108 protein-coding genes and 5 pseudogenes (2 of these 113 only partly in view) are annotated in these 112823 nt (G+C 61.8%); 74 read left to right on the forward strand and 39 right to left on the reverse strand.

The window, feature by feature from the left end:
• A protein-coding gene (locus AB4Y32_RS21055; RefSeq protein ID WP_368723197.1) for an ABC transporter ATP-binding protein crosses the window boundary here: on the forward strand, positions 1-142 show its end. It extends 569 nt beyond the left edge of the window; the window shows 142 of its 711 coding nt (coding positions 570-711); its start codon lies off the left edge, out of view; its stop codon occupies positions 140-142.
• 80 nt (positions 143-222) lie between these two features.
• Here AB4Y32_RS21055 and AB4Y32_RS21060 read toward each other — a convergent pair whose 3' ends face one another.
• The 3 genes from AB4Y32_RS21060 to AB4Y32_RS21070 are packed head-to-tail and all read right to left on the reverse strand — an operon-like array spanning position 223 to position 2692.
• Positions 223-1002: a MipA/OmpV family protein gene (locus tag AB4Y32_RS21060; RefSeq protein ID WP_368723198.1), complete on the reverse strand. Its 780-nt coding sequence runs from the start codon at positions 1000-1002 to the stop codon at positions 223-225.
• Between the two features lie 8 nt (positions 1003-1010).
• Positions 1011-1892, reverse strand: coding sequence for an alpha/beta hydrolase (locus AB4Y32_RS21065; RefSeq protein ID WP_368723199.1), 882 nt, complete (start codon positions 1890-1892; stop codon positions 1011-1013).
• A gap of 2 nt (positions 1893-1894) precedes the next feature.
• A complete protein-coding gene (locus AB4Y32_RS21070; protein ID WP_368723308.1) occupies positions 1895-2692 on the reverse strand; it encodes a DUF4118 domain-containing protein in 798 nt (265 codons plus the stop codon).
• Between the two features lie 305 nt (positions 2693-2997).
• Between AB4Y32_RS21070 and AB4Y32_RS21075 the strand changes: the two genes are divergently transcribed.
• Both AB4Y32_RS21075 and AB4Y32_RS21080 read left to right on the forward strand, forming a co-directional pair.
• Positions 2998-3243: a hypothetical protein gene (locus tag AB4Y32_RS21075; RefSeq protein WP_368723200.1), complete on the forward strand. Its 246-nt coding sequence runs from the start codon at positions 2998-3000 to the stop codon at positions 3241-3243.
• Between the two features lie 306 nt (positions 3244-3549).
• Positions 3550-3858, forward strand: a pseudogene (locus AB4Y32_RS21080) (hypothetical protein); the annotation flags it as partial.
• A gap of 191 nt (positions 3859-4049) precedes the next feature.
• Here AB4Y32_RS21080 and AB4Y32_RS21085 read toward each other — a convergent pair.
• Complete coding sequence (locus AB4Y32_RS21085; protein WP_368723201.1) at positions 4050-4955, reverse strand: MBL fold metallo-hydrolase; 906 nt, start codon at positions 4953-4955, stop codon at positions 4050-4052.
• Between the two features lie 440 nt (positions 4956-5395).
• On the opposite strand from AB4Y32_RS21085, the pseudogene AB4Y32_RS21090 reads away from it, so the two are divergent.
• The 4 genes and pseudogenes from AB4Y32_RS21090 (at position 5396) to AB4Y32_RS21105 (ending at position 7779) form a co-directional block, all read left to right on the forward strand.
• Positions 5396-5703 (forward strand): annotated as a pseudogene (locus AB4Y32_RS21090) (DUF4148 domain-containing protein).
• A 110-nt stretch (positions 5704-5813) separates the two neighbouring features.
• A pseudogene (locus tag AB4Y32_RS21095) lies at positions 5814-6754 on the forward strand (lactonase family protein).
• A gap of 453 nt (positions 6755-7207) precedes the next feature.
• Entirely contained in the window at positions 7208-7483 is a 276-nt protein-coding gene (locus tag AB4Y32_RS21100) for a YlcI/YnfO family protein (protein ID WP_368723202.1), read from the forward strand.
• Positions 7480-7779, forward strand: coding sequence for a type II toxin-antitoxin system RelE/ParE family toxin (locus AB4Y32_RS21105; protein WP_368723203.1), 300 nt, complete (start codon positions 7480-7482; stop codon positions 7777-7779). Before AB4Y32_RS21100 ends, AB4Y32_RS21105 begins: the two co-directional genes overlap by 4 nt.
• 26 nt (positions 7780-7805) lie before the next feature.
• On the opposite strand, the gene AB4Y32_RS21110 is transcribed toward AB4Y32_RS21105, so the two are convergent.
• Entirely contained in the window at positions 7806-8393 is a 588-nt protein-coding gene (locus AB4Y32_RS21110; protein WP_368723204.1) for a DUF7713 domain-containing protein, read from the reverse strand.
• Between the two features lie 210 nt (positions 8394-8603).
• Here AB4Y32_RS21110 and AB4Y32_RS21115 point away from each other — a divergent pair, with 210 nt between their 5' ends.
• The gene (locus tag AB4Y32_RS21115; protein ID WP_368723205.1) at positions 8604-8969 is read left to right on the forward strand and encodes a DUF3564 family protein; all 366 of its coding nucleotides are present in this window, start codon (positions 8604-8606) and stop codon (positions 8967-8969) included.
• Between the two features lie 87 nt (positions 8970-9056).
• On the opposite strand, the gene AB4Y32_RS21120 is transcribed toward AB4Y32_RS21115, so the two are convergent.
• Positions 9057-9419 carry a hypothetical protein gene (locus AB4Y32_RS21120; protein ID WP_368723206.1) on the reverse strand — a complete coding sequence of 121 codons (363 nt, stop codon included), beginning with the start codon at positions 9417-9419 and terminating at the stop codon, positions 9057-9059.
• 81 nt (positions 9420-9500) lie between these two features.
• Positions 9501-9824 (reverse strand): hypothetical protein, encoded by a 324-nt coding sequence (locus AB4Y32_RS21125; RefSeq protein WP_368723207.1) that lies wholly within the window; start codon positions 9822-9824, stop codon positions 9501-9503.
• Between the two features lie 311 nt (positions 9825-10135).
• Between AB4Y32_RS21125 and AB4Y32_RS21130 the strand changes: the two genes are divergently transcribed.
• The 4 genes from AB4Y32_RS21130 to AB4Y32_RS21145 all read left to right on the forward strand — a co-directional run bounded on the left by AB4Y32_RS21130 (position 10136) and on the right by AB4Y32_RS21145 (position 12079).
• Positions 10136-10315: a hypothetical protein gene (locus AB4Y32_RS21130; RefSeq protein ID WP_368723208.1), complete on the forward strand. Its 180-nt coding sequence runs from the start codon at positions 10136-10138 to the stop codon at positions 10313-10315.
• Positions 10316-10497: 182 nt separating this feature from the next.
• Positions 10498-11022, forward strand: a complete 525-nt coding sequence (locus AB4Y32_RS21135) for a PRC-barrel domain-containing protein (protein ID WP_439899816.1) — start codon at positions 10498-10500, stop codon at positions 11020-11022.
• 345 nt (positions 11023-11367) lie between these two features.
• Positions 11368-11670, forward strand: a complete 303-nt coding sequence (locus AB4Y32_RS21140; protein ID WP_368723209.1) for a hypothetical protein — start codon at positions 11368-11370, stop codon at positions 11668-11670.
• A gap of 205 nt (positions 11671-11875) precedes the next feature.
• Positions 11876-12079: a hypothetical protein gene (locus AB4Y32_RS21145; RefSeq protein ID WP_368723210.1), complete on the forward strand. Its 204-nt coding sequence runs from the start codon at positions 11876-11878 to the stop codon at positions 12077-12079.
• A gap of 624 nt (positions 12080-12703) precedes the next feature.
• Here the strand turns inward: AB4Y32_RS21145 and AB4Y32_RS21150 are convergent.
• The 3 genes from AB4Y32_RS21150 to AB4Y32_RS21160 are packed head-to-tail and all read right to left on the reverse strand — an operon-like array spanning position 12704 to position 15689.
• Positions 12704-13021: an AtuA-related protein gene (locus AB4Y32_RS21150; protein ID WP_368723211.1), complete on the reverse strand. Its 318-nt coding sequence runs from the start codon at positions 13019-13021 to the stop codon at positions 12704-12706.
• Complete coding sequence (locus AB4Y32_RS21155; RefSeq protein ID WP_368723212.1) at positions 13008-14366, reverse strand: acyclic terpene utilization AtuA family protein; 1359 nt, start codon at positions 14364-14366, stop codon at positions 13008-13010. The genes AB4Y32_RS21150 and AB4Y32_RS21155 overlap by 14 nt, the downstream gene beginning before the upstream one ends.
• Before the next feature lie 18 nt (positions 14367-14384).
• Positions 14385-15689, reverse strand: coding sequence for a CitMHS family transporter (locus AB4Y32_RS21160; protein ID WP_368723213.1), 1305 nt, complete (start codon positions 15687-15689; stop codon positions 14385-14387).
• A gap of 100 nt (positions 15690-15789) precedes the next feature.
• Here AB4Y32_RS21160 and AB4Y32_RS21165 point away from each other — a divergent pair, with 100 nt between their 5' ends.
• Positions 15790-16671 (forward strand): LysR family transcriptional regulator, encoded by an 882-nt coding sequence (locus AB4Y32_RS21165; protein WP_368723214.1) that lies wholly within the window; start codon positions 15790-15792, stop codon positions 16669-16671.
• Between the two features lie 630 nt (positions 16672-17301).
• On the opposite strand, the gene AB4Y32_RS21170 is transcribed toward AB4Y32_RS21165, so the two are convergent.
• The gene (locus AB4Y32_RS21170; RefSeq protein ID WP_368723215.1) at positions 17302-18390 is read right to left on the reverse strand and encodes a LacI family DNA-binding transcriptional regulator; all 1089 of its coding nucleotides are present in this window, start codon (positions 18388-18390) and stop codon (positions 17302-17304) included.
• Positions 18391-18509: 119 nt separating this feature from the next.
• Between AB4Y32_RS21170 and AB4Y32_RS21175 the strand changes: the two genes are divergently transcribed.
• From AB4Y32_RS21175 to AB4Y32_RS21185, 3 genes are read left to right on the forward strand one after another with little or no spacing between them, the layout of a single operon-like run.
• Positions 18510-19553, forward strand: coding sequence for a sugar ABC transporter substrate-binding protein (locus tag AB4Y32_RS21175; RefSeq protein WP_368723216.1), 1044 nt, complete (start codon positions 18510-18512; stop codon positions 19551-19553).
• Between the two features lie 21 nt (positions 19554-19574).
• On the forward strand, positions 19575-20573 hold the full coding sequence (locus AB4Y32_RS21180; RefSeq protein WP_368723217.1) for a fatty acid desaturase: 999 nt from the start codon (positions 19575-19577) through the stop codon (positions 20571-20573).
• A gap of 34 nt (positions 20574-20607) precedes the next feature.
• The gene (locus AB4Y32_RS21185; protein WP_368723218.1) at positions 20608-20931 is read left to right on the forward strand and encodes a non-heme iron oxygenase ferredoxin subunit; all 324 of its coding nucleotides are present in this window, start codon (positions 20608-20610) and stop codon (positions 20929-20931) included.
• Positions 20932-21598: 667 nt separating this feature from the next.
• Here the strand turns inward: AB4Y32_RS21185 and AB4Y32_RS21190 are convergent.
• Both AB4Y32_RS21190 and AB4Y32_RS21195 read right to left on the reverse strand, forming a co-directional pair.
• Positions 21599-22231, reverse strand: coding sequence for a hypothetical protein (locus tag AB4Y32_RS21190; RefSeq protein ID WP_368723219.1), 633 nt, complete (start codon positions 22229-22231; stop codon positions 21599-21601).
• Positions 22232-22942: 711 nt separating this feature from the next.
• Positions 22943-23194, reverse strand: coding sequence for an RNA polymerase sigma factor (locus AB4Y32_RS21195; protein ID WP_368723220.1), 252 nt, complete (start codon positions 23192-23194; stop codon positions 22943-22945).
• A gap of 357 nt (positions 23195-23551) precedes the next feature.
• On the opposite strand from AB4Y32_RS21195, the gene AB4Y32_RS21200 reads away from it, so the two are divergent.
• Positions 23552-24238, forward strand: a complete 687-nt coding sequence (locus AB4Y32_RS21200) for an alpha/beta hydrolase (protein ID WP_368723221.1) — start codon at positions 23552-23554, stop codon at positions 24236-24238.
• Between the two features lie 54 nt (positions 24239-24292).
• Positions 24293-25915: an AAA family ATPase gene (locus AB4Y32_RS21205; protein ID WP_368723222.1), complete on the forward strand. Its 1623-nt coding sequence runs from the start codon at positions 24293-24295 to the stop codon at positions 25913-25915.
• A 116-nt stretch (positions 25916-26031) separates the two neighbouring features.
• On the opposite strand, the gene AB4Y32_RS21210 is transcribed toward AB4Y32_RS21205, so the two are convergent.
• Both AB4Y32_RS21210 and AB4Y32_RS21215 read right to left on the reverse strand, forming a co-directional pair.
• Positions 26032-28224 (reverse strand): xanthine dehydrogenase family protein molybdopterin-binding subunit, encoded by a 2193-nt coding sequence (locus AB4Y32_RS21210; RefSeq protein WP_368723223.1) that lies wholly within the window; start codon positions 28222-28224, stop codon positions 26032-26034.
• Between the two features lie 3 nt (positions 28225-28227).
• The gene (locus AB4Y32_RS21215; RefSeq protein ID WP_368723224.1) at positions 28228-28692 is read right to left on the reverse strand and encodes a (2Fe-2S)-binding protein; all 465 of its coding nucleotides are present in this window, start codon (positions 28690-28692) and stop codon (positions 28228-28230) included.
• 346 nt (positions 28693-29038) lie between these two features.
• On the opposite strand from AB4Y32_RS21215, the gene AB4Y32_RS21220 reads away from it, so the two are divergent.
• Complete coding sequence (locus AB4Y32_RS21220) at positions 29039-29713, forward strand: DUF4410 domain-containing protein (RefSeq protein WP_368723225.1); 675 nt, start codon at positions 29039-29041, stop codon at positions 29711-29713.
• Positions 29714-29740: 27 nt separating this feature from the next.
• Here the strand turns inward: AB4Y32_RS21220 and AB4Y32_RS21225 are convergent, their stop codons facing one another.
• Positions 29741-31039: an L-fuconate dehydratase gene (locus tag AB4Y32_RS21225; protein WP_368723226.1), complete on the reverse strand. Its 1299-nt coding sequence runs from the start codon at positions 31037-31039 to the stop codon at positions 29741-29743.
• Between the two features lie 159 nt (positions 31040-31198).
• On the opposite strand from AB4Y32_RS21225, the gene AB4Y32_RS21230 reads away from it, so the two are divergent.
• The 4 genes from AB4Y32_RS21230 (at position 31199) to AB4Y32_RS21245 (ending at position 35778) form a co-directional block, all read left to right on the forward strand.
• Complete coding sequence (locus tag AB4Y32_RS21230) at positions 31199-31960, forward strand: GntR family transcriptional regulator (RefSeq protein ID WP_368723227.1); 762 nt, start codon at positions 31199-31201, stop codon at positions 31958-31960.
• A 226-nt stretch (positions 31961-32186) separates the two neighbouring features.
• Positions 32187-33698 carry a sugar ABC transporter ATP-binding protein gene (locus AB4Y32_RS21235; protein ID WP_368723228.1) on the forward strand — a complete coding sequence of 504 codons (1512 nt, stop codon included), beginning with the start codon at positions 32187-32189 and terminating at the stop codon, positions 33696-33698.
• 19 nt (positions 33699-33717) lie between these two features.
• Positions 33718-34746, forward strand: a complete 1029-nt coding sequence (locus AB4Y32_RS21240; protein WP_368723229.1) for an ABC transporter permease — start codon at positions 33718-33720, stop codon at positions 34744-34746.
• A gap of 90 nt (positions 34747-34836) precedes the next feature.
• A complete protein-coding gene (locus AB4Y32_RS21245) occupies positions 34837-35778 on the forward strand; it encodes an ABC transporter substrate-binding protein (protein WP_368723230.1) in 942 nt (313 codons plus the stop codon).
• A 64-nt stretch (positions 35779-35842) separates the two neighbouring features.
• On the opposite strand, the gene AB4Y32_RS21250 is transcribed toward AB4Y32_RS21245, so the two are convergent.
• Both AB4Y32_RS21250 and doeA read right to left on the reverse strand, forming a co-directional pair.
• Positions 35843-36937, reverse strand: a complete 1095-nt coding sequence (locus tag AB4Y32_RS21250; RefSeq protein WP_368723231.1) for an alcohol dehydrogenase family protein — start codon at positions 36935-36937, stop codon at positions 35843-35845.
• Positions 36938-37001: 64 nt separating this feature from the next.
• Positions 37002-38231 (reverse strand): ectoine hydrolase DoeA, encoded by a 1230-nt coding sequence (gene doeA / locus AB4Y32_RS21255; RefSeq protein ID WP_368723232.1) that lies wholly within the window; start codon positions 38229-38231, stop codon positions 37002-37004.
• A 406-nt stretch (positions 38232-38637) separates the two neighbouring features.
• On the opposite strand from doeA, the gene ehuA reads away from it, so the two are divergent.
• The 13 genes from ehuA to AB4Y32_RS21320 all read left to right on the forward strand — a co-directional run bounded on the left by ehuA (position 38638) and on the right by AB4Y32_RS21320 (position 50905).
• Positions 38638-39540 carry an ectoine/hydroxyectoine ABC transporter ATP-binding protein EhuA gene (ehuA, locus tag AB4Y32_RS21260; protein ID WP_368723233.1) on the forward strand — a complete coding sequence of 301 codons (903 nt, stop codon included), beginning with the start codon at positions 38638-38640 and terminating at the stop codon, positions 39538-39540.
• Positions 39541-39621: 81 nt separating this feature from the next.
• The gene (gene ehuB, locus AB4Y32_RS21265) at positions 39622-40464 is read left to right on the forward strand and encodes an ectoine/hydroxyectoine ABC transporter substrate-binding protein EhuB (RefSeq protein ID WP_368723234.1); all 843 of its coding nucleotides are present in this window, start codon (positions 39622-39624) and stop codon (positions 40462-40464) included.
• A gap of 73 nt (positions 40465-40537) precedes the next feature.
• Positions 40538-41197 (forward strand): ectoine/hydroxyectoine ABC transporter permease subunit EhuC, encoded by a 660-nt coding sequence (gene ehuC / locus AB4Y32_RS21270; RefSeq protein WP_368723235.1) that lies wholly within the window; start codon positions 40538-40540, stop codon positions 41195-41197.
• Positions 41198-41201: 4 nt separating this feature from the next.
• Positions 41202-41861, forward strand: a complete 660-nt coding sequence (gene ehuD / locus AB4Y32_RS21275) for an ectoine/hydroxyectoine ABC transporter permease subunit EhuD (RefSeq protein ID WP_368723236.1) — start codon at positions 41202-41204, stop codon at positions 41859-41861.
• A 3-nt stretch (positions 41862-41864) separates the two neighbouring features.
• Entirely contained in the window at positions 41865-42656 is a 792-nt protein-coding gene (eutA, locus tag AB4Y32_RS21280; protein ID WP_368723237.1) for an ectoine utilization protein EutA, read from the forward strand.
• Positions 42657-42876: 220 nt separating this feature from the next.
• Positions 42877-43899: an IclR family transcriptional regulator gene (locus tag AB4Y32_RS21285; RefSeq protein WP_368723238.1), complete on the forward strand. Its 1023-nt coding sequence runs from the start codon at positions 42877-42879 to the stop codon at positions 43897-43899.
• Positions 43817-44422 (forward strand): FAD-dependent monooxygenase, encoded by a 606-nt coding sequence (locus AB4Y32_RS21290; protein ID WP_368723239.1) that lies wholly within the window; start codon positions 43817-43819, stop codon positions 44420-44422. The genes AB4Y32_RS21285 and AB4Y32_RS21290 overlap by 83 nt, the downstream gene beginning before the upstream one ends.
• A gap of 505 nt (positions 44423-44927) precedes the next feature.
• Positions 44928-46061: a porin gene (locus AB4Y32_RS21295; RefSeq protein ID WP_368723240.1), complete on the forward strand. Its 1134-nt coding sequence runs from the start codon at positions 44928-44930 to the stop codon at positions 46059-46061.
• A 14-nt stretch (positions 46062-46075) separates the two neighbouring features.
• Positions 46076-47353 carry an MFS transporter gene (locus AB4Y32_RS21300; RefSeq protein ID WP_368723241.1) on the forward strand — a complete coding sequence of 426 codons (1278 nt, stop codon included), beginning with the start codon at positions 46076-46078 and terminating at the stop codon, positions 47351-47353.
• Positions 47354-47362: 9 nt separating this feature from the next.
• Entirely contained in the window at positions 47363-47572 is a 210-nt protein-coding gene (locus AB4Y32_RS21305) for a hypothetical protein (protein WP_368723242.1), read from the forward strand.
• 1 nt (position 47573) lies between these two features.
• Positions 47574-48887 carry an MFS transporter gene (locus AB4Y32_RS21310; protein WP_368723243.1) on the forward strand — a complete coding sequence of 438 codons (1314 nt, stop codon included), beginning with the start codon at positions 47574-47576 and terminating at the stop codon, positions 48885-48887.
• Between the two features lie 111 nt (positions 48888-48998).
• Positions 48999-50231, forward strand: a complete 1233-nt coding sequence (locus AB4Y32_RS21315) for a CaiB/BaiF CoA transferase family protein (RefSeq protein WP_368723244.1) — start codon at positions 48999-49001, stop codon at positions 50229-50231.
• 11 nt (positions 50232-50242) lie between these two features.
• The gene (locus AB4Y32_RS21320) at positions 50243-50905 is read left to right on the forward strand and encodes a TetR/AcrR family transcriptional regulator (RefSeq protein WP_087738461.1); all 663 of its coding nucleotides are present in this window, start codon (positions 50243-50245) and stop codon (positions 50903-50905) included.
• 97 nt (positions 50906-51002) lie between these two features.
• On the opposite strand, the gene AB4Y32_RS21325 is transcribed toward AB4Y32_RS21320, so the two are convergent.
• A complete protein-coding gene (locus AB4Y32_RS21325) occupies positions 51003-52166 on the reverse strand; it encodes an acyl-CoA dehydrogenase family protein (protein WP_368723245.1) in 1164 nt (387 codons plus the stop codon).
• A gap of 211 nt (positions 52167-52377) precedes the next feature.
• On the opposite strand from AB4Y32_RS21325, the gene AB4Y32_RS21330 reads away from it, so the two are divergent.
• The 6 genes from AB4Y32_RS21330 to AB4Y32_RS21355 all read left to right on the forward strand — a co-directional run bounded on the left by AB4Y32_RS21330 (position 52378) and on the right by AB4Y32_RS21355 (position 58454).
• Positions 52378-53853 (forward strand): benzaldehyde dehydrogenase, encoded by a 1476-nt coding sequence (locus AB4Y32_RS21330; RefSeq protein WP_439899817.1) that lies wholly within the window; start codon positions 52378-52380, stop codon positions 53851-53853.
• Positions 53854-54018: 165 nt separating this feature from the next.
• Complete coding sequence (locus tag AB4Y32_RS21335; protein WP_368723247.1) at positions 54019-55191, forward strand: mandelate racemase/muconate lactonizing enzyme family protein; 1173 nt, start codon at positions 54019-54021, stop codon at positions 55189-55191.
• 2 nt (positions 55192-55193) lie between these two features.
• Positions 55194-56366, forward strand: coding sequence for a CaiB/BaiF CoA transferase family protein (locus tag AB4Y32_RS21340; RefSeq protein ID WP_368723248.1), 1173 nt, complete (start codon positions 55194-55196; stop codon positions 56364-56366).
• Between the two features lie 32 nt (positions 56367-56398).
• Complete coding sequence (locus AB4Y32_RS21345; RefSeq protein ID WP_368723249.1) at positions 56399-57148, forward strand: electron transfer flavoprotein subunit beta/FixA family protein; 750 nt, start codon at positions 56399-56401, stop codon at positions 57146-57148.
• A 28-nt stretch (positions 57149-57176) separates the two neighbouring features.
• Positions 57177-58124 carry an electron transfer flavoprotein subunit alpha/FixB family protein gene (locus AB4Y32_RS21350; RefSeq protein WP_368723250.1) on the forward strand — a complete coding sequence of 316 codons (948 nt, stop codon included), beginning with the start codon at positions 57177-57179 and terminating at the stop codon, positions 58122-58124.
• 21 nt (positions 58125-58145) lie between these two features.
• Positions 58146-58454: a transposase gene (locus tag AB4Y32_RS21355; protein WP_368723251.1), complete on the forward strand. Its 309-nt coding sequence runs from the start codon at positions 58146-58148 to the stop codon at positions 58452-58454.
• A gap of 295 nt (positions 58455-58749) precedes the next feature.
• Here the strand turns inward: AB4Y32_RS21355 and AB4Y32_RS21360 are convergent, their stop codons facing one another.
• Positions 58750-59172 carry a universal stress protein gene (locus AB4Y32_RS21360; RefSeq protein ID WP_368723310.1) on the reverse strand — a complete coding sequence of 141 codons (423 nt, stop codon included), beginning with the start codon at positions 59170-59172 and terminating at the stop codon, positions 58750-58752.
• A 321-nt stretch (positions 59173-59493) separates the two neighbouring features.
• Complete coding sequence (gene senA, locus AB4Y32_RS21365) at positions 59494-60684, reverse strand: selenoneine synthase SenA (RefSeq protein ID WP_368723252.1); 1191 nt, start codon at positions 60682-60684, stop codon at positions 59494-59496.
• 19 nt (positions 60685-60703) lie between these two features.
• Here senA and senB point away from each other — a divergent pair, with 19 nt between their 5' ends.
• On the forward strand, positions 60704-61714 hold the full coding sequence (senB, locus tag AB4Y32_RS21370) for a selenoneine biosynthesis selenosugar synthase SenB (protein WP_368723253.1): 1011 nt from the start codon (positions 60704-60706) through the stop codon (positions 61712-61714).
• A 9-nt stretch (positions 61715-61723) separates the two neighbouring features.
• Here senB and metE read toward each other — a convergent pair whose 3' ends face one another.
• Positions 61724-64027: a 5-methyltetrahydropteroyltriglutamate--homocysteine S-methyltransferase gene (gene metE / locus AB4Y32_RS21375; protein ID WP_368723254.1), complete on the reverse strand. Its 2304-nt coding sequence runs from the start codon at positions 64025-64027 to the stop codon at positions 61724-61726.
• 66 nt (positions 64028-64093) lie between these two features.
• On the opposite strand from metE, the gene AB4Y32_RS21380 reads away from it, so the two are divergent.
• Positions 64094-65047 (forward strand): LysR family transcriptional regulator, encoded by a 954-nt coding sequence (locus AB4Y32_RS21380; RefSeq protein ID WP_368723255.1) that lies wholly within the window; start codon positions 64094-64096, stop codon positions 65045-65047.
• Positions 65048-65069: 22 nt separating this feature from the next.
• Here AB4Y32_RS21380 and AB4Y32_RS21385 read toward each other — a convergent pair whose 3' ends face one another.
• Positions 65070-66653 (reverse strand): Na+/H+ antiporter, encoded by a 1584-nt coding sequence (locus AB4Y32_RS21385; protein WP_368723256.1) that lies wholly within the window; start codon positions 66651-66653, stop codon positions 65070-65072.
• A gap of 168 nt (positions 66654-66821) precedes the next feature.
• Complete coding sequence (locus tag AB4Y32_RS21390; protein ID WP_368723257.1) at positions 66822-68567, reverse strand: FAD-dependent oxidoreductase; 1746 nt, start codon at positions 68565-68567, stop codon at positions 66822-66824.
• Between the two features lie 460 nt (positions 68568-69027).
• Between AB4Y32_RS21390 and AB4Y32_RS21395 the strand changes: the two genes are divergently transcribed.
• The 5 genes from AB4Y32_RS21395 (at position 69028) to AB4Y32_RS21415 (ending at position 74014) form a co-directional block, all read left to right on the forward strand.
• A complete protein-coding gene (locus AB4Y32_RS21395; protein WP_368723258.1) occupies positions 69028-69495 on the forward strand; it encodes a hypothetical protein in 468 nt (155 codons plus the stop codon).
• A 204-nt stretch (positions 69496-69699) separates the two neighbouring features.
• Positions 69700-70434, forward strand: coding sequence for a hypothetical protein (locus AB4Y32_RS21400; RefSeq protein ID WP_368723259.1), 735 nt, complete (start codon positions 69700-69702; stop codon positions 70432-70434).
• Positions 70435-70648: 214 nt separating this feature from the next.
• Positions 70649-71302, forward strand: coding sequence for a peroxiredoxin (locus AB4Y32_RS21405; protein ID WP_152763456.1), 654 nt, complete (start codon positions 70649-70651; stop codon positions 71300-71302).
• Positions 71303-71463: 161 nt separating this feature from the next.
• Positions 71464-72534 carry an MBL fold metallo-hydrolase gene (locus AB4Y32_RS21410; RefSeq protein WP_368723311.1) on the forward strand — a complete coding sequence of 357 codons (1071 nt, stop codon included), beginning with the start codon at positions 71464-71466 and terminating at the stop codon, positions 72532-72534.
• 289 nt (positions 72535-72823) lie between these two features.
• Positions 72824-74014, forward strand: coding sequence for a glycosyltransferase family 4 protein (locus AB4Y32_RS21415; RefSeq protein ID WP_368723260.1), 1191 nt, complete (start codon positions 72824-72826; stop codon positions 74012-74014).
• Positions 74015-74036: 22 nt separating this feature from the next.
• Here the strand turns inward: AB4Y32_RS21415 and AB4Y32_RS21420 are convergent, their stop codons facing one another.
• Positions 74037-75479, reverse strand: coding sequence for a PLP-dependent aminotransferase family protein (locus AB4Y32_RS21420; protein ID WP_368723261.1), 1443 nt, complete (start codon positions 75477-75479; stop codon positions 74037-74039).
• 377 nt (positions 75480-75856) lie between these two features.
• Here AB4Y32_RS21420 and AB4Y32_RS21425 point away from each other — a divergent pair, with 377 nt between their 5' ends.
• Entirely contained in the window at positions 75857-77092 is a 1236-nt protein-coding gene (locus AB4Y32_RS21425) for an NAD(P)/FAD-dependent oxidoreductase (RefSeq protein ID WP_368723262.1), read from the forward strand.
• Between the two features lie 100 nt (positions 77093-77192).
• Positions 77193-78353: a branched-chain amino acid ABC transporter substrate-binding protein gene (locus AB4Y32_RS21430; protein WP_368723263.1), complete on the forward strand. Its 1161-nt coding sequence runs from the start codon at positions 77193-77195 to the stop codon at positions 78351-78353.
• 90 nt (positions 78354-78443) lie between these two features.
• On the opposite strand, the gene AB4Y32_RS21435 is transcribed toward AB4Y32_RS21430, so the two are convergent.
• Positions 78444-78908, reverse strand: coding sequence for a GNAT family N-acetyltransferase (locus AB4Y32_RS21435; protein WP_368723264.1), 465 nt, complete (start codon positions 78906-78908; stop codon positions 78444-78446).
• Positions 78909-79079: 171 nt separating this feature from the next.
• A complete protein-coding gene (locus AB4Y32_RS21440) occupies positions 79080-79892 on the reverse strand; it encodes a DinB family protein (protein ID WP_368723265.1) in 813 nt (270 codons plus the stop codon).
• 516 nt (positions 79893-80408) lie between these two features.
• Between AB4Y32_RS21440 and AB4Y32_RS21445 the strand changes: the two genes are divergently transcribed.
• The gene (locus AB4Y32_RS21445; RefSeq protein ID WP_368723266.1) at positions 80409-81098 is read left to right on the forward strand and encodes an HAD family hydrolase; all 690 of its coding nucleotides are present in this window, start codon (positions 80409-80411) and stop codon (positions 81096-81098) included.
• A 127-nt stretch (positions 81099-81225) separates the two neighbouring features.
• Here AB4Y32_RS21445 and AB4Y32_RS21450 read toward each other — a convergent pair.
• Positions 81226-81522, reverse strand: a pseudogene (locus tag AB4Y32_RS21450) (LysR family transcriptional regulator); the annotation flags it as partial.
• Between the two features lie 248 nt (positions 81523-81770).
• On the opposite strand from AB4Y32_RS21450, the gene mdtD reads away from it, so the two are divergent.
• Complete coding sequence (gene mdtD / locus AB4Y32_RS21455) at positions 81771-83165, forward strand: multidrug transporter subunit MdtD (protein WP_439899818.1); 1395 nt, start codon at positions 81771-81773, stop codon at positions 83163-83165.
• A 17-nt stretch (positions 83166-83182) separates the two neighbouring features.
• Here the strand turns inward: mdtD and AB4Y32_RS21460 are convergent, their stop codons facing one another.
• Positions 83183-84100: a LysR family transcriptional regulator gene (locus AB4Y32_RS21460; RefSeq protein ID WP_368723267.1), complete on the reverse strand. Its 918-nt coding sequence runs from the start codon at positions 84098-84100 to the stop codon at positions 83183-83185.
• Positions 84101-84292: 192 nt separating this feature from the next.
• Between AB4Y32_RS21460 and AB4Y32_RS21465 the strand changes: the two genes are divergently transcribed.
• The 3 genes from AB4Y32_RS21465 to AB4Y32_RS21475 all read left to right on the forward strand — a co-directional run bounded on the left by AB4Y32_RS21465 (position 84293) and on the right by AB4Y32_RS21475 (position 87968).
• Complete coding sequence (locus tag AB4Y32_RS21465; RefSeq protein WP_368723268.1) at positions 84293-85252, forward strand: hydroxymethylglutaryl-CoA lyase; 960 nt, start codon at positions 84293-84295, stop codon at positions 85250-85252.
• A gap of 8 nt (positions 85253-85260) precedes the next feature.
• On the forward strand, positions 85261-86412 hold the full coding sequence (locus AB4Y32_RS21470; RefSeq protein ID WP_368723269.1) for a CaiB/BaiF CoA transferase family protein: 1152 nt from the start codon (positions 85261-85263) through the stop codon (positions 86410-86412).
• Between the two features lie 110 nt (positions 86413-86522).
• Positions 86523-87968 (forward strand): MFS transporter, encoded by a 1446-nt coding sequence (locus tag AB4Y32_RS21475; protein WP_368723270.1) that lies wholly within the window; start codon positions 86523-86525, stop codon positions 87966-87968.
• A gap of 92 nt (positions 87969-88060) precedes the next feature.
• On the opposite strand, the gene AB4Y32_RS21480 is transcribed toward AB4Y32_RS21475, so the two are convergent.
• Both AB4Y32_RS21480 and AB4Y32_RS21485 read right to left on the reverse strand, forming a co-directional pair.
• On the reverse strand, positions 88061-90244 hold the full coding sequence (locus AB4Y32_RS21480) for a malate synthase G (protein ID WP_368723271.1): 2184 nt from the start codon (positions 90242-90244) through the stop codon (positions 88061-88063).
• A gap of 45 nt (positions 90245-90289) precedes the next feature.
• The gene (locus AB4Y32_RS21485; protein WP_368723272.1) at positions 90290-90706 is read right to left on the reverse strand and encodes a heme-binding protein; all 417 of its coding nucleotides are present in this window, start codon (positions 90704-90706) and stop codon (positions 90290-90292) included.
• 345 nt (positions 90707-91051) lie between these two features.
• Between AB4Y32_RS21485 and AB4Y32_RS21490 the strand changes: the two genes are divergently transcribed.
• From AB4Y32_RS21490 to AB4Y32_RS21525, 8 genes are all read left to right on the forward strand, one after another.
• Positions 91052-91816 carry a fumarylacetoacetate hydrolase family protein gene (locus AB4Y32_RS21490; RefSeq protein ID WP_368723273.1) on the forward strand — a complete coding sequence of 255 codons (765 nt, stop codon included), beginning with the start codon at positions 91052-91054 and terminating at the stop codon, positions 91814-91816.
• A complete protein-coding gene (locus tag AB4Y32_RS21495; RefSeq protein ID WP_368723274.1) occupies positions 91813-92571 on the forward strand; it encodes a fumarylacetoacetate hydrolase family protein in 759 nt (252 codons plus the stop codon). The genes AB4Y32_RS21490 and AB4Y32_RS21495 overlap by 4 nt, the downstream gene beginning before the upstream one ends.
• A 17-nt stretch (positions 92572-92588) precedes the next feature.
• Positions 92589-94046 (forward strand): 5-carboxymethyl-2-hydroxymuconate semialdehyde dehydrogenase, encoded by a 1458-nt coding sequence (gene hpaE / locus AB4Y32_RS21500; protein WP_368723275.1) that lies wholly within the window; start codon positions 92589-92591, stop codon positions 94044-94046.
• 80 nt (positions 94047-94126) lie between these two features.
• The gene (hpaD, locus tag AB4Y32_RS21505; protein ID WP_368723276.1) at positions 94127-94990 is read left to right on the forward strand and encodes a 3,4-dihydroxyphenylacetate 2,3-dioxygenase; all 864 of its coding nucleotides are present in this window, start codon (positions 94127-94129) and stop codon (positions 94988-94990) included.
• Between the two features lie 20 nt (positions 94991-95010).
• Positions 95011-95409, forward strand: a complete 399-nt coding sequence (locus AB4Y32_RS21510) for a 5-carboxymethyl-2-hydroxymuconate Delta-isomerase (RefSeq protein ID WP_368723277.1) — start codon at positions 95011-95013, stop codon at positions 95407-95409.
• Between the two features lie 33 nt (positions 95410-95442).
• Positions 95443-96246, forward strand: a complete 804-nt coding sequence (hpaH, locus tag AB4Y32_RS21515) for a 2-oxo-hept-4-ene-1,7-dioate hydratase (protein WP_368723278.1) — start codon at positions 95443-95445, stop codon at positions 96244-96246.
• Positions 96247-96255: 9 nt separating this feature from the next.
• Positions 96256-97062: a 4-hydroxy-2-oxoheptanedioate aldolase gene (gene hpaI / locus AB4Y32_RS21520; protein ID WP_368723279.1), complete on the forward strand. Its 807-nt coding sequence runs from the start codon at positions 96256-96258 to the stop codon at positions 97060-97062.
• A gap of 35 nt (positions 97063-97097) precedes the next feature.
• Positions 97098-97712, forward strand: coding sequence for an HAD-IA family hydrolase (locus AB4Y32_RS21525; RefSeq protein WP_368723280.1), 615 nt, complete (start codon positions 97098-97100; stop codon positions 97710-97712).
• A 5-nt stretch (positions 97713-97717) separates the two neighbouring features.
• On the opposite strand, the gene AB4Y32_RS21530 is transcribed toward AB4Y32_RS21525, so the two are convergent.
• Together AB4Y32_RS21530 and AB4Y32_RS21535 are read right to left on the reverse strand one after the other, a co-directional pair.
• Entirely contained in the window at positions 97718-98698 is a 981-nt protein-coding gene (locus AB4Y32_RS21530) for a bifunctional helix-turn-helix transcriptional regulator/GNAT family N-acetyltransferase (protein ID WP_368723281.1), read from the reverse strand.
• Between the two features lie 72 nt (positions 98699-98770).
• Positions 98771-99367 (reverse strand): molybdopterin-dependent oxidoreductase, encoded by a 597-nt coding sequence (locus AB4Y32_RS21535; RefSeq protein ID WP_368723282.1) that lies wholly within the window; start codon positions 99365-99367, stop codon positions 98771-98773.
• Between the two features lie 221 nt (positions 99368-99588).
• Here AB4Y32_RS21535 and AB4Y32_RS21540 point away from each other — a divergent pair, with 221 nt between their 5' ends.
• Both AB4Y32_RS21540 and AB4Y32_RS21545 read left to right on the forward strand, forming a co-directional pair.
• Entirely contained in the window at positions 99589-100005 is a 417-nt protein-coding gene (locus AB4Y32_RS21540) for a cupin domain-containing protein (RefSeq protein ID WP_368723283.1), read from the forward strand.
• Between the two features lie 118 nt (positions 100006-100123).
• A complete protein-coding gene (locus tag AB4Y32_RS21545) occupies positions 100124-100975 on the forward strand; it encodes an alpha/beta fold hydrolase (protein ID WP_368723284.1) in 852 nt (283 codons plus the stop codon).
• Positions 100976-100993: 18 nt separating this feature from the next.
• On the opposite strand, the gene AB4Y32_RS21550 is transcribed toward AB4Y32_RS21545, so the two are convergent.
• Positions 100994-101509 carry an N-acetyltransferase family protein gene (locus AB4Y32_RS21550; RefSeq protein WP_368723285.1) on the reverse strand — a complete coding sequence of 172 codons (516 nt, stop codon included), beginning with the start codon at positions 101507-101509 and terminating at the stop codon, positions 100994-100996.
• 308 nt (positions 101510-101817) lie between these two features.
• On the opposite strand from AB4Y32_RS21550, the gene AB4Y32_RS21555 reads away from it, so the two are divergent.
• Positions 101818-103197, forward strand: coding sequence for an MFS transporter (locus tag AB4Y32_RS21555; RefSeq protein WP_368723286.1), 1380 nt, complete (start codon positions 101818-101820; stop codon positions 103195-103197).
• A 108-nt stretch (positions 103198-103305) separates the two neighbouring features.
• On the opposite strand, the gene AB4Y32_RS21560 is transcribed toward AB4Y32_RS21555, so the two are convergent.
• The 3 genes and pseudogenes from AB4Y32_RS21560 to AB4Y32_RS21570 all read right to left on the reverse strand — a co-directional run bounded on the left by AB4Y32_RS21560 (position 103306) and on the right by AB4Y32_RS21570 (position 105275).
• Positions 103306-104277, reverse strand: a complete 972-nt coding sequence (locus AB4Y32_RS21560; RefSeq protein ID WP_368723287.1) for a LysR family transcriptional regulator — start codon at positions 104275-104277, stop codon at positions 103306-103308.
• Positions 104278-104589: 312 nt separating this feature from the next.
• A pseudogene (locus tag AB4Y32_RS21565) lies at positions 104590-104787 on the reverse strand (isocitrate/isopropylmalate family dehydrogenase); the annotation flags it as partial.
• Between the two features lie 158 nt (positions 104788-104945).
• Complete coding sequence (locus AB4Y32_RS21570) at positions 104946-105275, reverse strand: hypothetical protein (RefSeq protein ID WP_368723288.1); 330 nt, start codon at positions 105273-105275, stop codon at positions 104946-104948.
• Between the two features lie 30 nt (positions 105276-105305).
• Between AB4Y32_RS21570 and AB4Y32_RS21575 the strand changes: the two genes are divergently transcribed.
• Entirely contained in the window at positions 105306-105791 is a 486-nt protein-coding gene (locus tag AB4Y32_RS21575; RefSeq protein ID WP_368723289.1) for a universal stress protein, read from the forward strand.
• 279 nt (positions 105792-106070) lie between these two features.
• Positions 106071-106379 carry a DUF1840 domain-containing protein gene (locus AB4Y32_RS21580; RefSeq protein ID WP_368723290.1) on the forward strand — a complete coding sequence of 103 codons (309 nt, stop codon included), beginning with the start codon at positions 106071-106073 and terminating at the stop codon, positions 106377-106379.
• Positions 106380-106404: 25 nt separating this feature from the next.
• Here AB4Y32_RS21580 and AB4Y32_RS21585 read toward each other — a convergent pair whose 3' ends face one another.
• Positions 106405-106851: a universal stress protein gene (locus AB4Y32_RS21585; RefSeq protein WP_342933934.1), complete on the reverse strand. Its 447-nt coding sequence runs from the start codon at positions 106849-106851 to the stop codon at positions 106405-106407.
• Positions 106852-107236: 385 nt separating this feature from the next.
• Between AB4Y32_RS21585 and AB4Y32_RS21590 the strand changes: the two genes are divergently transcribed.
• The 4 genes from AB4Y32_RS21590 (at position 107237) to AB4Y32_RS21605 (ending at position 111218) form a co-directional block, all read left to right on the forward strand.
• Complete coding sequence (locus AB4Y32_RS21590) at positions 107237-107752, forward strand: Phasin protein (protein ID WP_368723291.1); 516 nt, start codon at positions 107237-107239, stop codon at positions 107750-107752.
• A 361-nt stretch (positions 107753-108113) separates the two neighbouring features.
• Positions 108114-108857 (forward strand): acetoacetyl-CoA reductase, encoded by a 744-nt coding sequence (gene phbB, locus AB4Y32_RS21595; RefSeq protein WP_368723292.1) that lies wholly within the window; start codon positions 108114-108116, stop codon positions 108855-108857.
• 301 nt (positions 108858-109158) lie between these two features.
• Entirely contained in the window at positions 109159-109317 is a 159-nt protein-coding gene (locus AB4Y32_RS21600; protein ID WP_162849300.1) for a hypothetical protein, read from the forward strand.
• 242 nt (positions 109318-109559) lie between these two features.
• Positions 109560-111218: an alkaline phosphatase family protein gene (locus tag AB4Y32_RS21605; protein WP_368723293.1), complete on the forward strand. Its 1659-nt coding sequence runs from the start codon at positions 109560-109562 to the stop codon at positions 111216-111218.
• Between the two features lie 125 nt (positions 111219-111343).
• Here the strand turns inward: AB4Y32_RS21605 and AB4Y32_RS21610 are convergent, their stop codons facing one another.
• Positions 111344-112486: a YncE family protein gene (locus AB4Y32_RS21610; RefSeq protein ID WP_368723294.1), complete on the reverse strand. Its 1143-nt coding sequence runs from the start codon at positions 112484-112486 to the stop codon at positions 111344-111346.
• Between the two features lie 224 nt (positions 112487-112710).
• On the opposite strand from AB4Y32_RS21610, the gene AB4Y32_RS21615 reads away from it, so the two are divergent.
• Positions 112711-112823, forward strand: partial view of a hypothetical protein gene (locus tag AB4Y32_RS21615; protein ID WP_368723295.1) — the 5' portion only. Its footprint extends 52 nt past the window's final position; only the first 113 of its 165 coding nucleotides appear in the window; its start codon is at positions 112711-112713; its stop codon lies beyond the right edge, outside the window.

A 112823-nucleotide genomic window follows, 5' to 3' on the forward strand; every position in this document is an offset into this window, starting at 1 on the left:
GAACGCGCACATGGGGCTTGAGATCGCCGATCATGCTTATGTGCTCGACGACGGCGGCATCGTCTATGCAGGCAGTTCACGCGACCTCGCCGCCGATGAAAGCCGTGTTCGCGCGTTGACCGGTGCGAGTGCGGAGGAGTGAAAAGTGCCCATGTCGCTGGCATGCCGGATACGACAGAAGCGGCATACGTCGCGTCTCAGGGCGTCAAAAATCGCTTGTCGTTAGAAACGATAGAGCACGGAAGCCATCCCGTTGAGGTCGAGGCGGCGCTCGGTGATTGGACTACCTGCGGCTGATCCTTCGAGGCGTCCGACCACAGCCGCAAGGTTCAGTGACCAATTCCGGTTGAACTCATAGCCGGCGCTCAGATTGAAGTGAACGTCGCGCAAGCCAGAGCCCGTGCCGTATTGAGGCAATCCCGAGGCGGCGCTTTCTTGCGCATTCACGCTGAAGAACGTTTTGGTGTAAGTCGAATTCGCCCACGTAATGCCTGGACCCATCGAGACGAGAAGCTTTCCGAGCGGCGCGGATACGAACAAATCGGCCATCGCGGTCAGGCCCTGTCCTGTTCCAGCGATGTCCTGATAGATCGCAGCCGACCCAGTGAACGCCCACCACGTGTAGTCGGCGAAGAGGCGCAGCTTCGGCCCGTAGTGCACGTCGGGCATACCTTTGAGCCGCGGATCGTCGGATGAGGATCTCGACTGAAAGTCGAAGCTCACCGACATGCCGACGTGATGGTTCTCGCCGCGCAGCACGTTGACGCCGAGCACATCCGGACCCTGCGAAAACACGCGGTCCTTCCACGAAATGTCCTGCACGGGGAACGGAAGAACCTGGAGTTGCGACGAGCCGGGGAATTTCGGAAACAGATACATGCCCGGACCTACCGACAGCTTCCAGTCGCTGTCGGCCTGCGGTTCGGCGGCGTTTGCCAGCCCCGTCATGCAACACGCGCCTGCCGTGGCGAGCGCAATGCAACGGCCTCTGATCGATAACATCTTTTGACTCATGTTTTCCGCGCCACCGCCGCCAGTTGCCGCAAGCGGCGAGCGAGCGCGCGCGACACGATGGGCGTCGGATTGTTGCTGGACGCGGACGCCGCGGCGCTCTCGCGCAGAAAGAGCGCGCATTCCCGCGCGACGACTTCGCGCTCGTTATCGGTGGTGATCATGTGGAACGAATCGTCGAGCCAGATGGTGCGAAGAAACGACGCTCCGATGTTTGCCCCGACGAAACGCGCATTATGCGGACTCGACGTCTCGTCGTCGATTGCGTGAATGATCAGGCAATCGTTCCCGATGTTCTTCAATTTTCTGCGCACCGAGCCTGCGAGACGGCTCGCTTCGTGCAGGGCGGGCATCGCGATGGATGCGGGTCCGACTTCGCTGATCTCATTCTTCTGCATCGCGCGGGTGATTTTCGAGCGCAATGCCTCGTTGCGCAGGCCATAAGGCTCGTGCTCTCGGTAGCGGTATCGCGAGCGCATCGGCGTGTAGTAGACGTAGTCGAGCAGAAAGCGGTACCAGGGGATTGCCCAGCCGTCGTAGTTGAGTGTGATCGACAGAAGCAGCAACGCACGGGCGGCCGGCCGCTCGTGCGCTAGCGCTGCCGCGAGCGTCGCGCCCATGGAGAGACCGCAGACGGAGACGTGTCGATATTGCGCAGCAAGCGTGTCGAATTCCGCGACGGCAGCGCTGACCCATTGCTCCATCGGCAAATGCGCTGTGCCCGCGCTGTAGCCGCGCAGTTCCGGCGTGTGGGTCGCGAAGCCTTCATCGGCAAGAAAGCGCGCGAGGAAACGTAATTCGAGCGGCGAACTCGACAGGCCGTGCAATAGCAGAACAGCGTGGTCGCTGTTTTGGGCACTCGAAAAATGAGGTGTGTTCATCGTCAGTCTTCCGCCCGCAGGATCAGAAATTCGCCGGACGGCGTGATGAATCGTTCGCAAACGCATTGGACGGGCCGCCAGTTCCGGTCGCCCGAATGGAAGCGCATGCGGTGATGACCGGGCGACAGTCGGTCGCTCAGGCGGGCGAGGTCTTCCTGGTGCACCTGCGCATGCCTTGCGCCGTATGCGATGCCCGCGCGAAACGATGCGTCGTCGATAATGCCGCTGGGCGTCGCGGTTGCCGCCGCGGCGACGAAGCTGCCCGGCGGCGCGCTGTTCGCCGAATCGAGCGCCTTGATCATAATGAGCGAGCGGTTGTACTGCGCGATGTGATGCAGCATGCGATGCATTTCATCGGTGGCGCGCCGGGCGAGGAGCCGCTCGTTGTCGTGTCGCAGGAGCATTTCGTAGCGCGACTGCGCCACCGCCGCCAGCAATTCGGCGCGATATTGCGCGCGTCTCAACCGCTCGACCAGCGTGATGACGACGATGGTTATCAGGGGATACGAGACCAGCAGCCGGATGTCCGAGGCATCGATGACCTCGATGCGGCCGTACGGCGGCACGAACAGATAATCGGCGAGACAGAGCCCGGCCACCATCACGCAGAGCGCGGGCGCGAGGCCGCAGTAGTACTCCACAAGTACAGCGGTGATGAGAAAGGCGGTGCCCGGCATGATCGGGCCGAGCAGCGGGTGAAGGACCGTACGGATGACGGCGGCGATAAAAAGTGCCGCGACGGCGGTGATCCACCGATTTCGGCCACGCGGCGCCCACCGTCGAGAATTCCTGACTTTCATGTAGTTGACGCGAAAAATGTGACATTCACCTTGTAACGGCGTTTGGGTGAGAAGCTTTAATACGGTGATGCATATGGTCATTGAAGGTTCCGGATCGTCGATCGCGTGCGATGGTCCTTTATTTGCGAGACTCGTTCTCATCGCGATGACGCGTGCGGTACGGCGTGTGCCTGCTTCCCCAAGCCTATGCTCTGCAATTGCAGCGTATCTGATTGCGGCGCTCGCGCTGTATTCCGCGCTCCTTTGGTCCACGTCCGACGCGGGTACCTGCGCACAGTCACGCACGCGGGCGACGACATCGACGTATGGAACGCGCATGGCGACTGCGCCAGACACGTTTTACGCCGGCAGGGCGCGAGCCGCGCGAGACGTTCATCGTCTATCACGGCAACGAAGAGTCGGTGGAAACCAGGCTGCCACTTGCCGATGTCTTCGTGCGCGCAGAGTATCACGTCGTTGTCGTCGAATATCCGAGGTGTGCGTCGCTGTGTTCCTCGTTGCGCCTCGACGCGTCTGCGAACGCCCAAAATGAATGGCTATTGCCTGACTGATTACCGGCGCTCACTGCACTGGCAGCCCTTGCTGTTGCGCCGACACTGGCGATATGAGTATGGCGTTACGGAGCGCGCCGAGCATGTTGGCTGAACGGATCACTGTCTGTTGCTGAAGTCCCAGCAGCGTGGTGATCACCGAAGGGACCGCGACGTATTGCGTTTCGGCGATCGTTACCAGGTGTGCCGGACACCCATCTATCGAGGCCCGCAGAGTCCGACCTTGCAGCCCAATTTCTGGCGGGGCTGAACATCACCGAGTTGCACACTAACCTTCTGTACGGGCACATCCGTGTGCCCGGTGACACGACCATTTCGCCGACGGTTTATCTCGGCAAAGGCATGGGCGATCTGCCGGATTCGCTCGCGTGGCTGCGCCCTGTCGCCATCACGGCCGAGGCAGCACCGGCGCTCACGACAGGCGCGAGACAGCCGAACGCGTTCAGCTATGGCTTTACGGTCCAGTACAGCCTGCCGTACCTGGAGCAGCACGTGCATTCGCTTGGCCTGCCGCAACCGTTTTCGAACCTGATTCCGATCGTCGAAATTCCCCTTTCGCGAAGCCAGGGGCAGACGACGGGAACCGTGAATCCCGGCTTCATCTGGATCAACCGCTAAGGCCAGTTCGGCATCGAGGCGCTGCGGATTCAACCGAACAGCGGTCATTCAACTCCTCGTGACCCGCTATTGGTAAAGTCGAACGCCTCGACCCAAAGAAGGAAGCGGCCGGCGCAGGAAGAATCATGTCTACGCGTGATCGAACTGTGCGCGAGTTTAATAAGGCATGGACCGGTCTAGTAGTATCGTCAGACGCCAAACACGTACCGGCTGCCCGTGTACGAACGAATGAACTTCTCGGGCATCTCTTTCTGCAAGATCTCGATGAACATTTCGCCGGTGCAATGCATCGGAATTACAACGTCGGGGTTGATTTCCTTAAGTGCAGCGACGGTCTGTCTAACATAGTCTTCCTTTTGTGGTGCCAAGTGAAAGCCGCCCGCGACAGCATGCACTTTCTTGACGCCGGAAACCTCCATCGCGCGTCGAACGGTATTGACCACGCCGCGGTGGCTGCAAGAGGTAATCACAACGAGACCGCGTCCCTTGACGTTGAAGCATGTCGCCAACTCATGCTGGAAATCGTCAGGAATAACCCGTGCCTTCTGTTTCTCGGTGGCGAGTTTGTCCGGAAAACAACCGATGCCGTCTTTGATGCCGACATGCATTTGGCTTGGCGACAACACCTTTTCAAATGGTACGGCCGGTATGTTTCCGGTAGTAAAACCGTGTCCGGCAATAACGCTCGGCGTTTCAGCGATGAGAACCTTCACTTTGGCATTGGCCAGTGCGTGACGATCGATATAACCAAAGTCTTCAATCTTGCCGGCCGTCCACTCGCGAGTGCAAAAGGCTTCTTCGCCGCCCAGATACAACGGCAGATCGGCCCGTAGCCTGCGCTGATTGTGCTGCAGGAATCCGGCAAGACCGCCGAAGTGGTCGTAGTGTCCATGACTCAAAACCAGCGCATCGAGACTCTCCGGAGCAATGCGCAGCATGGCTAGATTATTCTCCAGCGTTTCGGACGTGAACCCGAAATCGATAAGAATGTTTCGCGTTTCGCCGTTGCCGCTCGATTCAACGTGCATGGACAGACCAAATTCTCCCAGCAGCGATTTGCCTGCAGGCGGCATGCCAAAGCGAGTCACCTCCACGTTGCCCACCCTGCCACCCGGCGCGACCGCCAACTGATAGCTGTCTGTGACAATCCGCAGCCCAACGCGATCGACAGTCGGTATTTCGCGTGGGAGCGGATCGGCCCGGGCGATGGGTGAGCGAGTCAGGAGAGTGCCAATTAGTGCACTGAAAGTCGCCGATGCGCCACAGCAAAGGAACATGCGGCGAGATGGCCAATTCGAATGCGTGCATCGCGGCATGATGGCCTCCTCAGAAAAGATGTGGTCAATCGCTATCTACAGGGCACGCATCACCCTGTTCGCCGTTGTGTTGGATCTCAGCAAAGAACTGGACGTTGACGCTGAATCCGTTGTGAGGCGTCCATGCAATATAGGTTACAAACCGAACTAGCAGCGACGCAGGCCGCGGCGGCATGCGACTGGGCGTGCCGGCGCAATAGCAGGGAAGGACACGGACTATGACAAAGCCGCCAGGAACACGGACAATACTTTCCGCTCTGACGATTTTGCTTGCCGGCTGTGCCGCCGGCGGCATGCCGTATACGGGACCGCACCTCACTCCAACAGAGTGCCGGGACCTGGCGGCGCTCAGGACCAACGCGCCCCTACGATGGCGCAACACCATAGCGAACTCGCTGCCCTGAAGACAGCGGGCTACGACCCGTCACCATGGTATGAGGACCCGTACTAGCCGGTTGATCTGCAAGCGGCGCAGCGCCTGGTCGACCATTGGTTTCAAACGGGCCAGGACGTTCAGCCCGGCTGACAAGCCAAGATGAATACGGACAGCTCTCGGCTTAACGCATACCAAACCGCAAAACCGCATCGCGGCAGCGATTCCTTGCACGGCGCAGACGTGCTGACCACAACGGACCTTTGGAGACGGTGTCGGTGGACGGCACCGTGATGCCAATGGCCTTGTCGCCGGATCATCTGCGCCTGTACGCTGCGCTGCGCTCCACACCGTATCGTGTGGTGAGCTTCGCGATCAATCCGCGCGATGGCCGGCTGATAGAGCTTGGTCGCGCGCCGCTTGCCGACAGTATGGCCTACGTGTCGACGGACGCAACGGGGCGCTATCTGTTCTCCGCGTCGTACGGCGGCAATATGCTCGCGGTCAACGCAATTGGCGCGGATGGCGTCGCGAAAGATGTGCAGCAGACCATCAAGACAGGACCGATGGCCCACGCAATCCGCACGTCCGCCGACAACCGTTATGCCTTTGCTTCGATGCTGGGCACGGATGCATGGGTGCGTTTGAAGTTCGATGCTTCGACGGGGACACCTGACGGCAGACAGCCACCCCGCCTACAAGCTGCCTGAAAAGTCGGGGCCGCGTCACTTCGTGTTTTCGCGTGACCAGCGGTTCGTCTACCTGATCGACGAACTCGACGGCAAGCTGCATGTGCTTTCGTTCAATCGCGCGACAGATACCGTGACGCCGATCCAGACGGTCTCGATCCTGCCACCCGAGTTTTCCGGCGACAAGCTGTGTGGCGCCGATGTGCACCTGACACCTGACGGGCGCTTCCTGTATGCGTCCGAGCGCACGTCCGGCACGCTGGCGGGTTATCGGGTCGACACCGCGTCGGGCAAGGTGACGCGCACCGGCACTTACCCCACCGAAAAGCAGCCGCGCGGATTCAACATCGATCCATCGGGGCAATACCTGCTGGCTGTTGGACAACTCTCGCCGACCTTGAGCGTGTACCGGGATCAATGCGAAAACGGGCGAACTCGGCGAGGTCGGCAAGTACCCGGTAGGCAAGGGCGCGAACTGGGTCGAAGTGGCGGGCTTCGACGGATCCAGTCAGTAAGCTGGCGGCGCGCGCCTGATCCACGATGCCTGGGATTTCTCGATGCGGTTCCAGATCGCGCGACGTATCACTGACGACGACGCCTCGATGATTTGAAATGGTCTAGCTGTCGGATCGCGCACTGTGTGTTTCGTGGCGCATTGCAGCAAATCCACGTGCAATCAAACCCTTACACGAATTCCCGGATGCGTTGTCCACAGCCTCATCCACCGTTTCTGTGCATAACTTTCACCGACGTGTCATGTGACGGGAAGAAATCTGCGGCGAAACAGAGCGCTGCAAGAGCCAGGTCAGCGGGGATAACTCGAAAGTTGCGGCTCAGGGCCACCGTACGGCAGGCGTCCAAACGGCAAACCACGCCGTCGACGACAGCATTGAATGCTGGAAAGTGCGTACAGCGACGCAGTGAACACTGGTAGAATGTATCGCAAAAGCGATACATGGAGGTCTGTCATGAAGACGGCTACGATCCCGGCATTGCGCGTCGAGCCGGACCTGCGGCGGGCGGCGGAAGAAGTCCTGAATGAAAACGAAAGCCTGTCGTCGTTCATGGAGGCTTCGCTCCGCGCAAGCATCGCGCAGCGAAAACTTCAGCGGGAATTCATTGCGCGCGGGCTCGCCGCGCGCAACGAGGCCCGTGAGACCGGAGAATATTACGAGGCTGTTGACGTGCATACCGAGCTTGAGGGCATGCTGCAGACGGCGAAACGGGCGAGAAAGAAACCGTGACATTCCGGGTCCGTTATACGGGCGGCGCACGACGCGATCTGTTGCGACTCTATGAGTTTCTGCTCGACCGTGACATGGCGGCAGCCGAGCGCGCGCTGGCGGTGTTGCGCAAGTCAACGGAAATTCTTGAGGAGTTTCCCTTCACCTGCAGGAAGGCCGACGCCAGCAATCCCTTCCTTCGTGAACTGATCGTCCCGTTCGGCCCTTCCGGCTATGTTGTCCTGTTCGAGATCGACGACGCGACAACCGTTACTATCCTGGCCGTCCGGCATCAGCGGGAAGATGACTATCATTAGGCCCAGTCGGCCATGGTCCGTCGGACTCATGCCTCGTCACCCGGATCCACGAGGTCAATCCGGAACTGCCACCCTTCGAACGCCATTAACATCGCCCCAAAGTCGGACCAGTCGACACGCCTGCCATCAATGACTACACATGGCAGGCGGTCGTTCTCGTTGCCGTCCCACTCGATTCGTCCACGAACCGTCGTTTCGGCTACCACGAGATGGCCCGCATCCTCGACCAGGTGTTTGACTGCCAGGGCACGCTTGATCTTCTGGACCAGATTGCCCAACAGCTCAAACGGGTCTGACCGCGGATCGCCGAGAAGCTGGAAACGGAAGCCTGCGCAGTCGTCGTCACCGGGAACCAGCTCGAACGCTTCCAGTGAAAGCTGATCGCCGAACAGCAGACTGCGGAAATGGAACTCGTGTGCGACGCCATCCGCATCGGACGGCCGCAGGGGCGTGAACTCCGGATGTTCAAAGGCGTGAACCTCGGCAAGATACGCCATCTCGGTATTGAAACAGCGGCTGCAGAGCAACCGGAAGGTGCCGTCCGCCGAAGCGACGCTGACAACGTCGTGCGGTGGCGGAACTGCTCCGCATCGAACGCAGGTGCTATCGGCCATCAGCGCTCCTTGTAAATAGAGTTGACGGTAATCATTGTCGCATGTCTGTTGGCGTGATCACCGACCGCGCTCAGACATACTACGGTGCCAATTAACGGGTATTGGCGACCTCCTGTGGCATGCAAAAAGCCTGCATCTGCACGTATCGTTGATATGTCAAGCGATGACCGTGGCCGATCACCAGGCCGCGAACAACGATCTGAGAATTCTATGAGCATCACGCTCCATCTCGACACATTCGACCGTATTGACCCGAATGCCTATGCGATCCTTTGGCTCGACAACGAAGCCCAAAAATGGTCACGCGAAGGTCATGCGGGGCTTCAGCTTCCCGATTGGGGAACGCTGCAAGTCGATGCACGCGGCACGCTGATCTGCGGCCAGCATGATGCGCGCCCCGTGTTCATCCTTGAAGATCTCGCAATGAACGCCCCAAATGGCCCGTTTGAGGGAGAGTCGGGCGAGGCGCTTTGGTGCTACAACGAACGCGAAATCGGACCGCGCGTTGCAGGACACTGGCGTGTGCAGTGCGTCGACGAGGACACCGTGCTTGCCGAGCACAGCGTGTTCGCGTAGATCTGTTGGGCGACGGCTACGGTTCAAGCTGCGCTGCCAAACGTATAAGTAGGCGCGCGACGCGTGGCCCAATACGAAACGGACGTTTCAAAAAAGCACAGTGGCGTGACCGCTAGCGTCGACGTGCTCGCGTCCAGAGCGTGTCTTCTCCTCAACCTTGCCTTTATCAACTGATGCGAAATATCCGTCGTGTGCCGCCTGAAATCTGCCAACCGCACGACTGGCGGGCGGTAGGAACTCAACGCAGCGCTTCCAGGCGGTGTGGCAAATTTTGTCATCTCCACCGCGTCGATAGCTCTGCATGGCCTTCGTGCGGTCCGGGATGAATCCGTTGTCGTCGACGCCCCACAGGCCTTCCCAGAAAAGCCCGAGATTGTGCGCCGCGGCCCTGTGTCCCAGTTCAATCGCCTGCTCATAAAGCGAGCGCGCGCGGCTCACATCAACCTGCATGCCCCGTCCGAGCCGGGGCGCTGTCGGCCAGCGCGGCGGCGGCCATGCCGCGCAGACGATCTTCCGCGGTTCCATCCTTCATCACGTCTTCAAGGATCGCGCGTTACCTCTCTCAAAGTCCGCCTCTCCACCTGTCGGCGTGACCAGGGAAATGGCCATTGTCATTCGCCAGGCTGGATGGCGATTGACGCCAATGCGCTCCAGTAACCAGCGACCCAGACGCGGGGCATGGCTTAATGTGCTGGTGAGTAGCGCATTTGCGATTGCGGCGAGCGACTCGGGTGACAGGAAGCCGGTCTTGTTCGCCGCAATGACGTGACGGGAGAACTTTTCAACATCGAGTGCAGGGTCGGCGCGACGCAACTGATGCCATTCACGCTCGATTGTTCCAACCCAGCTTTCCATTTACATGGTGAGCAATCCGTTGGTGAGAATGCACCTGATTCAGGCTCACCCTTGCCTGTAATTGCAATTTTCGGATTTTGCTGCTGTCCCGCCGTTTCCGGCTGACCGTGAAGAATGCCTCGAGGACGACTGGAATCGCTAATTGGCACGGAAGCACAGGTACCTGTCGAACTTCTTTCCGGCACAACTGTCATGGCGCTTCGCGCGAGGCAGCCAATGGGATCAATTGCCCACGTCACATGGTGGCGCGGCGCGAAACTTGCTCAGCTATCCTTGCGCACACCATACATTGCGAAAGACGGAGAGCGAGCATGGCAGCTAAAGGCAAGATGAGTGACAAGGTGGGGCGAGACCGGCAGGCACAGCAGAATGACGAGGAAAGAACTGTCACGACCGATGTTTCCGAGTCTTCTGACGAAGGCACAACGGTGCGCGAGGCGCGAGTGTGGGAGGATGATCTCTCGCAAATAGCACACAAGCCGGACGATTGAGCATCAGGCCATGGAGCGCGGCTGTGCCGATGTCAGCATGTCCGTCATGGATCGCTGATCGAGCGCTACGTTTTTGACGCACGACCTACGGATCACCAACTATAAGAGATCGTCGTGACTATTTCACCGGGTGCTGCCACGTCCTTTCGTAAATCCGTTATTGATAGATAAGGAGTGCTATTTTGAATCCAACCCATCAGTCCGCCATTGAAGGCGAAGCACAGGTCACGCGCACGAGCACCAAACCCGCCGACGGGCCGGGTCCCGATGTGATGGCTGCTGCGGCACTCGATGGCAATACCGTGCTGAGCGCAGACGGTGACGACGTCGGCAAGATCAAGGAGATCATGCTCGACGTGCACACCGGCCATATAGCGTACGCGGTGCTGGCAAGCGGCGGGTTTCTCGGTATCGGCGGCAAGCTGCTCGCGATCCCGTGGGCCATGTTGACGCTCGACACGTCGCGAGAACGCTTTGTAGTGTCGGCATCGTCCGGGCAGATCAGGAACGCACCTGGCTTCGACAAGGATAACTGGCCGGCGATGGCCAATCCGGACTGGGCCGCCACCGTACATGCCTACTACGGCAGCAAGCCATACTGGAGCCGCCGCACGGAAATACCCGTCGACGAGCGCGGCGACATGCGGATTGGTGAAAGCGTCGCGGATTCGCCTGCGTCGCCAGAGCGAGGGGACGTCAAACTTTAACGCTGGCGACACGTGCATCGCACGGCCTCACGCGAGCGCTGGCCTCCGCAGGTACTACTCAAGCCAGCTGGCCGGCTCCAAGCGACCAAGCAGGATGCGGACAACAAATACCATAACGTCCTGCAGACGATAAAAGACAGGATGCAGGCCTGCCTGGGATAAAAGGCCCTCTCGGTTCAAAAAAGCAGTCTGGCGATGAGCGTGCGAGTCTTGATGACCAGGTGCGTGGTGACGGTAAGCTCCGACGACACGATCGAAACCATCATGGAGAGCTTCGGGTAAGCGGGGTTTCATCACCCCGCGCGTTACTGGACAACCCGCCCCGCGATCATGTGGTGACCTGATATGAACGACAAGCGGCGAAAGATCATCCATGCGCACAGGCAACGCCTCGAAGCGCTGAAAGTCAAGATCGAGGAGCTGAAGGCGGAAGCCGGGAGCATCCGGAGCGAACTGGAAGCCGTCCGTGACGAGGAACAGGAAGCTTTCGACAACATGTCCGCGAGCAGGCAATCCGGCGAGCGCGGGCAAAATGCGGAAGCGTCCATCGACAACCTCGACACGGCCATCAGCGCACTCGATGAAATCGAAGACCTGACGGACTTCGTCGATGCCATCGAAGCACTCGGCGATGCGGAGAACGGATAACGTCTCCACGGTTGTTGCCCGGCTTGGGCGGCGAGAGACCCGGCATCAAGAGACTCCGCCCAGCGCTCCAGGTCGCGTATTTTATGAAAGGCGCGTGACAGTTCCCAAAACAATCCGGTTCCCTGATGTCAACGAAACTGAGCCCGATGCGTTTTGACGGTGGACGACGCAATGATTCGTCGCCTTCCCCCCACTGGAGACTCCAATGAAGAAGCTTGCTGCCGCCTTGATTACATCGCTGTTTGCTACTGTCGCGTTCGCCCAGGCTTCCGCACCTGCTGCGACCGCACCGGCAGCCACCGCTACGGCTCCGGCCACGGCCGCCACGACGCCGGCGCCTGTACACAAGACGACGAAGCACATGCATAAAGTGAGTCATCACGTGACGCACAAGAAGGCGGCGCAATAAGACACGGCCTCGGCGCGAAGTATCAGAACCCTGCTTCGGCAGGGTTTTATGCTTTGAGCGATCGGCCCTGAACGGGGTAATCGTCTAGACCTCGTCAAGGTGTTCGCGGCAGTCGGTGGGTGCGCCTGCATTGGTCTCAACGCTGCCTGATGCCAACGCAAGCACCTTGCCGCCAAGGCATTCGCGGCGGCCCGTGGGCGGGGCCGTCAGAGTGGACAAGCTGGCGCTTGTGCCTCTCAGAATCCCGCAAACGCTGCCTTATGCGAGCGCGAGTGCCTTGGCTCTTCACGTCTTGCGTCGCGCATCGAATGCACGCACTGTGCAGATTGCGATATTGAAAAATTCCGTGACGAGGGTTGTGGGCACGCTTGACCGCCTTTCGGCCCTGGCGGGACAAGCTCCGCCAGCAAGTGAGAGGGCAGATCAAAGCGTTCTACATCAGGCGTGAGCTGACGGGCAGGTCGTCGGCCTTATGCGAAGCTTTCCATAAGGCCGACAAGCGATCCGTTTGATTGGCTACCTCGCGGGACAGAATGGGATGAAGCGAACACCCGTGCCCGACATAAAAACCGTGACGGGCGAAACCCCGACACAATGGCGGGCCTCGTTTCCGCCACGAGGATCTCAGGTTTCGGAAGGCTCGTCGATGTCGATATCGAGAAGTGCTGTACTGATCGACTTGCCATGTGCGTCGAGCGCAAGCGAGCGCGTGACGCCTCCGCCCAGTGCATGCCCGAGCACGAAATTGAATGCGCACAAAAGCGGCAGTTCATGACGGACGACATCGCCTGTCACGACATCGGCGAGGTGTGCCTTGACACGCTCGGGCGTCAGGGTGTTGCGCAGATGTGCGTAATGTGTCGCGTCGAAGCAGATCACGGAAACGTTGAGCGTGTTGCCTTTGTCGCCGGTGCGGCCGTGTGCAAGTTCACGCAGTTTCATCGCTTGCCTCCACGAATGCGAAGACGGGATTGACCTGTTCACGCGGCAGCAGCACAGACTGAACCGCGAGTACTTCGCGGACCGCTTTCGTCACACCGCCGCCGCCTGCCGGTCCGTTGGTGTAGAGCGTTTCGATCTCGTTGCCGATGCGCGCTGCTTCCCTGGCGTTCGATGCGCGGCCCGTGACGCGCACGCGAAGTTCGTACGGATCGTCGTGGCTCGCGGCGAGGCTGTCCCCGTAAAGCGCATTCACGCCGATCAGATCGAAGCGCAACTCGCTCGTACTCACACCGGTGATCGCGAGGCGCTCGCGCACGATATCGAGCGCAAGCCGCGCCCGCGCGACCGCGCCCGGCCCGCCGTAGGAAATCTGCCCTTCGCCGATGAAGCCGTCGATATAAGCGACGGACACCTTGAGCGTGCCGGTGCGCGCCGTGCCGCGTCCGCCCGTCACGCGCACGCGGTCCTTCGCATCCTGTGCGACCCGCACCTGCGTGAAGTCTGCGATGACATCCGGCTGGTAATAGCGCGCGGGATCGAGAATTTCGTAGAGCAGCTGTTCCTTGCACGTCGCCTCGGTCACGCACCCGCCGGCGTGCGGCACTTTGCCGATCACGACGTCGCCACGCGCATCGACTTCGCCAATAGGAAAGCCGAGCCGCGCGAGATTCGGCACGTCCTTGAAACCCGGGTCCGCGAAGTAGCCGCCCGTCACCTGTCCCGCGCACTCGAGCAGATGGCCGACCACGGTAGCCTGCCCGAGCGTGTGCCAGTCATCCATCTTCCAGCCGAATTCGTGAATGAGCGGTGCCGTGAACAGAGACGGGTCCGCAACGCGCCCGGTCAGCACGACATCTGCACCCGCCGCGAGCGCAGCGACGATGGGCGCCGCGCCGACATACGCATTCGCGGAGACGATCCGGTCGGCATACGTGCTCACGTCGTCGCCTGTTTCCTCGAAGCGCAGAGGCGATCGCAGCACGACATCGAGCACATCGTCGCCGGTCACGGCTGCGATCTTGAGACTGCGCAAGCCGAGTTCGCGCGCAATCTGCGCGGTCTTCCGCGCGGCCGCGCCCGGATTGGCCGCGCCCATGTTCGAGATGATGCGCACGCGGTTCTTCGCGGCAACGGGCAACACGGCGCGCATCCGCGCTTCGAGCAACGGGTCGAAGCCTTGCGACGGATCGCGGCGGCGCGCCTGCTGCGCAATGGCGATGGTGCGCTCGGCAAGGCATTCGAACACGAGGTAGTCGAGCGCGCCGTGCTCCGCGAGTTCGACGGCCGGTTCGATGCGGTCGCCCGAATAGCCCGCGCCCGCGCCTATCCTGATGTGGTCTTTCATGACGTCATCCAAACACGATTAAAGCGGAAACACGCCCAGCACGACGCAGGCGATCGTCATCACGATCGACGCGCCGAACAGGAGCGGGAACGTAAATTTCTGATGGTCCGCGAGATCGATCCCACACAAGCCGACGACAAGAAACGTCGCTGGCGTCAGGGGGCTCACGGGGAAGCCGGTGGTCATCTGGCCGAGCAGCGCGGCCTGTCCGACGTGCACGGCCGGCACGCCCAGTTGTGACGCCACTTCCGCGATCACCGGCAGCACGCCGAAATAGAACGAATCGGGATCGAAGAGCATCGAGAGCGGCATCGACAGGACGCCGAGCGCAACCGGAATGTGCGAGGCCATCGCGGGCGGCACGAAACCGACGGCTGCCTGTGCCATTGCCTTCAGCATGCCGCTGCCCTGCATGACGCCAGTGAAGACGCCTGCCGCGAGCAGAATGCCCGCCATCATCAGCGCGGCGCGCGCGTGCGCATCGATGCGCTTTCGCTGCATGTCGACATCCGGATAGTTGACCATCAGCGCGATGCACAGGCCGACCATGAACATGATCGCGGGCGGGATCTTCTCGCCCATCGCGACCATCGTGCCGAGCACGACGACCGTCAGAATGATGTTGAGCCAGAAGTTCTGCGGGCGACGCAGCGCTTCTTCTTCCGGCGTGAGCTTGCGCTCGGGCATTGGAATGGAGCCGTTCGCGCTCGAATAGCCGAGACGCTTGTCCTCGCGCCGGCCGAGCCACCACGCCATGCTGAACACGAACACGAGACCGATCGCCTGCACCGGAATCAGCGGATTGAAGAGCGATGAAATGGGTAGATGCAGCGACGCTGAGGCGCGGATCATCGGCCCCGTCCACGGCAGAAAGTTGATGCCTGCCGCCATCGACACGGCCGCAGCGAGCACGCGTTTGTCCATCTTCAGACGTTCGTAGAGCGGCAGCATCGCGGGGATCGTGACGAGAAAGCAGACCGCGCCGGAGCCGTCGAGATGAATGAGCAGCGCGAGCAGCGTCGTGCCCATCACGATGCGCGTGGGCTTTGTGCCGACCGCGCGCAGGATGCGGTCGATGATGGGATCGAGCGTGCCTGCGTCGGTGATGGTGCCGAAGTAGAGAATCGCAAACACGAACATGCCCACGACGGGCGCCAGACTCTTCAGTCCGTCGATGACGAACTTGCTTGTCTGCAAGCCGAACCCGCCGATGAGCGATGCCGCGATCGGAACGATGATGAGCGCGACGAGCGGTGACATGCGCTTCGAGAGTATCGCCCCGAGCAGGACGACGATGGTGGCGAGGCCGAGCAACGGCAGCATGAACGCGTCTCCGAATCTTGATTTGTAGTGAAGTCAAGAGTAAGTTCGAAGCGTCGATAACACAATTGAAATGATTTGATAGCAGCTATTACGAATCATAATGGATCTGAATCTTCGCGATATCCGTGCGCTCGTTGCCGTGGCCGAGGCGGGCAGCTTCACGCGCGCGGCGGAGCGCCTGCATCTGTCGCAGCCGGCGCTCACGGTGCAGATACGCCGGCTGGAAGAAGCGGTCGGCGCGCGCTTGTTCGACCGCAACAGCCGTAACGTCGCGTTGACGGCGACCGGCCGCGAGCTGCTGCCGCTGCTGCGCAAGTCACTGCAGGACATGGAAAGCATGTTGCGCGATGCCCGAGCGCTAGGTGAAGGGGAGAGCGGTACTGTCCGCGTCGCGTGCTTGCCGACGTTCGCGGCGAGCGTGTTGCCCGAGTTGATCATCGACATGAAGCTCGAGGTGCCGCGCGTCGTCTTCCAGATTCGCGATGTCGTCGCGAGCACCGTCAATGCCCTCGTGCGCAATGAGGAAGCGGACATCGGTCTTACCGGCGGCGAGGTGCTCGATCCGATGCTCGAGGTCCTGAGAACGGGCGTTGACCGGCTCGTCGTCGTGTGTCCGCAGGCGCATCCGCTTGCGAGAAAGCGGCGAATCGGCCTGAACGATCTGGCGCAGGCGCCACTCGTGCTGACCGCGCCGGGAACGAGCGTGAGAGCGGTCGTCGATGCGGCGCTGAGTGAATCGCGCGAGCCGTTGGATATCGCGTGCGAACCGACGTACATGATGACGGCCGTCGCGATGGTACGTGCCGGCCTTGGCGTGACCATCCTGCCCGAGACCGCGCGCGAGGTGCGAGCCGAAGCGGGGCTCGTCGTAAAGAAGATCGATCATCCGGCATTCGTGCGGTCGATCGCGATCGTCAAGAAAAGAGGCAGGACGTTGCCGGCGATAACGGAGAAGTTCGTGAAACTGATGCGCCGAGGCTAGTGACGTAATGAAACAGTCGCGTTTCAGTCGTTCAGTCCCGACTTACAGTAACTCTGATTGAACCGCCGATCGCCTGACCATGTACATGAGTTGGCATTCTCTCATTCTCTCGATGCCTCCGGCGCAGCATCGCCCACGGCGACCAAGCCGTCGAAGTGTCGAGTGACCGGTCCGCCCCTGGAATCTGACGGATGATGAGCCGGAAGTGTTAAACGTCGCCGACGGGTCGCGTGCCGCCGATCGTCGAAGGAGCGCGTGCGGACGGCGCGCGATCCGTTTGCTGCTCACGGGCGATGTGGATCCAGGCGAGAAATGAAGGGGATCATAGTTAGGGCTTTCACACCCTTCATTCCAGGACATTGATTGTCGGGGCAACGACGTTCTAGCATTGTGCGCCAGCGGCGTCCCCGGAACCCACTGTACTATCGTGACCGGCAGGCGTCGCTGTACTAGATAAAGCTGCTTTCGTTCTGTTCGTCAAATCGCCGCTAGAGTGCCTGCAGCGCGCACAATTTCTGACCTAGGACGGGGAGCGCCAATACGCGATGGGCAAGCGCTTAATGACTCTTCGGTACGGGAACTCACGTGCTCCAAACGAAGGGAACGATGGCCAGCGCTGTTCGCGCGCGGTCAGAGGTCAGGCGGAAGGTTCTCCTGCAGATAGATGGAGATGGGTGTCTGAAGCGGTAAGCCCGATGCGGTGCCGCGATTGTAGTGATTAAGGATCACCTCGACGGCACGAATGGCCTCGACGAACGGGCTTTGGTCGAGCACCGCGTCCACGACGCCTTCAATAAGCAGAGCCCTGCTCACCGGACTGAGTTCGTGGCCGATAACGACGGTTGAGTCCTGGCGTTTCATGGCGCGCAAAGCACGTGCAATGCCTTCGTCACCTACCGAAAGGTTGTAAATGCCTTTAAGGCCCGGATATTTGCCGAAAGCCTCGCGCGTGAGGCTTTCGGTGGACCGCTCGTCCTCACGGCTTTCCACCGTTGCAACGACGTCACACGAGGGAAACCTCCGGCGCAGTACAGCGCGGAATGCGCCGTCGCGCTGCTCGTGGCCAAGGTACGTCCGCAGCCCCGCAATGACCAGGATCTGACCGCCTGCGGGACCGACGAACCGGCCCATCAACTCGCCTGCTATTCGTCCGGCACAGCGGTTATCGATACCTACGTAGGCGAGCCGCCCGCAATCCGGCAAGTCGCTCGCGACGCAGACCACCGGAATCTCTTTCGCCACGCGCGATACCGCGTCGACAACGAGCGGATGCTCGTAGGCGACAACGATCATCGCATCGGCCTTCTGGGACACGCGGGCGATCACGCTCGCAAGCGACGGTGGCTCAAGGTCATCGAAGAACGTGACATTGCAGAGCACGCGAAAAGTCTCGAACGACTTCTGGGCCAGCTCAAACCCTTGGCGTAACGCGACATAGTACGGCGACGTTGGCTTCTGGGTGACGATGGCAATACGTAGCCAACGCGCTGACACCTCGTGAAGCGCGCGATCGATCTTGAGCTTGCGCGCCGCGTCGAGCACGCTCGCTTCCTTGGCGCGCGAAACGCCTCCACGACCGTTCAGCACCCGCTCCACGGTTGCGTAGCTGACGCCGGCGGCTTTTGCCACATCGTCCATTGTCGGTTTTCGTCGGCCACTCATGCGCACCCGCTTTTGAGGAAAATTCCTCAACGTTTCGTTTGAGAGCAGAGAATCCATCAACTACATTCTATTCGTCAATCGCGCACGAGACGCCACTCACTGAAAGCGCCGCGGTGACCGCCCCAGCGGGACCTTGACTGCAGGGCGATGAAGAACCTGATCAGGAGACAGCGAACATGGAGACGAACGGATTTCGGATTGCGCGGCGCGTCGTCGCGACATTAGCGGCAGTGACATTGATAACCGCATTCGGCCAGAGCACTGCTGCGGCGGACGAGCGCTTCGTGATGGTCAGTCACGGTTCCGACTCGAACGTTTGGTGGAACACCGTGAAGAACGGCATGCGCGACGCGAGTGAGGACTTTGGCGTGCCCGTCGATTACCGCAACCCGCCAACGGGCGATACCGGCGATATGGTCCGCATCCTCGAACAAGCCTCGGCGCGCAACTACGCGGGCGTCATCACCACGGTGCCTAACCTCGAGATGATCCAGAAAGGCCTGACGGGCGTAAAGGCCAAGCATATTCCACTGGTGACGATCAATGGCGGACCCGACCTTGGCATGAAGCTCGGCGCGATCATGCATATCGGTCAGCCCGAATACGATGCGGGGAAAGCGGCTGGCGAGCGCGCAAAAGCGGCAGGAATCCATAACTTTCTTTGCGTGAATCACGGTGCCGACATCCAGGCTTTGTGGGACCGCTGCAAAGGCTTCGCCGATGCCATCGGTGTCGACTACAAAAAGTCCACGATGGACAGCGGCGAGGATCCCACAGTCATCCAGAGCAAGGTGGCTGCGTACCTGCGCTCACATCGGGACACGCAGGCTGTGCTGGCCCTTGGCCCCGATCAGGCAACTGGCGTACTGCGTGGGATCAATGACGCGGGCTTGAATGGCAAGGTCTACGTGGCGACCTTCGACCTGTCTCCGGACATTCTCAAGGCCATACAGTCCGGGAAAATCGCTTTTGCTATCGATCAGCAGCCGTATTTGCAGGGCTATCTTGCGGTAGCCGCGATGGCCATTGTCGTCCATGACAAGACAACAGATCCTGTGCACATCGTCGCTGCGCTCAAGGACGACAGGAAGGTTGCAGCGCGCCTTGCGAAGTATGACCTGAAGCCTGTGTATACCGGATCGACGGTGAGTTCCGGACCAAGCTTCGTCACTAAAGATAACCTCGCGCCGGTGCAGAAGTACGCCGGCTCTTACCGATAGTCGTCGTGAGGGAGGAACGTGATGAACATCGACATGCATGCGTGGCACCGGGTTCGCATCGACCGCAAAGTGTTGAAGGAACTGTCGACACGCTCAGATGCGCGCGGGCTGTCGCAAGTCGGCGGCTTTCTAGGCCTTGTTGTGGCCAGTGGCGTGCTCGCGTGGTTTTCGCTTGGTACGGCGTGGGTGGTCCCGGCATTTCTGCTGTACGGCACGGTGTTCGCATTCAGCGAGGCAGCGGCTCACGAGTTGGGGCACGGCACGGTGTTCAAGACGCGTTGGCTCAACGAGGCGGCGTACTGGATCATCTGCTTCATGTCCTGGCGCGAACAGGTCTACAGTCGCTGGCTGCACGCGAAGCACCATACGTTCACGCATCTGACGGCTGCACCTTACAAAGATCCGGAACTCGCGTTCAAACGTCCCCTCAGCTATCTGAAACTCTTCACGGACTTCGTACGTGTTTCGCATGGTATCCAGTTTCTTGGCGCAATATGTCTGCATAGCTTTGGTGTTATCACCCGAGCGGCCGAAGAGGTGGTGCCGCCAGCGGAGTACAGAAAAATGTGCGCAAATTCCCGGATACTGCTTGCCTGCTACGTTGCCGTCTTTGTATGGGCAATTCTCGCGAGGAGCTGGTTGCCCATCATGTTCCTGTTTCTTCCGCGTGCTTATGGCACCTGGCTGCACGAGCTGTGCGCGTTGACTCAGCACACCGGCCTGAAAGAAAACGTGTTCGACCATCGCGTATCGAGTCGCACAGTCAAGCTCAATCCGTTCGTGCGATTTCTCTACTGGAACATGAACTACCACATCGAGCACCACATGTTCCCGAGCGTGCCTTTTCATGCGCTCCCGACATTTCACGAGGCAGTGGCCGCGCAAATGCCGACGCCATACGCAGGTTTGTGGTCCGCTTGGCGCGAGATCCTAACTATCTTTGCAAGGCAGCGACACGACCCCGAGTACGTCGTCGTCCGTGATCTCCCGCCGGGTGACCAGGGCGCGGCGGTCGCATGAACGACGCTCACACGCAAATAACAAGGAGCAGCCGATGAAGATTATTGAATGGCATCAGGTTTGTGCCTGTGAGGACATCGATGAAGAAGATGTGCGCGAGTTCGAGCACGAAGGCAACCTCTATGCCGTTTATCACACCCCGACAGGATTCTACGCGACGGCTGGCGTGTGTACGCACGAGACCGCCCGGCTCGCGGATGGTTTTGTTTTCGGTGATGTGATCGAATGTCCGATGCATATGGGGCGGTTCGATATCCCGAGCGGCAAGGCGCAAGGCGCGCCCGTCTGCGTGAATCTCACTGTTTATCCCGTAAAAACAGAGAACGGAGCCGTATTCATCGGATTGGAAAACCGCTGATTGCGCGGGAGGTGAAGCACTGCTTGCGGCGCATCGGCTATTAGCGACGCGATCTTTCGCGAGGGAGTACAGCAGATGAACGGAACAAAGGCAGGTGATCGCGCCGGCGTCACGCGATCCCATTCCCGCGTACCAGGCGCGCAGTGCGGCCAGGGACGCGGCGTCGGGCATGCTGGATGGATTCGTGAGATCCTGCATCGGATGGGTTGGCAGTGCGAACGGGTTGGACATGGTGGGCACCGGCAGGCCGCCATGAGGCGTTGCAAAACGGCAGTTTGTGAATGAAACACAGCTATATCACTAAGAAAAGTTATCTTAATGGCTTGCTTCGCAAGCACATTTTCCGAGAAACTTTCGGGGTCTTTGTGGAGATGGCGGCACCAGGAGCGGGTCGATAGCACCGCGTGGTGCAGCCGTTCCGTTGGCTATGGCTGCGACATCAGGCCGTTCGATGAGGGCGTGGCATGGGTCGCTAGTTACGGCGCGCGGGAGGCGGACCAGTCAACGAAGTTTCGAAGTGGGTCTGTCGGTGATCGGACATTGCTCCCGCCCGCGGGCCATCGCTCCCATACGGTCGCACCTGAGCGACCATCGTCACCGGCACATGGTCCAAATCGCCGGGCAGCCAACACCCATCCCTGGCGATTTTGCCCGCCCAAAGCCCAGCTTATTTCGCAGATAAATCAATCGGCGGTCTATGATTGAATATCTGGCCGTAGTTGGTGATCGTCACCTGCGATCCAGATAGCAGAAGGGCTTGCCAAAACGAGACCTGGTTCGCGGTAAGGACGGGAATCCCGAGAATGTCCTCAAGGGCCTTGACAACTCCCACGGCGCGGAAGCCGTTGCCGCCGATAAAGACAGCCTGTGTGCTCTTGGGAGTATGGGTGCGGACCCATTCAAATAGATCGCCGGGTTGAATGGCTTGCTGATCAGATGGCAGGCCTGCGGGTCCATTGTGAACCACATCGAATCCGCAAGCCTGAAAGTATCGGGCGCCTTGCCGGTCCATTTCTGCCGAAAACCAGGGCGGGCTGACCAATGCGAGCTTTGTTGCGTTGAGGACTTTCAGGGCGACGACCGCGGCGGCACTGGAAATAACGACTGGAATGCCACGTGTGCGGGTCTCGAGACGCTGTTTCAGCAGAGCGTCATCGGCGCGGCCGCAAACGTAGCTACTACTAGTGAACGCGTAGACGATCGCATGAAGAGGCGCTGACGCGAGCAGCTCAGCCGCATCATCGATAAGCGGCGGCTCGGCGAAGGCACGTACAGGATCGTCGGCAATTGTCGTGTCCATAACGCCGCCAGGCTTATAGACTCGTAAGGGAACCCGTGCGGCGTGAATTGAAACGCCTCGCGGCGCCATCGCATTGAATTCCGACTCTGGGTTAACGTCGGCGTGCGGGGTAAGAACGCCGATCCGCGTTCCGCCCCAACCATCGGGCTGCCACATAATCGTCATCCCCCAAAACTCATGTCGTGAGTATCACAGGTGCCATCTGATCCGGCGTTTCACGCAGTAAGTCGAGATGCAATGAGGCGTACTGGTTGAAGCCGACTAGAGAGGGCTTGTCGCGAATAAGGATAGGCTATCCGGAGTCAAGTTGCCGGTCCTGGTCGAAGCGTCCGGGACTCGGCTGGAATCTCAACTAATCCCTCGCCCGCGAGTATGCGATGAGCTACGCAATACCTCACCATCGAGGGTCGAATGGCTGTCTCACAACGGTGAGAGCCGATGACGTTTCATGGCTGATTGCATACGTTGAGCTATGACGACACAAGGCTACCGTTGGCGTTGGGCGAATGTTTTCCGACGGCGGATTTTGGCGAAGGGGTTTGACGCATGCAATCGGCCAGGATGCGACGTTCGTCCATCACTTTGCTCGGCCATTCAAGCGTCCGCTTCGCTCAAGCAGCGGACAAGCATGCTCGAACTTGCTGGGTCGATTTCTCATGGGCGTCACTATGCCGAATTTGCAGAGATGCGCGAGGCGTGGGATCGTCGCAGTCAGGCAAGCAGGTATTCGCGCGCCAACGTGCGCGCGCGATGCAGACGGCTTTTTGTCGCTGGGACCGATAAACCAAGTCGCGCGGCGATCTCGCCGATCGTGAGTTCTTCAAAGTCGCGAAGCAGGAGGACGTCGCGATAGTCCGGCGGCAGCGACTCCAGTGCATCGATGAGTTCACGGCGCAGCGAATCGGTGTCGTGCCGCGCCAGCCATCGATCAACCTCGTCTTCGTTGTAAGGATCGAAGTTCAACGCCTTGCGACCGAGTCGCCTGCATTCGTGGCGTACGACGCTGAAGAGCCAGCCCCGAGAATGCGGCGGCGCGGACCGACTCGAACTTGCGTGCGACGATCAGCAGCACTTCCTGGACTGCATCGCATTCTTGACGTAAAAGATGTTAGCGATATGCCCCTTTTAAACTTGACCGGTGGCTGCAGGCCATGTCAGATCTCTTTGCCCCGGATCACGTTTCGTTTGTGTACGACGTCACCAAATATTCCAGAAGTCCACGAATCCACGTAGACTGATGATATATTGAATATCTAGAAGCTCTCCTGGCTGGAACGTCCATCCCCGCGCGCTATGCGCGTTCATCTCCCAGGTTCCGCAATGTTCGACCCTTCGCTGTTTGGCCGTCTTTCGTTCATGCACGCCGAGCCGGGCAAGGGCCCGTTGTCGCCCGGACGGCATCGGCTGGGAATCGCCGATGAGCGCGACGCGGTTCTGTTCGTGCCGACCGGCCTCGATACACAAGGTACGCAAAGCTCCGTCCCGCTCTTCGTGATGTTCCATGGCGCGGGCGGCTTTCCGGAGAAGGTGCTGCCGTTCATCGAAGAGCACGCCGAGCGCGACAAGTTCCTCGTGCTCGCGCCGCATTCGATGTATCCGACGTGGGACATCGTGATCGGCGGCAGCGGTCCGGACCTCGAGCGGCTGCATCGGGCACTCGCCGAAGTGACGACCCGCTATCGCATCGACCGCAGCCGCCTCGCGTTTGCAGGTTTCTCGGACGGCGCGAGCTACGCGCTGTCGATCGGCATCACGAACGGCGATATCGCGAGCCACGTGATCGCATTTTCCGGCGGCTTCATGTCCGTCTTCACGCAGGAAGGCGTGCCCAAGGTGTTCATCGCGCACGGACTGCGCGACGAACAGCTCCCCATCGAAACCAGCGGCCGCGCGAATGCAGCGAAGCTGAAGTCGGCCGGCTACGACGTGCAGTACGTCGAATTCAACGGCTTGCATGCGATCCAGCCTGCCGTCGTCGGCATGGCAATCCAGTTCTTCCTCGGCTAGCTTGCGCGCAGTCGAGCGCCGCGCCACCGGACCACAACCGATACGAGTGCGTTTATGGACTTTGAAATTCCGGAATCACTGGTGCATCCTCTGCTCGCGATGATCGAATCCGAATCGCCGCTGGCACGACAGCTCAATCAGCACGGTGCGTGTCACGGCAACATGCTGGTATCGAGCAAGCTATTCGATTCGAAGTCGCTGAATACGCTCTATTCGCTCAGCAAGGCGAACAACGAGCGCGCGCTGATGTTCCAGATGCTCGCGCTCGACAACATCTACAACGCGCCGCAGGCACGCACGATTCCGGGCCTCGATCAACTGGTGCCGGGCCTGATCGCATATCTGTCGCGCGATGCGATCGATGGCTGGCTGTACAAGCGCGCGAAGGACGGCACGCTGCTGCCGTGGCTCGTGCGCCGCATGCGTTACGTCGAACCCGAGCAGGGCATGCCGTACGTCGTCGTCGATATGCTGGCGAACACGATGCAATCGGCGAACTCCGGGCACACTGACCCGCACATGCGCCTGTCGGGCATGACGACATCGCTCGTGTTCAACCGTCTCGACATCGCGAACCGCACGATCCCCGAGCTGCTCGCCGAGTTCGGTTTCTACAAGGAGTGCCCGGAATTCAAGCGCGAATACGAGCGGTACGCGCAGCGCTTTCTGGAATTTCAACCGCGCTTTGGTGCGCAGTTCGTCGTGTCGAGAGCGGCGTTTGCCGTCGATGCGAAGGGTGCTGTGGAGTTGACGCGCATCGTCGATGGCGTGAGCGCGAAGTGCGTCAACGATGAGGAGACGCTGGAGCGGCGCTTTCAGACGACAGCCGACGCCGATTTCTGGCGCGGCGCGAATGTCGGCAGCGGCTTCGACGAGGTTCCGCTGCATTGCTACGTCTGCCTGTATCACCTCGAATGGCACCGGAATATCTGGGTGCACGTGCAGAACATGACCGAGTACCAGTACCAGCCGGAACTGCGCGAGAAGCTGGTTCTGCCCGGGCATCATCGCGATCTGATCGACATTCTGACGTCGAAGCTGAACGTATTCGTGCAGGACTTCGTGCCGGGCAAGTCGGGCGGCACGACGATTCTCTGCCAGGGCGCACCCGGACTCGGCAAGACGCTGACAGCGGAGATCTATTCGGAAGTGGTCGGCAAGCCGTTGTACCGCGTGCATTCGGGGCAGCTCGGCACGACGGCGGCATCCGTCGGCGCGACGCTGTCGGGCATCTTGCAGCGCGCGACGCGCTGGGACGCGATCCTGCTGCTCGACGAAGCCGACGTCTACATCCGCCGCCGCGACAACGATCTCGAACACAACGCGATCGTCGCGGAGTTCCTGCGCACGCTCGAGTACTTCAACGGCTTGCTGTTCATGACGACCAACCGGATCGACGATGTCGACGACGCGATCCTGTCGCGCTGCATCGCGAAGATCCAGTACGAGACGCCGCCGAGGCACGACGCGATCCGTCTATGGAAGCTGCTCGCCGAACAGTTGGGCGCGGACATCGACAACGATCTGGTCGAAACGCTGACGAGCGCTTATCCGAAAGCGAGCGGGCGGGACATCAAGGAACTGCTGAAGCTGACGACGCGCTATTGCCGCGCGAAACAGGTTCCGCTATCGGAGCAGGCGTTCAGGACCTGTGCGATGTTTCGCGGGCATGCGTGACGGCGTGCGCGTGCAATGCGCACGCCAGCGGCGCGCGGATGACAGCGTAACGCATCAAGAGAGCCGGCGCCGTTTGGCCCCGGCTCATCTTCACGCATGCGCGTGCGTCACTTCCTTCACGCGAGGTTTTGCGTCGTCAACGGCAGTGCATGAACCCGCTTGCCCGTGGCCGCGAAAATCGCATTCGCCACCGCGGGTCCCACAGGCGCCACGCCCGGTTCGCCGATGCCCGTCGGTGCTTCCGTCGAAGGGACGATGTGCACCTCGACTTGCGGCATCGCGTCGATGCGCAGCACACGGTAGCCGTCGAAGTTGTTCTGCTCGATGCGGCCGTCCTTCAACGTGATTGCGCCATACAACACCGCGCCCAGACCGAAGCCGATGCCGCCTTCGATCTGCGCCGCGATCACGTCCGGGTTGATCGCCGTGCCGCAATCCACCGCGCAGACGACGCGATCGACCTTGACCTTGCCGTCCTTGTCGATCGAGACCTCGGCGATCTGCGCGACGAACGTGTGAAACGCTTCGGCCACCGCGATGCCGCGACCCTTGCCGCGCGGCAAGGGCTTGTTGCTCCAGCCCGCCTTCTGCGCGGCGAGATCGAGCACGGCGCGCATGCGCGGCTGATGTTCGAGCAGATCGCGCCGGAACGTGTACGGGTCCTTGCCGGCCGCATGTGCTGCTTCGTCCATGAACGCCTCGACGGCATAGGCCGTGTGCGAACTGCCGACCACACGCCACCACAGCACGGGCACACCCGTGTGCGTCGTCGACAGCTGGACCGAGATGTTGGGAATCGCGTACGCGATGTTCGCGGCGCCTTCCACCGACGTTGCGTCGATGCCGTTCTTCACCATTGCTGCAAACGGCGTGTCGGCGACGATCGACTGCCCGACGATCCGGTGCTGCCAGCCCACGAGCTTGCCGTCGCGCGTGAGTCCCGCTTCGAGCTTGTGAAAGTACATCGGCCGATAGAGACCGCCGTGTATGTCGTCCTCGCGCGTCCACTGAAGCTTGACGGGCGTGCCGTTCGCGCCGAGCGCCTTCGCGATCGACACGGCCTCGGAGATGTAGTCCGAGCCCGGATTCGCGCGCCGGCCGAAGCTGCCGCCCGCGTACAGCGTGTGAATGCTGACCTGCTGCGGCTGCAAGCCCGCCGCGCGCGCCGCGTTCCCCTGATCGACGGTCTGGAACTGGTCGCCTGCCCAGATTTCGCAGCTGTCGGCCGTGAGCTTGACGACGGCATCGAGTGGCTCCATCGGCGCGTGGGCGAGATACGGGAACTCATAGCTCGCGGAAATCTTGCGCGCCGCGCCCTGGATCGCCTTCGACGCGTCGCCTTCGGTGCGCGCGGGCAGGCCCTGCTTCTCGGCGATCCTGCGATACTCGGCCATGATGTCCGCCGAGCTGCGCTTCTCCGCGCTCGAGTCGTCCCATTCGACCTTCAGCGCATCGCGGCCCTGCTTCGCAGCCCAGAAGCTTTTACCGACGACGGCGACGCCGCGCGGCACCTGCACCACGTCGATGACGCCGGGCACCGCCTTGGCCGCCGACGCATCGAACGATTTCACCGTCGCGCCGAACTGCGGCGGACGCTGCATCACGGCGACGAGCATGCCGGGGAACGTGACGTCGATCGTGAACTGTGCGGTGCCGTCGGTTTTCGGCGGCACGTCGACGCGCGGCGACTGGCTGCCGATCAGCTTGAAATCTTTCGGTTCCTTGAGCGTGACCCGGTCCGGCACGGGCAGCTTTGCCGCTGCCGTCGACAGCGAACCGTATGTCGCGTGCTTGCCGCTCGCGTCGTGATAGATGACGCCCCGCTCGGTGCGCAACTCGGACGCGGGCACCTTCCATTGCTGCGCGGCCGCCGTGACGAGCATCACGCGGGCCTTCGCGCCTGCTTCGCGTAGCTGCATCCACGAATTGGCCATCGCCGAGCTGCCGCCCGTTCCCTGTATCGTGCCGAACGCAAGATTCGCGTAGCGCTTCGCATCGGCGGGCGCGCTTTCGACGCGAACGTGCGTCCAGTCCGCGTCGAGTTCCTCGGCGACGATCGTCGCGATACCCGTGTACGCGCCCTGGCCCATCTCGACGTGCTTGGCGATCACGGTCACGCTGTCGTCGGGGCCGACTCGCAGAAACGCGTTAGGCGCGAACGTGCTGCTTGCCGTTTCAGCGGCGACTGCGCGCCGTGACGTGCCGGCCCATTCGAAGCCCACGGTCAGCGCCAGCGCGGCCGCCGCGCCGGCGCCTTTGAGGAACGTGCGTCGCGACGGACGCTGAACATCAACGATATCGGTCGTCATCGTTTATCCCCTGCGGACCGCATCGGCGGCATCGTGAATCGCCGCGCGAATTCGCGTATACGTCGCGCAGCGGCAGATGTTGCCGCTCATCGCGGCGTCGATGTCGGCATCGGTGGGCTTGGGGTTTTGCGCGAGCAGCGCGGCCGCGGACATGATCTGCCCGGACTGGCAGTAGCCGCACTGCGGCACCTGCAGCTTGACCCATGCGGCCTGCACGGCCTTGGCCGGCTTGCCTTGCAGCCCTTCGATCGTCGTGACATGGCGGCCTTCGACAGCCGACAGCGGCGTAATGCACGAGCGTATCGGCTGCCCTTCGAGATGGACCGTGCAAGCGCCGCATTGCGCCATGCCGCAGCCGAACTTTGTTCCGTGCAGGCCCGCCACTTCGCGGATCGCCCATAGCAGCGGCATGTTGGGATCGGCGTCCAGCGTCGTGGACTTGCCGTTGAGAATCAAAGTGGTGGACATCGATGACTCCGAGTGTGGTTCGGGTTCTGATCGTTCGTGCGCATTGCTTGGCGTTTCGCGAGTTTCGTGGCCCGCGCCATACGGCGCGAGAACTGCGCGGCGGGTGAACTGCGGCGAAGCCCTCGCTGCCGTTGCCGTGCTTTCACAGCCACGGCGCGCGGTGTGCCGGCGACGTATGGGAACCTGTGGAGTGTGACTCAAAGCGGGCGCTTTCTGTTATTCGGAAACTCTGGAAGTCTTGCCTAATCCTGCGGGACCGTTCGTCGGCCGGAGCGATGCAGGAGGCGTATATTCGCCGTATGGCGCATCGATTCCGTCATGATCCCGACGATCAGGAGAGCCGCCGATGAACAATCGATCGTGGAAGTGCTCGCTCGCTGCCATCTGGCTCTTTGCATTCGCGTCGGTGGGAATCGCGCAGGAAGCGCGGGTGATGTCCGGGGAGACGCCCGTTTACGTGTCCGACTTCGAACTCGATGCGGCCAACGTTACGCCGGACCAAAGCCGGCTGAGCAGGGCGCGCCGCCTTGCAGGCAGCGTGTCGCCGCTGCACCTGACACAGCAGGACCCGCAGGCGAAGTCCCAGCAGATCGTAGCCGAGATGTCCGATACCTTGACTGCCGATCTGCGGAGCAAAGGCGTCGATGCGCGCCGTCTTCCCGGCGGCGCTGAAGTGCCTGCGCAAGGCTTGCTGGTGCGAGGCGTTTTCCTGAGCGTGGACGAGGGCAACCGCGTGCGGCGCGCCGTGGTGGGCTTCGGCGCGGGACAAGGCAAGATCGAACTCGCGATCGCCATCGATGCGCTGCCCAATCCGACGCCGCAACCGCTTTATCAGGAGATTGAAGGTCAATCGGGCAAGCACGCGCCGGGCGCCATGGTCAAGCTCAATCCCTATGTGGCAGCGGCAAGGTATGTGATGGCGGGCAACGACGAGAAGGCAAACATCAAAGAGGTTGCGGGACAGGTCGCCGATGCTGTCGTCGCGCGAATGAAAGGGCACGCCGAAGCGCCGCAGCAGTGAGCGCGGCGCTCCGGCTAACGCGCGTTCTCAGACCCGCCACGCCTCGCCGTCAGGAAAGCCGTGCTTGTCGAGCGACGCGGCCTTCATTTCGATGCTGTAGCCCGGGCGGTGCGGCGGCATGTAGTGGCCGTTGCGGATCACGACGGGATCGACGAAGTGCTCGTGCAGATGATCGACGTATTCGAGCACCCGGTTTTCCAGCGAAGCCGACACGCAGATATAGTCGAACAGCGAAATATGCTGGACGTACTCGCACAATCCGACGCCGCCCGCATGCGGACACACGGGCACGCCGAACTTCGCCGCCATCAGCAGCACGAGGATCACCTCGTTGAGTCCGCCGAGCCGGCAGCTATCCACCTGACAGAAATCGATGGCCTGCGCCTGCAACAACTGCTTGAACATCACGCGGTTGTGGCAATGCTCGCCTGTCGCGACGCCGATGGGATGAAGGCGCTGGCGGATCGCCGCGTGGCCGAGAATGTCGTCGGGGCTCGTCGGCTCCTCGATCCACCACGGATCGAACTCCGCGAGACGCCGCATGTTCGCGACGGCTTCGTCGACTTCCCACACCTGATTCGCGTCCATCATCAGCTTCAGGTTCTCGCCGATCTCCTCGCGCAATATTCGCGCGCGCCGCACATCTTCTTCGAGATTGCCGCCCACTTTCTGCTTGAAGTGCGTCCAGCCCTGCGCGACGCCTTCGCGCGCGAGCCGGCGGATCTTGTCGTCGTCGTAGCCGAGCCAGCCGGCCGACGTCGTGTACGCGGGATAGCCGTGCGCGCGCATTTCCTTTTCGCGCTCGCCTTTCGTGCTCGCGTGACGATGCAGCATCGAGATGGCTTCGTGCGGCGTGATCGCGTCCGTCACATAGCGAAAGTCGAGACAGCGCACGAGTTCTTCCGGGCTCATGTCGACGAGCAGCTTCCACACGGGCTTGCCTTCCGCCTTCGCCCACAGGTCCCACACCGCGTTCACGACGGCCGCCGTCGCCAGATGGATCGCACCTTTGTCCGGACCGATCCAACGCAGTTGACTATCCGATGTCACCTCGCGCCAGAAAGCGCCCATGTTCGCGGCGATATCTTCGAGGCGCTTGCCGATGACGAGCGGCGCCAATGCATTGACGGCCGCCACGCAGATTTCATTGCCGCGTCCGATCGTGAACGTGAGGCCATGGCCCGCGAGCCCTTTCGGTGAATCGGTTTCGAGCGTGACGTAAGTGGCGGAGTAGTCCGGCGCGGCGTTCATCGCGTCGGAGCCATCAAGGGAACGCGAAGTGGGAAAGCGGATGTCCCGAACGGACAGCCTGGTGATCGTGGTCATCTGAGCAACCTCCGGGGGCGATGGCTATCGGCTTCCGTCTGCGAAGAATGACGGACCGGCTCGAGCATGCAAGCGCCACGTAAGCCCCGGTAAGGGAAATCACCGAGCGTATTCACCAGGCGTTTGCACGCGTTGACAACACTTCATTCACTTCCTAGCATGCTAGCATGTCTTAAGGAAATCAAGCGCGCCGTGAGCTCTTCATCCGATGCAGCGAGTGCCGTCAGCAATCCGTATGACGCATTGCCGAAGATCAGGGGCGGCGAGCGGGGCAGCCTGACCGACGCAGTCGAACAGGCGCTGAGAGAAGCGATCGTGACGCTGGTGCTGGAACCGGGGATGATGATCGACAAGATGGCGGTCTGCGAACGGATGGGCGTATCGCGCTTTCCGGTTTCCGCTGCGTTGGCAAGGCTCGCGCATGCGGGCCTCGTCGAAGTGCTTCCGCAGCGCGGCACGCGCGTCAAGCCGATCGCGCTCGACGACATCCGTCAGCATCTGTTCATCCGTAGCGCGCTCGAAGTCGAGACCGTGCGCGGCGTCGCGCTGATGCACGACAAGGCGACACTCGATGCACTGGCAATCAATCTCGACGAGCAGCGCACAGCAGTCAAAAGTGGCGAACGTCTCGCGTTTCATGTACTCGATCTGGCTTTTCACGAAGTTCTGCTCGACGCCGTCAATTTGCCGCGAGTGAAGGAAATCGTCGCGGTGTCGCGCAATGCACTCGATCGCGCGAGGCAATTGCTCGCGAGTCCCGAGCGGCTTGTGCATACGCTCGAGGAGCACGAGATCATCTTCGAAGCGATTCGCAGCGGAAAGGCCGACGCGGCGGCGAAAGCGATGCACGGTCATCTCGATCAGGTGGTTGCGGAGCTGCGCCGGTCCGCGAAGGAAAGGCCGGATCTTTTCGGGCCGTAACGACTCACACGATGATGAATCCGTGCACCTGAACGACTTTTATGCAGCGCCAAAGCTCGCTGCATGGGATCAAGGGGGTCCCGGTAATGTGTCTGGCTTTTCGTTTTGTTTCCGGTCCTGAAAGACAACGACGACCAGCGCTTCTCCCGTCCGCTTCCCGCGACGAGGCCATTGGCCGTCGCGCCGGAGCCCGTGGTCGTCAGCCATTTGTCGGCAGGTTCGCGCGATGACACCGCTCATTTCCGTCAACAAGCTTAGCAAGAGCTTTCCGGGTGTAAGGGCGCTTCATGAAGTTCAGTTCGAACTCATGGCGGGCGAAGTCCATGCGCTAATGGGCGAGAACGGCGCCGGCAAGTCGACGCTGATGAAAATTCTCGCGGGCGTCTATACGCGCGATTCGGGCGAGATTCTCTATGACGGCAAGCCCGTCGAGTTCACGTGGCCGCGCGAGGCGCAGGCCGTGGGCATCGGCATCATTCATCAGGAACTGCAACTGATGAATCATCTGACCGTTGCGCAGAACATTTTCATCGGACGCGAGCCGCGTGGGCGGCTCGGCCTGTTCCTCGACGAAGACAGGCTCAATGCGCAAGCAGCCGATATTCTCGCGCGTATGCACGTGCGGCTCGATCCGCGCACCGTGGTCGGCACGCTGACAGTCGCGAGTCAGCAGATGGTCGAGATCGCGAAAGCATTGTCCTTCGATTCGCGCGTGCTGATCATGGACGAGCCCACTTCCGCGCTTAACGACGCCGAGATCGCCGAACTCTTTCGCATCATCCGCCAGTTGAAGGACAGAGGTGTGGGAATCATCTACATCTCGCACAAGATGGATGAGCTGAAGCAGATTTCCGATCGCGTCACGGTGCTGCGCGATGGCGAATATGTTGCGACGGTGGCCACGGCCGACACCAGCGTCCAGGCGATCATCGGCATGATGGTGGGACGCACGCTGGCCGACGTGACGCCGACGCACGGGACCACGAAGAAGGGCGATATCGCGCTCGAAGTGAGACACCTGAACGCAGGCCCGCTCGTCAAGGACGTGAGCTTCACGCTTCGCAAAGGCGAGATATTGGGCTTTGCCGGCCTGATGGGCGCGGGCCGCACCGAGGTCGCGCGCGCGGTGTTCGGCGCCGATCCCATCGAAGCCGGCGAGATCGTCGTGAACGGTGTAAAGGCGGTGATCAAAAGGCCAAGCGACGCGGTGGCGCGCGGCATCGGCTATCTGTCGGAGGACCGCAAGCGCTTCGGCCTCGCAACGGGGATGGACGTCGAATCGAACATCGTGATGTCCGACCTCGGCAAGTTTCTGTCCTTCAACTTTTTCCTTCGCCGCGCGCAGATGCGCAAGGCAGCATCCCGCTTCATCAGTCTGCTTGCGATCCGCACACCTTCGCCGACACAGCCTGTGCGGCTTCTTTCTGGCGGCAACCAGCAGAAGATCGTGATTGCGAAATGGCTCGAACGGGACTGCGACGTGCTCTTCTTCGACGAACCGACGCGCGGCATCGACGTCGGCGCCAAGAGCGAAATCTACAAGCTGCTGCGCTCGCTTGCCGAGCAAGGCAAGGCGATTGTGATGATCTCGTCGGAATTGCCGGAAATCCTGCGCATGAGCGACCGCATCGTGGTGATGTGCGAAGGCCGCATCACGGGCGAACTGTCCGCGAGCGAAGCGACGCAAGAGCGCATCATGCATCTCGCGACGCTGCGCGAAACCCTGAAAGTAGCCTGATCCTCAAGAGGTCAAGTACATGACACAGCCATCGGATACTGCAGCGCTGTCCAACGAAAGACGAATGTCGGGTCTGAGAGCCCGTGTCTTTTCACCGACTGCTTTGCAAAAGCTGCTCGCCTTCACGAGCCTGATCCTGTTGCTGATCTTCTTCAGCTTCGCTTCGCCCGCATTCATGCAGATGGACAACATCCTCGGCATTTTGCAGGCGACGGCCGTCAACGGCGTGCTGGCGATCGCCAGCACGTTCGTCATCATCACAGGGGGCATCGATCTGTCCGTCGGCACGTTGATGACCTTTACCGCCGTCATTTGCGGCGTGTTTCTCACGTACTGGCATTTGCCGATGTGGATCGGCGTGGTCGCTGCAATTGCAACGGGTGCGGTCTGCGGAACCGTATCGGGCACGCTGACGGCGAAAATGAAGATCCCGCCATTCATTGCGACGCTCGGCATGATGCTGCTGCTGAAAGGACTTTCGCTTGTCGTGTCCTCCGACCAGCCAATCTATTTCACCGACACCGAGAACTTCTACATGATCTCGCAGGACTCGCTGATCGGCTATTTCCTGCCCAGCGTGCCCGTGCCGAATGCAGTGCTGATCCTCTTCGCTCTTGCGATCGCAAGTTCGATCGCGCTCAATCGCACGGCGCTTGGCCGCTATACGTTCGCGCTTGGCAGCAATGAAGAGGCCGTGCGGCTTTCCGGCGTGAACGTGGACCGCTGGAAGATCGCGATCTACGGCGTCGGCGGCGCGATTTGCGGCGTCGCCGGACTGCTCATTGCGTCGCGCCTGAACTCGGCGCAGCCGGCGCTGGGCCAGGGCTACGAGCTCGAAGCGATCGCCGCCGTCGTCATCGGCGGCACTTCTCTTAGCGGCGGCTCGGGCACGATACTGGGCACGATCATCGGTGCATTTATCATGAGCGTGCTGACCAACGGGCTGCGCATCATGTCCGTTGCGCAGGAATGGCAGATCGTAGTGACGGGGCTCATTATCATTCTCGCGGTCTACGCTGATATCCTGCGACGCAAGAAGGGCGGCTGACACAGTACGGGACAAGATCAAGAAGGGGAGCACGCAAAGGCTCCCTCAACGGCTGGAGGTTTGATGGCCTACCTTAGGAGGAGAAACCCCATGTTGAAAAGAAGACTCATCAGTATCGCGATCGGTGTCGGTGCGCTCGCTGGCGCGACCAGTCTTGCGTATGCGGACGAGCCGTATATTCCGCTCATCTCGAAGGGCTTTCAGCACCAGTTCTGGCAAGCCGTGAAATCCGGCGCGGAACAGGCTGCGAAGGAGCAGAACGTCAGGATCACCTTCGAGGGTCCGGAAACGGAAGCGATGGTCGACAAGCAGATCGACATGCTTTCGGCCGCGCTCGCGAAGAAGCCTCAGGCGCTCGGCATTGCCGCGCTCGACAGCAAGGCGGCCATTCCGCTGCTCAAGCGCGCGCAGTCGAGCAAGATCCCCGTCATCGCATTCGACTCGGGCGTCGACAGCAACATCCCGTTGACGACCTGCGCGACCGACAATCTTGCGGCCGCCGCGCTCGCCGCCGACAAGATGGCCGAGATGATCGGCAACTCGGGCGAGGTCGGCGTGATCGTGCACGATCAGACGAGCCGCACGGGCATCGATCGACGCGACGGCTTTCTCAACGAGATGAAGACGAAGCATCCGGGCATCAAGATCGTCTCGGTTCAGTACGGCGGCGGCGACCACTTGAAGTCGGCGGAAATCGCCAAGGCGATGATTCAGGCCAATCCGAATATCAAAGGCATTTTCGGCGCGAACGAAGGCTCGGCGGAAGGCGCGGCAATCGGCGTCAAGGAATCGGGCAAGAAACTCGTGCTGATCGGCTACGACTCGGGCAAGGAGCAAAAAGAGGACATCACGTCGGGCCTGATGGCGGGCGCAATCACGCAGAACCCGATCGGTATCGGCAAATGCGTCGTCGACTCGGCGGTGAAGGCGTTGAAAGGCGAGAAGCTGCCGAAGAAAGTCGACACGGGGTACTACTGGTACGACAAGAGCAATATGAACGACCCGAAGATCTCCGCAGTGCTGTATGACTGACGCGCGCCCGTAGTGCGTTCTGAGAAAGAGGAAGGGCTGCGGCCCTTCCTCTTTTTTTCGACGGTTACGCGTTATGACGCGGCTTTGCGTAGTGCCTGTCCGGAATCACGACGATGTTGCCGACGAAGCGCTTTGACATGAACTGCGTTTGTGCTTCATGAAACTGCGACAGAGGCCAGGTCGCGGCCAGAATCGGCTTGATCGTGCCCGCCTCGATATAGTCGAGCACGCGTTTGAACGCGCTGCGCGTGCCTTGCGAAGAGCCGTTCAGCTGAAGCTGCTTCAGATACATCGTGCGCAAGTCGAGTTGCACGACGGGCCCGGCGATCGCGCCCGCCGTGGTGTAGCGTCCTTCCGGGCGCAGCACGTTCAGCAGCTTTCCGAACAGCGCACCGCCGACGAGATCGGCCACTACATCGATGGGCCGGCCGCCTGTCATTCGTGCGACGTCGGCAGCGAAGTCGTCGGTGTCGCGAAGCATCACGCCTTCTGCACCGAGCTTGAGCACGGCCTCCTCCTTGCCCTTGCTGACGACGGCATAGGGAATCGCTCCGCGCGCGCGGCATAGTTGAATGATGCCGGAGCCGACGCCGCCTGAAGCGCCCGTAATCAGCACCGTTTCGCCGCGCTTGACCGCGGCCCGCTCGATCATCTGTTCGCCAGTGTGGTATGCACACCAGAACGTAGCGAGTTCTGCATCGGTGTATTGCGAGTCGACGCGATGCGCGTTCTCCGCGGGAACCGCCGTGTATTCGGCGTAGCCGCCGTCGCGGCCGTGACCGATGTAGTCGATATCGGCGAGGCTGTCGTCGTCGCGGTTGTAGATCGACGCGTCGACGATCACACGTTCTCCGATGCGCGCGTCGCTGACTCCGCTTCCAACCGCAACCACCCGGCCGACGATGTCTGCGCCCTGAATGCGCGGGAACGTCAGCGTCGAGCGGCCGCGCCGCCAGGTGGAGACGGCCTGCGGATCGTCGTCCGTGCCATACGCGCCCTGGCGAACCCATACGTCGGTATTGTTCAACCCGCATGCCGTGACTTCGAGCAGCACTTCGCCCGCGTTGCAGGCGGGAACGGGCACGTCGTCGCGATAGACCAGCTTGTCGAGTCCGCCGTGAGCGGTGAGCACGATCGCCTTCATTGTCTTTGGAAGCATGGTTCTCCTCCTGGCGTTGACGGATGCGCGGCGCAAATGAGCCGCAAGCGCGCCGGCATCCGGGCTACGACCTTATTGGCTTGATGAACAGCTTACGCGGCGTGTTGCAGAAGGGCTCGACACCCGACTCGGTAATCAGGATGCTCTCCGTGATTTCGAGTCCCCAGTCGTCGAGCCACAGGCCCGGCATGAAGTGGAACGTCATGCCGGGTTCGAGGACCGTCTTGTCCCCGGGACGCAGGCTCATCGTGCGCTCGCCCCAGTCCGGCGGATAGCTCGCGCCGATCGGATAGCCGCAGCGGCTGTTCTTCTCGATGCCCGATTTGCGCAGCACCGCAAAGAACGCATTCGCGATGTCTTCACAGGTATTGCCCGGCTTCGCAGCCGCCAGCCCCATTTCGATGCCTTCGACCACGGCCTTTTCCGCATCGATGAAATGCTGCGGCGGCTTGCCCAGATACACGGTGCGCGACTGCGGGCAGTGATAACGCTTGAAGCAGCCGGCGATTTCGAAGAACGTGCCGGCGTTCTTTTCGAATGGCGAGTCGTCCCACGTCAGGTGCGGCGCGGCGGCATCGGCGCCTGTGGGCAGCAGCGGCACGATCGCGGGATAGTCGCCGCCGTAGCCTTCGATGCCCGTGATCCCCGCCGAATAGATGTCGGCGACGAGATCGCTCTTGCGCATGCCCGGCTCGATCCGCTCGACGATACGCGCGTGCATCTTCTCGACGATGCGCGCGGCAATGCGCATGTACTCGATCTCGCGCGGCGACTTGATGGCACGCTGCCAGTTGACGAGTGCCGTCGCATCGCGCCACGTCGCATTCGGCAGATTGCGCTGCAACGATGCATAGGCCGCGGCGCTGAAATAGTAGTTGTCCATCTCGACGCCAATGCGGCGCGACTGCCAGCCGCGCGCCTCGATCACTTCACGCGAGAGATAGTCCATCGGGTGACGCTCGGTGGACTGCACGTAGTGATCGGGATAGCCGATGATGTTCTCGCGCTTCATGAACACGGTGCGCAGCGCGCCGTTCGCGTCCTGTCCACGGCCGTACCAGACGGGCTCGCCGTCGAGCGCGAGCAGCACGCATTGATGCACGTAGAACGACCAGCCGTCGTAGCCGGTGAGCCACGCCATGTTGGTCGGGTCGGTGACGATCAGCAGATCGATCTGCGCCTTCTCCATCGCCTTGCGTGTCTTCGCGATGCGTGCGTCGTATTCGGCGCGATCGAAAGGCAGGCGAACCGATGGTCCCTTGGCAGGCGGGTCCTGTTTCGTTGTATCTGACATCGTTCTTTTCTCCAGGCACGAACTCATCGCAAAAGTGGCGTCCCATGCACCTAAATGAGGCGCCAACAGGTATTGCTCGCCGCAGTCTAATGCCGCGAAAAACAGGCTCCCAATGTGCTAGTTCAATCTTCGTCGATGGGTCGAACCAGGACGCGATGGCTCGTTGCATCGTTGATGAATTGCATAGCGATGCGCTTATAGGTGTTGTCCCTGATGCGAGTGTCCGCCCTTCCGCATTGCCCTTTGCACCAAGGCGTATCCGGCTTTTTGCGGCTCGGAAAGAATTGTTCTAGAGCAATCGGATCACTAATATGGCTTTGTATGCTGGTTCGCATAGTCGCTCTTCCTGCACTGCCGCAACACGCACTCACGCTGCGCAGGCGGGATGAACGGAACCCTGATCAATATGAAAACCGCGCGAGTGACCCCAATGCCAAGCGCTTCAGGAATTGCCCAGGAGACTCTTTCGCCGGATGTGCAGGCCGCCGCTGGTGACGCCTCTTCCATTCGCGAGAAGACGCCGGCCACCAGGCCGCTTATCAGGATCGATCGCATCACGAAGCGCTATGGCGCGCTGACCGTGCTCGACGAGCTTTCGCTCAACGTGATGCCGGGCGAGAAGCTCGCGTTGATCGGTCCATCGGGATCAGGGAAGACCACCATTCTTCGCATCCTGATGACACTCGAAACGATCGATGGCGGCCATATCGAAGTGGATGGCGAACAACTCTTCCACATGCAGCGCGGCGGCCAGATGGTCCCTGCGAACGAGCGTCATTTGCAGAAGATGCGCGAGAAGATCGGAATGGTTTTTCAGCACTTCAATCTGTTTCCGCACAAGAGCGTGCTCGACAACGTGACGCTCGCACCGATCCTGACGAAAGGCGAGAGCCGCGAGTCGGCTGAAAAGCGCGCGCTGGAACTGCTCGACATGGTCGGCATGGCCGACAAGGCGAAGAGCCGGCCCGCGCAACTCTCCGGCGGACAGAAGCAACGTGTCGCAATTGCGCGGGCGCTCGCGCTCGCACCCAAGATCATGCTTTTCGATGAAGTCACTTCGGCGCTCGACCCGGAGCTCGTCGAGGAAGTACTCAATGTGATGCAAAGGCTCGCGCGGGAAACCGACATGACGATGCTGCTCGTCACGCACGAAATGGGCTTCGCGCACGATTTCGCGGACCGCGTGCTGTTTTTCGATCGAGGCAGGATCGTCGAAGAAGGCAAGCCCGAGGACATATTCAGACATCCGGAACATGAGCGGACTCAGGCGTTCCTGCGCAAGATCATCGCCGCCGGTCACAGGATCTGATCGACCCGCATCGCTTATTGCGCTTATTGCAAGACCACTACGTACACCACGCACACCACCAGGCCTTAGGAGCCAAAAACCATGAAGCTGAAGGCGATTCTGATCACGGGGACGTTGTCGGTGCTAACTCTGGCCTGCTCCGCAGCCAATGCAGAGGACAAGCTGACCCAACTCAAGGAGCAGGGCTTTGCGCGCATCGCCATTGCCAACGAACCGCCGTTCACGGCAGTCGGCGCCGACGGCAAGGTAACGGGCGCTGCGCCCGACGTCGCGCGCGCGGTCTTCAAGAAGCTCGGCGTCAACGATGTCGTCGCGTCGGTTTCCGAGTATGGTGCGATGATTCCGGGCCTCGCAGTCGGACGGCATGACGCGATTGCGGCCGGCCTCTTCATGACGCCGCAGCGCTGCGCGGCCGTCGCGTACTCGGAACCGGTGCTCTGCGCAGTGGAGGCGTTCGCCGTCAAGAAGGGCAACACCAAGAGCATCAAGACCTACGATGAAATCGCCAAAGACCCGAAGGCGGTGATCGGCGTCGAGGGCGGCACCACCGAACAGAAACTGGCGACGGCCGCTCATATTCCGACGGACCGTGTCGTCATCGTGCCGGACGGACAGAGCGGGCTGAAGATGCTCCAGGACGGCCGCATCGACGCGTTCGCGCTTCCGTTGCTCTCGATCAGCGATCTGCTCTCGAAAGCAAAGGACGCCAGTCTGGAGTCGATCGCGCCCGTGCAAGGCACGCCGGTGCAATGCGACGGCGTGGCGTTCCGCAAGCAGGACACGGCGCTGCGCGATGCGTTCGACGTCGAGTTGAAAAAGATCAAGGCATCCGGCGAGTTCGCGAAGATCGTCGAGCCATACGGTTTTTCGGCAAAGGCGGCGATGTCGACGAGTCGCGACAAGCTGTGCTCGGCGTCGAACTGAGTCTGTACAGACCGGCTAGTGCGCGATTCACTCGTGCGCTAGCCAGTCGCTTAGCTGCCTTCGAGGTGCGCTTATGAACCACTGGTCCGGCTATCTGACGCTGATCATGAAGGGCGCCGTAGCGACCGTCGAACTCACGTTGATGGGAGCGGTGCTTGCGCTCGTGATGGCGTTCGTCGCAGGCCTCGGCCGCCTGTCGCCATTCGCAGCGGTACGCGCCCTTGCCACCACGTATATCGAGTTCTTTCGCGGCACATCGGTATTCGTCCAGTTGTTCTGGGCTTATTTCGTCTTGCCGATGGTTGGGCTCACGCTCACGCCGCTGCAGGCAGGCGTGCTCGCACTCGGCCTCAACGTGGGTGCGTACGGCGCGGAAGTGGTGCGCGGCGCGATCGTCGCGGTCGGCCAGGAACAGCGCAGCGCGTGCATTGCGTTGAACCTGTCCGTCTATCAGCGCATGCGTCATGTGATCCTGCCGCAAGCGTTGCCGTTGATGCTGCCGACCTTCGGCAACAACGCAATCGAATTGCTCAAGGGCACGGCAGTCGTGTCGCTGATATCGCTCGGCGACATGACATTCCAGGCGCAGGTGGTGCGCTCGCAAACGGGCAATACGCTGATACCGTTCGCGACGATTCTCGCGCTCTACTTCGCCTTGGCGTGCCTGATTTCGTTCGGCATGCGCAAGCTCGAACGCCGGATGACCTTCGGTCTCGACGGGATGAGGAGATAACGGCATGGAATGGGACTGGAGTTTCGCACTCGGGATTCTACCGATCCTGTTGCGGGGGCTGGAGATCACGGTGCTCGCGACTTTGCTCGGCGCGATCGTTGCAGCCGTGATCGGCATGGTGTTCGCGATCCTGCGCCTTGCGCCGAACCGGGCGGTGTCGCGCACGACGACGGCCGTGGTGAGCTTCATTCGCGGCACGCCGTTGCTCGTGCAACTGTATTTCGTGTTCTATGTGCTGCCGGATATCGGCATCCGTATGCCCGCTCTCGCGGCGGGCGTGCTCGTGCTCGGCGTGCACTACGCGACTTACGCGGCGGAGGTGTATCGGACGGGCATCGAAAACGTGCCCCGTGGGCAGTGGGAAGCCGCCAAGGCATGCAACCTGAACGCGCAGCAGATGTGGCAGCACGTGATCCTGCCCGAAGCGGTTCCGCCGATGTTGCCCGCGCTCGCGAACTATCTGATTTCGATGTTCAAGGAGACGCCGTTGCTGTCGGCGATCACCGTGCTCGAACTGATGAACGAAGCGAAGATCATCGCGAACACGGACTACCGCTACCTCGAGCCGATGACGCTGGTCGGCGTGCTTTTTCTGTGCATCAGTCTTGTGGCCGTGGTCGGCGTGAGACTGCTCGAAAAACGCTTTCCCGCTCTGGGGCATTGACCGATGGCAATCGTCATTCATCCGCTGAATGCAGTCCCGCAACTGGACGCACGCGCTATCGACAAGCGCATCGGCCTTGTGATCCTCGCAACCGATCACACGACGGAGCCCGATTTCGCAAGGCTCGTCGCGAATGAGCGGATCGGCATCTACACGAATCGCGTGCCATACGCGAACCCGGTGACGCCAGACAACCTGCGCGCGATGCAGCCTTCGCTCACTGCGGGCGCAGCGCTGATCCTGCCTGACGAACCGCTCGACGTGGTGATGTACTCGTGCACGTCGGCTTCCGTGATGATCGGGGACGAGGAGATCGAGCGGGCGATTCGCGCGGCGAAACCCGACGCACATATCGTCACGCCAACGATGGCCGCCGTGACCGCGCTGAGAACGATCGGCGCGCAGCGCATCAGCGTGCTGACGCCTTATACCGTCGAGACCAGTCAGCCGATGGCCGAGTACTTTGCAGCTAAAGGCTTCGTGATCGACCGCTTCACGTGCATCGGTCTGACCGACGACCGCGAAATGGCGCGTATTTCGCACGACGACATCGTTGCGATTGCGCGCAATGCAATGGCACCGGAGTCGGACGCGCTTTTTATTTCTTGCACGGCGGTGCGGGCAGCGGCCGTCGTCGGACGAATCGAGGCGTCGCTCGGCAAGCCTGTCGTGAGCAGCAATCTCGCGACTGCGTGGATGTGTCTGCGCCTTTGCGGCGACAACGAACCTAAGCCACGCCTTGGGGAACTGATGATGTGGCCGCTTCCTGCTGCGGACGCGCTACTGGAGGCATGACATCACGACGAGGCGTCGGCCAGCGATAAAGTTCGCGCCGGTATAATGGGCCAACCGATCCAAGACCGGCCTTCGATGTCGAGCATCGCCAAACTCTTGTCCATCCTCGAGTTGTTTTTCCGAGTCACAGCCGCTTCTTTCGGCTGAACAGATCGCCGCTCAACTGGATTGTTCGATACCCACTGCGTACCGGTATGTGCGCGAGCTTGTCGAGTCGGGCATGCTGTTGCGCTTTGCGGGCGGCGATTATGGGCTCGGCCCGCGGATCATCACGCTCGACTATCACCTGCGCGTTTCGGACCCGCTGTTGAAGGCAGGGCAACCTGTGATGCGCGAGATGGCCGATCGCTCGGGATTCGATGTGGTGATGTCGCGCTGGTATGTCAATGAACTGGTCGACACGCATCGTGAAACACACGATGCAACGCTCGATCTGCGATATGGCCGCGGCCGCCCACGGCCGCTTTTTCTGGGCGCGGCACCCAAGGCCATACTCTCGACCTTTCCGAAGGCCAAGCTTGCCGCACTATTCAACGAGTACACCGCAGAGATCTCATCGAGCGGATTGGGCGACTCGCTGGAAGACTTCCGTTCCAACCTGCTGAAAATAAGGCGCGCGGGCTACTACCTGTCGAACGGCGAACTGGATGAGGGCGTGTCGGCGATCGCCTCTCCGCTTTTCACCGACGATTCGGGCGAAGCCGTGGGCGCGCTCGCACTCGTCGTGCCGAGCCACCGCCTCGAGCTGTTGAACTTCGATCGGCTCGTCGAAGCAGTGAAGGAAGCGGCGGCGCGCGCGTCTTCGCGCGCGCGGTCCGTCATCGAAGGAAGATCTGCTCGGGTTTCGGAATCACCTGAAAACGGAACGCCCGGATCTCGGCGATCATTCGATCCAGTATTGCGACCCGAAGCGTCCCGCAACGTACGCGCGCGGGCCCAGGAACCGGCGGCGCTGGGAATTGATGGTCATGCCATCCGACGACATCGCCAGGCTGCAAACGCCCGAGTGGCTTTGGGACAAGCTTTCGCGCTGGATCACGCCGGCCAATGCGATGCTGGAGCGTTCCGCTGTCTACACGTTTCACTCCGTCGTCGCCAACGGCTGACGCAACGGCCGATTGCTGCTGGCAGGCGATGCCGCGCATCAGACGCCGCCGTTCATGGGACAAGGCATGGCGGCAGGGATTCGCGACGCGAGCAATCTGGCGTGCAAACTCGCGTCTGTCATTCGCGGCGAAGATGATGACGGCCTGCTCGATACGTATGAATCGGAACGCTCGCCGCATGTGCGCGAGTTCATCGAAACGGCCGTGAAGCTCGGCGCCGTGATCCAGTCGAAGGCTGAAGCAGCCGGCGCAACGAATGATGGAGTGCCGCCCGCGTTTCGCAACTTCGTCACGCCTCAACCGAGACTCGGGCCAGGCGCACACTGCGAAAATGAGCAGCCGATTGCGGGAAGTATCGCGCGGCAGCCGCGCCTGTCGGACGAGCGCCTGTTCGATGACGCCGTCGGCTATCGACACGCGCTCGTGCTCAGTCCCGAGACACTTGCGGCGCGTCCGGAACTCGATGAGGTAGCGAAGTTCGCGAACGTCGCTCTGGTGACGGATGGCGCGCCTGCCTTGCGCGAGTGGCTGGCCGAGACGGGTGTTGTCGCCATTCTTGTGAGACCGGACCGTTACGTCCACGGTGTCGCGCGAGATGCCGCCGATCTGCACGCATTGCTTGCATTAGCCTTTCCACGGCTGCAGGCGATGAGTGCGTGAGCGCTGAGTGCTTCGGGAGCGCGCGCGGGTCGGAATCCTCGTCGCGAATCGTCATATTTCAACCGGATGGTTGAAATATACGGACTGCGCCCAGCGCCTCAGGCAACTCCTTGAGCCAAAAAATGACCAGTTAATCCCTTATTCGACGGGGTTCAAGGCGCTTATCAAGGTAAACACGTAGTCCGCAGTCGTTGACTCCTCATGGTCGCGTGTCAATAATTCAACCCGTGAGTTGAAATTTTGCATCCGGACGAGTGATCGGGAAATCGCGGTTTCGGCCGTGAAGCGCTTTCTGGCAGAACGCGGCTGGATACGGAACGTACGGATGCAGGTCGATCCCTCGGGGCCCGGCTTTCCAGTGCGCCCCGTCTCGATGCAACGCGCTGCGTGGAACGCATACGTTCGAATGTGCATGCCGGCCGCAAGCTTCTGTTCCGATCGCAAACTACACGACTAGTAGTACTAATTAGAAGTGAGCCGGCGTAGCCGGTTTCAGGAGACAGACATGAAGCATCGGGTGGTGGCTGCCACTTTTGCTGCGTTGTTCGCAGGCGCGGCGCAGGCGCAAAGCAGTGTCACGCTGTACGGCATCATCGACGACGGCATCAGCTACATCAGCAACCAGGGCGGTCACAGCACGGTGAAGATGGACAGCGGAATCGCCCAGTCGAGCCGCTGGGGATTGAAAGGCACGGAAGACCTGGGAGGCGGTCTGCGGGCTGTTTTCACGCTGGAAAACGGCTTCGATCTGAACACGGGCATTGCGGGGCAAGGCGGGTCGCTTTTCGGCCGGCGCGCATTCGTTGGCTTGTCGAGCGATACATTCGGTACGCTGATCGCCGGTAACGACTACGACTTCATCTACGACTACGTGACCTACTACACGAACGTCACACAGTTCGCGCCGTCGTACTCGTTTCATCTCGGCAACGACATCGACCGCCTTGCCGGCGAACAGGTGCACAACATGGTCCGCTACGAGACGCCGACCGTGCACGGTTTCGGCGCGGGTGTGATGTATGGCTTCAGCAACGCAGCGGGAGCGTTCGGCGGCTCGCCGTCATCGGCGCGCGTATTGAGCGTCGGGCTCAAGTACAGCCCGACGGGCAGCTTCAACGCACCGTATTCGTTTGGCGCGGCGTTCACGAAGACCGACCGCGGCAACAGCGGCCCTGGCACGGGCGGCACGATTGCACAGGTCGCGCTGGGCGCAAAATCGATCTACACCGCGGCCTTCGGCGGGCTGGTGAAGCTCGGCGACTTCGGCATCAACGGCGTGTACACCTATACGAACGCATCCGACAGTCCGCTCGGCACCATAACCGCGAACGCGTACGAAGCCGGCCTCACCTGGCAGGCGACGCCTTATTTCCAGCTGGGAGCGGGCTTCGCGTATGTCGATGAGCGCAAGCTCGGCAAGTTCGACATTGCGAGCGCGGGTCTCGACTATCGCCTGTCGAAGCGCACCGACGTGTTCACGTTCGCCACCTATCAGCACGCGTTCGCTGGCGCGAGCGTCGCGGGCAACTTCCTCGCGGTGACGCCGTATTCGATGTCCCCCAAGCTGCCGAACGGCGTGGGCGCGTCGTCGTCGCGTAACCAGACGGCCGTGCAGCTCGGCGTCCGTCATCTGTTTTGAAAGGAGAGCGCGTCATGAGCCGTTCTGTGAGCACGAAGGCGTTGCCCGCGCTCGATGCATCGTCGAAAGAGAAAACGGCCGCGAGCGTGTGGGTCGTATGCGGTGCTGCAATCGGGTTGATGTTCGGATTCGGTCCGCTGTTTTTTAGTGTCATCGGCATTTTTCTGAAGCCGATGACAGCGACGTTCGGCTGGGGACGCTCCGACGTCGCGCTGCTGCCGATGCTCGCGATGGCGGGCACTGCGCTGGGTGCGCCCGTCGCCGGCTATCTCGCGGACCGGATTGGCTGGAACAAGGTCATTGCGGGCGCGATCGCGCTCTTTTCGATGTCGCTCGGCGCGCTCGCCGTGGCGCCCGGCAACCATGCGTATGTCGGCGTCGTCGGCTTTCTGATCGGCTTTCTCGGCGCGGCGACGACGGCGGCGGGCTATCTGGCCGTATTGCCGCGTGTGTTCGACAAGCGGCTCGGCATGGCCCTCGGATTCGCGATGATCGGCACGGGGCTCGGCGGATTCTTCGCACCCATCGCCGCCAACCGGCTCGGCGTGATGATGGATTGGCGTCATTCGTTCGCTGTGTGCGGGTTGGCCGCGTTGGCGTTCGGCATCGTCGCTCATCGACTGCTGTTTCGAAACGTGCGCATCGAGAAAAGCGCCGGTGCAAGCGTGCAGAGTGCTCCACTCGAAGCCGGACTTACGCTCGGCGAAGCGGTGCGCGGCTATCGCTTCTGGCTGCTCGCCGTCGTGATGTTCGTGATTTCGAGCGCGATTCTCGGCGGCTTCGTACACCTTGCCGCTTTCGTCAGCGATCGCGGTCTTGGCCGCGATGTCGGCGCGCAGGCGGCGGGCGTCGTCGGTGCGGGTCTTGCGATCGCGCGAGTCGGGCTTGGCGCGCTGCTCGATCGCGTGTTCGCTCCGTTCGTGGCCCTCGTCAGCTTTGGCATCGGCGCGGTGGGCTTCGCGATCTTCCTCACCGACGCGGCGCAGGTCCCCGCGATGATCGTTCTGGCAGCGCTGCTGCTTGGAATTTCGACGGGCTCAGAAGGCGATCTGATTCCGTTCCTCGCGCGCAAGTACTTTGGCAAGCGCTCGTTCGGCTCGATTTACGGCTGCCTGTTCGGCGCGGCGACGCTCGGCGGCGCGGCCGGTCCGTTCCTGTATGGCATCGCGTTCGACCGCTTCGGGTCATATACGGTCGTGCACGAAGTGTCGTGTGCCGCGTGCATCGTCGGCGCGGTGGCGATCCTGCTTCTCGGGCGCTATCCGGCAGCGCCTGCGGCCGACAAACAGTGAAACTCCCCGATGCCCCAACACGCGATCGCGCACTTCTGTGATCGTGGTTGGCGCCCGTCCGACAGGGCTGAAATCTTCTTTGGCTCGGATGCGTTGTCGGTGCGCGATCTCGGCGTGCCGCTCGCGCTCGACGCGCGCACCGTCGACGCAATGCCCGCGCGCCTTCAGCATGTGGTCTTCCGGTGCGCCCATTTTCAGAAAGAGACGTGGGAGACATAGGATGGCCAAGTCCATGACAACGGCAGCACTGCCGCGAGGAATCGACGAGCCGCAAGCGTTGAGCACGCGCAACAAGGCATGGATCGTGTTCGGCGCTGCGCTGGGTCTGAGCTGCGGCTTCGGGCCGTTCTTCTTCAGCGTCGCCGGGGTGTTCCTCAAGCCCCTTGCAGCGTCGTTTCACTGGGGCCGCGCCGACGTCGCCCTGTTGCCGATGCTCGCGATGTTCGGCAACGCAGTCGGTGCGCCGATCGTCGGCTACATGGCGGATCGCCGCGGCTGGGCGAAGGTGATCGGCTGGGCCATCGCGTTGTTTTCGATCGGGCTTCTGCTGCTCGCGCTCGTGCCGCCGAATCATCTGCTGTTCGGCATGGTCGGCGCGTTCATCGGCATCTGCGGAGCGGCGACCAGTGCCGTCGGCTACGTCGGCATCTTGCCGGGCGCGTTCAACAAGCGGCTCGGCATGGCGCTCGGCATCGCGATGCTCGGTACAGGCATCGGCGGCTTCGCGATGCCGATGATCGCCGTGACGCTGCTGCACCATGTCGACTGGCGGCAGGCGTATAGGGTCCTCGCCGCAGGCGCGCTCGTGCTCGGCTTCGTGGCTCACCGGATCATCTTCCGCAACTACAACTCGGTCAGCGCTCGCTCAGAGGCGCGCGCAGAACGACTGCTCGAAGCCGAACCGGATAACGGCATCGAGCTGACTTTCAGGCAGGCATTCCGTAGCTTTCGCTTCTGGCTGCTCGCGCTCGTGTTCTTTCTCGTGTCGTGCTCGGTGCTGGGCGGGTTCGTGCATCTTGCGCCGTTCGTGTCCGACCGCGGACTGGGCCGCGACGTCGCGGCCCAGGCGGCGGCCGTGGTCGGTATCGGGCTTGCCGTCGCACGCGTCGGCATCGGCGCCGTGCTCGATCGCGCGTTCGCGCCACTGGTTGCATCGGTTGCTTGTCTTGCCGGCGCGGCCGTCTTCCTGGTACTCACGACCGACTTCATCCGGCTCCCCGGCATGGTCATGCTGAGCGCGCTGGTGCTCGGTCTCGCGACGGGCAGCGAGGGCGATCTGATTCCATATCTCGCGCGGCGCTATTTCGGCAAGCGCCATCTGGGCTCGATCTACGGCGCGCTCTTCGGCATCTCGACGCTCTGTGGCGCAATCGGCCCATTCGTCTACGGAGCGGTCTTCGATCACTTCAAGTCGTATGCGCCGATTCATGAAGTATCCGGCGGTCTGTGTCTGTTTTGCGCGGGCGCGATCCTGATGCTCGGCCGCTACCCCGAGCGGTCGGCATCGACGTTGGCGCCCGGCGCTGCACATTGACAAATACAGTGACAACGCAGACTTCGACTCCAAAAAGCTATACATCGGCCAGTCTGCTGGGCGATAATGATTCAATGATTCAACCAACCAGTTGATTGACTGGAGGAGCACATGACGAATTCCCTGAGCGGCGCCTTGCGAGGCGTACGCGTTCTCGACCTGACACATGCGTTAGCCGGCCCCTTCTGTTCGCAGGTCTTGGGCGATCACGGCGCCGACGTGATCAAGGTCGAACCGCTGGAAGGCGACTTCTTCCGCCGCATCGGCCCGTTTCGCGACGACGACCAGGAGCGCCACTACGGCGGGCTGTTCCAGTCGTGCAACCGGAACAAGCGGTCTATCGCGCTGAACCTGAAAAGCGCCGAAGGTCTGGAGACGTTCCGTACGCTGGTGCGTGGCGCTGACGTGCTGGTCGAAAACTACCGCGCGGGCGTGCTGACGAAGCTCGGCATCGGCTACGAGCAACTGAGGGAAATCAATCCGCGTCTCGTCTACACGTCGGTGCGTGGATTCGGCGACAGGCCGGGCGGCGCGAGCCCTTACATGGACTGGCCGGCGTTCGACATCGTTGCGCAGGCAATGGGTGGCTGGATGGGCATCACGGGCGAAGACGAGCTGCATCCCGTGAAGGTCGGCGGCGGTCCCGGCGATACGGTGCCGGGCCTGCACGCGGCCTTCGGCACGATGGCCGCGTTGTGGCACGCCAAGGCGACGGGGCAGGGGCAGTACGTCGATGTCGCGATGACGGATTCGATTCTCTCGATGTCGGAGCTTCTCGTCAGCCAGTACTCGTATCGCGGCGTTTCGCAGAAGCCGGTGGGCAACAATCTGCCGGGGCTCGCGCCGCAAGGCACGGTGCGCGCGAAGGACGGCATGATCGCGATTGCGGCGCCGCACGATCCGCAATGGCTGCAACTGTGCAGGCTGATGGGCCGCGACGATCTGGCGAAAGACCCGCGATTCGGCTCCGAAACGCTGCGCTGGGAAAACAATGACGCACTGACGGGCGAAATCGAGGCGTTCACCATGCGCTACACCAAGACGGAACTGCGCGAAATGTTCGGCGGTAAGGTGCCCTTCAGCCCGATCTACACCGCGGAGGAGATTTTCGCCGATCCGCATTTCGCGGCTCGCAACATGCTGCCGAAGGTCGAGCATCCGGGACTGGAAGGCGAGGTCTCGGTGCCGGGCGTGCCTGCGAAGCTGTCCGTCACGCCCGGTGCCGTGCGTCATCGCGCACCGAAACTCGGCGAACATACGCGCGAAATCCTGCGCGAAGCAAACGTTGCCGACGCTCAAGTTGAGCGCTTGATCGCGGAAGGCGCGATCGGCGCGCCAGTGTAAAATCGAGCCCTATGTCCACACGCCCCGACGACGCCGCTCTGCCGGCTACCATCGAACGTCCGGCCGGTCGACGCCGCAAGGCGCCGCCCGTTGTCCGGCACGAAGACAAGCGCCTTGCGATCTTGCGTATCGCCGCGCAGCTTTTCGCGCAGAACGGTTACGAAGCCACGTCGCTTGACATGATCGCCGATCAGATCGGCATGCATAAAGCAACGCTGTACCACTACATCAAGAACAAGGAAGAGGTGCTGTACTTCTGCCTCGTGAAGTCGTTCGAGAACCTCGACGAAGTCGTGGAAAAGGTGAAGGATCGCAGCGTGCCGACGTTGCAGCGGCTGCGCTACTTCGCGCAGAGCCTCGCACATGCGCAGAACAGCGACTTCGGCCGTTGTCTCGTGGTGGTGGGGCTGCGTCCGCTGACGACGGAAGCGAGCCTCGATATCCGCCGCTTCCAGCGCCGGCTCGATACGACCGTGCGCGACCTGATCACGGAAGGCATCGCTGCGGGAGACATCAAGCCGTGCGTGCCGGCGCTGCTGTCAGCGATGCTGTTCGGCATGCTGAACTGGGTGCCGCAGTGGTATCAGGAGGATGGGAAGTACAGCATCGACGAAGTCGTCGAGACGTTCATGACGATGCTGATTCAAGGCATTGCAGCCAGGCCTCAACGCTAGCCACAACGTCACGAAGAAAGAAAGGCGGGCAGATTCCCGCCTCTTTCGAAACACCTCAGAACGCTCGCGGCCGCCTACACAGGCGGCCGCGTTTCGTTTACAGCTTGCGGGCGATCAGTTCCTTCAGGATTTCGTTGGAACCGCCATAGAGCCGCTGAATGCGCGCATCCATCATGAACTGACAGATCGGGTATTCGGCCATGTAGCCGTAACCGCCGAACAGCTGCACGCATTCGTCGATCACCTTCCACTGCACTTCCGAGCACCACACCTTCGCCATCGCGGCTTCTTCCGCCGACGGCGGGTTGACGCCCTCCACCAGACGCTGGATCAGGCTGTCGATGAACACGCGGCCGATGCGCACCTGGCTCACGCATTCGGCGAGCTTGAACTTCGTGTTCTGGAAGTCCCACAGCGTCTGGTTGAACATCTTGCGCTGCTTGACGTGATCAAGCGTCAGTTCGATCGCGCGTTCCGTGCTGGCGATTGCGGTAACGGCGATCGTCAGGCGCTCCTTCACGAAGCTGTCCATCATCTTGCCGAAGCCGTTGCCCTCGACGCCGCCGAGCAGGTTCTCCGCCGGCACGCGCACGTCGTCCAGGAAGATTTCGCAGGTATCGAGGCCGTGCTGGCCCATCTTCTCGAGAATCTTGTTGACCTTGAAGCCGCTCACCTTGTCCTTCTCGACCATGAAGAGCGAGATGCCCTTTGCGCCGGGGCCGTTCGTGCGCGCGGCGACGATGGCGAGGTCGGAGCGCGAGCCGTGCGTGATGAACATCTTCGAGCCGTTGAGCACGTACTCGTCGCCCTCGCGACGCGCCGTCGTGCGAAGCGTCTTGATGTCGGTGCCGCAGTCCGGCTCGGTGGCCGCGAACGCCAGCAGCTTTTCGCCGCGGATGATGGGCGGCAGCCACTTGTCGATCTGCTTGGGCGTACCCGTCAGGATCAGCGTGGTCGGCGCGCCGATCACGCCCGGCACGTAGCCCCACGCGGTGTCGCAGGCGCGCGCCTGTTCTTCCATGATCACGACATCGTGCGCGTAGTTGCCGCCGTGACCGCCGTGTTCCTCCGGATAGCTGACGCCGATCAGGCCCAGTTCTCCCGCCTTCAGCCACACCGACTTGTCGATGTAGTGCTGCTTGCGCCACTTCTCCTGGTGCGGCGTGACTTCCTTCTCGAAGAAGCGGCGTGCCGTCGTGCGCAGCATGTCCAGTTCTTCCGTCATCCACGGCGAACGATAGTTACCGAACAGAGATTCCACGGTGTCTCCCTTGATCCTCGTCTGAATTGATCGATCAACCAATTGGTTGGCTAATTTGCAAAATGCGAATGCTATGCGAGCGTAATAGCCTTTCAGACAGTATTGTCTATCGATGTGCAAAAAGTCAACCGCCTAGTTGGTTGACTTTTTTTGTGACGACTTCTATAGTCGATTCCACGCCAGTGAAATACCTCAGAAGACAGGGCGAATCATGGAGACAGATATGGCGGACAACCTACTGAATGCCGTTGACTGGTCGGGCCGCGGACTGCTCGGCAACTGGAAATCACTTGCGGGCGGGCACATCGACGTCGTGGAGCCTGCCACCGGCCTGCAACTGGTGGCGACGGGCAAGGCCAATGCGCAGGACGTGGGCGAAGCGTGCGCGCTGGCGGCCGCTTCGCAAGCCGCGTGGGCAGCGATGCCTTATCCTTCGCGCGCGGCGATCTTTCGCAAGGCCGCCGCTCTTCTCGATGTGAACCGCGCTCAATACGCCGAATGGATCGTGCGCGAAACGGGCGCGATCGGACCCAAGGCCGGTTTCGAAATCGAGTCCGTCGTGCATCTGCTGCATGAAGCGGCCGCGATGCTGACGCAACCGCCGGGACTCGTGCTGCCGAGCCAGCCGGGCGTCGTCAGCATGGCGCTGCGTGTGCCGCATGGCGTCGTCGGCGTGATTTCGCCGTTCAACTTTCCTTTCCTGCTGACGTCGCGCGCGACGCTGCCCGCGCTCGCAACCGGGAACGCGGTCGTTCTGAAGCCCGATCCGCGCACGCCCGTGTCGGGCGGCGTGCTGCTCGCGCTGTTGCTTCAACAGGCGGGCTTGCCCGAAGGCGTGTTGAGCATGCTGCCCGGCGAAGCCGATGCGGGCGAGGCGCTCGTCACCGATCCGGATGTCGCGATGATTTCGTTCACGGGATCGACGGCGGTCGGCCGCCGTATCGGAGAGCTTGCGGGCAAGCATCTGAAGAAGGTCGCTCTCGAACTGGGCGGCAAGAACTCGCTCATCGTTTGCGACGACGCGGACTTCGATCTCGCCGTATCGGGCGGCAGTTGGGCTTCGTGGCTGCATCAAGGACAGATCTGCATGAGCGCGGGCCGTCATCTCGTCCACGAATCGATCGCCGACGCCTACGCCCAGCGCATGGCCGACAAGGCGAAGCAACTGCCCGTCGGCAACCCGCATACGGGCAACGTCGCGCTCGGTCCGATCATCACGCGCAAGCAGGTCGAGCGCGTGCAGCAGATCGTCGACGAATCGGTGCGGATGGGCGCGAAGCTGCTCGCAGGCGGCAGCGGCGAAGGCAGCTTCTATCAGCCGACCGTGCTCGCCGATGTCACGCCGGAGATGCCCGCATTCCGCGACGAGATCTTCGGGCCGGTTGTGTGCATCACGCCGTTTGCTTCGGATGGCGAAGCGATCGCTCATGCCAACGACAGCGAGTACGGCCTTTCGGCGGGCATCTACACACGCGACGTGGGCCGAGGAATGGCGATCGCCGACCGGCTCAGGACGGGCCTCGTGCACGTCAACGACCAGACCGTAAACGATGACGGCACGATGCCGATGGGCGGACGCGGCGCGTCCGGCAACGGCTCGCGTCACGGCGGCCCCGCGAACTGGGACGAGTTCACCCAATGGCGATGGATCACGGTGCGGCAGACGCCGCCGCAATATCCGCTCTGACTCGCGCTCCGACACGGTAATGGCGGCGCTACGGCGCGCCACTTCCTTGCATCAGGACAACTAGCCAACGCCGCCCGACCGCGCTTCTCGCACGCTAGCGACCGAGCGCGGCAGGGCTTCTTTACCTCTGCCTACCGGAACCAACTGGAACCAACTGGAACCATCATGAAGATCGTCAAAGTCGAAGTCATTCCCGTCTCTACCCCGATGAAAAAACCGATGATCATGCCGAACACGCGCATCGAGGCAATCGACAGCGTCATCCTGAAGCTCACGTGCGATGACGGCACGGTGGGCTTCTCGGATTCGGGCGACACGTCGTCGTGGTACATGGGCGAGATGCAGGGCTCGATCATGTCGATGATCTGCGACGTCATCGCGCCGCGTGTTCTGCTGGGCGAAGACCCGCGCAACATCGAGAAGCTCGTCGGCAAGATGGACCTGCTCGTGCGCGACAACAACCAGGCGAAAGCGACCGTCGACTTTGCGCTGCACGATCTCAAAGGCAAGCTCTTCAACGTGCCCGTGTACGAGTTGCTCGGCGGGCGCACGATCTCGGGCGCGGCGATGGGCTGGGTGCTGTCGGCGGGCACGCCTGAGCAGGTGGCGGCCGAGGCGATCGTTGCACACAAGCAAGGCTTCCAGTTGCTGAAGATGAAGACGGGCTTCGGCTCGGTCGAAGACGACATCCGGATGGTGTACGCGGTGCGCGAGACCGTTGGCAAGGACATCCGTCTCACGGTCGACGCGAACGGCTTCTGGAACTACGAGACGGCGTTGCGCACGATCCGCCGCCTTGACGACGCGAACCTGGAACTGATCGAGCAGCCGCTGCCGCATTGGGACATCGAAGGGATGGCTCGCCTGCGCGCCCAGGTGCGCACGCCGATCTACGCAGACGAGGCGGCCAAGGAACTGCATCACATCAAGGACATCATTGACCGGCGCGCGGCCGATGGCCTCTTCATCAAGTTGCAAAAGGCAGGCGGGCTGTTGAAGTCGCAGCGCTGGCTGACGCTCGCGCGACTCTCGGGGCTGCCCGTGATGTGCGGCTGCATGATCGGCTCGGGTCTGGAACATAGCCCGTCCGCGCATCTGTGGACGAGCAACCAGTGGGCATCGCAATTCCTGAACGAGTCGACGGGACCGCTGACGATTCACGGCGTGTGGGAAAGCAAGGACATCGCGCCGGGCAACGACATCGCGCTGAACGTACCGCGCTTCGAAAACGGCTATACGTACCCGAACGAAGGGCCCGGTCTGGGCATCGAGCTGAACGAAGAATTCCTGGTGCGCAACCTCACGAAGGGCAAGCAAGCGCGCGTGGTGGCGCTGTGACGATGGAGCGCAAGGGCCCCCTGACGGGGATTACCGCCATCGAGTTCGCGGGGCTCGGCCCCGCGCCGTTCGCCGGCATGATGCTCTCCGATCACGGCGCGCGCGTGATTCGCATCGATCGCGCGACGAAGCGGGCCCCCGTTCGCGACAGCGGCGCGGGCGCGCTGACCGCGCGCAGCAGCGACGTGCTCGCGCGCGGACGCGAATCGATTGCGCTCGATCTGAAGCGTCCGGCGGCGACGGAAATCGCGCTCTCCTTGATCGAGCGCGCGGACATCGTGCTCGAAGGCTTTCGTCCGGGCGTGATGGAATCGCTCGGGCTCGGTCCGGACGTGTGTCTCGCGCGCAAGCCGTCGCTCGTGTATGGACGCGTGACGGGCTGGGGCCAAACGGGTCCGCTTGCGCAAGCCGCGGGGCACGACATCAATTACATCGCGTTGGCGGGCGCGCTTCATTCGACGGCGCGTCGAGGCGGGCCACCCGTTGCCGCGCCCGGCATGATCGGCGACTTCGGCGGCGGCGGCATGCTGCTCGCGTTCGGCGTGCTGTCGGCTCTGCATCAGGCGAAGCTGAGCGGGCAAGGCCAGGTGGTCGACGCTTCGATCTGCGAAGGTGCGGCGCTGCTTGCGTCGCTGATGTACGGCTGGCGTTCGGCAGGCATCTGGCACGCCGAGGCGGGCACGAACAACGGCGATAGCGGCGCGCATTTCTACGATGCGTATGCGTGCGCCGATGGCAAGTACATCTCCATCGGTTCGATCGAGCCGCAGTTCTACAAGCTCTTGCGCGAACTCGTCGGACTGGACGATGTGGCATTCGATCAGCAGTGGGACGAATCGCAATGGCCGGCGCTTAAGGAGCGCGTCGCCGAAGCGTTCAGGCGGAAGACGCGGGCCGAATGGTGCGAACTGCTCGAAGGCACGGATGTGTGCTTTGCGCCCGTGTTGTCGCTCGACGAGGCGCCGCGCCATCCGCACTACGAGGCGCGAGGCACGTTCGCGACGGTCGACGGCATTACGCAGCCCGGCCCCGCTCCGCGCTTCAGCGCGACGCCGGCTGCGCCATGTCATTCCGTAGGGGCCGTGGGCGACTCGACGCGCGTGCTGCTCGCGGAACTCGGCTACTCACCGGATGACATCGCGCGCCTGCTCGATGGCGTCGCGCAAGGTGCGTAGCGGGCCGTGTTAGTGGATAGGTGGAGACGAAGATGAAAATCGTGGTGCCAGTGAAGAGAGTGGTCGACTACAACGTGAAGGTTCGCGTGAAGTCGGATGGGACAGGCGTCGATCTCGCGAATGTGAAGATGTCGATGAATCCGTTCGACGAAATCGCCGTCGAAGAAGCCGTGCGCCTGAAGGAAGCGGGTGTCGCGACGGAAGTGGTCGCGGTGTCGGCGGGCGTCGCGCAGTGCCAGGAAACGCTGCGTACGGCGCTGGCGATCGGCGTGGATCGCGCGATCCTCATCGAATCGAATGAAGACCTGCAGCCGCTGGCCGTGGCCAAGCTGCTGAAGGCGCTGGTCGACAGGGAGCAGCCGCAGCTGGTGATCCTCGGCAAGCAGGCCATCGACGACGATTCGAACCAGACGGGTCAGATGCTGGCCGCGCTGGCGGGCCTGCCGCAGGCGACGTTTGCATCGAAGGTGGTCGTGGCCGATGGCAAGGCGACCGTGTCGCGTGAAGTGGATGGCGGCGCGGAAACGCTGTCGCTGAAACTGCCCGCCGTGGTGACGACCGATCTGCGCCTGAACGAGCCGCGCTACGTGACGCTGCCGAACATCATGAAGGCGAAGAAAAAGCCGCTCGAAACCGTGAAGCCCGAGGAGCTTGGCGTCGATGTCACGCCGCGTCTGAAGACGCTGAAGGTCAGCGAGCCGCCGAAGCGCTCCGCTGGCGTCAAGGTGCCGGACGTGAAGACGCTGGTCGAGAAGCTCAAGACGGAAGCCAAGGTGCTTTGATTTTTTCGGGCACACGGAGACGAATGAAATGACGATTCTGGTAATTGCTGAACATGACAACGCGTCGATCAAGGCCGCGACGCTGAACACGGTTGCTGCCGCGCACGCAGTTGGCAAATTCGTCGGCGGCGACATTCATGTGCTGGTTGCGGGTCACAACGCGCAGCCAGCCGCTGAAGCTGCATCGAAGATTGCAGGCGTGGCGAAAGTGCTGCTCGCCGATGCGCCGCAACTCGCCGAAGGCCTGGCGGAAAACGTCGAGGCGACGGTACTGAACATCGCGAAGGACTACTCGCACATCCTCGCGCCCGCGACGGCCTACGGCAAGAACATCGCACCGCGCATCGCCGCGAAACTGGACGTCGCGCAGATCAGCGACATCACGGCTGTCGATAGCGCGGATACGTTCGAGCGCCCGATCTACGCAGGCAACGCGATCGCGATCGTGCAATCGGCTGATCCGATCAAGGTCATCACGGTACGCGCAACGGGCTTTGACCCGGTTGCAGCGGAAGGCGGCAGTGCGTCGGTCGAGAAGATCGAAGCCGCAGCCGATGCCGGCATCTCGCAGTTCGTGAGCCGTGAAGTCACGAAGCTGGACCGTCCGGAACTGACGTCGGCGAACATCATCGTGTCGGGTGGCCGGGGTCTGGGCAGCGGCGAGAACTACACGAAGATTCTCGAGCCGCTCGCCGACAAGCTCGGCGCAGCAATGGGCGCATCCCGAGCAGCCGTCGATGCGGGCTACGTGCCGAACGACTACCAGGTCGGCCAGACGGGCAAGATCGTTGCGCCGCAGCTGTACATCGCGGTGGGCATCTCGGGCGCGATCCAGCACCTCGCGGGCATGAAGGACTCGAAGGTGATCGTCGCGATCAACAAGGACGAAGAGGCGCCCATCTTCAGCGTCGCGGATTATGGTCTCGTTGGCGATCTGTTCACACTCGTGCCGGAACTCTGTACGAGTCTCGCGTAAGCCGATCAGCGAGTGGGGCAGGTGACGAGCTTTGAACCATTGTCCGATGAGGATTGGGACAAGGCCGCGCACCTGCTTCCTTGCGACAGGATGCGCGGATACGGTCGCGTGCCCCGCGACCCGCGCGAGCTCCTGAACGCGATCTTATGGGTGCTGATGCAACACGAGCACTGGCATCATCTGCCGCGTGACGGCCCGCCTGCGCAGATGTGCTACATGAAATACCGTCAATGGTGCCGTGATGGCACGCTCGACAAAGTCGTGGACGCGCTCGATATTGCGCTTCCCTTATCCCCGGCTACGACAAAGAGCAAGGACAAAAGGGGATAGCGAATGGAGGAAGACCCGCTCCCGTTGATCTGCCTTCAAGCAATCCGGAGCCGGAGACTCTATATCCGATCCGCCCGCGAAGACGGAAGACAAAAGATGACGCCGATAGCGACAGCAGTGCCATCGGCGAGGCTATGCGCTCCGGCCTTCCAGGGCAAGCTCGCAGATCGCGAGCGCTTCTATGCGTGCGTCCTCGAAACACCCGGGCACGTTCGGTTACGCGCCGATGGACGAGCGGCGTCCAAAGGCATGCTTCTTCGCGTTGCTCAAGACCTGAAATCGAGGTATGGCGACTTCAACGGAAGACGAGGACGGGAATCGTACTGTGGCTGAGCACCTTCTGCGTTTCGCTGCCGAGCAGAATGCTGCTGACCCGGTTCCGACCGTGCGACGCCATGAAGATCACGTCACATTCGAGCTCCAGCGCCTTGGCGATGATCCCCAGATAGGGAGACGACGCGACCGACGTCGCGCCGACGCAATGCACGCCATTTTCGGCGGCGGCTTCCTCGATCTTCGCGTGCTCTGCCCGGGCGTCATCGTGTGCGCGTGACGCATATTCAGGCCACAGTTCGTTATCGGTTGGAATCCACTGGTCGTGTACGCAGGTATAGGGTGTGAGACGCGCGCCGCTGATCCGTGCGAACTCGATGGCACTTGAAACGGCCCTGCGCGATACGTCGGAACCGTCAACGGGAAGAAGGATGTGTTTGAACATGGATAGTGAGTCGCGCATCGCGCGGCAGTGACAGAGACAATCAGACCGACACGTGCTCAGTATCCTTCTTGCCGTCGCTCGGGTATTGACGATGATCATCCGGCCATTTTTCGTCCCGGGTGGCAGAACGCCACAGCACTCGGCAACCATCTGATCGCACGAAAACTCCACATAGGCGATGTTCAAGGCGGCAAGTGTCGCGAGCCGTTTGCGGCCGGCGTCGAAGGCGATGCGACTCGATGTTATCCAGCCGTTGCCCTTCGTCGCCGCTGCAAACGGCGGTCCGGTTGCGCTTTCCGATCAAGGCTCCGAACGAGGCTCTCAACGGCAGGTACGGAACCCCACGAAGATATCGCTACGGTGTGGCAGATAAAAGTTTCGATAACGAGGATTGCGCATCCTGTCGCGTGTGACGAACGACGCGCCGCGCACGCTCCGATGCGTATGAAACCACGGCGCCGAATAGTCCTCGTATGGGTCCGCGGAAAAGCCCGCATACGGCTCGAAGGGATCGGCCATCCATTCCCACACCGACTCGCCCCATTCGATCAGTTCGTTGCAGGCCGCGTATTCCCATTCGGCTTCCGTCGGCAAGCGCCGGCCTTGCCAGCGGCAAAACGCTTCCGCTTCGTACGCGTTGACGTGACAGACCGGCTGCGACAGCGGGAGCGGCTGCCATTGGCCGAACCAGCGATGCTCCCAGCGCGCGGAGCCGTTGCCTGCCCCCGCCGCTTCGCGCCACCGCTTCGGCGCTTTCAGGCCGGTGCCCCTGAGCCACCCGATTCCATCGCTTGACCACCAGCGCTCGTCCGCATAGCCGTTTGCCGCGACGAATTCCATGAACTGCGCGTTGCTCACGCATTGGCGGTCGATCTGCGCTGGCCCGACGGACACCGCGTGTCGCCATTTTTCGTTGTCGAACACGAAGCCATCGTCCCGTGATCCGCCCATCTGGAACGTCTCGCCGCCGACCGCGATCTCGCTCGTCTCCGCGAGATGCTCGATGGGCCGCACCGCGAGCGGCGCATGCGGCGGATAGTCCAGCGTCTGCCGCATGTAGGTCAGCGCTTCGGCATGCATGTCTTCGTGGTACAACGCGAGACGGAAGTAATAGAGGTCCTCATCCGATTCCGTCGAGGCGGCGAGCTTCGCGCGCACCTGTTCCAGCACGGCGTCCGCGTAGTCGATAATCTCTGCAAGCGGCGGCAGGTCCAGATGCCAGCGATTGTCGTGCGCAACGCGTCCCGAGTCGAACCATCGGTCAGCGCTTGCGAGCAGCGAGGGGCGCGTGGGAGCGAAACGGCCTTGCGGGTTTCGTTGTGGATCGCGCAGTATCCAGTGTTCCGTGAACCAGGCAACATGCGCGTATTCCCACAGCGGCGGATTGATGCCGGGGTCGCAAGGAACCTGCATCTGCGCGGGTGTCAGATCTGCAAGGATCGCCCATGTCCGCCGATGAGCATCGACGAATGCCGCGTCCAGCTGGGCCTTGTCCAGTTTGCGTGTTGTCACTCTGCCAATCCGTACCACCATGCGTCCTCCAATGGCCAGAATATTCATCGCGAGCCCCGCACTGCGCAGCGCCAACAACGGAAACTGGCAGACGGCCAATCGCTGGTTCAGGTTCCTGCGGCCGGACTACCAGGTTTCGCTCGACGCCGAATGGCCCCCCGCCGATCAGCGGCACGAGCCGCCTGCCTGTCTGATCGCGTTGCACGCGCGGCGTTCGGCTCCGAGTATCGCCAGGTTTGCCGAGGCTTGCCCGGATCGTCCCCGCATCGTCGTGCTGACGGGCACCGATCTCTACCGGGACATTCGCGTCGACGAATCCGCGCGCCGCTCTCTCGATCTTGCTACACATCTGGTCGTGCTGCAGGAAGAGGGGCTGGCGGAAATGACGGCTGCGTATCGCGCGAAATGCCGTGTCATCTACCAGTCCGCGCCCGCGCGCAAAACCGATATACCGTCGACGCGCCGATGTCGTACGTTCGACGTCGTGCTCGTCGGTCACATGCGCGCGGAGAAAGACCCGCGCACGCCGATGCGCGCGCTGGAGCGTCTGCCCGACGATTCGCGAGTCCGGCTGATCCACATCGGCCGCGCACTGGAAGACGAGTATCGGCTGGCGGCGCAGGCATTGCAAGAGAAGGCGTGGCCCACGGTGCAGCGCTATGTCTGGTATGAGGGACTGCCACACGGCGCCACGCTGCGGCGCATTGCCAACGCCGATGCGATGGTCATTTCGAGCGTGATGGAAGGCGGCGCGAACGTGATCATCGAAGCGGTGAATGCGGGCGTTCCCGTATTGGCCAGCCGCATCGCGGGCAACATCGGCATGCTGGGGCGCGACTACGACGGCTATTTCCCGCCCGGCGACGACGGGGCGCTGGCCGCGCTGCTCGATCGCGCGAGCCGGGACAGCGCGTTTCTGACAGCGCTCCAGCAGCAATGCGCACGGCGGGCGCCATTGTTCGCGCCCGCCATGGAGCATGCGGCAGTTGTCAGCCTGGTCAGGGACGCGCTGGCTCAGGCGTCGCGATAGCGCGCATTGCTAATCGTGCGTAGCGGGCAGTTGCCGAAGCGTGCGCGCGGCCGCGACCATGTTCGTCAGCGCGGGAATCACTTCTTCCCACGCGCGCGTCTTCAGGCCGCAATCGGGGTTCACCCACAGACGTTCGGCGGGAATCCGCTCCGCCGCTTTCCGCATCAGGTTCACGATGTGGTCCTCGCCCGGAATGTTCGGCGAATGAATGTCATAGACGCCAGGGCCGATCTGGTTCGGATAGTTGAAGTCGTCGAAAGCATCGAGCAATTCCATATCGGAGCGCGAGGTTTCGATCGTGATCACATCCGCATCCATATCGGCAATCGACGCGATGATGTCGTTGAACTCCGAATAGCACATATGCGTGTGGATCTGCGTTTCGTCCTTCACGCCGTTCGCGGCGATGCGGAACGATTCCACCGCCCATTGCAGATACGCGTTCCATTGCGAGCGGCGCAGCGGCAGCCCTTCGCGCAGCGCGGCCTCGTCGATCTGGATGATGCGCACGCCGGCCTTTTCCAGGTCGAGCACTTCGTCGCGAATCGCGAGCGCCAGTTGATGGCACGACACCGAACGAGGCTGATCGTCGCGCACGAACGACCAGTTCAGGATCGTGACTGGCCCGGTCAGCATGCCTTTCATCGGCTTGCTGGTTTGCGACTGTGCGTATCGCGTCCATTCGACTGTCATCGCCTTCGGGCGGCTGATGTCGCCGAACAGGATCGGCGGCTTCACGCAACGCGAGCCATACGACTGCACCCAGCCGAACTGGCTGAACGCGTAGCCGTCGAGCTGTTCGCCGAAGTATTCGACCATGTCGTTGCGTTCGGCTTCGCCATGCACGAGCACGTCAAGGCCGAGCGCTTCCTGTTCTTTCACGGCGCGCGCGATCTCGCGTTCCATCGCCGCCTTGTAGCCCGCCTGATCGAGTGCGCCGCGCTTGAACTCGCTGCGCGCGTGACGGATTTCGTTCGTCTGCGGGAACGAGCCGATCGTGGTCGTCGGATACGCGGGCAGATCGAGCAGCGCCGCCTGCTTGTCGGCGCGCTGCGCATACGCGCTCGCGCGTTTGCCGAGCGCGGCATCGATGCGCGCGATGGCCGCCTTCACAGCCGGGTTGTGCACGCGCGGCGAGACGCGGCGGCTTTCGATCGCGGCGGCATTCGCATCGAGTGCAGCGGCGACGGATGCACGGCCGTTATTCAGCGCGCCCGCCAGCACCATCAGTTCGTCGAGCTTTTGCAGCGCGAACGCAAGCCACGATCTGATTTCGGCGTCGAGCTTCTGCTCGCTGTCGAGATCGACGGGCACATGCAGCAGCGAGCATGACGGCGCGATCCACAACCGATCGCCGAGCGTGCGATGCAGCGGTTCGAGCCATTGCAGCGCTGCGTTCAGATCGGTCTTCCAGATATTGCGGCCATTGATCGCGCCCACCGACAGCACCGTCGAATCCGGCAGTTGCGCCGCGAGCTGCGCGACTTCATCGCTTGCATTGATCGCGTCGATATGCAGGCCATCGACGGGCAGCTTGCACGCGAGTTCGAGATTGTCCTGCAACGGCCCGAAGTAAGTCGCAAGCAGCAGCCTCACGCGCCGTGCCGACAGCGCATCGTATGCGGTAACGAACGCTTCGCGCCACTTCGCGTCGAGTTCCGTCACGAGCGCCGGCTCGTCGATCTGCACCCACTCGACGCCCTGCGCCGTGAAGTAGTCGAGCAGCGCCGCGTACACGGGCAGCAGGCGCGGCAACAGCGCGAGCTTGTCGGAGCCGTCCTTCGATTTGCCGAGCCACAGATACGTCACTGGCCCGATGATGACGGGCTTCGCGTTCACGCCGACTGCGCGCGCTTGCGCAAGCTGTTCGATGAGACGCGAGGGATCGAGCGAGAACTGCGTGCGCGCGTCGAACTCGGGGACGATGTAGTGATAGTTCGTGTCGAACCACTTCGTCATTTCGCCGGCGGCCACGCCGCCGCAGCATGCGCGATGATCTTCGTCGCCTTGAGCGGAGCGGCCACGCGCGACGCGGAAAGCGTTGTCGAGCGCATCGCCATGAAAGCCGCGCACGCGCTCGGGCAGATTGCCGAGCGTAAAGCTCATGTCGAGCACCTGGTCATAGAACGCGAAATCGCCGACGGGTACGAAGTCGAGGCGCATCTGATCCTTCCAGTGACGCGCGCGAAGCTGCGCGCCGACGGCCTTCAGCTCGTCGCGTGATGACTGGTTTTTCCAGTAGCTCTCGAGTGCAAATTTCAATTCGCGGTTTGCGCCGATGCGCGGAAAACCAAGGTTGTGCGTCGTGACCATCGTTCTTATGCCGTCCACAGAAAAGAGCCTGAAAGCGATGATAGAATTTTCGATGTATGAATAAAAATGGATTTATTTCATGCATACATTAGTTCTGTTCATGGAGGCGGGATGCTCGAACGTAGTCATCTGATGGTGATCAGAGAGGTCGAGCGCCAAGGGTCGCTCACGGCTGCTGCCGACGTGCTGAATCTCACGCAGTCGGCGTTGAGCCACACCGTGAAGAAGCTGGAGCAGCAACTGGGCACGCCCGTCTGGACGCGCGAGGGACGCGCGATGCGCCTCACGCAAGCAGGCCAGTACCTGCTTGGACTCGCGAACCGTATGCTCCCTCAGTTCGAGCATGCGGAAGCGCGCATGAAGCAGTACGCGCAGGGCGAGCGCGGCACGTTGCGCATCGGCATGGAATGCCATCCGTGTTACCAGTGGCTGCTCAAGGTCGTGTCGCCGTATCTCGCGCGCTGGCCCGATGTCGATGTCGACGTGAAGCAGCGCTTTCAGTTCGGCGGCATCGGCGCGCTGTTCGGCTATGAAATCGATGTGCTCGTCACGCCCGATCCGCTGAAAAAGCCGGGGCTGCGGTTTCAGCCAGTGTTCGATTACGAGCAGGTGCTCGTCGTCGCCGATGCGCATGCGCTCGCGAACGAGCCGTATGTCGCGCCCGAGCATCTGGCTTCTGAAGTGCTGATCACCTATCCCGTCGAAACGGACCGGCTCGACATCTACACGCAATTTCTGACGCCCGCCAACGTCGTGCCGAAGCGTCACAAGGTGATCGAAACGACCGACATCATGCTGCAGATGGTCGCGAGCGGCCGGGGCGTCGCGGCGCTGCCGCGCTGGCTCGCGGAAGAGTACGCGGGCTGGATGCCGATCACGCCGCTGCGGCTCGGCAAGAAGGGCATCGCGAAACAGATCTTTCTCGGCACGCGTGAATCCGATGACACGATCGACTATCTGACGGCGTTCGTCGCGATGGCCCGCGAGACGGAGCGGGCAGAGGCGCGCGTGCGCGCGTAGCGCTGCCGGGGCGCGCCGGCTTCTATCCGCGCGCGTGCCGCGAGGACATCTCCTGCAAATCCAGATCGTGTTCGAGCACATGCAGCAGCTCGTCGTGGATCAGGCCTTTCCGATGCATGTGCAACAGCTCCGCGCGTCCGCCCGCGATGGCCGCCAGCACGACGTCATAGTGCGCATTACGGGCTTCGACGGGAAAGCTCTCCGCGTTCTCGTGCGCCCGCGTAATTTGCGCGCGATACGTGTATTGCTCGAGCAGGCGCGGATGAAGCACCGCGCCGTCCGGCGCATAGACGAGCGGTTTGATTGCCTCCAGTTGCGCCGCTTCGAGCCTCGCCCACGCCTGGGGCTCCGTCAGATAGGCGTGCGCGTGCGCATCGCCGGATGGCCTGACGGCTCGAATCACGAAACCGATGGTCGTGCCTTGCAGCAGCACCGTCACGAGAATGACGACGAACGCGGAGAACAGAATCAGGTCGCGGCCCGGTATCGTTTCGGGCAGCGAGAGCGCAATCGCGAGCGTCACGACGCCGCGCATCCCCGCCCAGCTCACGATGGTTGCGGAACGCCAGTCGGCGGGGCGTGAAAGGTGCTTCGAGATGCGATGGAGCGTCGCCTTGATCGCTTCGATGCCGAAGCTCCACACGCAACGCGATACGACGACGGTGATGACGGTCGCCATCGTCGCGGGACCGAGCAGCGCGATCGCATTCTGAAGGCCGCCGAGCCGCAGCATCACGCCGCGCAGCGACAATCCGATCAACACGAACACGAGCGCTTCGAAGACGAACACGACGACCTGCCAGAAGGCCGTGCCTCGCGTTCGCACGGTCGCTGAAAACACTTCATGCTGATGCCAGCCGAGCAGCATGCCGCACGTCACCGTCGAAATGACGCTCGACACGCCGAGCATTTCGCCTGCAATGTAGCTGACCCACGCGGAAATCACGGCCGTCGTGATGATCAGATAGTCATCGTCGAGCAGCCGCAGCAGACACACGAGCGCATAGCCCACGGCACCGCCCACCGCAATGCCGCCGAGCGCGAGTCCCGTGAAACTCAGCACGGCATGCGTTGCGCTGAACGCGCCCGTCAGCGCGGCGGCGATCGCGAAGCGGAACAGCACGAGGCCCGCCGCGTCGTTGAGCAGGCTCTCGCCTTCGAGCAGCACCATCAGGCGGCGCGGTAACGCGACGCGTTCGAGCACGGCCTTCGCGGCGATCGCGTCGGGCGGCGACACGACGGCGCCCAGCGCGAAGCAGACGGCCCACGGCAACGACGGCACGACGAGATGCACGACCACACCGACGATCCACGTCGTGAACGCGACCGCGCCGATCGCGAACAGCAGAATCGGCGTGAGGTGCCGCTTGAAGTCGGTCCACACGAAGTAGTACGCGCCGTCCATCAGCAGCGGCGGCAGGAGCACGATCAGCACGAGGTCGGGATCGAGCATGACGGGAGGCAGGCCCGGCGCGAATGCCATGGCGGCGCCGCCCACCAGCAGCGCTGCCGCGGGCGGCAGGCGCAGGCGCTTCGCGACGAGTTCCAGCGCGACGATCGCCATCATCGAAAGCAGCACCAGTTTGAATGCCGACACAGCCGACATGATTCCCCCTGTTAGGCGTTTTATCGGTTTGAACCTGGACTGCACGATGCAGACGGCGAGATCATGCACGACGCGAAACGGTTGCGCAGCAGAGCTCGCGGCGGCCTGATAAATCGATAGCTTGCTGACGCAAGCGTGCGTCGCGGCGTCGATGCGACGCGAAGGCGGCTAATGCGTTTGCCTTGTATCGGCGAGAAAGCGGTGAATCTGCGCGACGACGGCGGCACCTTCGCCCACGGCCGACGCGACGCGCTTCGTCGACCCCGAGCGAACGTCACCGATCGCAAAGACACCGTCGACGCTCGTCTGCAACGATTGCGATTGCAGGCCGGAGCCGGGAATGTCGGGGCCTGTCAGCACGAAGCCTTTGCTGTCGAGCGATACGCCGCAGGTCTTGAGCCAGCCCGTATTCGGCTCGGCGCCGATAAAGACGAACAGATGATGTGCCGTCATGCTGCCTTCGATGCCGCCCGCGCCGCGATAGTGGATGCGTTCGAGCCGCGCATCGCCTTCGAGCGCCGTCAGTTCGATCCGCGTATGCAGCGTGACGTTCGGCAGCGACGTGATCCGCTCGACCAGGTAGTGCGACATGCTGTGCGCGAGATTCGCGCCGCGAATGAACATATGCACGTGCTCGGCGTGCGATGCGAGAAACACGGCCGCCTGCCCCGCGGAATTGCCGCCGCCGACCAGCAGCACGGGCTCCTTGCGGCACAGCCTCGCCTCGATGGGCGTCGCCCAGTAATAGACGCCGGCACCTTCGAAGCGCGCCAGGCCCTCGACATCGGGACGCCGGTACTCGGCGCCGCTCGCGATGACGACCGTGCGCGCAGTGATGCGGCGCTTGTCGGCAAGCTCGATCGATGGCGGCTGGCTGTCGCAAAACAGTGCTTTGACTTCGCACGGAATGCCGATGTGCGCGCCGAATTTCTGCGCCTGAACGAACGCGCGTCCCGCGAGGGCCTGGCCCGTGATGCCCGTCGGAAAGCCCAGATAGTTCTCGATGCGCGAGCTCGTACCCGCCTGGCCACCAGGGGCGCGGCAATCGAGCGCCGCAACCGACAGTCCTTCGGATGCGGCATACACGGCTGTCGCGAGACCCGCCGGTCCCGCGCCGACGATCGCCACATCGTAGACATGCGTCGGATCGAACTCGGGTATCAGCCCGAGGCACGACGCGAGCTGCCCTTCGTCCGGGTTGCGCAGCACCGTGCCGTTCGGACACACGACGAGAGGAAAGTCGTCGGGCTGCGGCGTCAGCCGTTCGAGCAACGCGATGGCTTCGGCGTCCTGCTGCGCATCGAGCGTCAGGCTCGGAAACACGTTGCGGCGCAGGAAGTTCTGCAATGCGAGCAGCCGTGCATTACCGGAAGGGCCGACGAGCACGACGCCGTGTCCGCGTTCGATCACCAGCACGCGCCGCAGAATCAGCGCGCGCATGATCTTTTCGCCGAGATCGGCTTCGCTGATCATCATCGCGCTGAGTTCGTCGGGTCGAAGCAAGATCGCTTCGACATCTTCGACCACATGCGCGTCGACGACGGCTGGCTTGCTGGAGAGCTGCGTGACGTCCGACGTGAACTCGCCGCGCTTCGTGTACGTGTGGATGATCCGCTCGTGACCGAGGCCGTCGCGCCCGACGATGCGGACCTTGCCCGACAGCACGACGAACACGCCTGGACAGAGATGTCCCGCGCGATAGAGCAACTCGCCCTTCGCGTAACGGCACAGATTGCCGAAGCGGCGCACGCGGTCGATCTCCGCATCCGAAAGGACGGGAAACATCTGCTGGTAACGCGGATGGTCGCGCACGCTCGGGTCTTCGGCGAGCGTGCCGTCGTCGATCGTGCGGCTCGCGTCCGCTGCATGCTGCTGATTAGACGCGCCGTTTTCGGGCGTTGATTCGATGCTCATCGCGGCTTCTCCTCAAGCGGCTGACGGGCGCCGCCAGGCAGCCGGAGGCTCCGCAACGTCGAACAAAAGTGGAATGGCTGCGAAAGATTTTCGCTTGCCTGTCTCGGGCAGCGGGCTGTGCGCGCAAAACAGACTGCATGCGGGGCTGCCTGTGCGATTGCTTTCAACAGAGTAATCGAGTTGCCGTGCGCAGCCAAGAGGCGACCAAACGCCTCACGCTCGATGCCCGATTATCGGCGAGCCTATTCGTGTGAACGGGTATACCCGATTCTGTTTCCTTCCCCTTTCATTCGCTCGCGCGCGGATCGTCTAGCAGACGATGGCGCCGGACACTGCACTGAGCCACACGTATCGCGTATTCGTCGCTCCGCGTCGACGTTCGCAGTCGAACGCGCGGCCGCTCTCGATGCCTGAAGTCCCGCGCTGGTTTTTTCGTCGGATCACCCAGCGGGAGGACAGCATGGAACATTCCGATACATATGCTGCCGCGTTCGTACTCCGTGGATTACTGGCCGCGACTCTTGGCGCGATGAGTTCAATGGCTTTGGCGGCCGCAAGCGAAGGGGCCGTGTCGAACATTGCGACGGAACCTGTCGCTCCCAACGTTGCCGCGCCTTGTGTCAATGCGGCGTCGGCGGGCAACGGACAACTGACGTTGCTGGTCCAGTCGCCGACAGGCAGCGCCGTGCGGCTGACGTACGCGGCCAATGACGGATGGAGCGCGAACCCGGCTGCGACCACTGCGGAGCAGGTCTCCGAGCGTGTCGGGCCCGTCGACGTATCGCATTCCACCGAAGACCCCGGCTTCGAGCAATCGCCCAGCAAGCCGCTGACGGTGTTCATCGACGGGCCGACCGGCTTCACGTACATGTGGAGCCAGGAGCGCGGCTGGAAGTTCGTCGGCCGGCTGACGGAGCGGATTCAGTAGCGCCGGCGACGTCGACGGTCGCGAACCGTTCGCGCCGTAACGACTGCGTGCCTCGCTGAAGCGGCCGAACCGACGGGCCGATCGGCGCCCTTGCGCGAACGGCTTTGCGGATCGGGCCTAGAATCACGAGCAGTGCCCGCCTGTTTTGTTCGTTTGCTTGCGCGGGTCTCACTCGTGATCGCTTCCATCGACGGCAGACGGCCCATGACCATTCGCGATGCGCGTTTCGTTCGCCCAATGTTGGCTGCGCTTTGCGCGGCTTCGCTCGCGGCGCTCGGCGCGTGCGGCGGCGGCAGCTTTTGCATCGGGTTCGACAGCTGCACGGGTTCGAGCACGCAAAGCGTCACGTTGTCCGGTACGGCCGCGACGGGCAGGGCGCTGGCCAGCGCGACGGTGAGCGCCAGTTGCGCGCAGGGTTCGGGCTCCATGCTGTCGGACGGCGGCGGACACTACAGCTTCACGTTCAATGCGACCCCTCCGTGCATCGTTACCGTGACCTCCGCCAATACGACGCTGCATGCGCCTGCGTTCGCCAGCGGCACCTTCAATACGACGCCCGAGACCGAGTTGATGCTCGTGTACCTTGCCGCGCAACTGGGTACGAGCGAGGCCAATCTGATCACGGGCTTCCCGGGCAACGCGCAGTTCCAGAAGGTGCTGTCGAACCAGGACGACGTGCTGGCCGCGCAATCGGCTGTCGTGACGAATCTGCAGCAGCGCTATGCTGTCACGCTGACGGTGCCCGCGTTTCTCACGACACCGTTTGTCGTCGGGCAAGCGGGCGTCGACAGCGATCTCGAAGCGCTCGCGAAAGCGGGTGCGATCGACGCGAACGGCATGCCCGATCCTGCCGCCGTCTCGTTGATGTCGACGGCGGGCCAGGCGCGTCCGTTCACGGCGGCATCGTCGCCTTCATCCGGCACGGGTGGCGCGATGTGATGCAGCGAATCACCACTTGCCTTTCTTGAGCGCGCCTCACCGTCCACGCCGCAAAAAAGCGCTCGCTCACATCCGGTTCGCGAAAGCTGTAAATTGTTCTACGCTATATAAGCTATGCGCTGAACGTTTCAATCCGTATGTATTGCCGCCGTTCGGGGACAGTAGCGGCGGTTCATTGAAGCAACTGCTCGCACCTTTCTTATGGAGGATGAAGATGGCGATTCGACTAGGAGAAGAAGCTCCCGATTTCACTGCGGAAACCACCGAAGGCACGATCCGTTTTCATGAATGGATCGGCGACAGCTGGGCGATCCTGTTTTCGCATCCGAAGGACTTCACGCCTGTCTGCACGACGGAGCTGGGCTATATGGCGGGGCTCAAGCCTGAATTCGAAAAGCGCAACACGAAGATCATCGGACTCAGCATCGATCCCGTCAGCGATCACACGAAGTGGGTCAAGGACATCGAAGAGACGCAGGGCCATGCGATCAACTATCCGATGATCGGCGACGAGGATCTGCACGTCGCGAAGCTGTACGACATGATCCACCCGAACGCGAGCGGCGGTCCGCGCACGGCCGTCGACAACGCAACGGTACGTGCGGTGTTTCTGATCGGACCGGACAAGAAGGTCAAGGCGATGTTCGTCTATCCGATGAGCTCGGGCCGCAATTTCGACGAAGTGCTGCGTCTGCTCGATTCGCTGCAGCTCTCGGCGAAACATACCGTCGCAACGCCTGTGAACTGGAAGCCGGGCGACGATGTCATCATTCCGACTTCCGTCTCCGACGATGCCGCCAAAGAGAAGTATCCGCAGGGCTTCAAGACGCTGAAGCCTTATCTGCGCTACGTGCAGCAGCCGAAGTGAGACGTTGACCCATACGCCGATGCGCGCGCGTTCGAAGCGTGCGCGTATCGGCGCGATACCCGCTTGACACGACGATGACGGCAATGGCCGCATGAACGGAGCAAGGCTGCGAAGCCGACGCCACGGCGCTTCCTGATACAAGTCGAGAGAACATGAGCGTGTTGATCTTCAGACAGCTGTTCGACCAGCAATCGTCGACCTACACCTATCTGCTCGCCGATGGCGGCGCGCGCGAGGCCGTGCTCGTCGATCCCGTCTTCGAACAGGCGCGGCGCGATGCAGCGCTGCTCGACGAACTCGGACTGCGTCTGCTTTATACGATCGACACGCACGTTCACGCCGATCACGTGACGGGCGCATGGATGCTGAAGCAGCGCACGGGCAGCCAGATTGCGATATCGGCGGCAAGCGATGCGCAAGGCGCGGACCGCTATCTGAAGCACGGCGACACGATCGCGTTCGGGGCGCGCCATCTCGAAGTGCGCGCCACGCCCGGCCATACGAGTGGCTGCATCAGCCTCGTGCTCGACGACCAGTCGATGGCATTCACGGGCGACTGTCTGCTGATTCGCGGCACCGGGCGAACCGACTTCCAGCAGGGCAATCCGCATGCGCTCTTTCGCGCGGTGCACGAGCAGATTTTCTCGTTGCCCGAGACGTGTCTGCTCTATCCGGCGCACGACTATCGCGGCCTCACGGTGACGAGCGTCGCCGAAGAGCGGCGCTTCAATCCGCGTTTGGGCGGCGAGTTGTGCGAGGACGATTTCGCGGGCTATATGACGAACCTCGGGCTTGCGCATCCACGGCAGATCGACGTCGCCGTGCCCGCGAACATGAAATGCGGTGTCGCGGCAAGCGATCCGTCGAAAAAGCCCGAACCGGATTGGGCGCCTTTGACGTACACGTTCGCCGGTATCTGGGAAATCCATCCGCAATGGCTCGAAGAACATCTGCAGTTGGTGCAGATCATCGATGTGCGCGAGCGCGATGAATACGACGGACCGCTCGGCCGCATTCCCGAAGCGAAGCTGATCTCGCTCGGCGAACTGGCTGGGCGCGCGAAGGAAATCGGCAACGAGCGCCCCATCGTTACCGTCTGCCGCGCGGGCGGCCGTTCCGCTCAGGCGACTGTGATTCTGCGTCAGGCCGGATTCGAAGACGTCGCCAATCTCGCGGGCGGAATGCTGCGCTGGCGCGCCGAAGGGCGCGTCGTCGAGAACGGCGGCGTGTAGCACGCGCCGATTTCGATTTCTTGTAGTTGTCACTTACCGCCTGGGTCGAATCCGCTCCGTCTGGCGGTGATATGACGACCTTGTCGGCCGTATCCGCCCTTATGTTCCCGCCACATGCCGCCACGTGGCGCTCGTCATATCTATGTTCCTTTTGCCAATCCATCGCTGTTTTCGGACGCGGTGCCAGATTGGACACATGCATGCCCCGCCTGTTGAGTTAAGGTCTGCCGACAGCATCCGTTCGAGCAATCGTCGGCGTTCATCGTCAACATCGGTCTGGAGGGTGTGCATGCGTATGATGTTTGTAATCGGGCATCTGGGTGACTACCATGTGCCGCGATACGAAGCGCTGAAGAAGCTCGTCGAGCGGCGAGGCGACGAGATTTTCCTCGTCGAGATCTTTGGACGCTCGGGCGTCTACGCCTTCCCTCAATTGACCCGCGACGCCTTCTTCGGCAAAGAGCCCGCGCGCGCCGTCACCCTCGAACCCGACATCACCGATGCGGGCGGACGCTGGCCCAGCGTCGCGTACAAGCTCGCCGGCATCGCGCGAACGCTGCGGCCCGATGTGGTCGTCACGCTCGGCTATCACACGCCTTACTCGCTGTGGCTCTATCTGATCCGACGGACAGCGGGCACGTTTCGCATCATCTACATGTCCGATTCGAAGCTCGATGACGGCGTGAGGCGCCGCTTCAAGGAACGCCTGAAGCGGTCGCTCGTGTGCCGCTTCGACGGCGCGCTCGTCGCGGGGGAACGGCATCGCGCCTATGCGCAGACGCTCGGCATTCCGCTCGAACGCTCGCGCGTGGGCTTCGACGTGATCGACGTCGAGCGCTTCGCGCGGCTCGCGGACAATGCGCGCGCTTCCGAATCCGAAACGCGGCGGCGTTACGCGTTGCCTAGGCGCTACGTGCTATGCGTCAGCCGTTTCGTGCCGCGCAAGAACGTCGACGTGGTGGTCGATGCGTACGCGCTCACGGGGCTCGCCGATAGAGGCATTTCGCTGGTGCTGGTCGGACATGGGCCCGATATGCGCGCGATCGAAGGACGCGTGTCGAGCATGCAGCTCGACAAGAACGTGCGCTTTCTCGATCCCATCCCGAATGCGCAGATGCCCGCCGTGTATGCGTTGTGCGACTTCATGGTGCTCGGCAGCGAGTTCGATCAGTGGGGGCTGTGCGTCAACGAGGCATTCGCCGCGTCGAAGACGGCGATCGTCACGCAGACATGCGGAGCAGCGGACGAACTCGTGAAAGACAGCGTGAACGGATTCGTCGTCGAGCCAGGCAACGCGGATGCGCTCGCGGAGAAAATGCAGATGCTGGCGCTGAACGACGTGCTACGGGATGCGCTGTCGAAGCGGGCCAGACAGACCGTGGACAAATGGAGTCCTTCGATGTTCGCCGCCAACCTGATGGAACTGGCCGACCGGCTTCTGTGTTCCGAGCGGCGCGTCCTCATTTCCGCGAAGCGCTAGCCGCGCAGCTTGCGGCGCAAAGTCAGATCGTGCCGAACAACGCGCGAGGACGATCGCGCAGCGCTTGGGCGAGCGTTTGCAGCGCGCTCACCAGCTGCTCGCGCGACGACGCGCACGCAAGGTTGATGCGCACGCCGTGCTCGACTTCGGCCCGGTCCACCGCGAACGCCGACGAAGGCATCACGACCACGCCGCGCGCTTTCGCGTTGGCGGCGAAGTCGTCCGCGCGCCACGGCGGCGGTAGCCTGAGCCACACGAACATGCACGCGGGGTCGGAGTCCAGCCATTCCTGAGGCAGAATCTGACGCGCCAGATCGTGCCTCACGCGAATCTCCGCGAGTTGCGCGTCCATGATGCGGCGCGCGGTGCCGTCTTCGATCCACATCGTCGCGATCAGCATCGACATCGGCGCGGGCATCCATGCGGTCGTGCGCACGGCCTCGGCGGCGAGCGCAGACCGCTCGGGCGGGCTCAGCAGATAACCGAGCCGCAGCCCCGGCGCAAGAATCTTCGAGGTCGCGGCGATATGAAACGTCAGCTCCGGGCACAGGCTCGCGAGCGTCGGCAGACGCTGCGAAACGAGCGGACCGTAGACATCGTCCTCGATGATCGCGACGCCATAGCGGCGCGCGATGTCGACGAGCGCCACGCGCCGTTCGAGGCTCATCGTCGTCACGGTCGGGTTCTGCAGATTCGGCACGGTGAAGATCGCCTTGACGGGCACGCGACTGCAGATGCGCTCCACCTCATCGGTGATGAGCCCGTCGCGGTCGCTCGGCACGCTGACGATTTCGAACTGGAACACGGGCGCGAGCGCTTTCAGGCCGTAATACGTGAGGCGGTCGGCGATGATCACGCCGTCCGTGCCGATCAGGCTGTTGAGCACGGCATACAGGCCATGCTGCGCGCCGCTCGTCACGACAAGATGCTCCGGCGACGGCGTGAATCCGGGCGCGGCCGTCCACTGCGCGCCGGCGGCCCGCGCCCATGTGGGCCCCTGCGGCGGCTGATATTCCTGTAGCGACGCATAGCGCGGGTCGCGCGGCAACCCGGCGAGCGTGGCAGCGAGGCACGCCAGGAATTCACCCGTCGCGGGCCGGTTGACGGTCAGGTCGATTGCGCTGCCCGGTGCGGCGTTGGGCGCGGCAGCCGTTTCGACGCGCGGCATCGCGCCGCCTGTCACGAGCGAGCCGCGCCGCTTGCTGCCGATCACGAGCCCGCGCAGCTGCAATTCCTTGTACGCGCGCGAAACCGTCGACACGTTGATGCCAAGCTCCGTCGCCAGCTGACGTTGCGGCGGCAAGCGGCTACCCGGCGGATAGACGCCGCCGCGAATCTCATCTTCGATCGACGCCGACACCTCGATGTAGGTCGCGCGTTTTGTCTGGACCTGGTCGCCGTTTGTCTGGTCGACTTCGACTGTCGCACCATTACTGTCCGCTGCCTTGGGTTTGCTGGAAGCCATTGTCTTGCCTTGTCTCCATACAAAACAGGCTTTGTCTGCCTGTTTGTGCCAGTTGGCCGGATTTTATACCAGATGTGCGTCCTTGCCGTGATTTTCGGGTGCGGCAAGGAACGCGCCCAACTCGGCCAGGGAAAGTCCTGGACCACACAATGAGCCTTTTAATTGCACACAAAAAAATGTTGTGTGATTCTTTGAGTCAGGTTGAGCAGATTTTGTGTGGCTTTTGTATTGCCGGATCGGGCTGGACGGAGATTACGCATGGCAGAGAGCAGGACAAACGGGCGCGCATCGCGGGGCGCTAAACGGCGCACCGCAAATGAAGGCACGCGCACGGGCCATCTCGCTGCCGACGCACGCGCGATGCAAGGAGAGCGTTGATGGCGGAAGTGGGCATTGTCGGCGCGGGTTTCATCGGGCTTGCGAGCGCCGGCTGGCTGATGCGCGACGGGCACCGCGTGACGCTGTTCGATCCGTCCGGCGTCGCGCAGGGTGCGTCGTTCGGCAACGCGGGCACGTTCGCGCCGTATGGCTGCATTCCCGTGAACAACCCGTCGGTGTTCCGCGATCTGCCGCGCTTTCTGCTGTCGAGCGAGAGTCCGTTCCGCTTGCGCTGGAGTTATCTGCCGCACGTGCTGCCGTGGCTCGTGCGCTTCATGATCAACTCGACGCAGCGCCGCTATGAAGCAAGCGCGAGCGCGCTCGCCGCGCTGCTTGCGCAGGCGCAGGCGGGCTATGCGCCGTTGTTGCTCGAAGAGCGCGAGCTGGCGAAGTTCGTGCGGCCGCGCGAGTGCCTGTATCTGTATTCGAGCGGCGCGTCGTTCGATGCGTCGCGCGCTTCGCTGAATCTGCGCGAGCAGCTGGGCGTGTCGTTCGACGTGTTGTCGGGCGAAGAGGTGCGCGGCCTGGAGCCTTCGCTCGCGCCGATCTTCGAGCGCGGCGTGCTCTTTCGCGACAGCTGGCATTTCTCCGATCCGCAGGGCTTTCTGCTGTTGCTCTACGACGTGCTCGCAGCGCGCGGCCTCGAGCTGGAACGCAGGAGCGTGAGCGCGCTGACGCCCGCATCGGACGGTGTCACGCTGACGACGGACGACGGCACGCCGCGCCGCTTCGATCATGTCGTCGTCGCGACGGGCGCGCGCTCGGCGAAGTTCGCGGCGCAATGCGGCGACCGCGTGCCGCTCGATACCGAGCGCGGCTATCACGTGCGCTATCGCGGCGCGTCGCAACTGATTTCGCGGCCGGTCGGCTGGGCCGAGCGCGGCTTTTACATGACACCGATGGACGAAGGCATCCGCGTGGCCGGCACGGTCGAGCTGGGCGGCTTCAGCGATGTGCGCAACCGTTCGCTGCTCGACTTGCTGACGTTCTCGTCGAAGCGCGCGTTGCCCGCATTGCGGCAGCCCGACAGCACGTGGCTCGGCTTCCGGCCCACGCTGCCCGACGGCGTGCCCGTGCTCGGCCGCGCAAGCGCGAGCGAGCGCGTGATCTACGCATTCGGACATCAGCATCTCGGGCTGACATTGGCGGGCGTGAGCGGGCGCATCGTCGCGGATCTTGTCGCGCGGCGCGCGCCGCCGCTCGACCTGACCCGCTACGCGGCAACCCGGTTTTGAACTGACATTCGGAACAGACACACAGGGACGACTTCGACGCGTCGCGCATCGGGTCAGTCGACAGGCAAAGCGCGGCATTTTCCATCGACAGGAGCGCATCATGAATCGACGTACATGGATCATCAGGCTGGCGGTGTGCGCTCTTGCAGCGCATGCTTCGTTCGCTGCTTCAGTTGCATCGGCCGCCGATCCGGAAGTGGTCAAGATCGGTTTTGTCGGCCCGCTGACGGGGCCCGTCGCGCGGGTCGGCAAGGACCTGCAATACGGCGCGCAACTCGCCATCGACGAAGAGAACGCGAAGCATCCGACCGTCGCCGGCAAGCCCGTCAAGTTCGTGCTCGACGTGCAGGACGACCAGGCCGATCCGCGCGTCGCGATCCAGGTCGCGCAAAAGCTGGTCGACGATGGCGTGGTCGGCGTGATCGGCCATTACAACTCGGGGTGCAGCATTCCCGCGTCCGCGGTGTACCACAACGCCAACGTCGCGATGATCACGCCGGGCTCGACCAATCCGCAACTCACGAAGCAGGGCTTCAAGAACGTGTTCCGCACGATGGGGCATGACGGCGTGGGCGGCGTGGTGGCGGGGCACTTCGTCGTCGAGCAGATGAAGGCCAAGCGGATCGGCATCATCGACGACCGCACGGCGTTCGGCCAGGGCCTTGCCGATGCGTTCGAAAAAGGCGCGAAGGAAGCGAACGGCAATATCGTCGATCGCGAATTCACGAACGACAAGGCCGTCGACTTCCGCGCGATCCTGACTTCACTGAAGAGCAAGAATGTCGATCTGATCTTCTTCGGCGGACTCGACGAACAGGGCGCGATGCTGGTCAAGCAGATGCGCTCGCTCGGCATGACGACGCAACTGTTCGGCGCGGGCGCGCTGAAGAGCAACGCGTTCCTGCAGATCGCCGGCGCTTCCGGCGAACGCACGCAGGATCTCGAACCCGGTCCCGCGCTCGACAAGCTGCCCGCCGCGCAGGACTTCGGCAAGCGCTACAAGGCGCGCTTCAACCAGGACGTCGAACTGTACGCGCCGTTTGCGTATGACGCCGCGCTCGCGATGCTGAAGGCGATCCACGATGCGAATTCACTCGACAGGCAGAAGATCGTCGACAGTCTCGCCAAGGTTTCGCTGACGGGCGTGACGGGCAAGATCACGTTCGATCCCTACGGCGATCTGATCAAGCCGCCCTATACGCTGTTCCAGGTCGAGCAGGGGCAGTGGAAGAGCATCAAGACCGTTGGGGGCGGAGTCTGATCGTGGGCTGAGCCATGGCGGCGCGGCGTGTATTGCGCGCGCCGCCGCTGCTTTAACTGCCGCTGACGCATCGAAGCGCAATGGACCGCTTCACAAATCCAGTTCGAGAAAACGCGTGCCCTCGACGGGATTGAACACATACGCCGAGATGGGCCTGAACCCGAGCGACGCGTAAAGCTGCTGGGCTGCCTGCATGGTCGGCAGCGTATCGAGCCGCATCTTCCTGTAGCCCGCTTCTCGGGCCGCATGCACGACGGCTTGCGCAAGACGTCTGCCGAGTTGCTCGCCACGGCCTTCCTGACGCACATAGAGGCGCTTCATTTCGCAGATGTCGTATTCGAACGGCCGCAGCGCGACGCAGCCGATCACGCGGTCATCGCGCCACGCGAGCAGAATCGCGCCGGCTGGAGGCGCGTATTTGCCGGGCAGCGAAGCCAGTTCCGCATCGAACGCCTGAAACGACAAATCGACGCCGAGGCTGTCCACGTACTCGCGGAAGATGGCGCGCACGGCGTCGAGATCATCGGGGAAGCGGGCGGGTTGGATGGCTGTCATCGAGACGTTGGGAGGCAAGCGGGCGAGTCGCCGGTCCTTTGATAGGACGATAGCACGCTGGATGTCCAGTGGATGGCGATGAAGCTGCGGGCGCGTCGTGTGCGCGAGCGCGGTGCATCACGCCCAGCGGACCGAAAAAGCCATGAATGAAAACGACGGGAGGACGAGTGTTCATGCTCTTTTCTGTCCTTTGCGTCGATTCTGTGTCTGCTTCAGTTCTGCCTCGAGTTCATCCATTTCCAGACGGTGCGTGCGGTCGTGATCGAGAAGTTCGCGCACAAGCTCTTCGAGCGTCATGCGCCTCGTGCCGTCGCGCAGGCCGCAACGCGCGAGTTGCTCGGGCTTCAGCTTCTTGAGCATCGTGCATAGATGCTTGCGCGATTGCGCGAACGCGTTGACGGCTGCCGTCATGTCCTGATGCAGATAGTCGCGTTCTTCCGCGAGTACCGTTCCGTCGACGGAATCGATTACGGGCAGATGCCGGGTCCTGACTGCCGCGATCCGGTCTGCAAAGATCGCGTCGAGATCGCGCAAGTGACAGGCGTGCTCGACGGGCGCAAAGCCCGTGCCCTTCGGCCGCTGTGACCACTGAGCATTGGAAACGCGCGAGGCGAAACCGGAGACGGCGGCGGGCATCTGCGAGAGCGCTTCGATAACGCCTGCGAATGGCAGCAAGATCGGCTGCGGGCTGAATACCGCGCCATAGCTGAACAGCGCACCGCCGACACGTCCGCGCGCGTGCGTGACTTCGTGGCCATGCTGCCGCATGACTTCCGCGATCATTGCGCCGCAGAACTGACGCGCCGTCGTGTCCTGTTCGACCTCCGGGAATTTCTCCTCGATCTCGTTCGTGACGGCGGCGATAGCCGCAACGCCCGCGCGCGAGAGAGCGGCAAACTCGATGTAGCGGTTCGCCCCGACGAGCAGTCTTTCGAGCTGCTGTCCGAGCGGGGTCGTTCTGAAGCGGTCGAAGCGGGAGTGCATGGGGAGCCGATCTGCCGGGAGCGAGTAACGTCACAAACCGATACGTTACTAGACAAGGGCACGTCAAGTCATGCCACACGTCGATTCACGTTCGTAGACCGCTTTCCGCGTACCGTACTCGCGCAAGCGCAACTAACTGTCTGCCCCGCAACTCGCTTCCCACGGCTGCTACGCAGCTACACAGGTCTACAGGCCGTGAGGCCAGTACACCCGATTCACGCGCCGCACAAGAGCCGAGCCGGCAGCGCGTGAAAGTAAAAACGCGCCAACCTCTCCCGTCACCCTCACCGACACATATTCGACGACAGTGCTAGTCTTTCCGCTGATTGTGCGTTGGCCGGGACAGCGAACTCCGGCGCTTCATAGAAGCTCCGAGTGCAACACGGTGGGCGGCAGGCGGCACTCACGCGCTGTGCTTGCATCGAGCTTTCGCGCTCCAGTGCCAGAGCGCACCAGCGCACAAACCGCCCGCCGACCTGCCCAATCGATACAGACGACCGATGCGAGGTAACGTGCATGAACACACCATCAAGCAATGACGTTGTCTTTCTGTTCGATGTCGACAACACACTGCTCGACAACGATCACGTGCTGCAGGATTTGCGGATGCACATGATGCGCCAGTTCGGCAAGGCAAACAGCTCGCGCTACTGGCAGATCTTCGAAGGCCTGCGCGGCGAACTCGGATATGCGGACTATCTCGGCGCATTGCAGCGCTATCGTCATGAGCGTCAGGACGACACGCAGCTATTGCTGATGTCGTGCTATCTGATCGACTATCCGTTTGCCAACCGCATTTTTCCAGGCGCGCTCGATGCGCTTCGCTACGCGAGCCAGTTCGGCAAGACGGCGATTCTCTCGGATGGCGATGTCGTGTTCCAGCCGCGCAAGGTGTCGCGCGCAGGACTGTGGGACGAAGTAGAAGGGCGGGTGCTGATCTACATCCACAAGGAACAGATGCTCGACGACGTGATCGCGCACTTTCCCGCACGCCACTATGTGATGGTCGACGACAAGCTGCGCATCCTTACGGCAATGAAGGAGCAATGGGGCGACCGGCTGACCACGATCTTTCCGCGGCAGGGTCACTATGCGCTCGACGAAGCTGAGACCGCGAAGTATCCCGATCCCGACATCACGATCGAACGGATCGGCGAACTGACGTCGATCGACTTCGACGGATTGACGGCGAAGAGACGCAACTAGAGCAGACGAAGCAAGACGCGGACGATACGCGCGTCAAGCACGTTCAGCACATCAACCGGGCCGAACGTTCATTCGCTCATCCAGCCGCCGCTCAGATCGCTACCCTGCAACAGCTCGAGCAGCGTGCCTCGTCCGATGTGCCGAGACGCACACGCCCCTTCAGCCGTGGCTTGCGAAACTGCGACTCCGCGCGATTGATGGCTTGCAGGATCACGTTGGCATGCACGAGCAGCGCTTCGCCATCGGCTGTCATCGCGAGCGAATGGGTATCGCGCGTGAAAAGCCGCCTGCCGACGCTCTCTTCGAGGCGCCGGATGTGTTCGCTTACGCTCGACTGATTCAGGCCGAGACGCTTGCCCGCTTCCGTGAAGCTGCGGCAGTTCGTGACGGTCGCGAATGTCTTGAGCCAGAGTGGATTGAGCATCGCGCATTGTCATCGGCTTTTGCGATGACAGTCAACGCCTTCAGGCGGCTTCCCGATTGCCATTGAAATCGATACCATGACTGCTGACGTGGACGAACCGGCCATCAGAAACACAGCGGGCCCGATTCGCGAAACGCCCGAAATGCCCGAAATGCCCGTCTCCGAGGTGCGACCACCGCGACGCCGAAATACATACGTGCTGAGCGCAGGCGTATGAGCGGCCGGGTCGCACCTCTGCGAACTTCATCATGACCCGGGACTCATCACACACCGCGCTACTCTGGATCGTCGCCGCTGCATTCTTCATGCAGGCGCTGGACACGACGATCGTCAACACCGCGCTGCCTTCCATCGCGCAAAGCCTGCACGCATCGCCGCTTGCGATGCAGCCCGTCGTCGTCGCGTACACGCTGACAATGGCGCTGCTGACGCCCGCATCCGGCTGGTTCGCGGATCGCTTCGGCACGCGCCGCGTCTATTTCGCCGCGATTCTCGTCTTCGTGCTGGGCTCGCTGTGCTGCGCCGGGGCGCAAACCCTCGATCAACTCGTCATCGCGCGCGTGCTGCAAGGCATCGGCGGCTCGATGCTGCTGCCCATCGGACGGCTTGCCGTGCTGCGCCGCGTGCCCGGCGAGCAATACGTGTCGGCACTGGCGTTCGTGTCGGTCGCGGGACAGGTCGGGCCGATCGTCGGTCCGACGCTGGGCGGCTGGCTCACGCAGACCATTTCGTGGCACTGGATTTTTCTCGTCAACGTTCCCGTCGGCGCGATCGGGCTCTTCGCCGTGCAACGCTATCTGCCGCACGATCACGCGACGCATCCGCCGCCATTCGATTTCATCGGATGCGGACTGCTCTCGCTCGCGATGATCCTGCTTTCGCTCGCGATCGATCCGCCGATGAGCACGCATCGCATCGAATGGTCGGCGGGTCTCGCGGCGGCCGGCGTCGTTGCCGCGCTCGCGTACATTCCGCATGCTCGCTCGTTCGAGCGGCCGCTCTTCAGGCTCGCGCTGTTCAGCGAACCGGACTTCAGCGTCGGACTCGCCGGCAATCTGCTGTGCCGGATCGGATCGAGCGCGGTGCCGTTCATGCTGCCGCTATTGATGCAGGTGCAGCTCGGCTATTCGCCGTTGCGTTCGGGTCTGATGATGCTGCCCGCCGCGATTGCGGGCACTGTCTCGAAGCGATGGATCGCGCCGCTGATCAAGCGCTTTGGCTACTCGGCGTTTCTAGCCGTCAACACGGTGATCGTCGGCTCGACGATCGTGGCGTTCGCGCTGGTGTCGAAGCACTCGGCGCCGTTGCTGGAAATCGTGCTGCTTGCCGTGTTCGGCGCGGCGAACTCGATGCAGTTCGCCGCGATGAACAGCGTGACGCTCAAAGGTTTGTCGCATGCGGACGCGGGCAGCGGCAACAGTCTCTTCTCGATGGTGCAGATGCTGGCGATCGGCCTTGGCGTGTCGATCGGCGGCGGGCTCGTCAACCTGTTTTCCGCGCAATGGGGCTCGGCGTCGACGGGCTTCATGCTCAGCTTCGTGTGCGTCGGCCTGATCACGCTGCTGTCGGCGCTCGTGTTCCGTCGGCTCGACGTGCCGCCCGCGCGGCCTGCCGTCGCGGCGCGCGCGCGCACGGCGCGCTGATCGTGCGCCGCTGAACATCAATGGGCGTCGTGCGTATGCCGCGCCCGCTCGACGAGATGATCGACCATTCGCTGCGCCGCGGGCTGTAGCGATTCGAGATCGCGAAAGCACACGACGAACCTCCGCTTCGCCCATTCGTCCGTCAACGGAATCACGCGCACATCGAGAATGCGCGCATACGTATCGCCGACCACCTGCGGAATCACGCTGATGCCGAGCTTCGCGGCGACCACGCGAAACGCCGCATCGAAGTTCGACACGACCGCTCTGTACGACACGGTGCCGCCTGCGCGCGCGGCGGCGCGTTGCATCATCATGTGCACGGCCGTCGATGGCGGCAGGCCCACGTGCTCGTAGCCGAGCGTCTCCGCGAAGCGCAGTGTCGAGCGCTTCGCGAGCGGATGATCGGGATGCACGGCTAGCGCGAGCCGGTCCTCGCGATACGGCCGATGCTCGAGCCCTTCGAGATCCACGTTGTCCCAGCACACGCCGACGGACGCCGCGCCTTCGCGCAGCCGCCGCACTAGATCGTGCGACAGCCACTCTTCGACATGCACGCGGATGTTCTCGTGCGCGGGCATGCTCATGAACGACGCGACATCGTCGAGCAGGCTTTCCGCAATCGCCGACGCCGACGCGCACACGCTCACACTGCCGCGCAGGCCGCTGCCGAATGCGGCGATATCGCTCGCGATCCGGTCCATCGTGAACAGCACGTTGCGCGCGTGTTCGAGCAGCGCGACGCCGGCGGGCGTCGGCAGCACGCCGCGTCGCGAGCGGGTGAAGAGCGGCACGCCCAGATCGCTTTCGAGCTGCGCGATCCGCTTGCTGACGGCGGAAGGCTCGATATGTTCGTCGTGCGCGGCGCGCGCCATGTTCTTGTGCTCGCAGACGGCCACCACGAGCCGCAATGTCTTCAGGTCGATGTCGCGCAACGGTTGTCTCCTGTCGGCGCTGAATTGGCGCTTTATCGCGTTGCCCCCGTCGATGCCAGAGGATCGCGCTGCGTTTCCGTTTCGGAAATCTGGCGCTTCCAAAATAGCGCTTTATGTATCGGATGGAATGTCTAAAGTTAGCACAACGCCGGCATTCGCAAAGACCGGCATGCAACACTGGAGATACCCTCGATGCCCTCATTCCCCTCCCGCGTCGTGATCCGCGAAGTCGGCTTGCGCGACGGGCTGCAAAGCATTCAGACCGTGCTGCCCACGGAAAAGAAGATCGAATGGATCGCCGGCGCGTATGCGGCCGGCCAGCGTGAAATCGAAGTCGGCTCGTTCGTGCCTGCACGCCTGTTGCCGCAACTCGCGGACACGGTGGAACTCATCGCGTATGCGAAGACGCTGGCCGGTCTGTTCGTCTCGGTGCTCGTGCCGAACCTGAAGGGCGCCGAGCGCGCGATCGACACGCAAGCGGACCTGATGCTCGTGCCGTTATCCGCGAGTCGCGAGCATAGCCTTGCGAATCTGCGCAAGACGCCCGACGAAGTGATCGCAGAAGTCGCGCGCATTCGTGCCGCGCGCGACGCAGCGGGCTCGAAGACGCTGATCGAAGGCGGCATCGGCACTGCGTTCGGCTGCACGATTCAAGGCCGCGTCGACCAGGACGAAGTACTGCGCTGCATGCAGGCGCTACTCGATGCGGGCGCGGACCGCGTGAGCATCGCGGATACCGTCGGCTATGCGAATCCCGCCGCCGTGCGCGATCTGTTCGAGAAAGCGCGGCGCGTGGCGGGCGAACGTTTCTGGTGCGGCCACTTCCACGACACGCGCGGCCTCGCGCTCGCGAACGTGTATGCCGCGCTCGAAACGGGCGTCACGCGCTTCGATGCGACGCTCGCCGGCATCGGCGGCTGTCCGCATGCGCCGGGCGCGAGCGGCAACGCATCGAGCGAAGACCTCGCGTTCATGCTCGCGGACATGGGCATCGAAACGGGCCTCGATGTCGAACGGCTGCTCGCGCTGCGCGCGAAGGTCGCGCAGTGGCTGTCGAACGAAACGCTGCACGGCACGCTATGGCTCGCGGGCTTGCCGAAGACATTCAACGGCGGTGCGAAGCGCGCCGCGAATCCCATCGTTACCGCCTGAGGTTCAACATGAGCACATCCAGCCGGCTGCCTCTCGAAGGCGTGCGCGTCATCGAATTCACTCATATGGTCATGGGGCCGACGTGCGGGATGATCCTCGCGGATCTCGGCGCCGAAGTCATCAAGATCGAACCGCCCGGCGGCGACAAGACGCGCAAGCTGCCGGGCCTCGGCATCGGCTTCTTTCGCACGTTCAACCGCAACAAGAAGAGCGTCGTGCTCGACATCAACACGCCCGACGGTCACGCAGCCGCTGAAGAGCTGATCGGCCAGTGCGACGTGATGCTCGAAAACTTCCGGCCGGGGTTGATGGAGAAGCTGGGCCTCGACTATGACACGCTGTCGAAGAAGTTTCCGCGCCTGATCTATGTGTCGCACAAGGGCTTTTTGCCTGGGCCTTATGAAAAGCGGCTCGCGCTCGACGAGGTCGTGCAGATGATGGGCGGTCTGTCGTATATGACGGGGCCGGCGGGGCGTCCGCTGCGCGCGGGCACGTCGGTGAACGACATCATGGGCGGCATGTTCGGCGCGATCGGCGTGCTGGCCGCGCTGCGCGAACGCGATTTCACGGCGCGCGGACAGGAAGTGCAAAGCGCGCTGTTCGAGAACTGCGTGTTCCTCGCCGGCCAGCATATGCAGCAGTACGCGATGACGCATGAAGCGCCGCCGCCGATGCCGTCGCGCGTCTCCGCATGGAGCGTGTACGACGTGTTCACGCTCGCGAACGACGAGCAACTGTTCATCGGCGCCGTTAGCGAAAGGCAGTTCCTCACGCTGTGCGATGTGATCGGCCGGCCGGATCTCGCGAGCGAGCCGCAATTCGCGGACAACGCGATGCGCGTGGCCGTGCGTCCCGAACTGCTCGCGCGTCTTGGCGACATCCTGAAGCACCATCGCGCCGACGAACTCGCGGCAAAGCTCGAAGCAGCGGGCATTCCCTATGCGCACATCGTGCGCCCCGATCAACTGTTCGACGATCCGCATCTGAAGCAAAGCGGCGGACTCGTGCCGATGCAAACCGACGACGGCGGCACGACAGAAGTGGTCCTGCTGCCTCTGACGATGGGCGGCCGGCGGCCAGGCGTGCGTCAGGCGCTGGCGAAAGTCGGCGAGCACACGCAGGAGATTCTTTCGCGACTGACGGGGCGCGCCACTGCGTGATTGCGTCGACGAGCGGGAGAACGGAGATCAACTGATATCAACGAAGCATCGACCATCAGGCATCTAAAGCGATCCGACAACTGATGGCGCATTTCAGGAGACAGACAACTATGCAGCGCACGATACCCGCGACAGCGGACGATCCCCCTTTTGCTCCCTCCGAAACGCAGACCAATCTGCGCGCGGCGGCGGCATTGTCGGCGCGAATGGACCGCTTGCCCGTCACGCGTTATTTGTGGATGCTCGTCCTGCTGATTTCACTCGGCGGATTCTTCGAGGTCTACGATCTGATCTTCACCGGCTACATCGCGCCGGGGATGGCGAAGAGCGGTTTGCTCAAGACGACGACGGATTCGTTCTTCGGACTTCAGGGCATCGCGGGCTTCATTGCGTCGACGTTCGCGGGGCTGTTCGTCGGCACGTTCTGCTTCGGCTGGCTGCCGGACCGTTTCGGGCGTCGCAAGGTGTTCACGGTGTCGCTGCTTTGGTATTCGGTCGGCTCCGCGATACTGGCATTTCAGCACACGCCTGAAGGGCTGATCTTGTGGCGCTTCATCACGGGCATCGGCGTCGGCATCGAAATCGTGACGATCGACAGCTACGTCACCGAGCTGGTGCCTCAGCACATGCGGGGCCGAGCGATGGCGTTCAACCAGGCGGTGATGTTCGCGGCCGCGCCCGCCGCTGCCATCCTGTCGTACTGGCTCGTGCCGACCACGTTCGCCGGCATCGACGGCTGGCGATGGGTCGTGCTGATCGGCTCGGCGGGCGCCGTGATCGTGTGGTTCATTCGTCTCGTCGTGCCGGAGAGCCCGCGCTGGCTCGCGAGCCATGGGCATGTCGAAAAGGGCGACCGCGTGGTCAGAAAGATGGAAGCGATGGCCGTGCGTCAATCGGGTCGCGCATTGCCAGAGCCGCTGCCTGCCGTCGAAGTGCCCGCGCATCGCCGCGCGTCGCTCGCGGAATTGTGGCAGCCGCCGTATCGCTCGCGGCTCATCATGTTGATCGTCTTCAACTTCTGCCAGGCGATCGGCTATTACGGATTCGCGAACTGGGTGCCGACGTTGCTGATCGGACAGGGCATCACGGTGACGAAGAGCCTGCTTTACTCGTTCATCATCGCGATTGCATTGCCTTCGGGACCGTTGCTCGCGATGCTGTTCGCCGACAGGCTCCAGCGCAAATGGCTGATCGTGGGCTCTGCGTTTGCAGTCGTCGTGTTCGGGCTCATGTTCGGGCAGATGAAAGCCGTCGTGCCGCTAATCGTGCTCGGCGTGCTCATCAGTCTCGCTGGGCAGACCATCTCCGTTTGCTATCACGCGTATCAGGCCGAGCTATTCCCGACGCGCATCCGTTGCCGCGCAAACGGGATCGTCTATTCGGCGAGCCGCATCGGCGCAATGATGTCGGGCTTCATCATCGCTCACCTGTTGCGCGAGTTTGGCGTCGCGGGTGTGTTCGTCGGCATTACTGCGTGCATGATCGTCGTGATGATTTCGATCGGCGCGTTCGGGCCGAAAACGAATGGCGTCCGGCTCGAAGAGCTTTGCCGTTGAGGCCGCATTAATCGCTAGAAGCAAGAACGCCGGCCGGGTCTTTGGCGACCCGGCCGGCGTTTTGTCGTCATGCAATGGCTAAGCGCAGGGAATTACGCGCGGCCTGCCTTCAGTTGCAAACGGAACTTGTGCAGCAACGGTTCCGTATAGCCGCTCGGCTGCGCGCAGCCTTCGAAGACCAGCGAGCACGCCGCCTTGAACGCAGTCGAAGCATCGAAGTTCGGTGCCATCGGCTTGTAGTTCGGATCGCCTGCGTTTTGCTGATCGACGACCTTCGCCATGCGCCGCAAGGTTTCCTTCACGAACTCCGGCTCGACGACGCCGTGACGCAGCCAGTTCGCGATGTGCTGGCTCGAAATGCGCAGCGTCGCGCGGTCTTCCATCAGGCCGACGTTGTGGATGTCGGGCACCTTCGAGCAGCCGACGCCCTGATCGATCCAGCGCACCACATAGCCGAGGATGCCCTGTGCGTTGTTCTCGACTTCCTGGCGGATCTCGTCGTCGTTCCATTGCGCGCGTTCGACGACGGGAATGGTCAGCAGCCCGTCGAGCAGTTCGTCGCGCACGCTTGCGAAGTCCGTGCGCTCCAGTTCCTTCTGCACGGCCTGCACGTCGACCTGATGGTAGTGCAGCGCATGCAGCGTCGCGGCCGTGGGCGACGGCACCCATGCCGTATTCGCGCCTGCCTTCGGATGACCGATCTTCTGTTCGAGCATCGCCTTCATCAGGTCGGGCATAGCCCACATGCCCTTGCCGATCTGCGCGCGGCCGCGCAGGCCCGCGGCGAGGCCGACCAGCACGTTGCTGCGCTCATACGCGGCGATCCACTTGCTCGACTTCATATCGCCCTTGCGCATCATCGGGCCGGCTTCCATCGAACTGTGCATCTCATCGCCTGTGCGATCGAGGAAGCCCGTGTTGATGAACGCGACGCGCGCCGCTGCCTCGCCGATACATGCGGAAAGGTTCACGCTCGTGCGACGCTCTTCATCCATGATGCCCATCTTGATCGTGTTGCGTGCGAGCCCGAGCAGATCTTCGACGCGCGCGAACAGCTCGCTCGCGAACGCGACTTCAGCGGGGCCGTGCATCTTCGGCTTGACGATGTAGATGGAGCCCGTGCGCGAATTGAGCTTGTGCGTGCGGTCGTGCAACGCGCACAGCGTCGTGACGACGGCGTCGAGAATGCCTTCGGGAATCTCGTGGCCGTCGCGATCGAGCACGGCCGGGTTCGTCATCAGATGGCCGACGTTGCGGATGAACAGCAGCGCGCGTCCATGCAGCCTGACGGCCTGCGATTGGCCATTAGCGCCCGTGTACTCGCGGTCCGCGTTCAGGCGGCGCGTGAATGTCTTGCCGCTCTTCGTGACTTCTTCCGTCAGCGTGCCGACCATCAGGCCGAGCCAGTTGCGATAGAGCTGCACCTTGTCGTCGGCATCGACGGCGGCAACCGAGTCCTCGCAGTCGATGATCGTGCTGACAGCCGCTTCCATCAGCACGTCCTTGATGTGCGCGGGGTCCGTCTTGCCGATCGAGTCGTTTGCATCGATCTGGATTTCGAAGTGCAGGCCGTTGTGCTTGATCAGCACGGCCGACGGCGCATTCGCATCGCCCTGATAGCCGACGAACTGGGCGGGATCTTCCAGCGTGGTCGCGCCGCGCTTCAGCGCGACGCTGAGCTTGCCGTTCTCGACGCGGTAGCCGGTTGCATCCGCGTGCGAGCCGTTCGCGAGCGGAGCGGCATTGTCGAGGAACTTGCGCGCATACGCGATCACGCGCGCGCCGCGCACCGGGTTGTACTTCGCACCGCGCTCGGCGCCATCGGTTTCGTCGATCGCATCGGTGCCATACAGCGCGTCATACAGGCTGCCCCAGCGCGCATTCGCCGCGTTCAACGCGTAACGCTGGTTCGACAGCGGCACGACCAGCTGCGGGCCCGCCTGTTCGGCGATTTCGCGGTCGATGTTCTCCGTGCTGGCCTTCGCGGTCGCAGGCACGGGCACGATGTAGCCGATGCTTTCGAGGAAGCTGCGATACGCTCGCAGGTCGCGCACCGGGCCCGGATTCGCGCGATGCCATTTGTCGAGTTCGACCTGCAGGCGGTCGCGTTCGGCGAGCAGCGCGCGGTTCTTCGGCGCGAGGTCGTGAACGATGGCATCGAAACCGGCCCAGAATGCGGCGCTATCGACACCGGTTCCAGGCAGGGCTTCCTTTTCGATGAACTGTGCGAGGTTCGCGGCGACCTGCAATCCGCCGCGTTGAGTCATTTGGGTCATGGGCTGTTCCAAGGGGCAAGATTTCGACTAGCTTCGGGGCGGCGTTCAACCATTCGTACTGGTGGCAACGGCCGCGGCACCGGCCTTTGCCACTTGCGCATCCTGATCGGCCTTCACGCCGGAAACACCGACGGCGCCGACCACCTGACCATTTACCACAACGGGCACGCCGCCTTCCAGCGTACCCGAGAGCGGCGCGCTCAGGAACGCGGTGCGGCCGCCGTTGATCATGTCTTCATACTGTTTCGATTCGCGGCGGCCCAGCGCGGCCGTGCGGGCCTTTTCGGTCGCGATGTAGGCGCCGATGGGCGCGCAGTTGTCGAGGCGCAGCAGCGCCAGTTGATGGCCGCCGTCGTCGACGACGGCAATGGCCACGGCCCACTGGTTGCGTTCGGCTTCGGCGCGCGCCGCTTCGATGATTTTCGTCGACTCGGCGACCGTCAGAACGGATTTTGTCTGCATGTTGCGTTTCCTGAAACGATTGAGGTGACTTCCATCTACAGACCGGTCGCGAGTCGCGGATCGACATGACAGGCGGCGCACACACGCACGATTTACGCGCGAGCGAGGTCCAGTCTTATATATGACTTGGGGTCCATTGTTCCGTGTTCTGCGCTGCTTGTCGACCCGGTGGAACACTGGTCTTACCAGTTTTTCTGTCCCCATGTAAGGCCTTGTCGCTGCACAGCAAGCGAATGCAAGCGCCGCGCCAGGGAAAACCCGCGCTGACCACCAATGCGCTTGACCATCGGTCGAGCTGCGCGAATACTACTAATATGTTAGTGAATTAACGGATGCAGCCAGGCCATGTTCGTAGTCCACGATCACCGGATTCATCTCGAAGGCGAACCGCTCGCACGCGATGTCGATTCGCCCACCGTGAGCGCGTTGCTCGCGGACGGAAAGACCTGTCGTCCGCCAGTGTGCGGCACGGTCTATGGCACGTTGCTGAACGATCGTGGCGTGCTCGATGCGCTAGGCGACGCCGTCCATGCTGTGCCGTACAAGGCGCCGCCAAAGGCGCCTGTTCTCTACGTGAAGCCGCGCAACACGCTGGCAGGGCACGGCGCGCGTGTCGTCGTGTCCGACGATGAGCATGGCGTGCAGGTCGGCGGATCGCTCGGCATCGTGATCGGACGCACGGCGTGTCGCGTGAGTGTCGAGCAGGCGTTGGGGTTCGTCGCCGGATACACCATCGTTGCCGATCTTTGCGTGCCGCATGCAAGCTTTTATCGGCCGTCGGTGCGGTTTCGCGCGCGCGATGGCTTCTGTGTGATCGGTCCCGCCGTGGCCGCGCGACGGCACGTGGCCGATGCGGATGCGCTGCGTATTTCAATCAGCATCGAAGGAAAGCGCGCTTTCGATGCGAGCACTTCTACCTCGATTCGCAGCGTCGCGCGATTGATCGCCGATGTGACCGATTTCATGACGCTTTCCCCCGGCGATGTGCTGACACTGGGTGTCCCGCACGACGTGCCCGTCGCGCACGTCGGCGACAAGGTGAGCATTGCGATCGGCGCATGGACGCCGTTGCGCTTCTCGACGACATCGAAAGAAGGAGGCGAACGATGATGCGCGGCCGTGTTGCTTATGCAGGCGCCATTCACGAGGCGTATCCGCACGAGCGGGGTGTGAGGCTTGCCGATGGCCGGCTCTGTCGCGAAGAAGAAGTCGTATGGCTTGCACCTATCGAACCCGCCACGATCTTCGCGCTCGGTCTGAATTACGCGGAGCACGCGAAGGAACTGCAATTCTCGAAGCAGGAAGAGCCACTCGTGTTTTTGAAGGGGCCGGGCAGCGTGATCGGTCATCGAGGCGTGACGCGCCGTCCCAACGATGTGACGTTCATGCACTACGAGTGCGAACTCGCCGTGGTGATCGGCCGGCCCGGGAAAGAAGTGAAACGCGATGAAGCGATGCAATATGTTGCGGGCTACATGATCGCGAACGACTATGCGATTCGCGACTATCTGGAGAACTACTATCGCCCCAATCTGCGCGTGAAGAATCGTGATGGCGGAACGGTGCTCGGCCCATGGTTCGTCGATGCCGCCGATATTGCCGATGTCGCGCAGCTCGAGTTGCGCGCCTACGTGAACGGCACGCTGCAACAAAAGGGCAATACGCGCGACCTCGTCACCGATATTCCCTCGCTGATCGAATATCTGAGCAGCTTCATGACGCTCGCGCCCGGCGACGTCATTCTGACGGGCACGCCCGAGGGCATCGTCAATGTGAATGCGGGCGACGAGGTCGTTTGCGAGATCGATGGCCTTGGTCGTCTCGTCAACGTGATCGCTTCCGACGCGGATTTCAACCGCGACTGACTCTTTGGGACCTGCCAATGCGAATCGAACATCTGATCAACGGCCAATCGACGAAAGCGCGTGACTACTTCGAGACTGTGAATCCGGCGACGCAAGAAGTACTGGGCGAAGTCGCGCGCGGCACCGTCGAAGATATCGACGCGGCTGTGCGCGCAGCGAAAGACGCGTTTCCCGCATGGGCCGCCAAGCCCGCAGCCGAGCGCGCGAAACTCGTGCGCAAGCTCGGTGAGCTGATCTCGAAACATGTGCCCGAAATCTCCGACACGGAAACGCGCGACACGGGTCAAACGATTTCGCAAACGCGCAAGCAACTGGTGCCGCGTGCCGCCGAGAACTTTGCGTATTTCGCGGAGATGTGCACGCGCGTCGACGGCCATACGTACCCGACCGATTCGCATCTGAACTACACGCTGTTCCATCCCGTCGGCGTGTGCGCGCTGATTTCGCCGTGGAATGTGCCGTTCATGACGGCTACGTGGAAGGTCGCGCCGTGTCTCGCGTTCGGCAATACGGCCGTGCTGAAGATGAGCGAGTTGTCGCCGCTCACGGCCTCGATGCTCGGCAATCTCGCGCTCGAAGCGGGCATTCCCGCGGGCGTGCTGAACGTCGTGCACGGCTATGGCAAGGAAGCGGGTGAACCGCTCGTCGCGCATCCCGATGTGCACGCCATTTCGTTTACGGGTTCGACTGCGACGGGCAATCGCATCGTGCAGACGGCAGGCTTGAAGAAGTTCTCGATGGAACTGGGCGGCAAGTCGCCGTTCGTGATCTTCGACGATGCCGATTTCGAACGCGCGCTCGATGCCGCCGTGTTCATGATCTTCTCGAACAATGGCGAGCGCTGCACGGCGGGCTCGCGGATTCTCGTGCAGAAATCGGTCTATGCGAAGTTCGCGGAGCGTTTTATCGAACGCACAAAGCGTCTCGCGGTTGGCGATCCGCTCAGCGAGAGCACGATCATCGGCCCGATGATCAGCCAGGGGCATCTCGCGAAAGTGCGCAGCTATATTGAGCTAGGGCCGAAGGAAGGCGCGACGCTCGCGTGCGGCGGTCTCGATGCGCCATCGGTGCCCGACGCGCAGAAGAAAGGCAACTTCGTCGCGCCTACTGTATTCGTCGATGTCGACAACCGAATGAGGATCGCGCAGGAGGAAATCTTCGGACCCGTCGCGTGCCTGATTCCGTTCGACGACGAAGCGCATGCTGTTCGCCTTGCCAACGACATTTCGTACGGACTGTCGAGCTATGTATGGACCGAGAACTCGGGGCGCGCGCATCGCGTGGCCGCCGCAATCGAAGCGGGTATGTGCTTCGTGAACAGCCAGAACGTGCGCGATCTTCGCCAGCCGTTTGGCGGCACGAAGGCTTCAGGTGTTGGACGCGAAGGCGGCACGTGGAGCTATGAAGTGTTCCTCGAACCGAAGAACGTGTGCGTATCGCTCGGCTCGCATCATATTCCGCGCTGGGGCGTTTGAATTTTTGTGCGCCGATTTTTTGCAGGTAGCGATTCAGCTCTGCATGGGACTGGAGTAAGCACTAAACAAAGGAGACCGCGATGGGCAAGCTCGCACTGGCCGCCAAAGTCACGCATGTGCCTTCGTTGTATCTATCCGAACTCGATGGACCGCACAAAGGCTGCCGTGAGGCGGCCATCGACGGACATCATGAGATCGGCCGGCGCTGCCGCGAACTGGGTGTCGATACGATCGTCGTGTTCGATGTGCATTGGCTCGTGAATAGCGAGTACCACATCAATTGCGCGCCGAAATTCGAAGGCATCTATACGAGCAACGAACTGCCGCATTTCATCAACAACATGGCGTATGCGTATCCGGGCAATGTGAGGCTCGGCCAGCTGATTGCCGAAGTCGCGAATGAAATGGGCGTGAAGACCCGCGCGCATAGCGAGACCTCGCTCGACCTCGAATACGGCACGCTGGTGCCGATGCGTTACATGAATGCGGATCAGCGCTTCAAGACGGTATCGATCGCGGGATGGTGCATGTGGCACGATCTGCCGACGAGCGCGCGCTTCGGACTCGCGGTGCGCAAGGCAATCGAGGAACGCTATGACGGTACCGTCGCGATCCTTGCGAGCGGCTCGCTCAGCCATCACTTCGCGAACAACGGCACGGCCGAGCAGTTCATGCACAAGGTGTGGGACCCGTTTCTCGAACAGACCGACCGGCACGTAGTGTCGCTATGGGAGAAGGGCGACTGGAAGACCTTTTGCGGCATGCTGCCACTCTACAACGAGAAATGTTGGGGCGAGGGCGGCATGCACGACACGGCGATGCTGCTCGGCGCACTCGGATGGGACCGCTACGAAGGCAAGGCCGAAGTGGTGACGCCTTATTTCGGCAGTTCGGGCACAGGGCAGATCAACGCGATTTTTCCCGTGACGCCATTGCCGGTCTGATTGCTCGAAGGAGTCTGAACGTGCCACATCTCACGCTCGAATACAGCGCCAATCTGGCGACCGACGACAGCATCGGTGCGCTGTGCGGAAAGCTCGCGAAAAGCCTCGACGCGCAACGCGAGAACGATCAGCGCGTTTATCCGCTGGGGGGCATACGCGTTCGCGCGCTGCGTTGTGAGGAGTACTGCATCGCGGACGGCGGAGAAGATGCCGCCTTTCTGCATGCGCACCTGAAGATCGGCGCGGGCCGCTCGGAAGCCGTAAAGAAAGCGACAGGCGATGCGCTATTCGATGTCATCAAGCTGCACTTCGCCGAAGCGTTCGACAAGCAGGGCCTTGCGCTATCGCTCGAAATCAGCGAATTCAGCGAAGCGGGCACCTGGAAGCACAACAATCTGCATGCTCGCCTGAAGGGCTGAGCGCGACAGCTTTGCATGGGACGGGAGTTCATCATGTTAGACCAGACGACTATTCGCGAACTCGCCGCGAAGCTAGACCACGCCGAGAAAACGCGCACGCAATTGCGGCATTTCTCGGCTGCCTATCCGGAGATGACGATCGAAGACGGCTATGCGATCCAGCGCGAATGGGTGAAGATGAAACTGGCCGAAGGCCACGTGATCAAGGGGCGCAAGATCGGCTTGACGTCGCGCGCGATGCAACGTTCGTCGCAGATCGACGAGCCGGACTATGCTCCGCTCCTCGACAGCATGTTTATCGAAAGCGGACAGGACATTCGCGCGGACCGCTTCATCGCGCCGCGCGTCGAAGTGGAACTGGCGTTCATTCTCGCGAAGCCGCTCAAGGGCCCCGGCGTGACGCTGTTCGATGTGCTCGACGCGACGGCATACGTGACGCCCGCTGTCGAGATCATCGATGCACGCATCGAGCAGTTCGACCGCGACACGCGAGCGCCGCGCAAGGTGTTCGATACGATCTCCGACTTTGCCGCGAACGCGGGCATCGTGATGGGCGGCCGTCCCGTGCGCCCGATGGATGTCGATCTGCGCTGGGTCGGCGCGTTGCTGTACAAGAACGGTGCCGTCGAAGAGAGCGGTCTCGCCGCAGCCGTGCTCAATCACCCGGCGACGGGCGTTGCGTGGCTCGCTAACAAGATCGCGCCGTATGACGAGAGCCTCAATGCAAACGACGTAATACTCAGCGGCTCGTTTACGAGTCCGATTTCCGCGCGCGCCGGCGATACGTTTCATGTGGATTACGGCCCGTTAGGCGGTATTGCGCTCAACTTTGTCTGAGGGCTCGCTATGGAACGCGTCCAGAATCGCTTCAAGCGCGCATTGGCGCAAGGCAAGCCGCAGTTCGGATTATGGGCGGCGCTTGCTGATGCGTACGTCGTCGAACTGCTTGCGACGGCGGGTTTCGACTGGCTGCTCATCGACAACGAGCATGCGCCCAATGATGTGCGCAGCACGCTCGCGCAATTGCAGGCGGTGTCCGCGTATCGCTCGCATCGTGTCGTGCGTCCCGTCAAGAGCGACGCGGCGCTGATCAAGCAGTTGCTCGATATTGGTGCGCAGACCTTGCTGCTGCCGATGATCGATACCGAGGAACAGGCGCAAGCGGCCGTCGCGGCGACGCGTTATCCGCCGCTGGGCGTGCGCGGTGTAGGCAGCGCGCTTGCGCGGGCGTCGCGCTGGAACCGTGTGCCCGATTATCTCGCCAGCGCTTCGGACGAGTTGTGCGTGCTGGTGCAGGTGGAGACGGCACAAGGGTTGTCGAATCTGGGTGCGATTGCGAACGTCGATGGCGTGGACGGCGTGTTCTTCGGGCCGGCGGATCTGAGCGCGTCGATGGGCTTTCTCGGCAAGCCTGGCGAACCTGTCGTGCGCGAGGCGATTCGCGAGGGCATTCGAACGGTGCGCGCGGCGGGCAACGCGGCGGGCGTGCTCGCGCCCGATCGCGCGTTCGCGGCCGAATATCTGGAAGCAGGCGCGACCTTCGTCGCCGTTGGCACCGATACGGGTCTGCTCAGCCGCGCGGCCGCCGATCTTGCGGCTTCGTATATCGCAGATGAGAGGCGCGCGGATACGACGGCAAAGGGCGGGTACTAGCGTCGCGTGGATGCGTTCGATGCGGAGGCGGCACCATGACGTCATCGATCAAACTCGTGCTCTTCGACATGGAAGGCGTGTTGTCCCATTACGACCGTACCGCGCGGACCGATCGCATGTCGTCGATCACGGGCAAGCCGCCCGAAGCCGTGCGCCACGCGATCTGGGGCTCAGGGCTCGAAGCGCGCGCCGATTCCGGAGAGATCACCGACGACGAGTATCTGCTCGAACTCGGCAATCTGCTGGGCTGTTCGATCAGCCGTGACAACTGGCTCGTTGCGCGCCACGCGTCGATCACGCCCAACGCCGAATCGCTCGCCGTCGCCGCGCGGATTGCCATGCGTCGCAAGATTGCCGTGCTGACCAACAATTGCCGTCTCGTCACGGATCACATCGGTTATCTCAATCCGCCCGTTGCGCAACTTTTCGGCCCGCATGTGTATCCGTCGGCTGCATTCGGCGCGGCGAAGCCCGCGGCCCAAGCGTATCTCGGTTGTGTCAGCCATCTCGGCGCCGATGCGCGCGAAACGCTTTTCATCGACGACTCGGAGGCCAACGTCACAGGCGCAATCAATGCCGGTTTGCACGCGTATCAGTTCGTCGATGCGGATGCGCTCTCGCGAGAGCTTGCACGATTCGATCTGCTGTAGCGCTTCTATCGGGGCGACTTCGTGCGCCGGATGAAACGCTGTTCGACGACCGTCTTTCCCCACTGCGTTCCGTTCGCTTCTTCGGCCAGCGTGAAGCCGAACGCCTCATACAGATGACGCGCAGCGTCGAGGCCCTTGAACGTCCAAAGGTAGGTCTCGTCGAAGCGTTCGTCGACGAAGGCCATCGCGCGCGCCATCAATTGGCGGCCCAGACCCAGGCCGCGCAGCGAATCGTCGACAATGAACCAGCGCAGGTGCGCGATGCGCGTCGAAGGGTCCGAGTCGATCGCGACCGACGCAAGCGTGCGCGCGTTGTCGACGACGAGCCACAGTCCCTTGCCAGGGTCGGGTAATGATTCTGCGAATGCTGCAAGCTCTGTCGCGACGCGTTTTTCGAAGAACACGCCGAAGCCCGAGTGCTGCGAGTAGTAGCGACCGTGAAGGCTCGCGACGTCGCCGATGCAACCGGGGTAGTAGCCCTCGACGATTTGCACATTCGGCGCCGATGGCGTCTGATTCTCCTTGGCATCGTTGTCCTGCGCGAGCGCGCTCGCATACAGCGACAGCGCACGCACCAGCGCCTGTTGATCGGACGGCGCGAGCTTGCGCAGTGCGCTCGACACCTGATCGGTTGCGAACTTGTCGATTTTCTTGCGCAACTGCTGGCCTGCTCTCGTCAGGTAAAGCTCCGACGAACGCCCATCTTCGCTCGAAGCCGTGCGATCCACGAGCCCCGCCGATTCCAGCTTTGCGATCTGTCTGCTGGCGTTCGACTTGTCGAGGCGCAAAAGACGGGCGAGATCGCGCGCCTGCATGCCGGGCGTCGCGCCGATTTCGAGGATCGCGTGCACGGCTGACGGCGCAAGATCGCTTTCCGCGAGCGTGGAGCGCATGAAACCGAGCTCGCGAACGAGCTTGCGCGAGAACTCGCGCAATTCGACGATGGTCTTGTCGCGCGATTGAGAAGGTTTGTCGATAAGGTCCATCACAGCTCCTGGAGTTGCGCTTCGCAACTACTATAGTTGCGAAGCGCAACTTGGGCAAGGAGCTTGATTTCTCTACGCCTCGCTCACTTGTATGTGATAAAGCCCACACGGGCATAGTACGAAGCGGTCTTTCAACGGCTTCGCCGCGAGTTGTGGAATGTTGTCGGCGTCGTAGATCGCCCATAGGGGACCGAGTCCGCCCAATGGCATTGGCTTGCCGTCCATATGAGTCGCGACGATGAATTTCCAGGCGCGCACATTGTCGAGCGTCGTCAGCACCGTATAGCCATCGACTGCGCGCAATGAGATCTTGGTGTCGCCGGAATTGGGCGCGCCGGCCTGCTCGAGCACGTTCGTGAGCAACGGGCCGCTCAGCGTGTGCTGCTTCGCGTCGTATTCGATGGTCGGCTTGATCGTCACGGCGGGCAGACTGGCGACGGACGGGTAATCGAACGTATAAGCCTCCGGGAATTTGACCAGTTGCTTCGCCATCAACTGATCGAATGCCGGATCGAGTGCGCCACGATTTGCGCGCTTGATCGCACCCGACACGGTCAGGATCGCCGGCGCCGCCGCGCAAGCGTAATGCTTCGTGTTCGTTGCGGCGAACGCGGGCGTCATGGCTGCGCCGAATGCAGCGGCGCCGGTCAGGAACTGACGTTTATTCATGTTCATTTGCTCCGCTGATGAGCGATTGCCGCTCGACGCGAAGTCTGCGCTCGCGCGTGCGCGTTTCATGATGCTCTGCGGTTGTTACAGGCGCAACGTTGCAGTCGCCAAACCCTTTCACCGATGCTGACGCGGTAACGCATCAGCGTAGAATCGAATCGCGTTGAATGCGGCTTGTCATTCAATACGCGCCCATTCCACGGAACCGGGGAGGATCGCGCATGAAAGTCGAATCGCAAGGCGAATTGGCGCCGCTCGTCGTGGTGCATCCCGACAGGGAGATCGCAACGAGTCAGCGCCTGCCGTATTTCGTGGGCATCTCGGCCACAACGACGGGCGCGCAGGCGTTGTCGATGTACCTCGTCGTGGTGCCGCCCGGCGGACACGCCGAGCCGCACATTCACAGCGGCTACGAAACGGGAATCTATGTTCTGGAAGGGCGTGTAGAGACCCGTTATGGGCCGGGCTTGCGTCAGTCGGTCGTGACGGAAGCCGGGGACTTTCTCTTCATTCCGCCCGGCGTGCCGCATCAGCCTTTCAATCTTAGTACGACGACGCCGGCTCGCGCGATCGTGGCGCGCAATCACCCTGAAGAGCACGAGCAAGTGATGCCCTACGATCCGTCCAGCGCGTCGTAGCAGTGCGTTCGGCAGGTATCAGAAAACCTGAACGATTCGATGCGGATTACGCGTTTTTCTTACGCCCGCGATTGCGGCATAGTAGTCACACGACGACCTACCCGAGATTGTGACTGCCATGAACATGCGAACCGACCACGCGTTGCTGGCCAATCCCCAACTGAGCTTCGCGAATGTCGCATCGGGCATCTGCATTCCGTACATCGAACGCGGTGCGGGTGAGCCCGTGGTATTCGTCCACGGATCGCTGTGCGACTACCGTTACTGGGACGCGCAGATTGCGCCGCTCTCCGCGCGTTTTCGTTGCATCGCTCCGAGCCTTAGCCACTATTGGCCCGCTGCCGACGCGTGCATTCAGGACGACTTCAGCTGGCACGCTCATGTCGCCGAGCTGGCGGAGTTCATCGACGCGCTGGATCTCGCGCCCGTTCATGTGGTGGGTCACTCGCGAGGCGGGTGCATCGCATTTCATCTGGCGCGCGAATATCCGCGTCTCGTCAAAACGCTGACGCTCGCCGATCCGGGCGGTCCGCTGCAAAACGACGGCGTGCGCGAAGCGTCGCTGCCCGCTGCCACGAACGCTTTGCGCGCGAAAGTCGCGGGCATGATCGAAGAGGGTATCGTCGAGCCGGGACTCGAACTGTTCGTCGATTCCGTCAGCACGCCCGGTGCATGGAAAAAGAGCACGTCCGCTTTTCGCACGATGGCGCTCGACAACGCGAGCACGCTGCCCAAGCAGTTTCGCGATCCACTGCCTGCCTATTCACGCGATGCGGCGTCGGAAGTGAAGTGCCGCACGCTGCTCGTCGATGGGCAAAAGAGCCCGCGCATGTTTCGCAATAACGTCGACAGTCTTCAAGAGTGGATCTATCTCGCGGACCGGGGAACGATTGCGGGCGCATCGCACGGCATGAACGTCGCCAGTCCGGCTGCGTTTAACCGGATGCTCAGTTCATTTATCGGCCATTGATGGCCGCACCAGGCTCGCTCATTTGAGCCGCAGCATCATCTCGACTTCGCGATCCGTATCGTCGTCGATTCCGTCGACGCAAGTCTCGTTCTCCACGGCTTCGAATCCCGTCGATTTGTAGAGCGCGATTGCGCCGGCGTTTTCAGCGTCCGTATTCAGCGCGATATGGGTCAGGCCCATTGCGCGCGCGTGATCGACGGCCGCGGCGATCAGTTGCCGCGCGATGCCGCTCCTGCGATGCGCGTGCACGACGAACAAACCCCACAGAAAGCCCTTTTGCTGCGCGGGACGCAACGGATAGCGCCTGAGTCCCGCCACGGCGATGAGCGTGTCGCCGTCGAAGGCGCCAAACACGATCTGGTTAGCCGTCGAACAGATACGCGCCTCGATTTCATTGATAGAGCGCTTTCCCTCTTCTTCGCGCGTGGACGCGAACGCTTGAGGCGCTTCGTCAATGGCGCACAGTCGCAGCGACGCGTAGGCGACTGCATCGCTCGCACGCAGGGGGCGAATGTGAGGGCGAACTCGGTTCATCGCGCGATTTTAAGGCACGGACCTGCGGTTCAGCTGCGAATGTCTCCCGAAATTCGGCGATATATGTCGTCGTATAACATACGTCTGCGACCACTTCTCAAAACTCTTGATCGCGCACTCGATGACGTGCTAGGCGCGCGTGTTTGCCTACGAGAACCGCCTTTGAGAAAGATGCTCAGGGTAAACGCGTTGTTGCAAAATCCGTTGTGCCACTTCATTCTGTCGTCAGACAACCTATGAGCATGTGCTTTCATGCGCGGTTGCTAATCTTGCCGGCAGAACGCCGGTGCGTCAGGAGGAGACGATTCATGGCCAACGTTGTGCAAGGCGTGTCCGTGGGACAAAAGACGCGAATCCGCTACGGTATCGTCGCGATGCTGTTCCTTGTCACGGCCGTCAACTATGCGGACCGCGCGACGCTTTCGATGGCGGGCACCGCGATGTCGAAAGATCTCGGTCTTGACGCGGTGGCCATGGGCTTCATCTTTTCCGCGTTCGGCTGGTCGTATGTGATCGGTCAATTGCCGGGCGGTTGGCTGCTTGACCGCTTCGGATCGAAACGGGTGTACGCGGCGAGCATTTTCATCTGGTCGCTGTTCACCGTATTGCAGGGCACGGTCACTTACCTGAGCGTTTCGCTTGCGGTCAGCACGCTGTTTGCGCTGCGCTTTCTTGTCGGCTTGAGTGAAGCGCCGTCGTTTCCGGCCAATGGCCGCATCGTGGCCGCATGGTTTCCCGCTGCCGAGCGCGGCACGGCTTCTGCGATCTTCAATTCCGCGCAGTACTTTGCGACGGTGTTGTTCGCGCCGATCATGGGCTGGGTCACGCATCGCTTCGGCTGGCCGTATGTCTTCTATTTCATGGGCGCAGTGGGCATTGTCGTGAGCATTGCGTGGATGAAGACGGTCTACGGTCCCAAAGATCATCCGCGCATCAGCCGCGCAGAACTCGACCACATCAAGGAGGGCGGCGCGCTCGTCGATATGGATGGGCCGAAGAAGCGCAACGTCGCCGACGAAGCGGCAACGCGCGATTCGAACTTCGCTGCGCAATCCACGGACGAAGCGCCGAAGTGGTCATACGTCAAGCAGTTGCTGTGCAACCGGATGCTGCTCGGCGTTTATATCGGCCAGTACTGCATTACGACGCTCACGTATTTCTTCCTGACCTGGTTCCCTGTATATCTCGTCAAAGAGCGCGGCATGTCGATTCTCAATGCGGGTTTCGTGGCCGCTTTGCCTGCCGTGTGCGGATTCATCGGCGGCGTGCTTGGCGGAATCTTTTCCGATTTCCTGATTCGCAAGGGATGTTCGCTGACCGTCGCGCGCAAGGTGCCGATCGTGGTGGGTATGTTGCTGTCGACGAGCATGATCGCGTGCAACTATGTCGATTCGTCGGCCGTCGTCGTGGCGATCATGGCGTTCGCATTCTTCGGCAAGGGGCTGGGCGCGCTCGGATGGGCCGTTGTCGCGGACACATCGCCGAAGCAGATTGCCGGTCTGAGCGGCGGTATGTTCAACACGTTCGGCAACATCGCCGCGATCACCACGCCGATCGTCATCGGCTACATTGTCAAGCTGACGGGATCGTTTAGTGGCGCACTCGTGTTCGTAGCTTGCAATGCGCTGGTTGCGATCGTGAGTTATCTGCTGATCGTGGGTGAAATCAAGCGAGTGCAGTTGAAGTGATCTTCTGAATGCCCGCAAGTGCGCGAATTTCAGTTCGACTGCTTGCGGGCATTTCGGGTTTGGCTCGAACATACGCTCGCTCGCATCCGCGCCGATAGACACCGTCACTTAGCCAAACTTCAACCCTGTCTGCTTCATCGCTTCCTGCAAGCCGAGCTTCGGGTATTTCTTCGCGACGATGCGCATATCGTTGCGCGTCTCTTCAACGAGCCAGTCGCGCAGGTTGGCAACGATCTGCCGCAACGGTTTGTCGGCCGGCGTGAGGAGACAGCAACGCCAATTCGTCACGATCACTTCGTGCTCGGCGGGCACTAAAGCGCCTTGAGCGAGCCAATGCGACACGGCATCCAGTTTGCCGAGCGCGATGCCCTGGCCAAGCAGCGCAGCATGCACGGCGCTCGCGTAATCGGTGAAGCTCAGTGTGCCCGCGACACGTCGCCCATTTCCGATGAACGCGCTAAAGCGTTCGTGCCAGCCGTGCTGTTCGTCGTCCGTTACAATCAGCGTGTCGCCTTGCGCGCGGCCCGCGTCTGAACGAACCGTGTCGAGATAACGCTGATTACAAACGGGCAGCAACGTTTCCGGCATCACGAACACCGCGTTCTCGTCGATCTCGCTGTCGTACAGAAAACGCATGCCCAGATCCACGTCATTGAGCGGCTCGTCGTTATGCCCGGAAATCAGTTGAAACCGCAAATCGATGTGAGGGAAAGCCTGCTTCACACGGCCCATGCGCGGCATCAGCCAGTGCGTTGCGAAGCCCGTCGATACGGATAGCATGACCGGCTCGACACCCGTCGCGTGGGCCTCGATTTCGCGTATTGCGTTTTCGATGCCATCGAAGCCTTCCGAAATCGCGCGATACAGAACCTTGCCGCTCTCGGTCAGTTCGATGCCGCCGCGCACGCGTTCGAACAGGCGCACGCCGATGTGGTCCTCCATGCGCGCGAGCATGCGGCTCACGGCCGGCTGACTCACATCGAGTTCCTGCGCGGCGCGCGTGAAGTTGCGGCAGCGGGCGGCCGCTTCGAACACGAACAGCGCATTGGCACTGGGCAGTTTCTTGCGAAGGCTTGGCATGACCTGATGTAATGCCTGATCCATCGAGTTGGAAATCGCTGTCGCGATGCGCTCGCCGGCTGCTGCGGCGAGCGATCGCGCGTCGATGAATTCGCCGCCGCGAATCGATTTTCCCGGCGCGCGTCCTCTGTCATAAGAGCGCTCGCGCGCGGAGGTAGTTCAATCGGGTGCAATCACGCAAGCGAGTGCGCAATCGCGGCGCCCACTTCCGCCGTGCTGGCCTTGCCGCCGAGATCGCCCGTATGCGGGCCGTCCTTGAGCACGGCTTCGATGGCGGCGAGGCTCGCATCGTGCGCTTCGCGTTCCGTTGCGCAGCTGCGCCTTCCAGTCGTCCGGCATCATCTGGCCGTGCTGAGCGTAGTAATTGCAACTGGCCCACTCGATGTGCTGATACGTGAGGCCGATACCATCGCGCTTGCAGACGACATCGAGTGCGCGCAACGCTTCGGGCATTACTTCCGCGCCGATGCCGTCGCCGGGAATCACTGCGATGCGGTAGTTGCGGGTCATAGATGTGTCCTCGTTGGGAATGGGTGGGAATGGATCGGGTTCGATCCGGCGATATGAGCAAGAGCGATTAGTCTCTTCGATTCACCATTTGCGCACTGCCGCAAATCGCGTGTAACCGGTGGCTTCAATGCGTCCTATCATGGTAGTGACAGCATTCATCAGCGCAGGAGCACGCCATGCCCTCCAAGCCGTCCTCTGAGCCGACTGACAAGCCTCTCGACCCCGCGCAGCCCCAAATGGGCACGAAGCCGCCAACCGGCACGAAGCGCAAAGCGGCCGCACACGCTCCGGCGAAAAACGCAAACGACGATCGAGTCGATGCCGACGCCGCAGAGCCCGAGCCGCACGAGCATCTTCCGAGCCGAAGCGACGACAACTGATCCGGCCGCAAGCGTCGACACCTTCCGCAAAAGAGTCATGTGGCAAGCCATGGAGAACATCAAGCGCTTGCCGGGAATCGACGAACGGTTGTTGATCGATCGACGCATCTCACGGTTCGAACACGAAGGGAGCAGATCATGCAGAACGTACTCGTAGGCTATGACGGGTCGCCATCCGCGCGACATGCCGTCGCTTTCGCGGTCGATCTCGCGAAGCGCTTCGACGCGCGGTTGCACGTTCTCGTCGTGGCGCGCGCGCCCGACTGGGGTGCGATAGAGCTGGAAAGAAAGGAGATGATCGACTACGAGCTGCGCCATGCCAACGAAGTGCTCGACGAGATCAAGGCGAAGCTCGCGTCCTCCGGCGACCATGCCGAGTTCGATCTCGTGGTCGGGCAGCCGGCAAAGGAAATCGTGCTCTACACGGAGCAGCACGGTATCGATCATCTCGTCGTCGGTCATCGCGGACATACGCCGTTCGACCGCTGGCTAATCGGCTCCGTCGCGCGTCAGGTGCTCGCCTATGCGCCCTGTGCGGTGACGATCGTGCGCGATCCGGCGTCGGTGAAGAAGCGTCGCGCAAAGAGCGAACAACGTTCGACGGAAGACGCCTCGTTCTTCTGAGCGCAACGCCCACACCTCGATATTCGGCTTTTCGCCGCATACATACGTCTGGTCAGCGGACGGGCTTTGAAGCGTCATATCCATTCCCGCTTGAATGGATCACAACATGATATAAAATGAATTGAAGCCTTCGAGCGGCTGTCGAGTGAGAGAGATTTGCTGTCGGTACGGACGAGAATAGTCCGCACGGCAAGATCCAGCTACCTCCAGGAGAAGAGAGCAGTCTCCGCATCAGGGCAACCGCTACGAAGGCCCTGCTTTTTCTACAGGGGAGTAGCCTTGCTCGTCACCTTTCAGTCACCAGCGACACCCGATGTCGTCATGCTTCGCGACCTCGCGCAGTACCTGCTCGGGTTGATCGGCAAGCGTCTCGACCGTCAGGGCGTGATCGTGCATGACGATTTGCCGGCAGCGATCCGGCGTCTCGAAGCTGCAATCGAAGACGATGCTCAGTCCGGTACGGTCTACGAAACGCCGGCATCCCATGCCGATCATCAGAAGTCGGGTCTCTCACAGCGCGCATGGCCGTTCCTCGACATGCTGCGCGAAGCAAAGCGGCAGGACGCCGATATTCTCTGGGGGTTGTAGCGTCTGTTGTGCGCTCCGTGACGATTTACGGCGCGCTATCCGGCGAAACCTCGAAGAGAATTCCGCAACCGACGCGATCCAGCAGTTGTGCATGCCGCTCGCCCGTCCACCAGCGCGCGAAAGGTCCGAGGTGATGATGTCCGATGACGATGAGGTCGGCGCGAAGCTTGTCGGCCATTGTCGCAATACGATCAACGGGGTCGCCCACGCAGAAATGTCCCGTCGCGTTCACGCCGCACGCCGATAACCGCTCGATACCGTCGCTCAAGACGCTGCGTGCTGCCTGCTCGTCGATTTCGAAGGCCATCGAAGAAAGAACGTCGTACCCGCTCGACCACCACGACGAATCCACGACCGAAAGCAGATGCGTTTCGGCTCCGAGCTGATGCGCAAGCGCCGCTCCACTGCGAAGCGCACGGCGTCCTTCGGGCGTTCCGTCGTAGCAAAGCAGAATGCGTTTGAACGGGATCACTTTGACACTCCCTCACTCGCGGGCCATTCGAAAGTCACTTTCGATACCGCTGACGTTGTCTTTCTTCGGCGTGAGACCAACCTCGTCCGCTGTTTCGATTATATGTCACGCTGTGATGTAAATGGGTGCTGTGCGCCTGCGCGCAAACGATGCGCTTTGGGGTTCGATCGTGGAAACATGTGGAAATCCCCAGGCGACAACCCAGGGTAACTACCGACAAGACTGTTGAAAAATTGTCAAATGATGTGTTTAGAATGTGGGTTCTAATGGTGCTTCGCACAAGCAAGCGCTTAATTACGAACACTCATCTGAATCGCATAACGCAGCGCGGCCCCGCTGTGCATGCGACATTCAAGGACTTAGTAATACTAATGGAGTCTTTTCAATGAGCATTCGGAATTCCGAAGGTGTCATTTCGGCGTGGGAGTTGGGAATCTCCGCTCTCAACGCGTGGGCCAATCCTGTCGTTCAGGAACTGCAATCGGTCGCGGAACTCAATCTGCGCACGATCAGCGCCGTGAACGACGAGGCACTGAAAAGCCTGAGCACGATCGGCAATTCTCACACCGCGGTCCAATGGAATGCGGGCGAGCTGGTAAGACTATTTGCGGACTACAGCACTGAACTGGGCCGGATCTTTTCGCGCCTGAATGAAAGGCTGCAGGACGTTGCGCACGCGCAGGCCGAAAAGAATGAAGTACTCACGCGGTCCATCATGGAAACGTTTCAGTGCCGCGCCAATGCGGCTTCGGCGCCGCTGACGTCGGTATTCCAGACGATGCTGTCCGCCGTGCCGAATCTCGAAACGGCTGCACGGCAGGAAACCGAACAGGCGATCGCGGCAGCGCGCGCCGACAGTCCCGTGCCTGCCGCCCGTGCCCGCAAGGCGGTTGTCGATTAATACTATGAATCCCGGCATTGCTTTGCGCAATGCACGCTGTGTCGCCTGCATGACACACGAACCATGTATTGCGTATTCACGCAGTGCAGTTTGATTGCGAATTACCAGAAGCAGGTATCAGAAGCAGGTCCGCGAGCCGGAAACGACTCGATGGGCCCTGTGGAATCAACCGATGCGCGCGGCTCACGCCGCAGCAACCACCGACACGCGACGTCGCAATGAACAGCGAAGCGCGCAGGCCAACGCAAAGCGAACGGCCGGAATAAAAGGATCAGTCGGGGAGACCAGTCAACGGCTGCAAATGCGAACCAGTCATTGACGATCGGGAAGTTTCGCAATGAATGTCTGATAGGTGCAAAGGATGACTAATCGAATTGCTTTGGTAACGGGCGGTATGGGCGGTCTTGGCGAGGCCATCAGTATTCGTCTGCACGACGCCGGCTATCGCGTGATCGTTACGTATTCGCCGACCAACAAGGGTGCGGACGAGTGGCTTGCTGCAATGGAAAAGGCTGGCCGCGCATTTTATGCCGTTCCCGTCGATGTCGCCGACTATGACTCGTGCCATAAGTGCGTCGCGAAGATCACGGCAGAGATCGGTCCCGTCGATATCCTCGTGAACAATGCCGGCATTACGCGCGACATGACCCTGCGCAAGCTCGACAAAGTGAACTGGGACGCCGTCATGCGCACAAATCTCGATTCCGTCTTCAACATGACGAAGCCGCTGTGCGAAATGATGGTGGAGCGCGGCTGGGGACGCGTGATCAACATTTCTTCGGTGAATGGCTCGAAGGGCTCGGTCGGGCAGACCAACTACGCAGCGGCGAAGGCGGGCATGCACGGCTTCACGAAGTCGCTGGCGCTCGAAGTGGCGCGCAAGGGCGTGACCGTCAACACGATTTCGCCCGGCTACCTTGCGACGAAGATGGTCACGGCCATTCCACAGGACGTCCTCGACACGAAAATCCTGCCGCAAATTCCCGCTGGCCGTCTCGGCAAGCCGGAAGAAGTGGCCGCGCTCGTCGCGTTCCTCTGCTCGGACGACGCAGGATTCATCACGGGTGCAAATCTGGCCGTGAATGGCGGCCAGCATATGAACTGAGCGAAAGAACACAATTAGAGCAAAGGCCCCGGCTAATGCGAAGAAAGCGCACCGAGGGCCTATCAAGAAGGAAGAAGTGGTGGAGACAAAACAACAGCTGTATCAATGCCGGTGCACGAATCGCGTCGTCGTCGTGAACCGGACTTTCGGGCCTCGGACACCCGCAGATCGCGACGCGGGCCGATACCGCGAACTCGTATTCGAGCAGTGTACGAACGCCGCTAACTGTCCAAAGTCGGGTCAATGCCCGCTTTGATCGTGTGGCGAAGTACTGCAAGAGTGTTTGCTACAGGGGATAGCAATGAACGAAACATGGATTGCAATCGCGCTAGGCGCGTCCGTGCTGCTGTTTGCGTTGCTGTCGATGGTGCAGCACTACCGTCGCGAGCGATTGCGCGCGGAATTACTGAAGAATCTCGACCATCATAGCTGGTGTCGTTTTTCGCGCGTGCGGAGGTAAGCCGGTTCTCTGTTCTGGTTTGCCAGGTACTTCAACCGCATTCGTGCGATGACGTGAAATTCACGAATCGCTGCGAATGCGGACGCAAATCAAAGACAAATTCCTGACTCGATAATCTGATTTCGATTCTCAACCATAGGGCAAAACGAAAGCCGCGCTTCATCGTGAGGTCGCATTGAACGTGCACATTACCGCTGCCGTAACGATTGGTAATCTGGACTGGACATCACGCGAGGTGAACAATGAATCGTCTCTTCAGATGGGTTGGAGCGGGTGCCTTGTTGGGTTCGGTGATTTTGCCGGCGGCGGCCGCGCAGGCGGACAACGCGCAAGATCATGATCAAGGCAACCAGAGCAAGGCAATCAAGCATGTGCTGCTGATCAGCGTCGATGGTTTGCACGAGCAGGACGTCGCGCGATGCATCGGTGCGAATACTTGCCCGAACCTCGCGCTGCTGGCGAAGTCAGGTGTGACGTATACGAATGCCTATACGCCGGGCCTGTCGGATTCATTCCCGGGTCTCGCCGCGCTGGTCACGGGCGGATCGCCGAAGTCGGCAGGGCTCTTCTATGACGTGTCCTACGACCGGACCTTGTATGCGCCTGCGGATACCGGTTGCACGGGCAAGCAAGGCTGGAACGTCGTGTTCGATGAGACGACGGGTATTGACGCGCAAGGCGGCGGGGCGCTGATTCATCTCGACGGCGGTGGCGCATTCAATCCCGATGCGATTCCGCGCGCGAAAGTCGGCAACAAGTGCGTGCCTGTTTATCCGCATAACTACATCAAGACGAATACGATTTTCGAAGTCGTGAAGCAGCACATGCGCGACTCGCGCACTGCATGGGCCGACAAGCACGCGTGGGGTTACGACTGGCTGAATGGACCTTCCGGCCGCGGTGTCGACGATCTTTCACGCACCGAAATCAATTCGATCAATCCGGCGACGGGCAATGACTATACCGATGCCTATAAGAACACGGAGATCTTCGATAACTTCCACCTCAATTCGATCATCAACGAAATAGACGGCAAGGATTCGACGGGAAAGCGCGATGCGCCTGTGCCGACTCTGTTCGGCACGAACTTCCAGACGTTGAGCGTTGCGCAAAAGGCGACGGTCGCAACAGGCGGCGGTTATCTTGATGCGAGCTTTACGCCTGGTCCGCAGGTGACGGCGGCAATCGCTTATGTAGATGACGCGCTCGGCAAGATGGTCGCGGAGTTGAAAGCGCGCAATCTCGCGAGTTCGACGATGATGATCGTGACGGCGAAGCACGGGCAGTCGCCGACCGACCATACGAAGCTCGTCAAGAACGGCGACACGGTGACGGCGCTGCTCGAAGCGAACAACTACCTCGATCCGAACGGCAACTTTGGTCAGAACAACAACGCCAAGGCGCTGAATGACGGAACGGGTCTGGTCGGAACGGGCTTTGTGCAAACCGATGACGTAGGGCTCATCTGGTTGCGCGATCAGAGCCAGGTGCAGGCCGCCGTCGCGACGCTCAATGCGAACCTGGGCTGCAACGCGCCGGGCATCTGCGCCGACGGTCCGCAGGCGTACATCCTGTCGGGACCGCGCCTCGCGTCGATGTTCGGTGATCCGTCGAATGGCCGGACGCCCGACATCATCGTGCAGCCGAATCCCGGCGTGATCTACACGTCGAGTCGGAAGAAGGACGAAGAGCACGGCGGCAATGCGCCGGATGACAGTCACCTCGGACTGGTCGTGTCGTTCCCGGATGGCAACTTTCATGGCGAGAGCATCGGACGCCGTGTGACGACGACGCAGGTCGCGCCGACCATTCTTCGCGCACTGGGACTGAACCCAAACGAACTGCACTCCGTCAAGGTCGAGGGCACGCCGGTCTTGCCCGGACTCGATGCCAACAACTGATCATCGTCGATAGTCCGGTTGACGTGCGGCGTCTGTTTGATTTGTCCGCCGCACGTCTTTTTCTTTTCAGCGGGTAATCGCGCCCGCTGCATATCGAGGCGACCCGCGCGGGGTCGCCTCGATGATCACTTCGTCGAGAACACCGAAATACCGCCATTCGGGAATGCCGCGGCGCCAGGCTGATAAGGCACATAGACCTGGCCGAGGTTGCTATCCACTGCAACCGAATGCACGCCTGTTCCCGTTGCGACCGTGAAGAGCAACTTGCGCGTCGCGCCGTCGATAACGCCCATTTGCGGACTGAAGCCCGATGACGCAGCCGTGCCGCTCGTCACATAGTGACGCGCCGGAAGGAAATAGCGATTCGACGCAGGATCGTATGTCACCTGATCGACCCCGCCAAATGGGATCGATGCGAGTTGAGCGCCCGTATTGCGATCGAGTATCAGCGTGATCAACGGATTTCCCGCAGACGGATCGCAACCGACCAGCACGTCGCTGTTCGGGCCGAGTGCAATGCCCGAAGGGCCGCACTTGCCGAGCGGGAAGGCCTTGCTGACTATCGGCGCGCCCGATGTAACTGAACTCGCGGTAATGACGTCGAGTTCGCCGTCGGGATTGGCCGATGTTCCATCGTTATTGATCAGGAAGTTCTTCGAGGTCGAATCGTACGTGCAAGCTTCGAGTCCCGAAGAACCGTTGAAGACCATTTTCGACACGACGGCTTGCGTCGTCGTCGAGATGAAGGTCACGTACGGCGGCGACTCGCCGGGACTCGCGAACATGACAAGATGGTCGTCGGGATCGTAGCAGCCTTCGTCGACGCGCGAACCCGAAGTGCTGATGGCGATCGTCTTGACCGTTTTCATCGCGGACGTATCGACGATTTTCACGGAATCCACGTCGCCGACATACAGCGTATTCGCTCCCGTGATGCCGACGATACCGTCCGGCCCCGACGCGTCGGTTGTTGCGCCTACGCCGGTGAAGCCGCCTTGAATCTGCGCGATCAACGCGTTCGATTTGGTATCGACGACATCGACGGATTTGTTGTTGCGGTCGGCCAGATAGTATTTGCCTGCTTCCACATAGCCGATGTCGAAGCTGAACGCCGGGCTCGATGCATTGGGTACGGCGATGTTGGTCAGCAGCTTGGGCGGGGTGGGTGTCGCTGCCGTCGGCGTCGGGTTGGAGTTGTTGTCTCCCCCGCCGCATCCGGCGATCACGGCCGTCGCCACGAGTAGAAAGGCCAATAGCGGTTTTTTCATCAGTGGGCTCCTTTGAGTAGCAGAAAACGCAGGTCAACGCCTGAGTGCTTCAGAAAATCTGCCGGAGCGCCTCGATGGTTCATTGCACACGCGGGCTCACGTCATCCATGTCTTTGAAGCGGCTGAATCGCCGTACCTCGATCTGGACGTAAGGATGCGGAACGCGCGTCGATAATGCATCGAAAATAAATTGATGGTATCCATATAAAAGTGCGAATGAATGTATGGATGTCGAAACATATAAAAGCAGCAAAACGAATAGCTTCAGTAAGCTTCTAATGGCAAATGCAAAATTTGAAAATGACTTTGAGAAGCAATGCGCGAATGGAGCCATTGG

It is taken from the genome of Paraburkholderia phymatum, assembly GCF_040965635.1.
Taxonomy (GTDB): Bacteria; Pseudomonadota; Gammaproteobacteria; order Burkholderiales; family Burkholderiaceae; genus Paraburkholderia; species Paraburkholderia phymatum_B.

Coding starts and splice junctions, on each gene's coding strand:
- AB4Y32_RS21060 (WP_368723198.1), bottom strand. CDS start 1,002: ATGTTATCGATCAGAGGCCGTTGCATTGCGCTCGCCACGGCAGGCGCG.
- AB4Y32_RS21065 (WP_368723199.1), bottom strand. CDS start 1,892: ATGAACACACCTCATTTTTCGAGTGCCCAAAACAGCGACCACGCTGTT.
- AB4Y32_RS21070 (WP_368723308.1), bottom strand. CDS start 2,692: ATGAAAGTCAGGAATTCTCGACGGTGGGCGCCGCGTGGCCGAAATCGG.
- AB4Y32_RS21075 (WP_368723200.1), top strand. CDS start 2,998: ATGGAACGCGCATGGCGACTGCGCCAGACACGTTTTACGCCGGCAGGG.
- AB4Y32_RS21100 (WP_368723202.1), top strand. CDS start 7,208: ATGAAGACGGCTACGATCCCGGCATTGCGCGTCGAGCCGGACCTGCGG.
- AB4Y32_RS21110 (WP_368723204.1), bottom strand. CDS start 8,393: ATGGCCGATAGCACCTGCGTTCGATGCGGAGCAGTTCCGCCACCGCAC.
- AB4Y32_RS21115 (WP_368723205.1), top strand. CDS start 8,604: ATGAGCATCACGCTCCATCTCGACACATTCGACCGTATTGACCCGAAT.
- AB4Y32_RS21120 (WP_368723206.1), bottom strand. CDS start 9,419: ATGCAGGTTGATGTGAGCCGCGCGCGCTCGCTTTATGAGCAGGCGATT.
- AB4Y32_RS21125 (WP_368723207.1), bottom strand. CDS start 9,824: ATGGAAAGCTGGGTTGGAACAATCGAGCGTGAATGGCATCAGTTGCGT.
- AB4Y32_RS21130 (WP_368723208.1), top strand. CDS start 10,136: ATGGCAGCTAAAGGCAAGATGAGTGACAAGGTGGGGCGAGACCGGCAG.
- AB4Y32_RS21140 (WP_368723209.1), top strand. CDS start 11,368: ATGAACGACAAGCGGCGAAAGATCATCCATGCGCACAGGCAACGCCTC.
- AB4Y32_RS21145 (WP_368723210.1), top strand. CDS start 11,876: ATGAAGAAGCTTGCTGCCGCCTTGATTACATCGCTGTTTGCTACTGTC.
- AB4Y32_RS21150 (WP_368723211.1), bottom strand. CDS start 13,021: ATGAAACTGCGTGAACTTGCACACGGCCGCACCGGCGACAAAGGCAAC.
- AB4Y32_RS21155 (WP_368723212.1), bottom strand. CDS start 14,366: ATGAAAGACCACATCAGGATAGGCGCGGGCGCGGGCTATTCGGGCGAC.
- AB4Y32_RS21160 (WP_368723213.1), bottom strand. CDS start 15,689: ATGCTGCCGTTGCTCGGCCTCGCCACCATCGTCGTCCTGCTCGGGGCG.
- AB4Y32_RS21165 (WP_368723214.1), top strand. CDS start 15,790: ATGGATCTGAATCTTCGCGATATCCGTGCGCTCGTTGCCGTGGCCGAG.
- AB4Y32_RS21170 (WP_368723215.1), bottom strand. CDS start 18,390: ATGGATTCTCTGCTCTCAAACGAAACGTTGAGGAATTTTCCTCAAAAG.
- AB4Y32_RS21175 (WP_368723216.1), top strand. CDS start 18,510: ATGGAGACGAACGGATTTCGGATTGCGCGGCGCGTCGTCGCGACATTA.
- AB4Y32_RS21180 (WP_368723217.1), top strand. CDS start 19,575: ATGAACATCGACATGCATGCGTGGCACCGGGTTCGCATCGACCGCAAA.
- AB4Y32_RS21185 (WP_368723218.1), top strand. CDS start 20,608: ATGAAGATTATTGAATGGCATCAGGTTTGTGCCTGTGAGGACATCGAT.
- AB4Y32_RS21190 (WP_368723219.1), bottom strand. CDS start 22,231: ATGGACACGACAATTGCCGACGATCCTGTACGTGCCTTCGCCGAGCCG.
- AB4Y32_RS21200 (WP_368723221.1), top strand. CDS start 23,552: ATGTTCGACCCTTCGCTGTTTGGCCGTCTTTCGTTCATGCACGCCGAG.
- AB4Y32_RS21205 (WP_368723222.1), top strand. CDS start 24,293: ATGGACTTTGAAATTCCGGAATCACTGGTGCATCCTCTGCTCGCGATG.
- AB4Y32_RS21210 (WP_368723223.1), bottom strand. CDS start 28,224: ATGACGACCGATATCGTTGATGTTCAGCGTCCGTCGCGACGCACGTTC.
- AB4Y32_RS21215 (WP_368723224.1), bottom strand. CDS start 28,692: ATGTCCACCACTTTGATTCTCAACGGCAAGTCCACGACGCTGGACGCC.
- AB4Y32_RS21220 (WP_368723225.1), top strand. CDS start 29,039: ATGAACAATCGATCGTGGAAGTGCTCGCTCGCTGCCATCTGGCTCTTT.
- AB4Y32_RS21225 (WP_368723226.1), bottom strand. CDS start 31,039: ATGACCACGATCACCAGGCTGTCCGTTCGGGACATCCGCTTTCCCACT.
- AB4Y32_RS21230 (WP_368723227.1), top strand. CDS start 31,199: ATGCTAGCATGTCTTAAGGAAATCAAGCGCGCCGTGAGCTCTTCATCC.
- AB4Y32_RS21235 (WP_368723228.1), top strand. CDS start 32,187: ATGACACCGCTCATTTCCGTCAACAAGCTTAGCAAGAGCTTTCCGGGT.
- AB4Y32_RS21240 (WP_368723229.1), top strand. CDS start 33,718: ATGACACAGCCATCGGATACTGCAGCGCTGTCCAACGAAAGACGAATG.
- AB4Y32_RS21245 (WP_368723230.1), top strand. CDS start 34,837: ATGTTGAAAAGAAGACTCATCAGTATCGCGATCGGTGTCGGTGCGCTC.
- AB4Y32_RS21250 (WP_368723231.1), bottom strand. CDS start 36,937: ATGCTTCCAAAGACAATGAAGGCGATCGTGCTCACCGCTCACGGCGGA.
- doeA (WP_368723232.1), bottom strand. CDS start 38,231: ATGTCAGATACAACGAAACAGGACCCGCCTGCCAAGGGACCATCGGTT.
- ehuA (WP_368723233.1), top strand. CDS start 38,638: ATGAAAACCGCGCGAGTGACCCCAATGCCAAGCGCTTCAGGAATTGCC.
- ehuB (WP_368723234.1), top strand. CDS start 39,622: ATGAAGCTGAAGGCGATTCTGATCACGGGGACGTTGTCGGTGCTAACT.
- ehuC (WP_368723235.1), top strand. CDS start 40,538: ATGAACCACTGGTCCGGCTATCTGACGCTGATCATGAAGGGCGCCGTA.
- ehuD (WP_368723236.1), top strand. CDS start 41,202: ATGGAATGGGACTGGAGTTTCGCACTCGGGATTCTACCGATCCTGTTG.
- eutA (WP_368723237.1), top strand. CDS start 41,865: ATGGCAATCGTCATTCATCCGCTGAATGCAGTCCCGCAACTGGACGCA.
- AB4Y32_RS21285 (WP_368723238.1), top strand. CDS start 42,877: ATGCTGTTGCGCTTTGCGGGCGGCGATTATGGGCTCGGCCCGCGGATC.
- AB4Y32_RS21290 (WP_368723239.1), top strand. CDS start 43,817: ATGGGACAAGGCATGGCGGCAGGGATTCGCGACGCGAGCAATCTGGCG.
- AB4Y32_RS21295 (WP_368723240.1), top strand. CDS start 44,928: ATGAAGCATCGGGTGGTGGCTGCCACTTTTGCTGCGTTGTTCGCAGGC.
- AB4Y32_RS21300 (WP_368723241.1), top strand. CDS start 46,076: ATGAGCCGTTCTGTGAGCACGAAGGCGTTGCCCGCGCTCGATGCATCG.
- AB4Y32_RS21305 (WP_368723242.1), top strand. CDS start 47,363: ATGCCCCAACACGCGATCGCGCACTTCTGTGATCGTGGTTGGCGCCCG.
- AB4Y32_RS21310 (WP_368723243.1), top strand. CDS start 47,574: ATGGCCAAGTCCATGACAACGGCAGCACTGCCGCGAGGAATCGACGAG.
- AB4Y32_RS21315 (WP_368723244.1), top strand. CDS start 48,999: ATGACGAATTCCCTGAGCGGCGCCTTGCGAGGCGTACGCGTTCTCGAC.
- AB4Y32_RS21320 (WP_087738461.1), top strand. CDS start 50,243: ATGTCCACACGCCCCGACGACGCCGCTCTGCCGGCTACCATCGAACGT.
- AB4Y32_RS21330 (WP_439899817.1), top strand. CDS start 52,378: ATGGAGACAGATATGGCGGACAACCTACTGAATGCCGTTGACTGGTCG.
- AB4Y32_RS21335 (WP_368723247.1), top strand. CDS start 54,019: ATGAAGATCGTCAAAGTCGAAGTCATTCCCGTCTCTACCCCGATGAAA.
- AB4Y32_RS21340 (WP_368723248.1), top strand. CDS start 55,194: ATGGAGCGCAAGGGCCCCCTGACGGGGATTACCGCCATCGAGTTCGCG.
- AB4Y32_RS21345 (WP_368723249.1), top strand. CDS start 56,399: ATGAAAATCGTGGTGCCAGTGAAGAGAGTGGTCGACTACAACGTGAAG.
- AB4Y32_RS21350 (WP_368723250.1), top strand. CDS start 57,177: ATGACGATTCTGGTAATTGCTGAACATGACAACGCGTCGATCAAGGCC.
- AB4Y32_RS21360 (WP_368723310.1), bottom strand. CDS start 59,172: ATGTTCAAACACATCCTTCTTCCCGTTGACGGTTCCGACGTATCGCGC.
- senB (WP_368723253.1), top strand. CDS start 60,704: ATGCGTCCTCCAATGGCCAGAATATTCATCGCGAGCCCCGCACTGCGC.
- metE (WP_368723254.1), bottom strand. CDS start 64,027: ATGGTCACGACGCACAACCTTGGTTTTCCGCGCATCGGCGCAAACCGC.
- AB4Y32_RS21380 (WP_368723255.1), top strand. CDS start 64,094: ATGGATTTATTTCATGCATACATTAGTTCTGTTCATGGAGGCGGGATG.
- AB4Y32_RS21385 (WP_368723256.1), bottom strand. CDS start 66,653: ATGTCGGCTGTGTCGGCATTCAAACTGGTGCTGCTTTCGATGATGGCG.
- AB4Y32_RS21390 (WP_368723257.1), bottom strand. CDS start 68,567: ATGAGCATCGAATCAACGCCCGAAAACGGCGCGTCTAATCAGCAGCAT.
- AB4Y32_RS21395 (WP_368723258.1), top strand. CDS start 69,028: ATGGAACATTCCGATACATATGCTGCCGCGTTCGTACTCCGTGGATTA.
- AB4Y32_RS21400 (WP_368723259.1), top strand. CDS start 69,700: ATGACCATTCGCGATGCGCGTTTCGTTCGCCCAATGTTGGCTGCGCTT.
- AB4Y32_RS21405 (WP_152763456.1), top strand. CDS start 70,649: ATGGCGATTCGACTAGGAGAAGAAGCTCCCGATTTCACTGCGGAAACC.
- AB4Y32_RS21415 (WP_368723260.1), top strand. CDS start 72,824: ATGCGTATGATGTTTGTAATCGGGCATCTGGGTGACTACCATGTGCCG.
- AB4Y32_RS21420 (WP_368723261.1), bottom strand. CDS start 75,479: ATGGCTTCCAGCAAACCCAAGGCAGCGGACAGTAATGGTGCGACAGTC.
- AB4Y32_RS21425 (WP_368723262.1), top strand. CDS start 75,857: ATGGCGGAAGTGGGCATTGTCGGCGCGGGTTTCATCGGGCTTGCGAGC.
- AB4Y32_RS21430 (WP_368723263.1), top strand. CDS start 77,193: ATGAATCGACGTACATGGATCATCAGGCTGGCGGTGTGCGCTCTTGCA.
- AB4Y32_RS21435 (WP_368723264.1), bottom strand. CDS start 78,908: ATGACAGCCATCCAACCCGCCCGCTTCCCCGATGATCTCGACGCCGTG.
- AB4Y32_RS21440 (WP_368723265.1), bottom strand. CDS start 79,892: ATGCACTCCCGCTTCGACCGCTTCAGAACGACCCCGCTCGGACAGCAG.
- AB4Y32_RS21445 (WP_368723266.1), top strand. CDS start 80,409: ATGAACACACCATCAAGCAATGACGTTGTCTTTCTGTTCGATGTCGAC.
- mdtD (WP_439899818.1), top strand. CDS start 81,771: ATGACCCGGGACTCATCACACACCGCGCTACTCTGGATCGTCGCCGCT.
- AB4Y32_RS21465 (WP_368723268.1), top strand. CDS start 84,293: ATGCCCTCATTCCCCTCCCGCGTCGTGATCCGCGAAGTCGGCTTGCGC.
- AB4Y32_RS21470 (WP_368723269.1), top strand. CDS start 85,261: ATGAGCACATCCAGCCGGCTGCCTCTCGAAGGCGTGCGCGTCATCGAA.
- AB4Y32_RS21475 (WP_368723270.1), top strand. CDS start 86,523: ATGCAGCGCACGATACCCGCGACAGCGGACGATCCCCCTTTTGCTCCC.
- AB4Y32_RS21480 (WP_368723271.1), bottom strand. CDS start 90,244: ATGACCCAAATGACTCAACGCGGCGGATTGCAGGTCGCCGCGAACCTC.
- AB4Y32_RS21485 (WP_368723272.1), bottom strand. CDS start 90,706: ATGCAGACAAAATCCGTTCTGACGGTCGCCGAGTCGACGAAAATCATC.
- AB4Y32_RS21490 (WP_368723273.1), top strand. CDS start 91,052: ATGTTCGTAGTCCACGATCACCGGATTCATCTCGAAGGCGAACCGCTC.
- AB4Y32_RS21495 (WP_368723274.1), top strand. CDS start 91,813: ATGATGCGCGGCCGTGTTGCTTATGCAGGCGCCATTCACGAGGCGTAT.
- hpaE (WP_368723275.1), top strand. CDS start 92,589: ATGCGAATCGAACATCTGATCAACGGCCAATCGACGAAAGCGCGTGAC.
- hpaD (WP_368723276.1), top strand. CDS start 94,127: ATGGGCAAGCTCGCACTGGCCGCCAAAGTCACGCATGTGCCTTCGTTG.
- hpaH (WP_368723278.1), top strand. CDS start 95,443: ATGTTAGACCAGACGACTATTCGCGAACTCGCCGCGAAGCTAGACCAC.
- hpaI (WP_368723279.1), top strand. CDS start 96,256: ATGGAACGCGTCCAGAATCGCTTCAAGCGCGCATTGGCGCAAGGCAAG.
- AB4Y32_RS21525 (WP_368723280.1), top strand. CDS start 97,098: ATGACGTCATCGATCAAACTCGTGCTCTTCGACATGGAAGGCGTGTTG.
- AB4Y32_RS21530 (WP_368723281.1), bottom strand. CDS start 98,698: ATGGACCTTATCGACAAACCTTCTCAATCGCGCGACAAGACCATCGTC.
- AB4Y32_RS21535 (WP_368723282.1), bottom strand. CDS start 99,367: ATGAATAAACGTCAGTTCCTGACCGGCGCCGCTGCATTCGGCGCAGCC.
- AB4Y32_RS21540 (WP_368723283.1), top strand. CDS start 99,589: ATGAAAGTCGAATCGCAAGGCGAATTGGCGCCGCTCGTCGTGGTGCAT.
- AB4Y32_RS21545 (WP_368723284.1), top strand. CDS start 100,124: ATGAACATGCGAACCGACCACGCGTTGCTGGCCAATCCCCAACTGAGC.
- AB4Y32_RS21550 (WP_368723285.1), bottom strand. CDS start 101,509: ATGAACCGAGTTCGCCCTCACATTCGCCCCCTGCGTGCGAGCGATGCA.
- AB4Y32_RS21555 (WP_368723286.1), top strand. CDS start 101,818: ATGGCCAACGTTGTGCAAGGCGTGTCCGTGGGACAAAAGACGCGAATC.
- AB4Y32_RS21560 (WP_368723287.1), bottom strand. CDS start 104,277: ATGCCAAGCCTTCGCAAGAAACTGCCCAGTGCCAATGCGCTGTTCGTG.
- AB4Y32_RS21570 (WP_368723288.1), bottom strand. CDS start 105,275: ATGCGTCGATCGATCAACAACCGTTCGTCGATTCCCGGCAAGCGCTTG.
- AB4Y32_RS21575 (WP_368723289.1), top strand. CDS start 105,306: ATGCAGAACGTACTCGTAGGCTATGACGGGTCGCCATCCGCGCGACAT.
- AB4Y32_RS21590 (WP_368723291.1), top strand. CDS start 107,237: ATGAGCATTCGGAATTCCGAAGGTGTCATTTCGGCGTGGGAGTTGGGA.
- phbB (WP_368723292.1), top strand. CDS start 108,114: ATGACTAATCGAATTGCTTTGGTAACGGGCGGTATGGGCGGTCTTGGC.
- AB4Y32_RS21600 (WP_162849300.1), top strand. CDS start 109,159: ATGAACGAAACATGGATTGCAATCGCGCTAGGCGCGTCCGTGCTGCTG.
- AB4Y32_RS21605 (WP_368723293.1), top strand. CDS start 109,560: ATGAATCGTCTCTTCAGATGGGTTGGAGCGGGTGCCTTGTTGGGTTCG.
- AB4Y32_RS21610 (WP_368723294.1), bottom strand. CDS start 112,486: ATGAAAAAACCGCTATTGGCCTTTCTACTCGTGGCGACGGCCGTGATC.